Source organism: Bacillus cereus group sp. BfR-BA-01523, from assembly GCF_022662615.1.
Classification (GTDB): domain Bacteria; phylum Bacillota; class Bacilli; order Bacillales; family Bacillaceae_G; genus Bacillus_A; species Bacillus_A mycoides.
The window spans coordinates 576,717-692,059 of record NZ_JAKUDX010000001.1 but is presented as its reverse complement, the minus strand read 5'-3'; the positions used below and the strand labels follow the sequence as shown (position 1 = coordinate 692,059).

Below are 115,343 nucleotides of genomic sequence, written 5' to 3'. Positions count from 1 at the left end.
TCATCAAATATTCTTATGGAATATATGTGAAAAATTGTATAGAATAAGCAAGAATGCCAAAAATTATAGGGGGAAACTTGTGAAGAAAAATAAGAGTTTAATAAGTATTTTAGGAGTGTGTATCATGTTGTTTTCTTTTTGTTTCCAGGGAAATATACAGGCGGATGTAAATACTGTTCAATCTGGAAAAATAAAATCAGGAAACGTAACGGTATGGGAAGTAGGCAATGTAGCGAAAGTGTTAGCAGATGTAGAGCGCTTGAATTTAAATACGGTGAATGTACCTATTCAAGTAGATATTTCGGATGTGAATTCGGCTAATATGGTAATTAATCAGGCGCAAAAGAAACAAGCTATTATTTTAATTCAAGAATTATTAAAGCGTAATATACAAGTTATATTGGAGCCGTTTCCGTTTATTCAGCAAGGGAATATTGGAGAAACAGAGTGGAACCCTAGTAATATTAACGATTTCTTCTGGAATTGGAAAACGGTTGTTTTACAAGATATTTTTAATTCCATTACAAGTAAGTACAATATTTATGGGCTGAAAATCGCTTCTAATTTCGTGAATATGGAATATGCAGAAGGGTATTGGAATGATACGATTAATTTTGTTCGCCAGCAGTATAAAGGAAATGTTTTGTATCAAATGAATTGGTGGTTAACTGCAAGCTTTGATCCTTCTTATGAGGCGAAATTTAAAGAGAAAATAAATCGCCCGTATTTAAAAAAGGTGGACATTGTAAGTATTGATAGTTGGTTTGAAGTTTCAGGAAAAAGAAATCCATCATACGAAGAAGTAAAACAAAGCTTATTTGCGACGACAGTATACAATCGTGGCCAAAATGTCGTTCAGCAACTTGAGACATTACATAAAACAACTGGAAAGCCAGTTTATTTTGGTGGATTTAATGTGCCAGCACGTGAACTTGGACTACAAAGCCCGTGGAACCCAGATGTTACGAATGTGTTTTCGAAAGATGTACAACTTAACGGGTGGCGTGCTTACCGAGATGTATTAGAAGCGAAGCCATATTTTAAAGGTTTTTCAATTTGGTTTATCGGATCTAATGATAGTAATCATTCATATCAAATACATAGTAAAGAAGCAGAGACAGTTATTAATGGCTGGTATCGAAAATAAATTTTATAAAATAGGTAAGTTTTAGAATCCATTACATATATTTTAGTGAAAGGCCTTTCACCATCTTATCACCTAGGGGGCAATCATAATGAAATTTTTGTCATACCTTACAGTAATACTGGTGATTCTTGGCGGTTTGAATTGGTTGTTTGTAGCGTTAGATTATAATGTAGTTGAGAAATGGTTTGGTTCTATGCCGGCGCTTGTGGATACTATTTATTGGCTCTTTGGTCTTTCAGCTATTTATCAAATTTTCGATCGGTTCTTTACGAGTAAGTAGCTATTATACTTAATTACTAGAGTGTTAAGTACGATTATGTACTTAACGCTTTTTTGTATGTTTATAAAAAGTAGGGTGCACATGCAAGCGATTCCATTGCGTCTTGCACCGTAATAACGGAAAACAAATTGACCGTGTATTGTATATAGGTTATAATTCAGAAAGTTTAGAAAAAATAAAAATGAGAAATAGGGAGGTTATCTGGGTGATGGAGAGAGTGTATAATTTTTCAGCAGGACCATCTATACTCCCTTTGCCAGTTTTAGAGAAAGTGCAAAAGGAGCTTGTAAATTATAACGGGACAGGCATGTCTGTTATGGAAATGAGCCATAGATCTTCTTATTTCCAAAGTATTATTGATGAAGCAAGTAGCTTACTTCGTGAATTAATGAACATTCCTGATGAGTATGAAGCTTTATTTTTACAGGGCGGTGCGTCATTACAATTTTCTATGATACCGTTAAATTTAATGAGTACGTATAAAAAAGCTGGGTACGTACTGACAGGTTCATGGTCTAAAAAGGCGCTGCAAGAAGCCGGAAAAGTAGGAGAAGTACAAGTGATTGCTTCTTCTGAAAAAGAGAAGTTTACTACGATTCCTAAAATGGATGATTTACCAAATGATGAAGAACTAGATTATGTACATATTACAACGAACAATACAATTGAGGGGACAAAATATGTGGATATTCCACATTTAGAAAGAGTGCCGCTCGTTGCGGATATGTCCTCAAATATTTTATCAGAACAATATGATGTTACGAAGTTTGGTCTCATATATGCGGGTGCGCAAAAGAATTTAGGGCCAGCGGGTTTAACGATTGTAATTATAAAAAGAGATTTAATTGGCAGTGCAAATAGTGCTTGTCCTACGATGTTAAACTATGAAACTTACAGTAAAAATAACTCCCTATATAATACACCGCCAACCTTTAGTATTTATGTAGCAAAACTTGTACTAGAGTGGTTGAAAGAACAAGGCGGGGTATCTGCGATTGAAGAACAAAATAGAATGAAATCTTCACTTCTTTACAATTTTTTAGATGAATCTAAATTGTTTACTTCACCAGTTGATCCCACGTATCGGTCACTTATGAATATTCCGTTTACAACACCGTCAGAGGAGCTTAACAATCAGTTTTTACAAAAATCGAAAGAGCGCGGTTTCGTTACGCTAAAGGGACATCGTTCAGTCGGTGGTATGCGCGCTAGTGTTTACAATGCGATGCCAACCCAAGGTGTACAAGAATTAGTAGACTATATGAAGGAATTTGAGCTTGAAAATAGATAGGGAGATGGGGATATGTTTCGTGTTCAGACGTTAAATCAAATTGCCGAAAAGGGTTTGCAAATTTTTGATGGGAATCGCTATGAAATTGGAGACAAAGTAGGTCATCCAGATGGTATTTTACTTCGCAGCTATTCTTTACATGAAGAAGAGTTTTCAGAAGATTTAAAGGCGATTGCAAGAGCTGGTGCCGGTGTAAATAATATTCCTGTTGAGCGTTGTACGGAAAAAGGGATTGTAGTATTTAATACGCCAGGGGCTAATGCGAATGCAGTGAAGGAGCTTATTATCGCAAGCCTTATTATGTCTTCCCGTAATATTATAAACGGAGTGAGCTGGACGAAAGAGTTGGATGGAGAAGAAGTACCACAGCTTGTTGAAGCAGGGAAGAAGCAATTCGTTGGATCAGAAATTGCGGGGAAACGTTTAGGTGTTATCGGTCTTGGCGCAATTGGTGCTTTAGTTGCGAACGATGCGTTATCTTTAGGGATGGACGTTGTTGGCTACGACCCGTATATATCAGTTGAAACAGCATGGCGTCTTTCTACGCAAGTACAAAGAGCGTTTAGCCTAGATGAAATCTTTGCAACGTGTGATTATATTACACTTCATATTCCTCTTACGAACCAAACGAAGGGGATTATTGGTGAACACGCTATAGAGACGATGAAAAAAGGAATGCGTCTATTCAATTTCTCTAGGGGAGAACTTGTAGATGAAACAGCTCTTCAAAAAGCGTTAGAAGAAGATATTATTACACATTACGTAACAGATTTCCCAAATGAAAATGTGATAAAGATGAAAAATGTAACAGCAACGCCTCATCTTGGTGCATCTACGTCTGAATCTGAAGAAAATTGTGCAGTAATGGCTGCACGTCAATTACGTGAATATTTAGAGACAGGTAATATTCGTAATTCAGTAAATTATCCAAACGTAGAGCTTCCGTACATTGGAAAAAAACGAATTACAATTATGCATCAAAACGTTCCGAACATGGTAGGACAAATTACAGGATGCTTAGCAGAACATCATATTAATATTGCGGATATGATTAATCGTAGTAAACATTCTTGGGCGTACACAATGATTGATATTGATAACGGAATTGATGATATAATGAAAGAGAATATTGTGGAAAATATAAGTAAAATCACAGGTGTTGTAGCCGTTCGAATGATTGTGTAAAGGAGAGAGAAACTTGGCAAAAATCCGACCGTTTCGTGCTATTCGTCCAGTAGAAGGTAAAGCAGCACAAGTAGCAGCTTTACCGTATGACGTATTAAATAGTGAAGAGGCAAGAGAAGTTGTAAAAGGGAATCCATATTCTTTCTTACACGTTGATAAAGCAGAAATTGATTTAGACCCGGCACTTTCACCGTACGATGATCGCGTATATGAAAAAGCGGGTGAAAATTTAAAGCAATTTATACAAGAAGAAGTGTTCGTTCAAGATGAGGAGCCAGCACTTTACATTTATGAACTGACGATGCAAGGAAGAACGCAGTCAGGCCTTGTCGTTTGTACATCGATTGATGAGTATGAAGATGATACAATTAAAAAACATGAAAGAACGCGTCATGAAAAAGAACTTGATCGTATTCGCCACGTAGATGTGTGTGACGCAAATACGGGGCCAATCTTTTTAACGTATCGTACAAAAGGAGAAGTGAAACGTTTCATTGCAAGCTGGAAAGAAGAACATGCGCCAATCTATAAATTTACAGCAGAAGATGGCGTTAGGCATGTTGCGTGGAAAATAGCTGATGAAGAAGTAATTGCAAATTTAGTAAACGCATTTGAAGATATTCCTAGTCTTTACATTGCAGATGGACATCACCGCTCTGCATCAGCTGCAAAAGTAGGGCTAATGCGAAGAGAACAATATCCGAATTACACAGGAGAAGAGGAATTTAATTTCTTCTTATCTGTCTTATTCCCTCATGATGAATTATCAATTTGGGACTATAACCGGGTTGTGAAAGATTTAAACGGCTTATCAGTAGAGCAATTTTTAAAGCAAGTTGCGCAATATTTTTATGTGGAAGAAGCAGGGGTTTCACCGTATAAACCAAATGAGCCAAAATCATTTGGAATGTATGTAAACGAGAAGTGGTATAAGCTCACTGTGAAAGAGGAAACGTTTGATGCGAACGATCTTGTCAGACGTTTAGATGTATCTATTTTACAAGATCATTTAGTAAGTCAGGTGCTTGAAATACATGATCCACGCTCAGATTCACGCATTGATTTCGTCGGCGGAATCCGCGGATTAGAAGAACTAGAACGTCTTGTGAATAGCGGTGAATACAAAGCAGCATTCGCGTTATATCCGACATCAATGGAAGCTTTATTATCAATCGCAGACGCAGGGGAAGTTATGCCGCCAAAATCAACGTGGTTTGAACCGAAACTGCGCAGCGGGTTGTTTGTACATTCTTTAAAGTAAATATAGACTTCTTTAGATTGAAAAACCGAAATGATTATAGTTTCGGTTTTTCTTATGTTAAAAGTGTTTTTGAGGAGGGGTATCGATGAAATTGCAAGTAGGCGAAAAAATCACCTTTGAGCGAACTTTTACAAAAGAAGATGTTGTTTTATTTACAGAAGTATCTAAAGATGAAGGTGTTCATCATGTTACACCAGATGAGCAGGGGAGATTTGTTGTACAAGGGCTGTTAACATCAACGCTGCCTACGAAAGTGGGCGGTGATTATAACGTATTAGCGCGCAAGATGGATTTTGAATTTTTACGCCCTGTTTATAGTGGTGATACGATTCGTTGTGACGTAACCATTGAACAATTTGAGCCCGATGAAAAAAATCGAACAAAGATTATTGCGATGTTTATATGTAGGAATCAACTGGAAAAGGAAGTGTTGAAGGGAAGTTTTTCGGGGATTATTCTTTAGTTAGTAGAAAAAGTAATGAATAGGTGGGGGGCCATGTCACTCGGGCTTAGATTTTTAATTCCCCCCATAACGAAAATTTTATGTATCATTGAATACTGATAATAAGACGTTATGTAATATACTCTGTTCTCTCTTAACTAATAGAAGAATAGTTGAATAGGCTCGTCAATAAAAAGGACATTCCCAGTATTACAAGAAATGTCCTTTCCACTAAATTATAAGGTATTTAGCTAAAATTCAAACTCTAAAATCAGTTTACTAGTTTGACCTGTAAACTGATAATTATAGGACCCTCTCAGATTTTCTAAGTTACCGGTAGCTTTAATAATTGTTCCTGGGGAATCTAGATTTCCTTTATCAAATATTCCTTGCTCTATAGCTGTAAATGTCCCTTGTTGCCCCTTATAAATTCCTTCAAAGTGTAAAAACCCAGAAATTTTAGCAGTAGCCAAGTGACCATCATTTATATTTGAGTCTAAATAATATAATAAGTATTCAACAAAAGCTTTTCCTTTTAATTCACCATCAATATCATATTCAACATGGGCAATATTAATAGGGAAATCTTTTCTAGTATCATCGATTAGTTTTTCATCCCATTTACTTACTGTAAATGTTACTTCCATACACGTAATCCCCCTTTATCATTAGATAAGTAATCTCCATATCATTTAAAAAGTATCAATTCACAGTCATATCTCATAGGAGTGATTTTATTTATTGGGGTCCTTTCATGTCGCTATCAAGCTAACCAAAATAAAATACTCTCTAAAATGAAAAAACACGCTATTTTTTCTGTAGGATCAGGAAAATGGCTATACTTATTTAAAGTTTTCCTTTATTCCACACCACTCTCTAAAATAGAGAAAGACCCATTTTCACAATCAATTTCTGCCATCGCACCGTAAGGTAAAATAAACTTCGGTTCGGTATGGCCAAAATTTAAATTATAAAGAATCGGCAAATCTTCTAAGTTATGTTCTTTCATAACTTTCAGTATTTCGTGTTTATATTCTTCATAATACTTTTCGTCTTTTGGTTTACCAAAAATGATGCCTTTTGCTTTTTGTAGAATGCCTTGCGCTGCATAATTTCGTAACCAATACTTTATATAACTTGGTTCTGGATGGTCTTCAGAAGTTTCAAAGAAAAGGATACGATTCTCCCAATGTTTTTTCTTAGGCCAAAGTTCCGTTCCTTTTGCAAATTCCAGTACTTCCATACAACCACCAATTAAACGCCCTTGTACAGTGATAGAGCCTTGAAGTAGCTCATATCCGTTGTTTTGTTGCATCGTACGCCTTTTATCTTTATTTATCTCTATCCATTCTAAACGCTCACTCGTCCATTCATGAGCTGGTTGAATCTCGCCAATTGTCTCATTTGAAAAGAGAGTCCGATTTACCATTTCAACTGTATATGGATCCATCTCTACATTTTCGGCAAAATCAGTTAAAATGGCTGGACCGTAAAAAGAGGAAACTCCTGCTTTATGACAAAACAAGTGTGAAACGGTATCGTCAGAGTAGCCCATAAAGATTTTCGGATTTTCGCGTATAACATTAAAATCTATATAAGGAAGTAAACGGATGCTATCTTCTCCACCGATATTCGTAATAATTCCTTTAATACGAGTATCTTTAAATGCTGTCATTAAATCTTCTGCACGAGCCTCAGGGTTGTTGTAAAGGTATTCGCTACCTTTTAAACTATTTGGCATCGGGACAACCTTAAGACCGAAGACGTCTTCTAATCTTTTTACTCCTTGCTCATATCGCCATCTTAGCTTAGAATCACCAGCACCTCCCCATGAAGAACTTACTGTCGCCACAATATCTCCTGGCTGTAATCTGTTTGGTTTTATTAACATTTTAACTCCGCTCCTACATAATGTAATGGACTACGATTATACAAACTGTAGTATTGAAAAATATGATGCATCACATTAGTTTCTTCATCATCAATCCGTTTACCTGCTGGTATTCAAGAATTCAGTCTTAGTGTTGAATTGCATTTGAGAATTAAAGTATGCAACATTGCATGAGAAAGAGGGTTGCTATTTTCTATAACCTGTAACTATAATAGTTACAGGTTGGTCGTATCCAATCAAAAAAATATAATCATCATGAATGGAGAGGTTACATATGGGTATGAAAAAAATAATTTTAGCAGGTGCTTTAGGGATCGCAGCATTATCAGGAACGAATTTACCAGGATTAGAAATATCAAAAGCGAGTGCCGCTTCTATTGAATCGAATTTCTCGACGTTAGAAGGGCGAGTAGTAGAAGTAGATAACGGTGTAATTGTCGTAAAATCTAAGCAATATGAGGAACCTGTTAGTGTGTATATAGATTCCCTTTCAAATGTGAAAGTAGGGGATGAGGTTAAAGCTACTGGATCTATGATGCGTAATTTTACTGAATATATGATTGCAAATACAGTTGAAAATACGTCAAATAAATTAGGTATGCACATGAAAGAAGATGGTTCTCCTGATTATGTAATTGGGGAAGTATCAAAAGTAGGAACGATGGAAGATGAAGGAGACGGTTCTACTAAATATGTCGTAGTTGAGTATCCATCGCTAAACGGGAAAAAAGATATTATTGATGTTTTCTTAACGAAGGGACAAGTATTTAATACAGGTGAGAAAGTAAAAATTGATATGAAGTATGTAGGCTGGGGCGGAATTTCTATTAACTACAACACAACGGATCATATCGAAAAAGTTCATGAAGTAAAGAGCAAAGTTGAAAATAATGAGGATGTATGGATCTGGTCTTAATAAGGCGAGTATAAGTCGTTATTTGCAATTTACTCCAAACAATAAATGTAAAAACTAAATGTATCATGCAGTACCCATCGAATCATCATATGTATGATAATTCGATGGGTACTTTTTTGTTTTATGTTTTTTTGAGAATAACGGATTTTTGATTAGAATATGATGTTAATACTGGAGCGAAGGTGAAAAAAACAATATGGAAAGAGGTGTTTAAGGGTGGAGCGAGATGAGGTTTATTTACGAGCTAAAAAAAGGGTAGAGAATTTACAAGCGTTTTATATTCATTTAACGGTCTATATACTAGTGAACTTAATGCTTTTTATTATAAATATAAGCTCTGATTCAAGTAAATTATGGTTTTTATATCCACTTGCAGGTTGGGGGATTGGTATCGTTATACACGGATTGACAACTTTTCCATTTGGGATATTCGGAAAAGAGTGGGAAGAACGAAAGATTAAAGAATATATGGAGAAAGATAAGTAAATTTATTTCCATGCATGAATATAAAATTTCATATAAATCTTTATGATCACACGCTTGAGGCGAAGCCTATTCTATAGCTTCGCCTATTTGTTTTGTATTCGAAGTTTGTGCGAGTGAGAGTGCTTATATACATTTTTAAGCGTGAATTGCATGTGAAATCAAAACTTTAATTGTAGTACATAATAAATACAGTTATTTTACTTTTTTAATTACATGTGGATATAGGATAAAGTTGTTTTATCATCCTATATTAAAATAAAAATAAACCACTGTTCGATTTGAATATTCCACGATATAATGGTGAGAGTTTATGGCAGATTAAATATTTACATAAGAAGTGAGGTACTGTATGAAAAAAAGAACGACAGACATTATTTTTATTATTATTGGTGCATTTCTTTTTGCGTTAGGTGTGAATTTGTTTGTTATCCCGAACGAGTTTGGTGAGGGCGGAGTAACAGGTATCACGATTATTACGTACTATTTATTTGAATGGTCACCAGGCTTAGTTAACTTAATTTTAAATGCGATTTTGTTAATAGCCGGTTATAAATTTTTAAATAAGATTACAACAATTTATACGATTATCGCTGTAGTTACGAACTCGCTGTTCCTTCATTTGACAGAAGGCTGGACGATTGCTTCGGATGAAATGCTTGTAAATGCAATTTTCGGAGGAATATTTATTGGGTGCGGGATTGGTCTTATTATTCGCGTTGGCGGAACAACAGCAGGTACTACCATCTTAGCAAGGATGACGCATAAATATTTAGGATGGAGCATTAGCTATGGTTTACTGTTCTTCGATTTAATTGTTGCGTTTTCATCTTATTTCATCATTGGTGCAGAAAAACTGATGATAACAATTATTATGCTATATGTAGCAACGAAAGTGATGGAGTTTGTAATTGAAGGTTTAAATCCGAAGAAAGCCATTACGATTATTTCTGATAACCCGAATGAAATTGCCGGGAAGGTAACTACCTTAATGGGCAGAGGGGTTACTGTGTACTCAGGTCATGGCTATTACACGAAAACTCCGAAGGAAATTCTTTATATTGTTATTAATAAGCAAGAAGTAGTGAAGCTAAAACGGATTGTTCAAACTACAGATCCGGCTGCGTTCATCGCTATACACGATGTTCGTGATGTGTTTGGAGAAGGATTTGTTGATATTTCTAAGGCTTAAAAACTGTTTTTGATTAAAATAATCTTAATACTAAAACGTGAGAATCTATTTTGAATAATCTTTTTTCAAAATAGATTCTTTTTCTTTTTCTTGCAAAAAATCCAATTGTTTCTTAATGTAAGGATGTAGAAGGATGAACAAGAGAGGGTTTAATGAAGATGATACATATTTTATTAGCTGATGATGATAAACATATTAGAGAGTTATTGCATTACCATTTACAAAAAGAGGGCTTTAAAGTTTTTGAAGCGGAAGATGGAAAGGTAGCGCAAGGCGTTTTAGAGAAAGAAAATATTCATCTTGCGATAGTAGACATTATGATGCCGTTTGTTGATGGCTATACGTTATGCGAAGAAATCCGGAAGTATCATGATATACCTGTTATTTTATTAACTGCAAAAGATCAGCTAGTCGATAAAGAAAAAGGATTCACTTCTGGTACGGACGATTATATTGTAAAACCATTTGAACCAGCTGAAGTAATTTTCCGTATGAAAGCTTTATTGCGCCGTTATCAAATGCTTAGTGCTGATATTATTACATTACATGGGACGATAATTGACCGAAAAGGGTTTGAAGTGAAGTGTAACGGTCAGACGATTTTGCTTCCATTAAAGGAATTTGAATTGTTATCACAACTTGCTAGTTATCCTGGAAGAACCTTTTCAAGAGAAGAATTAATTGAATTAGTATGGGGAATGGATTTTGAAGGAGATGAACGAACAGTTGACGTTCATGTGAAGCGACTGAGAGATCGTTTTTCAAAACGAACAGATGATTTTCAAATTACGACAGTACGCGGACTCGGTTATAAGTTGGAGTTGAAATAAAATGAAATCACTATATTCTAGATTTGTTTTTATGACAGTCGGTATTATGCTTCTTAGTAGTATTATCGGTTTTTTATTAACGAACGTATATTATCAAGTGAAGTTAAAACCGTACAATAGTGAAAAGATTTTAATGTATGCTAAAGAAGTAAAATCATTATACGAAAAGCAAAGTGAAGAAAATAAAGAGGCATACTTACAGTCTATTGCGAAGTTAGGGTATGAAATTTATATTGTAGATGACGAAAATCATGGAAAGCGTATTGGGAATGCGTTTCGTAAGATAACAATTAGTGATGATACCGTTCATAAAGTATTGCAAGGTGAAACGTTTAATGGCGTTTCCACATATCCAACGCGCCTCTTTATTACAGGATTTTTCGATAATGAATTAATTAATAGTGTCGGTGTACCGCTAAAACACGATGATAAACAGTACGCTTTATTCATTCGCCCTGATATTCAGCAACAATTCGGCGAGATGAGAATTTTTCTAGCGGTATTACTCGGTTTCATCGTTGTATTAAGTATCATTTTTATAGCGATTGCAGCAGGGTATATTGTTCGTCCTATTCGAACATTTACGAAAGCGACTCAAAAAATTGCAAGTGGCGAATATGATATTGAATTAGATGAAAGTCGAAAAGATGAGATTGGTACGCTAGCGACTAATTTTCAAAAGATGACGAAGAGTATTAAAGAATTAGATCAAATGAGACAAGAGTTCGTTTCTAACGTATCGCATGAATTTCAATCGCCGCTTTCTTCCATACAAGGTTTTTCGAAAACATTACAATCGGAGAATATGAGTGAAGAGGAAAGAAAACGTTACTTGAAAATTATTGAGGGTGAAAGTAAGCGGATGTCTAGTTTATGTAAACAGTTACTTACGCTCGCTTCATTAGATAAAGAAGAGAAAGTTCTACAAATGAAAGAGTTTCACTTACAAAAGCAAATTAAAGACGTCATTTTTATGCTCGAATGGAAATGGCGTGAAAAAGATATAGCCGTCGAATTTGATGTGCCGGACATCACTATACAAGGTGATGAAAACTTACTTCATCAAGTATGGAGTAATATTTTTACGAATAGCATTAAGTTTTCAAACGATGGCGGAACCGTTGAATTTGTTGTAGAAGAATTAGAATCCAGTATTGTTATTTCTATATCAGACAACGGAATTGGTATGGAAAAAGAAGAAATGGATCGTATATTTGATCGTTTTTACAAAGTAGATACAGCAAGGGCAAGAAACGTAGAAGGAAGCGGCTTAGGATTATCTATCGTGCAGAAAATTGTTGAACTGCATAACGGAAACGTTTCGGTATATAGCACGAAGGGAGAGGGGACGACTGTTCGGGTTGAGCTTCCGAAATAGATGGAAAGGAAGAGGCTGTTTTTAGAACAGCCTCTTCTTATTTTTGTCAATTGGTCAATATATTATCACTTACGTGTAAAGTGATAAAAAGTTGTTTGAAAAAATGCGAGTCATTCTATTTCACAATTGGGTCAGTTTGTGGAATAAGATTAGCAGGAAGTTTATTTAAAAATGTAGAATCTCTACAGAGTTATAAGGATTTTATTGAAACTTTAACTATTTAGGGAGGCGATTACTTTGAAACGAATTGACTTGTTTTTAAACGGACTAGATTCCACATTCGATAAAGAGAGTTGGTATGCACCGTTTAAACATGCTATAGAAGGACTTACAGCCGAACAGGCTATCTGGAAACCATATGGAGAGGCAACTAAAACCATTTGGGAGAACGTTAATCATCTCATTTATTACAAAGAGAGACTTGCTGCAAACTTGGAAGACCGTGAATGGATACATAATCTCGACGGTGATGAAACCTTTTATCTTACCAATCAATCTAATGATGATAAGGAATGGAAGAAAGTCGTTGAACGTTGTGAAAATGCCCAACGTAATTTAAGACAGGCATTGAGTGCAATTTCCGAAAAAGAACTTGAGCAAAATTCACTTGAGGGGAAATTACTGGACATTATGCTTCATGATGCTTATCATACAGGTCAAATTATTCAATTAAGGAAAATGCAGGGGTCTTGGCCATCAAATCGATAATTGAACGTTTTAGTTGGTGCTATTGTTATATTTTTAGTGAGGTATTTTACATTCAAAATTAAATAACTATAATTATAACCCCGTCTCAAATTTAGAACGGGGTTAAATTTGTTCCTGCTATAAAGCCGCACCTTTCCCGCGCTCTTGCTTAAACCGAAGCCCAAAAGTATCCGCTGTAATTTCATCAGCTTTCGGCAATGAACGTAATTTCGGATGAAGTAGCCATACGAGAGAAATGAATAAAATTCCGATGCTAGCGAGCGCGAAAATGAGTTGGCTACTAAATACATTTGCGGTGTATCCGCCAATTAAAGAGCCGAATGGCATAGCGATTGTACCCATGCTTCGTGTGACTGAATTGATGCGTCCAAGATATTGATTTGGAATTACAATTTGACTAATTGTCGCAAATAATATGTTGGTCGCACCAATTGGTATCCAAGCTAGGCCGAATAAAAAAATTGATAACCATTGAAACGGTACAAACGTAGAGAGAAACCAAAAGAAAGCGCTAGTCGCAAAGCTAATAATGGAGACATGGCTAATATTATGTTTACCAACCCATGAACTGAATAGTGCTCCAATTAAACTACCGGCTGATATAGCAGCTAAGAAGAAGCCGTATGATTTCACACCACCTAAAGAGTCAGCGAAAGAAGGGAGTATTGCCATCGTCATACCAATTGAAAAATTAGCGACAACTGAACCGATTAAGAAGACGCCCATTAAGGAACGAAAGACGATTGAAAAGCCTTCTTTTAATTCAGAGAAATATTGTTTGACCGAAAATGATGTATTGTCTTCAGAAGGGAGACCTGTATTGGTTTCTACTTGTCTTGGCATTTTCAATGAAATAAACAAAAGGGCGGTAATCGCAAATGTAAAAGAGTCGATTACATATAAAGTGATTGCGCCAAGTAGTGCTACTAATATGCCAGAAAGAGTCGTGCAAATTAAATCAATGCCTTGATATGCAAATGAAAAGAGTGAGTTTCCCCTTAATAATTGTGTTTTATTCAGTAGAAGTGGTAAAGCTTTTGATTGTGCGGGATAGGCAAATTGTTCGATAAAGGCTACGATTGGCATAATGATGAGTAGTAGTTGGACTGTTAGTAGATCGAAGTAGTGTGTAATAGGAATAATTAAAATAAGAATGCATTGCAAAACTTGTGTGATGACGAGGGTGTTTTTTATTGACCATCTATCAACGAATGGACCGGTAAGAAATTGAAGTGCAGAAGGTAATAACGTAAGAAAACCAGCCAATCCAGAATAAAAAGGATTACCACTAAGTTCATATACGAGCCACATCGCTGCTACATAATACAAACTATCTCCTATGTTTGTAAAAATTCTCCCTAAAAATAGTAAGAGGAAATTCCGGTTTTTTAATATGTCCACTTTATCTACTCCTTTATAAAAAAATTATTCGGTAAAATAAAATTGACCGTCTCGGTAAAAAAAATCGTATTACGATTTTTCTTCTTTTTTAACAAATTGCTGCATTGTTCTTTCAGCGATTTGAAGTGCAGTAGTAGAAATATAATAAGCTTTACTATTTGGATCTTTATCCGCACCTTTTGTGATTTCGTTTAATTCAGCCATTAATTCATGAAACTTTTTCACCCACACTTGAAATTGTTCTGGCGTAGCATCAAATTCCCAGCAGGATGAAACGTAATTCCACTCAGCTGGGTCTTCACTTGCATTTCGTAATGTAAAAGATTTTTCTGGTGCAGCGAGAATATGGCTTTTCGTTCTTTCCGTCATTTGTAAAAAGATTTGGCGACCTGATTCGCTTAATATTTCTAAATGAGGTAATAGGTCCGCGGCAGGGGTAAATCCTTTAGCGACAGATTGATAAAACTTTTGAACGATGCCATTCTTTTCTTCTGTATAAACGATTTCTATAAGACCATTCTTCTCTAATTCTTTTAAATGATAATGAATTTTCGCCCTTGAAATGCCGAATTTTTCAGATAGCAGTTGTCCTGTATAAGGACGTTCGCATAGACGCATCATCATTTCGGCACGTAGTGGATCGCTTATTGCTTTTAGTTGGCTATAAGTAGTTAGTGTTAACATGGGCTTCAAAATGATCAACTCCTCAAATTAAATTACTCGGTCAAGATTATTTGACTGAATTGTATCAAGGATTCTGATTATTTTCAATACTTTAGGAAAAATTTTGGTTGTAATCTTCTGTTCATATTCCGTTCATAATTCTTTTTTATGATAAGTGCATAGAAAGTAAGAGGAAGGAGCGAGCGAAATGTTTTTAGCTCTGCGTGAATTGAAACAATCAAAATTAAGATACGGATTAATCGGACTCATCATGGTTTTATTATCATTTTTAGTTCTTGTAATTTCAGGATTAGCAAATGGATTATCATATGATAATGCTTCATCGATTCAAAATATGGAGGCAAATAAGTTCGTTTTAGCGGATGATGCGGAAAATAAATTACTTCGTTCACAAATTAAGAAAGAAGATGTAGATAACGTAGTAAATCAAGTGGACGCGAAAGAGGCAGTTCCGTTTCGTGTGAAAGTTTCAACTTATGAAAAGAAAGATAGTTCGAAAAAAGTTGATGTTGCTATTTTCTCAAGTGAACGTGATTCATTTTTAGAACCGAACATTGTAAAAGGCGAGAAATTAGGTACAGCAAACAACGAAATGGTTGCTGATGAATCAATTAAAGAAAAAGGAATTGATATTGGGGATACAATTATTGATCCTGTTTCAAAGAAAGAATTTAAAATTGTTGGATTTACGAAAGATCAAATGTTTAGCCATACACCAGTCGTTTATGTAAATGAAGACGTATGGGGCGCTATCTCACAACCAAACCAAAAAGATTATAGTGCAATTGCGCTTAATACAGATAAAGAAATTAAAAATGCACATGTTATCGACAAAAAAGAAGTATTACAAAGTATTCCAGGATTTAAAGAAGAGCAAGGAACATTAACGATGATTATTGCATTCTTACTTGTTATCGCTGCGTTACTAATCGGTGTATTCTTCTACGTAATTACGTTGCAGAAAACACAGCAATTAGGTGTACTAAAAGCAATCGGTACGAAAAATTCTTATTTAGCAAATAGCTTAGTCGTGCAGGCGTTATTCTTATCAGTCGTTGCGATGATAATCAGCATTGTTCTTGTACAAGGATTAGAACAGATTTTACCAGCGGGTATGCCGTTCTTATTAACAACACCGATGATTGCACAATATGCAGCAATCTTTATCGTAATTAGTATTTTAGGAACACTTATTTCGTTATATCAAGTATTAAAAGTTGATGCGTTAGAAGCAATTGGAGGCGGGATGTAATGACTTCATTATTAAAATTAGACAAAGTAAGTAAAGTGTACGGAGCAGGGGATACTGAAGTAACAGCCCTTCATCCGATGTCGCTTGATGTGAAAGCTGGAGAGTTTATCGGAATCGTCGGTCCTTCTGGATCAGGGAAAAGTACGTTATTATCAATCGCGGGTGCTTTACTATCACCGTCAAAAGGGGATATTTACATTCGTGAGCAAAATATTACGAAGTTATCAGAAAAGGAAATGACAGACATTCGTTTGAAAAAGATCGGCTTCATTTTCCAATTCGCAAATCTTGTTCCATATTTAAATGTAAAAGAACAATTGCTTTACATTGCAAAACTAAAAAAAGACAACAAACAAGAATCTGAAAAGCGTGCGGATCACTTATTAGCGGCATTTGGATTAGGAGAAAGAAAAAATCACTATCCAAATCAACTATCTGGTGGGGAAAAACAAAGGGTAGCAATCACTCGTGCTTTCATGAACAACCCAGATTTAATATTAGCTGACGAACCAACTGCAAGCTTAGACTCAAAACGCGCACGTGAAGTTGTGGAAATGATGAAACGTGAAGTGAAAGAAAGTCAAAAAGCAGCAATTATGATTACACATGATGAAAGAATGCTTGATGTATGTGATCGTATATTGACGCTTAGAGATGGGAAGTTAATATAAAGAAAAAAGGACAACCGTACATATATGTGCGGTTGTCCTTTGTATGATTATTTTAAAATAGATATAATGGCTTTATTTTGAGAATAACGTTTTAATTTTATTTCGTGTTACTAATAAAACGCCGCCTAAGATAGATAACATTCCGAGTGGCACGTTACTTGATTGCTCACTACCAGCGTTAGGAAGTTCTTTAGCATTTTTTTTCGCTGGAACAGTAGTATTGTTATTATCCGTTGTCGTTTGTTTAGGTTGTGATACTTCATTAATCTTGTTATCTACATTTTGCTTCGTTGTATGTAACTCAGCTAATTTGTCATCAATTTTTTTCTCAGTATGTTTAAAATCGTTTATTTTAATATCTAAGTCTTGTTTTTTCTTTGTTAAATCGTCTGAAACAGTTTGTTTCGCTTGTTTCATTTCGTTTATTTTATTTAGTAAATCTTGTCTAGCTTCTTGTAATTCAGCTAGTTTGTTTTTTACATCTTGTTTAGCTAGTTCTAAGTTAGCGGAAAGACTATCTAAATTGCCTTTAATTTTCTTAAGTTCTTCTAATGTGTTACCTGTATTCGGCTTATTTTCTTTAATTTCAGCAAGTTTGTCCTCAGCAGTTTGTTTCGCTTTTTTTAACTCAGCTAATTTTTCATCTACCTGTTTTTTTACTTCCTTAAGTTCATTAACCTTCTGATCGATATTTTCTTTATGCTGCTTAATTTCATTCACTTTTTCATCAACAGTTTGTTTATGTTCTTTAATCTCATTAACCTTTTCATCAACAGTTTGCTTATGCTCTTTAATTTCAGCGATTTTATCTTCGGCGATTTGTTTGTCTTGCTGAAGTTTTGCATCTAACTCTTGTTTATGTTGTTTAATCTCGCCAATTTTTTCATCTGCAACTTGTTTACGTTCATGTAGTTCATTTACCTTTGTATCAACATTTTCCTTAACTTGGTTAAGTTCATTTAATGTTTGATCCACATTTTCTTTGTGCTGCTGCAATTTCGCATCTAACTCTTGTTTATGTTGCTTAATTTCAGCTAATCGATCTCCAGTACTTTGCTGGGGAGTAGCATCAGTTACTTCCGCATGAGTAGAGTTTGCGCCAGCAATCATCGCTAAAGCTAGTGTAGACGCAGCAATTGTTTGTTTTGTTTTCATATTTTTGTACCTCTTTTCTTTCATATACATGAGCTGTTTTGTGTAAAATTGAGCATATAGAAGTAGATTATTTTATTATTATATACCATGTTCGGCGCCTAGAGGAAGTATTTGCATAATAATCTATGATTATGTAATTTTTAAATTCGCTTATTTATTTCATAGAGTAGGGGAGTTGATTAGCTTTTGGGTGTTCCCTCAAGGTTGAAAGCTAGTCTTGCAAAAAATACGAAGGAGTGTGATGTTGTCCTAACTCAAATGAACTAAAAAATATTCTGTTTAGAAAGGGGGCGACAATGCTATCGTTATTGAAATATATTATGGAAATGTTCCTGGTGAAAAGGAGGTTTAGAACAAATATTAAAAATAGCTGTTAATAATAAAAAGGTAGGAAACATATACCCTTTATTGTTAAGTACAGCCTTTCATAATCTATGTTGAATCAATTGGAAAATTCATGAAAAAGTGTTATGGTTTATTTGGGAGCTGCACATTATTTATGTTCAGTAAAAAAGGGGGATTAAAGTGGGGGCTAAAATTTTTAACGGCAGGCATATAGCCAATAGCAAGGATCAAGAATTTGTTGTTTTTATTATTGGTATGCGTATTAATAACCTATTAAAATTTTGGAAGTGGATACCAGTTTTTAATGCTATGGGACCTATGATTAAAGAATTGTATCAAAATCCACAATGGGGTTTCTTACATACAGAATTCTTATTTAGTTGGAGAAAAGTAATCCTAATTCAATACTGGAAGGGATTCGACGAATTAGTAAACTATGCTCACGGAAAAAATCATTCATATGCTTGGAAATCCTACAATAATAAGATTAAAGATAATGCGAGTGTCGGTGTTTTTCACGAAACCTATCAAATAGAAAAAGGTGCTTCTGAAGCAATCTATGTTAATATGCCAAAAACAGGTTTATCTAGAGCTACCGAACACATACCGGTATCTCAAGATACTAATACTGCTCAAAAAAGAATGGATAAATAATTCGGAAAATTGTGTATGTAATTTCGATGTTCCTGCCGGAGAATATACAAAGTGTCGGAGTGTTAGTAGGTGAAAACTTGACAAAAAAACTTATTTATGCTATAATTTACCAATATAAAAATAAAGTGTATAATAGGGTTCTCCTGGCCAGGGGGACCCTATTTTTGTTGTGAAAATGAAGGAGTGTATGTGCGTGAAACAAGGTGAATCAAGTGTAACATCGTTAGTATCAGCTTTCGGAAGGGCGTATCATAGTGAATTTGATAGTTCTAAAATCTTTGATGATTATGTAGCTAAAGATCTTATTTCACAAAAAGAACGTAATGATATTGAAACGAACATGGTTCAAGGAATACATTTTTTCAATAAAGACATTGCACAGCAGTTTCAAGACAATCCGAAAGAAATTTTAAAATGGATTACACAAGTTCAGTTATCACCAACACCTTTGGCACGTGCAGCATATTGTGAAAGAGTGCTATTACATGAAATTACATTAGGCGCGAAGCAATACGTCATACTCGGTGCAGGCTTAGACACGTTTAGTTTTAGACACCGAGAATTAGAAAATAAAATAGAAATATTTGAAGTGGATCATCCTTCTACGCAAGCGTTTAAGAAGAAAAGAGTGAAGGAAGCAGAACTTGAAATGCCAAATAATCTTCATTTTGTTTCCATGGATTTCACGAAAGGTTTTTCCTATGAACAGTTATGTAATGAAGGATTTGAAAATAAAAAGACTTTCTTTAGCCTATTAGGTGTTACGTATTATTTAATGAAAGAGGAACTTTCCAGTTTAATAGAATATTTATTCGAGATAGTTCCAGCAGGAAGTTCTATCGTTTTCGATTATCCTGATGAAAATTTATTTACGGAAAAAGGATTATCCAATCGAGTTGAAAATATGATAAAGATGGCTGAGATAGGCGGAGAACCGATGAAATCATGTTTTTCTTATACCGAAATGGAAGCACTATTAGAGAAGGCGGGCTTACTCATTTATGAGCACTTAGCACCAAAGGATATTCATACATTATATTTTGAAGGACGAAACGATTATTTAGAAGCTTTTGAGACGGTGCATTATGTACATGCGGTGAAGAAGTAGAGAATTAGTAGGCATGGGGAGAAATCTCTGTGTCTTTTTTTGTGGAAAACAAGAGGATGGGATTTATTGAGAAAGATAATGATAGATATATTGTTACATGAGTTACTACATCTAGATGAACATAAGGAAGAATGTGGGGTGTATTTGTCAAAAAAACAGAATGTTCAACGAAAATTCGCGATTATGTTATATAATGATTTTAATAAACCATATTTTAGAAATTACCCCCGATTATGTAGAAAGTATATTTTGTTTTGATAAGCTAAAAGAACTTGTAGTGGGGCTTGTTACAAGTTCTTTTATTTGTAAAATTTCCATTGACTAAAATATGGAAAAAAGGAGGGTGCAAGTTTGATAAGAAATTTAAAGAAAGCAGCACTTAATTCGTTAGATGGGAAATGGGGAGTAAGTATAGGGGGATCGGCGTTATACTATTTTGTACCAACTTTAAGTGCATCAGCGATTGCTAGTTTTATATATTTAATATTGGGCCTGTTTATTGGGGTAATTGGTTTGGATGTTTTCTTTATTTATTCAATTGGTGGGCAACCACAAGTAGATCCAACAGCACTAGTTTTACTTATTCTAAGTTATTTTTTTATAGGAATGATTTGTTTCTTAATTTACAGTGTCATACAAGGTATCTTTAATTATGGGTATTCTGTTTTCACCTTACGCTTAGGTAAAAATGAAGATGCTAAGGTGGACGATGTATTTGTGGGGTTTAGGAAGAACAATTTGTTTAAATCAATGAAATTAGGAGTGTTGCAGGCTATTTTTCTATTTTTATGGAGCCTGTTATTAATTGTTCCAGGTATTATTAAATATTTTTCTTATTCAATGGCATATTATATTTTAATAGAGAATCCGGATTATACAGCAAGTGAAGCACTAAGGGAGAGTAAAAGAATAATGAAAGGGCATAAGTTCAAGTTATTTGTTCTTTGGTTATCTTTTATTGGTTGGTTTTTATTAACAGCATTTATAGGTATGTTTACATTTAATCTGTCATTCATATTCATTACCCCTTATTATAACACAACTGTCTCGCATTTTTACTTAGACTTAATTAAGAAACAGGATGCTAGAGAAGCGAAGGTAAGTATATAAAGAATATAATTAGTAAGAAAATATTTTTAATGTATATTTTCTCGATTGTGGTCATGCAATTAAGCATATCCCTTTTTAATATGATATTGAAAGAAATAAAGTAGCTGCAATTGGATATGTTTTACTTATAATAATTTGGGTAAGGATATTATAACATTGGAGGAATTTAAAATGGGGAAGAGTGAGATATTTCAGGATTTTAATTTTAAATTAGTAGTAATTGATGCTTTATTAGATAAAGAGCCATTATTTTTAAAAGAATTAAAAGACTTAATAGAAAAGTATACGAATAATTTCGAATGGTATTCAGGAGCTGGGCCAATTGTTGAAATTAGAGATTTTTTAGAAGAGTTAATTCTGGAAACAAGTGATTTGGAAAAGATTGAATCCCTTTGCTTTGATGGAGGAAATGAAATTTATCATATCTTAAAGCCAGATTGGGATGGTGAAGACAGTTTATTTGATGTAATATCTGTTGAAGGATTTCAAAATTTAAAAAATCTAAAAATAGTGGAATATATTTCAATGTGTTACCCAAAAGTATTAGAACCATTTAAACAAGCTGGAATTGAAATTGAGGATTAATGAGGGAAAAGTTATATAATAATGGAAGTGATTCTTATTAAGAAAGAGTCACTTTTTCTTATGCAACGAACAAAGCAGAATGGAGGATATTATGATAATAATCGATAAAGATGGTGAAGGCTACTGGAGTAAAACTGTTAATTTGGGCATTTTAGGTAAATTCAATAGCATTTTTATAGATTTAGATGGATGCGATATAACAGGGGCGACGGATAATATGACTCAAGAAGAAAAGGTAGAAAAAGCTAAAAAATATTATGGTAATAGATTCAAAGAGTTAGAAACCAATGTTGGATTTATAAATGAGCAATTTCTAATGTGGATTATAACGCATTTATGTGATAAAGAATATCCATTTTGGGAATTTGGTGATGAAGATGAAAGTAGTGAAGATTATCCAGATTATATAGTAAAAGAAGAAATAAAAAAATTCGAAGATGAAAATGGACAATTGCAATATGATCCGTATAGTCCAAGTCCGATTTATAGAGAAATTCAGAAATATAATGCATATAATAATGAAGATAATTTATTAAGCTATGAAATTATAACGAAATATTTACCGGTTCTTGATTTCAAAAAACTTGTAGATACAATTAGACCTAATAGTATAGATACATTTGAAGATAACATAAACTTTCAAGTGAGTAGTGAGGTTTGTGGTGGAATGTTGCTTTGTGCTACTTACGGAACAATTTATGCTAATAATGAGTTAGAAGTTACGCATAACTGTTAATATAAAGATTACTGATAGGGATATCGCTACACATCTATTAACTGAAAGATATTAATTGCAATCAAGCGTAAAAAAACGCGATTCTTATTAAAAAAATAGCGTTCTTTTACTATTCAAATATGATTACATCTGAATTTAATGAAGATTTCTTCTGCAAAAGTAGTAGATTTTTTATTTGAATTTACTACCTCAGTTTGATTTATCATATTTCAATCTCAATAGAATAGTAAATAGGTATAAAAGATATGGAGATACATACTTTAGGTTTTAAATTACAGTAACTTTTGTGAAAACAAAAGGGGAAATAGAAGATGTTAAAATTACATGTATGTTCGTTCCATATGTGTATATTTGCTGCTCAATAAACTATCCTCTCGCGTAAGTTTGTACCACATTTTCACTTTTATTTACAAAAAATACTATTAAATATTTTTGGATAATTGTTATAATATAATTAAATTGATATAAAAGTTTTTTTCTAGAGTATGTATTTGAAGAATTCTCATGCAAAAAGAGCAAGTTCTCAAGTAGAGAGCTTGCTCTTTTTTGAAGAGAAATATGATTAGAAGTACATAAGGGGATAGCAGAATTTTATAAAAAGACTTTCTGTATGTATCCACAACAATGTTTAGATGTAAAAGATTTTTAAATTTATAAAAAGATTAAGAGGCGATAGAGAATGAAAAGATATATTAGTATAAAAGGAATTGGCACATATCTTCCGAAAAGAAAGGTAGAATCTTTTGAAATAGATCGCATGCTACATGTGCCAGAAGGCTGGACATTAAAAAAAGCTGGGGTAAAAACAAGATATTTTGTTGATGGGGAAACGTCTTCTTATATGGGGGCGGAAGCTGCAAAAAAAGCTGTAGAAGATGCTAAGTTAACTTGGGATGATATCGATTGTATTATTTGCGGAAGCGGAACGATTCAACAGGCAATACCTTCTACAGCATCACTTATTCAAGAACAGCTCGGGCTACAGCATTCTGGTATTCCATGTTTTGATATCAATTCAACATGTCTCAGTTTCATAACAGCACTTGATACAATTTCTTACGCAATGGAATGCGGGAGATACAAAAATGTTGTTATTATTTCTTCTGAAATTTCTTCTGTTGGATTAAATTGGGGACAAAATGAAAGCAGTATTTTATTCGGTGACGGTGCGGCAGCTGTAGTAATAACAAAAGGTGATTATACATCTTCTATTATTGCTTCCCATATGGAAACATATAGCTCTGGTGCGCATTTATCAGAAATTCGTGGCGGTGGAACGATGATTCATCCTAGGGAGTATAGTGAGGAACGAAAAGAAGACTTCTTGTTCGATATGAATGGAAGAGCCATTTTTAAACTATCTTCTAAGTATTTGTTGAAGTTTATCGACAAGCTACTTATGGATACTGGTTATTCCCTGGCTGATATTGATTTAATTGTTCCTCACCAAGCAAGTGGACCAGCTATGAGACTCATTCGTAAAAAATTAGGGGTTGATGAAGAGCGCTTTATGACCATTTTTGAAGACTACGGTAATATGATTTCCGCATCTATTCCAGTCGCTCTTTTCGAAGCGATTAAGCAAAAGAAAGTGCAACGTGGAAATAAAATACTATTATTAGGTACTTCTGCAGGACTTTCAATCGGGGGCATCCTTATTGAATACTAAGAAAACAGTATTAATTACAGGGGCACGTGCACCAGCAACTCTGCATTTATGCAGACTGTTTCATAACGCTGGACATACCGTTATTATTGCAGATAGTATTCCTTATCCATTAAGTAAAGTTTCAAAGAGTACGGATTATTTTTATGAAATTCCTTCTCCAAAGTGGAAAACAAATGAAAGTATCCGTGCGCTACTATCCATTATTCAACGTCACAATGTGGATTTGCTTATTCCTACTTGTGAAGAAGTGTTTTATATATCTAAATATAGAGAAGAATTAAGCGCATTTTGCCATGTATTAGTAGATGATTTTCAAAAGCTATCATTACTCCATAATAAGTGGGAATTTATTCAGTTCGTAGCGAATTTAGGGTGGCAAGTACCTGCAACATATAGAATAGATGATGAAGAAGCGATAAGTTCAATGATGCATAAAACACCAGCACATACTCCTTTTGTACGAAAGCCGATTTTCTCCCGTTTTTCTGATAAAGTGGAATTTATTACAAAAGAGGATGCTCTAAAAGAAAGCATGATAGATAAGTCGAATTATATTATGCAAGAGTTTATACGAGGGACGCAGCATTGTTCCTACAGTATTGCACAATCTGGGGAAGTGTTAGCTCACTCTACGTATAAAACGGAATTCACGGCAGGCTTAGGTGCTACCATTGCGTTTCAGCATATGAATCATCCTAAAATTGATCAGTTTGTGAGACATATTGTAAAAGAGCTAAATTTCTCAGGACAAATTGCTTTTGATTTTATCGTTACAGAGGATAGAGATGCGATTCCGATTGAATGTAATCCACGTACTACAAGTGGATTACATTTATTCGATGAGGAAATATTGCCGGCTTTCTTTCATGAAAAGGTAAACAATACACTCATTCCGAGACCAAACTCTGAGTGTGCAATTCGGTTAGCGATGCTTCTATATGGATTTCCTTATTTAAAAAGTAAACAAAAACGTAAGCGATGGTTAAAAGTTCTATGCTCTTATCCAGATATCGTTTATCGTCACAATGATTGGAAACCATTTTTTTATCAGTTTTTTAGCATGTATAAATTGTGGCGTGAAAGTTATAAAAATGAACGGACTATTTTAGAGCAAACAACATATGACATATCGTGGGATGGTGAAGATTTATGAAAATGCTAGTAACTGGTGGAACGGGCTTTCTAGGACAAAAACTCGCCTTTCGACTGAAAAATATGGGCTATGAAGTAACGGCAACGGGAAGAAATAAAACAATCGGTAAGGTATTAGAACAAAATGGAATCGAGTTTGTTCATTGTCCTCTTGAAGACAGAGATCGTGTGCTACAAGTTTGTAAAGATAAAGATTATATCTTTCATAGCGGCGCACTTTCTTCCCCTTGGGGCAAATATGAAGATTTTTATAATGCGAATGTGTTAGGAACGAAACATATTATCGAGGGAAGTAAAAAGTACGGTATAAAACGCCTGATCCATGTATCAACACCAAGTATTTATTTCTATTATGATGAGCGACAAAATGTAGTAGAAAACGCGAAACTTCCTGATACATTTGTAAATCATTATGCAACAACGAAGCACATGGCTGAACAAGCTGTTGATCAAGCTTTCGTGCATGGTTTACCAGTTATCACAATACGCCCGCGCGCTTTATTCGGACCAGGAGATAATGCGATTCTTCCGCGTCTTATTAAAGTATGTGAAAAGGGTGCTTTACCGAGAATTGGTACTGAAAATGTTCTTGTTGATATTACGTATGTTGAGAATGTTGTAGATGCTTTACTTCTTTGTATGCATTCCCCAAAACATACATTAGGGCAAAAGTACAATATAACAAATGACGAACGTGTAAATTTATATGAGGTCATAGAAAATGTAATGAAGCGTCTTGATAAGGAAGTAAAATATAAAAAAATTTCCTACAAAACCGCTTTTTCACTAGCTGCCATACTAGAAGGAATTTCAAAAACTATTTTATTCGGAAAAGAACCTATTCTCACAAAATATACTGTTAGTGTCCTTTCAAAAAGCCAGACATTAAATATTGATAAAGCTAAAGAAGAACTAGGATATGCTCCAAAGATTAGTATAGAAGAAGGAATTACAAAATTTGTAGACTGGTGGAAAATACAATGAAAATCAAATCTTTAAAGCTATATGATACAGGATATTGCACACATCCAGAAAAAATTGCATACTCCAAGGGCAGTTGGAAACAAATATGCTTTCCTGCTACAGTAGGGTTACTCGAGCATCCAGTATTAGGATATATTTTATTTGATACTGGATATGCGGGACATTTTAAAGAGGCGACAAAAAAATTTCCTTACTCTGTATATGCAAAACTTACGCCTGTTCATTTCACGGAAGAGCAATCTATTAAACAGCAACTTCTTCTTGATGGTATTCAGCCAGAAGAAATTAAATATATTATTCTTTCTCATTTTCATGGCGATCATACTGCTGGTTTACCTGACTTTCCAAAAGCGAAAATACTAACCTTCGCAAAAGCTTATGAGGATATTAAAAAGAGAAGTAAATTTGGTGCTCTATTAAAAGGGTGTCTAAAAGATACACTGCCGATGGATTTAGAGAAAAGAATGTCATTCATTGATCAAACTCCATCCCTTAACTTACCTTCTACATATGGAAAGTTTGAAGAGGGGTATGATGTATTTGATGATGGCTCATTATTTGCTGTTGACTTAACAGGACATGCAACGGGACAATTCGGTTTATTCGTCCATTTACAGAGTGAAAAAATTGTCTTTCTTTGTGCAGACGCAGTGTGGCTAAGTAAAACTTATCAAAACCTTGTATTTCCTAGTAAGATTGCCAACCTTTTAACTAGCGATCCAAAGTCTTACCGAAAGAATATTGAGAAGTTACACCATTTATCACAAACATCACCTGAGATCGAAATTGTACCAACTCATTGTGAACATACATGGGATAAAATTAAAGCAGGGGTGTACTATGAATAAACTACGGATTCTCAAGCGATACTTGAAAATAAAATATGGCTTGAGATTTTCAAATCGCAAACAGTTGGAACAGTTTCATAAACAACAAATAGAAAAACAACTTTTGTTCACGATAGAGGCGTCTCCTTTTTATCGCCAGTTATATACGCCGTTTTTAAATGAAATTCAAAAGGGGGATTTGTCTGCACTCCCCATTATTGATAAAGAAGTAATGATGGAACATTTTGATACATTAAATACAGCCCATATTTCAAAGGAAGAAGCGTTTCATGTAGCATTTGAAGCAGAAAAGACCCGGAATTTCTCACCAACCATTCGTAATATAACTATCGGTTTATCCTCAGGAACTAGTGGGAATCGTGGAGTTTTTCTCGTTTCCGAGGAAGAACAAACGTTGTGGGCTGGCTCGATTATTGGAAAGGTGCTTCCTTCTAGCATTCTACATAAACACACGATTGCTTTTTTCTTACGTGCAAATAGCAATTTATACGAAGCGATAAAAAATAAGCGAATCTCATTTCATTTTTTTGATTTACTAGATTCGTTTCAGCAGCATATCACGCGATTAAATGAAATACAGCCATCTATTTTAATTGCACCTCCGTCTATGTTACGGAAAATCGCTTACTGGCAGCAAGAAGGACTGATTACGATTTGTCCCCAAAAAATTATCTCTGTAGCAGAAGTGCTTGAAGATATTGATAGAGACTTTATTCGTGCAACTTTTAAGCAAACAGTACACCAAGTTTACCAATGTACAGAAGGTTTTCTTGCTACCACTTGCAAGCAGGGGACATTACACATTAATGAAGATCTCGTTCATATTGAAAAAGAATACTTAGATAAAGAGAAAGGGATATTTGTTCCCATTATTACTGATTTCATGAGGAAAACACAGCCTATTATACGCTATCGTCTCAATGACATATTAATTGAGAAGAAAACGCCGTGCAGCTGTGGCTCACCTTTCTTAGCATTAGAACGAATTGACGGTCGATGTGACGATATATTTATTGGAATAAGTGAATTGGATAATAGCGAAATATTTATGTTTCCAGATTTCATTAGAAGAGCAATTTTGTTTGCATCTAGTGACATTCAAGAATTTAAAGTGATACAACACAGCGTAGAAAAAATTGAAATTAAACTTAAAGCACTACCTGAAGATCTCGAATTATGTCAATCAAAGGTAATGCAAGAATTACATACACTGTGGGCTACTAAAAAGTGTGCGATACCACATTTCTTCTTTTCGCATTACGATATTCAAGTATGTGATAAAAAATTAAAAAGAATAGAAAGTCTTGTAAGGCGTGGTGAACATAAATGATTCAGTTACATGATGTTCATTCCTTGCATAGTATTGATTGGGAATCAAAAAAAGATGGGGCATATGTGCGAGATAGTTTCCTGCCTCTTTTTCAAAAGGGCGTTACAGCGTTTATTGAAAATGTTAATACGCAGCTGTTTCTATTAGAAATTGATGATCTCATCTTGCCAGTTACTCTTAATAACGCAGAGTTCGAAAATTCATATGTATGTTCTCCGTATACACATTACATATCTTATGCATTAGAAGAGCTATGGGAGTTGAAAAAACCATGGCTAGAAAAGCTATTAACCTATCCGATTCATCTTATGGGAAGTTGGCTACGACGAACGAATATTAATAAAGTAATTGTCGTAAATAATTGGATGCTTTCAACAAATCTTTATCACTCTATCAACGAACAACAAATCGAACAAATTACGAATTTATTTGTTGAGAAATTTCCAGAGCATACAATTCTATTTCGCTCTTTAAATAACGAATTATATCCCGTAACGACAGAAGCACTATCTACGGTAGGTTACAAGAAAATTATGTCTCGTTCTATATACTTATTTGATCCGAAACAATATAAAAAAATGAATCGAAAAAAACGAAAAGACTTATTAAACGATAAAAGTTTATTAGAGAAAAGCAATTATGAAATCATTACGAATGAAGAATTAACAAAAGATGATATTTTACAAATTTCCCAGCTATACAACCAACTATATATCGAAAAATATTCCGCCCATAACCCGATGTTTACACCCGCTTATTTATGTAATGCTCTTCAGCATCGTTTATTTGAGATAAAGGCTATAAAAAAAGGAGAAACAATAGATGGTGTCATTGCTTATTTTATTAGGGATGGAGTTATGACGACTCCTATCCTTGGCTATATTACAAACTCTGATCAGCAACAAGGCTTATACCGGATTTTGTCGCTCCTTATTACAATGGATTCTATCGAAAAAGATTTAATTTGTCATTGTAGTGCTGGAGCTGGAGAGTTCAAACGAAATCGTGGTGCAAAACAGCAGATTGAATACAGTTATATGTATCACTCTCATTTGCCACCTAATCAACAAAAGGTATGGAAAGTATTAACTTGGATATTAAATGCATGTATAGAACCGATGGCAAAAAAACATCGCTTTTAAAAAAAGAGATAAGACTCGTAATGTGTAGGAGCTATAAGTAGTAAGTATATTATTAGATTTTACATATGAAAATAATTTTTCGGGTTACAGGATACACTTGATTCGCTTGGAAATGAATTAGTTAAAGGAATTCATTTCACAAAGAACAAAATTGATAGCGATGTGATGCTACCCCAAATATAAGTATTGAGTCAATGTATTCATCTCAAAGCGTAAAAAAAGACACAATGGAAAGTGTCTTTTTTACGTTGACATGCTATGAAAGAAGATGTAGTGATTAATCATAGTTTGTTGGATTCTTCTTGGTTGATATTAGTATAACATTATCATTAGTGATTTTAAATGCGATTATGCATATATATACGAATTTAGTTACATCGAGTTTGTAGCTATGTTTTTTCTTCTTATATATGGTGCATAACTTGAAATTGTATAATGTCCTTCCATAAATCCTCCCTCATTGAAGTAGAAGGAACATCTATACTAGGAAACAAAAAACAAAAAAGGAACATTTTAATAATAGAACTAGATTTTATAGTAAAATAGATACCATGGTATGAATGTACGTTTTAGATATGAGCCCAATGAACCATATGCTTATAGAATTGAGAAAGACCTTAAAACAAATAAGTTATATATGTTAAGACAGTAATACTTCAAGCAGTATAGTTGGAAACGTCAGGAACTTAAATGATTTAAGATTCAAACTATATAAAAGATAAAGTATACGACTAAGGAAAAGAAGGTTTTGTAGTGTGCTGCACATTCAAGAATTAATTCTTACGTAGGGAGTGCTTATATGCAAAGTTTGAAACATGTAATATTGCTAGTATTATGTTTCTTATGTCTAAGTGGTTGTAACCAAGAAAATGGAGCTGAGGTACAAGAATATATAAAAGAAAAACACGGTATTGATGTTGTTGTAACAGATTGGAGCTCTATAAATGAAAATAACGGCGGTAATACATACCATACTGTGCAAGAAAAAAATAACAAATATCTAAAATTCCGAGTAAAGGTACAAGGTCTCCTCTATTCAAATCCAGTAGGTGATGAATACCAATATGGAAAAAAAACATATGAGGAATATAAGAAATTCAAACCAACTCTAGAAGAAATGAAAAAATTAGGCTACGTGGAATCTGAAACGGAAAATGCTCTTCAATATATTTTAGATAATAAAGATCCAGATGAAGGAAAACCAACTAATGAATTATTATTAACTTTGCAAATGAGTAACGAGATTGACTTTAGCCAATTGGATTCAGTAGAATTAGATCGTTTATATGCTCTATTTCAACTCATTCAGGAGAATAATAAAAAGATAACAGAACTAGAGATTAAGGATCAAAATGGTGAATCTTTAGGCGGACCTTTTAAAAATGTACAAAAAATAATAACAAAAGAAGAACTGTTACAAACAATGAAATCTACGATGTCAGATGCCATAAACAAATATTGGGGAAATTGGATTAGAACGCACACCAAAGTAGAAGAAAGATTACATGAAATACAAAACGATCGATTTGCATTTAAAAGTATTACTTATTCAAGTTCAGATGATGAGGATAGTCGAAAATATTTAGTGACTTTAGTTATTAATACCACCAATAATATATTTGAAAACAATCCCCCTTTAATTGAGGATTTAATCAAAGTAACCACAATCCTTAAAGAAGAACTATATAATAATAACTTTAACATCTATTTAACCAATAAGACAGGGACAATAAATGAAAATTGGTTATCGTCAAAAGAAATCAAAGAAGCAAATAACATCGAAGATCTTGTAAAAGAAAGAGATCCTGCGAATTAAATTTAAAGTCCTTTTCATGTTTGTTATTTAATGTGAATGCACAATATTTCGAAGTCTCAACCCATGCCCAACTACTTAATAATTTTATAACAACCCAGGCTAAAATCCCATGTATTTTTGAAAGAAAACGGCTTATATTTTCATTTTGAAGTATTTACTTTTCATAGCTTGATGGTGATGGGATAGCACCACACATTCATCAACTTAAGAATTATATAACGCTCCCAAAACAAAAAAATGTACATTTTCAGCTGTAGATGTCAATTTTCTCGTTTGGGGGTATTTTCTTTTCTTAGCTTGATGGGTATGGGGTAGCAGCGGCTATAAGCATTTTTATCCTTTCTATAATTTTCCTTTATTTTAATCCTTACAGTAATCAAATCACTGTGAATTTTCTGCGTGAAGTATAAAAAACAGCCATTCCTTAGTGAAACGGCTGTTTTTGTAATTCAATAAAAGCTCCCAGATTGCGGTAGATATTTTTAAATATTATTTTGTTTTTTTTGACTTGATTATAATAAAAGATGGACTTCGCGATTCGTTTATTAAATCTGGCATTTTCTCTATCCCTGCCAAAGTTGATTGTGGTTCGATTATTTTATCCAGCGAAAGCCCGTGTTCAATCAAAGTATTTATTAATGTGGCAACAGTTCTATGATAAATAACCACACTATCGTCAACAAACCAGTTGTGTACTCTAATTCCTTCTTCTTGATAATTATCTAATGCCCAGTGTGATGTATTACCATCCTCAGTTTTTATCCAATGGTTGCTTCCTTTGCGAGCTGTTGCTATTGGATGTTCGGTTGAAAAGATAAATTCACCATTGCTTTTTAATAGTTCATTAATCTTTTGAATCATTGCCGAGTAATCTTCAATGTAATGTATAGAGAGGGAACTTATAATCAGGTCGAACTTTTGATTGGTTAGTCCCATATCCTCCATAGGAAGACACATAAATTCTATGTTATCATCCTGATTTAACTTTTTAGCACGTTCAATCATATTTTTGGATATGTCTACACCTATTACGTTTTTTGCACCATTTTCTATACAATACTTTGAAAAATGACCATCACCGCAACCCAAGTCTAATACCGATTTTCCTTTCAAACACAGAATTAATGATTTGATTGCTGGCTGTTCTATGAAGTCATTAGCGTTTATTCCACTTTCACGCAATGCTGTGTAGTTTTTGAAGAAATTCGGATTATCATAAATATTTTGTTTCACTTACATCACTCCCCAGATAAGGTTTTCATAGATTAAGCTGACTTCTGTTTCCAAATTATCATACTAACCATAAAAATTTTGTCATCCTTTTATTATAGTAATGGTTTTTAGGAAGATCTCTCGAACTCAATACTTTCACAATCCTGCCAGTTTGCTGAATAATCTGCTGTAAATACTATATCGTATTAAGAAAATTAACCTTTATTTTAATTATAAGCAACAATCTTTACGAAAAGAGCCTTTTATTTTTTATTAAGCTATTGAAACGATAGTGAAGGGACGAGAGCGTAATGAAGCGAGAACTATCGAAATTAGCGGATGTACTAGTCAATCATTCGACTAAAGTGCAGCCTGGTGATCATGTGTTAATTCAAAGTGTTACTGAAATAGATCCCGCAGTAGTTCGTGAAATTATTAAGTCTGTGGAAAAAGCAGGGGGATATGCGCATGTATCAATGCGCGATGTTTCTGTTACAAGGCAATTAATTCTATCAGGATCTGAAGAACAATTTAAGTTATTTGCAGATTGGGAGAGTTATCGATTAAGTAAAATGCAAGTTTATATTAATCTCCGTAGTCCTAGAAATGCATATGAATTAGCAGATGTACCGGCAGAAAAAATGAAGTTATATCAAAAGATATTTGGAAAAGCACATAGTGAAGCAGTGTATAAAACGAGATGGGTGACAACTCGCATTCCGAATGCGGCTTCTGCGCAAGAAGCAAATATGAGCACGGAGGCTTATGAAAAATTTTATTATGATGTATGTACGTTAGATTACAATAAAATGTCGAAAGCAATGGATCCGTTAAAAGAATTAATGGAAAAGACAAAGCGAGTTAGGATTATTGGAGAAGGTACGGATTTGAATTTTTCAATTGAAGGAATCGGTGTTTTAAAGGGAGATGGCACAGATAATATACCTGATGGTGAAATATATACAGCACCTGTTAAAAATTCAGTGAATGGGATAGTAGCATTCAATACAGTATCTGTTCAACAAGGTTATGCGTTTCAAAATATAAAGTTACATATTAAGCATGGAAAAATAATAGATGCATATGCAAATGATACAGAGCGAATAACTCGCATTCTTGATACGGATGAGGGAGCAAGATATATTGGAGAATTTGCGCTGGCTTTTAATCCCTATATATTAGATCCAATGAATAATACGTTATTTGATGAAAAAATAAATGGTAGTTTTCATCTAGCGATTGGAGATTCGTTACAAGGTGCAGATAATGGGAATGAATCAGCGATCCATTGGGATTTAGTAAACATTCAAAGACCGGAGTATGGCGGGGGTGAAGTTTGGTTCGATGATGTACTAATTAGAAAAGATGGGCGTTTTATTTTACCAGAGTTGTTCGAATTAAATGAAGAGAATTTGAAAAGGTAAAGTATTTTATTGAGTTTGTGTAAAGTAGATTAAAACACAACATATCAAACTAAGCGATTGATCGCATAATTTTACACTCATTTAATATTAATAGGTAAATAGAAAAATTGACGCCAATTGTTAAATGGATAGTGTAAAAAAGACAAAATCTCTTAAAAAACACTTAAATTTTCACTCCATCTATCTTTACAATCCCTCCTTATAATATGAATTGGACAAGCAACTAAGAGAACGCAGAACATGTTAGTTTATACATTTTATTATTAGGGGGAGAAATTGTATGAAAAAGGCAGTTGCTTCGTTAGCCGTTATGGCGGTATTATTACCGACATTTACAATGCACGCGGAAGAGAAAGAGCGAGTAAGAAAAACAGCTACGATGTTTAATGTAATTAGTGACATTCAAGGTGATTTAGGGGATTTTGATCACGTGTTAAAAGATATGAACAAAGTGACGCCACTTTCTAGGGCGCTTATTATGAATGGGGATATAACGCCAACTGGACAGCAGTCACAATATGATGATGTGAAGCGTGTGTTAAACAAGAATAAGCATCCAGAAAATGTATGGTCAACTGTTGGGAATCATGAGTTTTATGCTGGGAAATGGAAAGCTGATGGAACGTTAGCTCAAAATACATGGCCAAATGGTGTAACGGAAGAAACACTATTCAACCGCTATTTGCAGTTTAGCGGGCAAGAAAAGGTATATCATAAAAAAGAATTAGACGGTTATCCGCTTTTATTTTTAGGAACTGAAAAATATATGAAATACCACGATTCAAAAATGTGGGACGAAGTATATATGAGTGATGAGCAATTAGGCTGGTTAAAACAAAATTTAGAAGACTACAGTCAAAAAGATAAGAATAAGCCAATTTTCATTTTCTCTCATCACGTTTTACCGGATACGGTATCTGGATCAAAACAAAATCCGTATTTACAAGACTATTTAAATGTTGATAAATTGTACGATATATTAAAAGACTATCCGCAAGTTGTTTTCTTCACGAGTCATACGCATTGGGATTTAAATTTACCAGATTGGGCTGGTAAAAAGAAAATTGCAGGCGGAGATGAAAAAGGATTTACGGTTGTAAATACGGGAGGTATTGAAACAGGCTGGATGTCAGCTGGACCAAATGGCGGAGAGAAGACTGCTCCAGATGGCTATTCATTTAAACAAGGATTACAAATAAAAGCATACGGTAACGATGTAATCGTAACAGCTTACGATTATAAACGGGATAAGGGCATAAAGAAATTATCAATTAGTGATGCGAAAATCGCACAAATGGCACCAGATGTCACGGCTGATGATAATAAAAATGTAATTGTCGGCGCAACAGAATATATGGAGTACTCTATAGAAGGAACGAACGAGTGGAATACGTATAATCCATCAAAACCTCAAAAGTTTGATGGCGACAAAATCGTATACGTACGTCACAAAGGAGAAATGAATTTAGAGCCAGGATTAACACAGCTTCTTCGTTTTTCGGTAAATAAGTGATTGGAGAGGGCTCACGCATTTAAATGTGTGGGCTCTTTTTGTTTTATCGGTTTTGTCGGTAAGTCGATATATTTGAAAAATCGCCGATATAAATTGCATTTACCGAAAATCTAATACATTTTTAATTCAGAAAGGTGACTTCATCATTTTTACATGCAATAATAGTATCGTTACATACATTGTGAAAGAAGTACAAAAGGAGCGTTATTGATGAATTTAGCTAAATTCCCGAGAAAAAAATATACAGAATCATATACACCTATTGAGAAATTAAACAATTTTTCTGAAGCACTTGGTGGGCCGACTATTTATTTTAAACGAGATGATTTGCTTGGTTTAACAGCAGGCGGTAATAAGACGAGAAAGTTAGAGTTTCTAGTTGCGGATGCACAGGCAAAAGGTGCAGATACGTTAATTACAGCTGGTGGTATTCAGTCAAACCATTGTCGTCTAACACTTGCAGCTGCGGTAAAAGAAAAAATGAAATGTATTCTTGTGTTAGAAGAAGGGCTTGAGCCAGAAGAAAAGCCAGACTTTAATGGAAACTACTTCTTATATCATTTATTAGGCGCTGAAAACGTAATTGTTGTACCAAACGGAACAGACCTTATGGAAGAAATGCATAAAGTAGCGAAAGAAGTTAGTGAAAAAGGTAATACACCATATGTAATACCAGTTGGTGGATCGAACCCTACTGGTGCAATGGGGTATATTGCTTGTGCGCAAGAAATTATGGCTCAATCATTTGAGCAAGGAATTGATTTCAGTTCAGTTGTTTGTGTAAGTGGTAGCGCTGGTATGCATGCTGGTTTAATTACTGGTTTTTCCGGAACGCAAAGCAAAATTCCTGTAATCGGAATAAATGTAAGTAGAGGAAAAGCGGAGCAAGAAGAGAAAGTAGCAAAACTTGTAGATGAAACTTCAGCTCACGTTGGTATTCCAAACTCTATTTCACGCGAAGCAGTTACATGCTTTGATGAATATGTAGGACCAGGATACGCGTTACCGACGCCAGAAATGGTAGAAGCAGTTCAATTACTTGCGAAAACAGAAGGTATTTTACTTGATCCAGTTTATACAGGTAAAGCAGTAGCAGGATTAATTGATTTAATTAGAAAAGGCAAATTTAATAAAGAAGACAACATTTTATTCGTACATTCAGGTGGTTCACCAGCTTTATATGCGAATACGTCTCTATTTGCGTAAGTGTAAAAAGCATTGGGTATCCAATGCTTTTTGTTTTGAATTAATGTTGAAATTTGATACAATTTCGTGAATATGCGATGATTTTTCAACATTCAACGGTAAACAACGATATATAAAGGAGATTGATGTATGACAGAATTTTGGGAAGCAAGTTTTATAGAAAATCAAATGATGTGGGGATTTGAAGCTGCAGATTCCGCAATTTTGACGAAGGATTTTTTCCTTGAAAAGAAAGTGAAGGATATATTGATTCCTGGTATTGGATATGGAAGAAATGCAAAGGTTTTTATTGATAACGGAATACATGTAACAGGTATTGAAATTTCAAAAACGGCGATTGAATTGGCGAGGGAAAATGAAATTAATGCTAATTTATTCCATGGTTCAGTTACGGATATGCCTTTTGATAACAAACTGTATGATGGCATATTTTCTTATGCACTTATTCATTTGTTGAATAAGGATGAAAGAGAGAAGTTTATTAAAGATTGCTATAGTCAGCTAAAACCAAACGGATATATGATTTTTACTACTATTTCTAAAGATGCCCCAATGTTTGGGAAGGGGAAACAACTTGGTAAAGACTACTTCGAGATAATGGAAGGGGTAAAAATGTATTTTTATGATGTTGACTCGGTACAACAAGACTTTGGAAAATATGGACTGATAGAATCTACGGAAATTGTTGAGCCACATAAAAATATGGAGAGTAAACCTCCATTTAAATTTATAATGATCAAATGTCAAAAAACACTATAATTATAATTTTGTAAAAAATAGTGAAAGGTTACTTAATAAGCTGGATGAGTAAGCTATTCACGCTTACTCATTATTCTTTAAAGGCGAAGTAAGGGAAGTCAAATGCCTTCCCTTACTTCGCCTAATTTAGGTTTAAAACAGGTTCTAAACTTCCAATGAATCATTTGTTATATAATGGAATTATTGGAACGTGAGAGGGGTGATTATATGAGTACAACATTAAGATGGGTCATATACACGATACTTAGTATTTCAATAATATTAATACTCTTTGTAGGGTACGGAGTATATTCGTATTTTACATCGTAAAATTAAGTGAAATGGTAACCGAACCAAAGGAAAAATAAAATAATTGCTGTATTAAATAACGTAAAGGTTAAACCGATAATAGATAAAATTTTCTTTTCGGTACGACTACAAAAAGAGATAACTGCTAATATAATTGCTATAACAGCGGAAGCTAATATGAAGTACGCGAAAGGAACCACGTATTCTACTCCAACTCTGTCTAAAATAGGTGAGAAGAGAAAGAGATTAATAGTGACGAATATACTTACAATGAGAAACGTATAACTTTTCCAAGTGTATGTTTTCAGTTGCATGGAATGGCACTCCTTCTTTATTAGTTTTTATATGTCTAATCGTAAGGTATTTACCTTTATTTTACAATTGGAGATGCTTTTTATTAAAAAGAGGAGGACTAATATGCGAATTAGAAAATTGATTTTAGTTTTTGTTGCTATTTGTATATTCATAGTAACAGGCTGTTCAAATATACTAGGAAATGAAGATCAAAGAATCGAAGTGCAAAAACGTGTTGGTGATGATGAATATGAAGATCTTAAGATAGTGACAGACAATAATCAGGTGTTGCAAGTAAAGAAAATATTAAATGAAATTCATTTTGAAAATAAAAAAGCAGAAATGTCTCGTTCAGCTGATTATCACTTTGTTTTTCAATTTAAAAATCCGAAAATAGAGGCGAAAGCTGTGTTGTATCAAATTTGGATAAGTCCTAATAAAGATAAAGTAGAAGTAATGGCGGGAGATAATCGGTATGCTCAATTAGAAGGAAAAAATGCAGCCACGTTGTTTGAGATTATTACAGGTGAGACGTTATCTGAATAAAAGTATAGGGAGTTTTGCTCTCTCTATAGTTATTTATGTGAATTCAGCTCGTATTTTTCGTTTTGGGGGATAATTCGTTTTTTAACTTACTCCTATTAGCAAGGAATATCGAATGGAGAGTAATCGTGAAACAGTAACGAACATATTCGCGGCTAGAAAAGGAGTTGTCTGAAAAGATTCTTCGCATGGTTTGTTGCAAGTTCATTTTGTAATGTTAATAAAAAAATTAGAAGGTAGAAGTAAATATAAATAAAACAAAAAAGGGGTAAATAGGGAAATGTAGAATCATTATATATGACTTATTCTGAATTTTCGGATACAAAAATAGAATGGAGGAAGAAAGATGATTCAATTTCCTAGAGAAGATGCTGAACAATTTTTTAGATCGTATAGTATTGGTAAGTTTACAGTCAGTGAAGATGAAGGAAGATTAATTTTTAGTACAAACTTAAATGGTCATTCTAATTTATGGGCGATGGATTTACCAAATTTATCTCCTTATCCGTTAACGTATTGTAATCAGTCAAGCAATTTTATTAAAGTGGATTCATTAAATCGATTTATTTTAGCTGGATTTGATAAAGATGGCGATGAAAATTATCATATTTATGCATTAAAACCAGAGGGTGGAGGATTGCTTGAATTGATTCCAGCAGGAGAGACAGAAAAGGATTATTATGTGCATTTAACAGAGGATGGGGAACGATTATACTATGTCACAAGTAAAGATAACCCAAGGTTCTTAAACTCTCGTTGTTATAATATACGTACAAAAGAAGATACTCTTCTGTTAACCGGTGTGGAGACACCTACATATGTAGAGGCAGTAAGTCCGAATGAATCAAGTTATATTGTTTTAAAAACATATAGTAATACATATAATGTAGGATATGTGAAAAAGGGAAAAGAACTCATTTGTATGGTACCTTCTAGTGAGAAAGAACATACTGTAGGGTCCATTTGTTATATTGATGAAAATACAGTGATTTTTGTTACAAATTATGAAGAAGAGTTTTCTTATGTAGCTTCTTTTGATTTACATAAACAGGAATTCAAACCAATCTGTAAAATAGAGAAGGAAGATATATCCGATATAAAATGGCATGCTGAAACAAAAAATGGCTACATTATTTCGGCGAAAGGTGTTACCGATAGGTTATATAAATTTGTATGGGATAAAAAGGAGTTAATTTTATTGAATTCTCCGGTAGATACGATACGTCAAATAGAAATTACCAAATCTGAAAATTTATATTTATTAGGTGAAAGTGCGACGAAAACAGCAAACATCTATTACAAGAAAAATGGAGATACAGAATGGGCAGCATTAACAAAAAACTATGTTATTGGCCTATCTGAATCTTCTTTTGTTGGACCAGATGTTATAACATATGCCTCCTTTGATGGGTTAAACATAGAAGCATTATTATTCCGGGCGAAAGGAGAAGTGCAAAACGGATATACAATATTTTGGCCTCATGGTGGTCCACAAAGTGCTGAGACGAAAGATTTTAGGGCATTATTTCAATATTTATTAAGGCAGGGATATAATATTTTTGCACCAAACTTTAGAGGAAGTACAAGATATGGTTCAACATTTACAAAAATGATTGAAGGTGATTGGGGAGAAGCCCCACGTCTAGATTGTGTAGCAGGAATAGAATGGTTATTTGAACAGGGCATATCAAATCCTGATAAATTATTTGTTATGGGTGGTAGTTATGGAGGGTATATGACCTTGTTGCTCTATGGGCGTCATTCAGAGTATTTTCGTGCAGCCATTGACATTTTTGGGCCTAGCAATTTATTTAGTTTTATCGAATCTATGCCTGAAAATTGGAAACCGCTCGCAGTTAATTTAATAGGTGATATTAACAAGGATAAAGATAAGCTTATAAAAGATTCACCAATTACATACTTAAAGCAAATGAATAAACCAATCCTTATCATTCAGGGGACAAATGATCCACGAGTTGTAAAGGAAGAATCGGATCAAATTTTTCAAGCGCTGCAAGAAAAAGGAGTAGATGTAGAATACCTAGTATTAGACGATGAAGGACATGGATTTTCAAAAAAAGAAAATGAAATATATGTATATCGTCGCATAACAGAATTTTTAGTAAAGCATAAGTGAAATAAATGGCACCTTGGAGGGCATGGTCATCAATTTATGGTTACGAATGGATAATTTTCAACAAAATAGCTATCCTTTCATGTTGGAGTAAAACCTGAGAATGAGATGGTAAAAAACACCTTTCGAAATCGTAAGTAAGTTATGATTTTAATAGAGGTGTTTTTCGCATGGAGAAAAAGACGCATTACCCCGCCGAAATAAAGTGGGAAGTAGTTGAAATGAAACACCAAGGATTCAAAAATAAAGAAATAGAAAGTCTTTGATATTTTAGGTGTCGTATATCAGTTTACGGTATTCAATTGAAAATAGAAAACTGTATAATCTTTAAAAATACACCATATCAAGATTTATTTGGTTTTTCACTTTATCTACCATCTTTATGTGTCGTTCTATTAAAAAGTCTAAATTTGATCAATTAAATGCGATAAAATCTTTTTAAAAATAATGAAATTTTAGGAAAAATAAGGTACACTAGTCAATGGTTTTAGTTTAAAATCGATTGACGTTAATGTATACGGGGGAAAGATTGATGAACAATAATCCAATAAATGAATCAGTTGAAGAAGTTGAGAGAAAACGAGTAAGATCAAGCAAACGTTTTACAAATTGGAAGCTTATTGCAGCGGGTGTTGGTGTAATTGTACTTCTCATTGGAGGAATGAGTTATTATCAGGCAACTCACTTCAATTCAAATGTTACGATTAATGACACAAAAGTCGGTGGTCTGAACGCTGATCAGGCAATACAGAAATTAAAAACATCTGGACTAGAAAACAAAGTCTATGTTGATCAACAACAAATTTTAGATGAAAAAGATACAAAAACGGAACTTACGGAAAAAGATTTTCCTCAAGTTAAGAAACTATTAAAAAGCCAGTGGACATTTTTCCCTTCCTCAAAGGAAAAAAATTATTCAGTGCTACCGGAAAAGGCGGATCAGTATCGTAGTGAAACGATGAAAAAACTTGTAGAAGAAAAGCTCATCTCTATGAATGAAAAATTAAAAGCGCCTCAAGATGCTATGGCGAAGCTTGAACAAGGAAAAGTTGTTATTTCGAAGAGCGTTGATGGAAAACAGTATGACGTTACTAGTCTACTGAAAGATTACGACAAGCAGAAGTATAAAAGTGAAATTCATCTGAAGTCTACATACATAAAGCCTATTAAAGAAGACGATCCGATTGTCAAAAAAGAGGAGAAAGCACTACAGAATCTTCTTGGGCAGTCTGTTGAGTATAAAGTGCAGAATGAAGTGTATCCTTTAAAAGCGAAAGATTTAATTCAGAATGCCTCTATGTCAAAGGATATGAAAGTTACAATCGATGCGAGCGACATTAAGAATAAGATTGCTGAAATTAATAATGCTAAATCAACATTAAATAAAAATTTCAGCTTTAAAACCCATTCCGGTTCGGTCATATCAGTAAAAGGACAAGGCTACGGCTGGGCACTAGATGTTGAAAAAGAAACAAAACAAGTTCAACAAGCTTTTGAAAAGGGTGAAAAATCGCTATCTGCTTCTAATATCCATGGAAATGGTTGGGAGAAGGAAGGTATCGGTTATGAAACAACATCGAATAATGGCATCGGAGACACGTATGCGGAAGTATCAATTGCAGATCAACAAATTTGGATTTATAAAGATGGGAAATTAGTCGTCACAACAAATGTAGTAACTGGTAAACATAGCACGAGTGAAGATACATCACCAGGTGTGTGGTACGTTCTATATAAACGAACACCATACACGCTGAAAGGCAGCGCAGTAGGTAAAGCTGATTATGCAGTTAAGGTAGATTACTGGGTTCCATTCACAAATAGCGGCCAAGGATTCCATGATGCAGGCTGGCGAAAAGACTGGGCAAATAATGCTTATTTAACAGGGGGATCAGGCGGGTGTGTAAACCTTCTTCCTAATGTTGCAAAAACTGTATATGATAGTTTGAACACTAATGATCCAGTTATTGTGTACTAGAAAATAGCTACGTATCAAGAAATAAATAAAGCAGGAAATCTTATCTGATGGTACATGAAAAAACACCTCTTGAATTCGCATATTTAGTGTGCAAATTCAATGGAGGTGTTTTTTGTTTGAAAACAAGAGTTCATTGCCTATAAGAAACGAAGTAGAAAGAGATTGAGATGATAAATAGATATTCAAATAGTCAATAAAATTGACACTGAATATCATTTTCATTTATTATGAAATCGTCGCATGTAATTGGACATGATTTTTGTGAAAAAGTTTACTTTTTTATTAATATAATAGATTTCTATTAAGGTGTCCCATTTAAGAATTTAAGCGTAGGAAAGGGTAAAATAAAAATGAACTGGAAAAAAGGCGGATTATGGATTATTATTTTTTTCATTGTAAAAGGTACGATTTCTACACTTTTAATAGTTACAGGTGCTAAATATTTTGATTTATCATTTATGCAACTTTTCGTACTAATACTGATCTTATTACTGATTTCTCTCATAAGTCGAAAATTGCTGCATAGACATAAACAAAACAAAAAGCAAAAAGAGCTAAATATATAATGAAGCCCCAGAGACCTTTGGATTTCTGGGGTTTTACTATATATTTAGCTTCTTACTATTTGTGGAAAGTAAAACGCCCACCTAAAAATTTAGTTGGGATACAGAAGTTTGTTGGGAGCAGATTAAAGTTTCACTTTATTTCATAGTGCATGATCTATGTTGATTAAAGGAAGTCACTGAATTTGTTGCTACAATTATTAAACAAGGACTGAAGAGAGCTTTTTAATCAATCTGTATTCTAAAGCTAAAACCGAGCATACATTATGCTCGGTTTTCAATTGGTAGTTTAAATGTAAAAGTACTGCCTTCTCCTAATTCACTTTCAACGGTAATTTCTCCTCCGTGTAGTTCTATAATCCATTTTACCATCGACAATCCTAAACCTGTGTTTCCATTGTTTGAAGATGTTCGTGCTGTGTCAACTCGATAGAAGCGGTCCCATATTTTCGCAATATGTTGCTCGCTGATGCCTATGCCATTATCGGAGACTTTACCTATTATGTTGGTTTCATCCCGGAACAGTTGCATATTCACAGTGCCGTTCGCTTTGCTATAAGCAATCGCATTCGTTAGTAAATTCATTAATAAACGCATCATCAATGTTTGATCTGCTTTAATAAACAGGTCTTCCTCTATATGTGTTGTTATATTAATCGAAGCTTCTTGAACCATTAATGAAAGCTCTTCTACAACGATTTCCGTTAATTCACTCATATTGATACATTCAAATTGAAAAGTATTATGCTTTTCTTGGTCAACTCGTGCTAATAATAAGAGTTGCGAGATTAACGCGGACATTTTACGCGATTGCCTTAAAATTACTTCTAACGATTCTTCCATTTCTTTCGGATTATTCCTCTGCGATAAAGCGTATTCGCATTGCGAAATAATAACAGATGTTGGTGTTCTTAATTCATGAGATGCGTCAGATGTAAATTGTTTTTCACTTTCGAATGATGTCTCCAATCGCTCAAACATTTTGTCAAAGGTTTGTGCTAAATGATACATTTCGTCTTTCGATGAACCTTGTAAATTAATTCTCTTCGAAAGGTCTTTACCATCACCAATTTCACTGGCTGAATCACTCATTTGTTGCACAGGTCGAAACGCTCTTTGCGTAATAAAATATCCTCCCACTGCCGCAATGAGAATAAGTAATGGAAATGAGATGAGTGTTACCACAATAAGCGTATTCATGGTCGATGATAATTGATTCATGGTCATTATGCCACGAACCCAGACTTGCTCATCGCCGCCTACATTATGGAGAAAATCATATACTATCCATTCCTTATTACCGTCTTTAATGGTTTGTATTTCATCGAATTTAAGCGATACCTTTTTATTAAAGGTTGTTGGATTATGTCCTGCCAGCAGCTCACCTTGCTTACTATAAATGATGATATTTACTCCATCTTCTAACGCTTCAAATTCATCGTCAATCTTTAACTGTCCATGCTTATATTCGATATCTTCAATGCTTTCTTTTACTGTGCTCTTCAATTGATTTTTCATATTAAAAAGCAAAACTTTATCTGAAGAAGTTAAAATAAAAGCTAACACGAGTGCCATAATAATTACAACTAGCCCCGTATACCATAGGGTCACTCTCATTTTTATTGATAGTCTTTTCATGATTCTACTCGCAATACGTAACCAGTTCCTCGTACTGTATGAATTAACTTCGTCTCAAACTGGCTATCAATTTTTTTGCGAAGATAGCGGACGTAAACATCAATAATATTCGAGCCACCTTCATAGTCGTAATTCCACACATGTTGCTCAATTTTATCTCGTGTCAACACAACTTCTTTATTACGAATCATATATTCTAAAATAGCAAATTCTTTACTGGAAAGATTGATAACTTGATCTCCTCTTGTTACTTTATGCATATTGCAATCCACCACTAGGTCAGCGATTTCAAACACATTAGATGTATTTCCTGTTTTTCTTCGCATCAACACTCGAATTCTTGCTAACAGCTCATCAAAAGCAAAGGGCTTTACTAAATAATCGTCCGCACCTAAGTCGAGTCCTGTTACGCGATCATCAATTGTATCTTTAGCTGTAAGAAGCAAGACAGGAGTTGTATTATTGTCCGCACGTAATCTTTGTAATACTTGTAAACCATCTATTCCGGGAATCATAATGTCAAGCACAATCAAATCGTAGGTAGCCATGCTTATATAATCCAAAGCATCTTCTCCATTCCCACATCCATCGACACTATAATATTCTGCATTTAATCGTTTTACCAATATATTTTGTAAGTCTTTTTCATCTTCGACAATAAGAACTCGCATTAACATTCTCCTTTTCTTCTTATTTATATGTATCACTATAATTCCGAAACATTAAAGAAAGATTAGAAACTATTTAATTATATCATTTTATTTTTTTGCGCATTAATCTTCCTTTAATGTTTGTTCAGTAATATAAGGACATGGATAAGGTGCACATGTAAAGGGAGGAGAACATAATGGGAAAATGGATGATGATTGGAGCAATGTCTTGTTTATTCTTAACAGCTTGTTCTACTCAAGCTGATAACGATACAGAACTACAACAAGAACCACACAAAACAGGGCCTGCTATGAATGATACTAAGCAAACACAAGATTTCAAAAACGAAGTCACATCTATTGTAGAAAAGGCAAATAATACGAAACCAGTTGGAGCAAAAGAAGATAACTTAAATACGTACTTAGCAGCAAAAAAAGAAATTGACCAATTAGATGACAAGATAGATCTATCTGATGATCAGCTAGAAGCAGATTTTCACGCTGGAACGATAACTGTTGAACAATATCAAATACAAGAAAGAGAACAAGATATACTTGAAGATCAATTAGAGCAAGCAGAAAATGTACTTGAAGCAAGATTTGGAATAAATGATTAATTATTAAGGAGTGGATGGAAATGTTAAAACATAAAAAGAAAATAATTATAAGCGTAATTGCTATTTTAGTAAGTGGTATTGCTATTGTTGGTGGATATTATGGTATGGGCTACAATTATGCGAAAAAGAATGAAAACTATACAGAGAAACAAGTTCGTGAAATTTCTTTAGCTCATACAAATGGAGAAATTATTAATGTGAAAAAAGAATTCGAATTAGAAGATGACAACTTAGCACAATCTAAATTTGAATATGAAGTGGAAATCAAGACACCTGAGAATCTATTAAATATTTTAAAGGTCAGTGCTAGAACAGGTACAATAGAAATCAATAATGAAGATTAAAAAATTATCGACAAATAAAATATCGCGTATTTGAAAAAATCCAATAAGCTGCCCATATGGACAGCTTATTTACATAATTCTCGTTAACAGTAGTCAATGATGCATATAATTTTCGTTTTGGGGGTAATTGCTTTTCTTAGCTTGATAGCGGTGGGGTGAGTCATAAATTGTGGGAAATATCCATACTTCTATTAACTGGTTAATTAAAGAAGAATTTGTTTCACAACTCTTAAGTTATTATAATATGAAAAAATTAAATTTTCCTTCTGCAATTCATTCAAATGGCTCAATCCCCGCATCTTTTGAATGTCCTGAAAGTGCTAAACATAAGCAAAATAATTAACTATCCTATGCAAGAAAGTTGAGCTAGTTAATCGCATATGTTTTATTGAAAGGGTGTGATTGAATTATGGAACGGACGAATTGGGGAATTGGAGGATTAGTATTTGTTGGCTGCATGTTTCTTGGCGGAGGAGTGGGATCTATATTAGGCGATACTCATGCTGGATGGCTAATAGGAATGGGCGCTGGATTTATTGGGATGGCTTTAACGAGACTGATCAGAAAGTAATATAACGGGATTCTTCTTCGGGTAAATAAGGAAATATGTAAGTCATTCATGGCATAAGAGCCCTTTAAATTATAGTTAGAAGCTTCTCTTTTCTAAATTTCTCCATACATAGATATGATTCTCAAGTCGGAGGATGGCACCTTAGGGTGTTTTTTTTATGCTCTCTAAAAATGTTTTACCATATAATAGCCGAGTTAATTCAAATAATCAAGAATCATTGAGTTAATAGATTGCGATAATCTTTTTTATAAAATAGATTTATTACCGTTTCAGACCTATGTAGTCATTCATAACCTAACAGTAAAAGGGGGATGATTCAAGGTATGGCGTTTCATGATGAATTAATTTGTCAACAGTTTGCAAGAATTATCGGCGGCCAAGAAGGATTCGCCGGTGGAAAATGCGTGGCAACAATAAATCGGGATGAAATACAAGCAACAATCTTGGGGAAACGTTTTAGAGTAACAACTTCCTTCTCATTCGAATCAAGAGATAATAAAACTGGACAGGCATTATGTCTAGGGCGGGTAGCACTCTTACAAAAGGAAGTCACTGAATTTGTTGCTACAATTATTAAACAAGGAATAATCGTTTCGTCTATACACAATGAGTGGTTATGTGATGATCCAAATTTGATTTACGTTAATATTGAAGACGTTGATGATCCACTAAATTTCGCAAGAAAAGTTAGAAGAGCGTTATGCAATTAACTAATTTCTTTCGTTAAATGTGTGATTTTGTTAATTAGAATATTTTGGATTATTGAATGGTTTTATAAAGTGAAAGAAGACGTTCCATATTTGGAATGTCTTTTCTTGTTGTTTTTTCTAATGTGGGTTGTCTTTATGCTGCTTATCTTGCGACAACAAGAACTGGGTGAGGTATCCTTAGAGGTGTGTCCTTCTTCATTTATTTTAGCTGGTATTGTACTTTTTATTATGTTTTGCCCAGATCCATTAGATATTTCAAAAAAGATTTGACTACTTTTCAAATAAATAAACGCTACAAAAAACCGGTTCTTTCGTAAAGGAACCGGTTTTTTGTAGCGTTTTGCTTAGCGTACGAAATTTGCGTTTTGTTGATGTCACCACACCTCTATCAAGTTATCACATACAAGGTAATAGATGTTTTTATAATTTGAAAGGAGAGGAAATGAACTCGGAGGGAGTATGGGAAGCGTACAATAAATACATTGAGGGGGCATGTGTGAGCTATGGACCTATCCTCCCGTTCTAATTAACTAAAAGAAGAACTTCCCCATACCGATTAGACTACTAATCATTCCTATTCCATTCATGCTGCTTTTTCCTACTGCAAGTAAGTTTCCAAGCATTCCTGGCTGACCGATTCCTCCATTATTCCCCCATCCCATGGGATTTATCTGTCCTCCCCACCCTGGAGGGTTTCCGAAAGCACCCCAGTTATTGGCATTAAAATTAAAAGGCTTGACTGGCGGCGATAGTAAAGCGGCAATATGACCTTGTGCGAACATCCCTGTATGATTGAATGGTTGGGGCCAGGGGATGGGAGGTTTTTGAAAATTAAAACCTGCATGGCCTGGTAATGGAGCCCAATTAGCAGGATGTCCTTGGGGCATCATCCCTGCATAATGGATTGGCTGACCTAAAGGGAAGGGAGGGGGCTCGGGAGTGAAACCCGTATAATTGGCTGGTGAATCCCAACCAAATGGATAGACTCGACAACTCAAATTCTCAGGAACCTTCAGACCATCCATTCCCTGAGCTTTAGTTATTTGAGGTTGTGAATGTAATGATGACATTGAAATTTGGTTATTATATTGCTCCCCGTTTCCATTTGAATTCAAATACCAATATTGGTACATAAGCTTATTCCCCTCACTTTAAAAATGTAATGTTAGACTTAGCCTATGTAATATTCTTTTTTATGGATGGTTACATAACTAGATTTACAAGCCTGTATTTAAAGGAATGGGTGTGTGTTCTTGTTAATTAATCCCGCTATTTGTGGACAACAAAACACTTCTATCTCAAAATTCAGCGAAAGCAAAGAAGTTAGATGGGGGGCTGCTTGTAAAAATCCGACTGATTAAAGTGTCACTTTATTTTAGAAGGGGATTTTCAGTCGCTCCTTTTGTTTAATTCAGCCTAATTTAATAAACGTGTTTAAATAAACATTCAAAATCTTATTTAAATGTTTATAAAGGTTTAATCAACAAAAAAATTTTAAAATGTTATGTTGAGCAAGTAGAATTGCTAAAAAGAGAATATCCATTCGAAGAGTTTGGCAAAATACTGCAAGGACAATGTATTCTTGTGCAGATATGCAAAAGATTTAAACGAATCAATGGAATTTATAATGAAGGGGCAAATGAATATATGAGTGAAACATTACATAAAAGAAAACCACCATATTTAATGCTTGTAATCCTTTTTATTGGGGCATTTGTTTCATTTCTAAATAACTCGCTTTTAAATGTAGCTTTGCCATCAATAATGAAGGATTTAGATATTAAAGATTTTTCAACGATCCAGTGGCTTTCTACAGGGTATATGCTTGTAAGTGGTATATTAATTCCGGCATCAGCATTTTTAATAACCCGCTTCTCCAATAGGAGCTTATTTATTACATCTATGTTGATTTTTATTCTTGGTACGGCCTTAGCGGCTTTAGCACCGAACTTTAGTTTATTACTTACTGGCCGGATGGTTCAAGCAGCAGGTTCTTCAGTCATGGGGCCTTTGTTAATGAATATTATGCTAGTAAGCTTTCCAAGAGAAAAAAGGGGAACAGCGATGGGGATTTTTGGATTAGTTATGATTACAGCTCCAGCAATTGGACCGACACTATCGGGTTATATTGTAGAGTATTATGACTGGCGTTTGCTTTTTGAAATGATTTTACCGTTAGCAATCATTAGCTTACTGTTAGGGATTTGGAAATCGGAGAATGTCATGAGACAAAACAAAAATGCAAAACTTGATTATCTCTCATTATTATTATCTTCTGTCGGTTTTGGCGGTTTGTTATATGGATTCAGTTCTGCAAGCTCCGACGGTTGGACGAATAAAGTTGTTTTAACAACCTTAATCATAGGCGCTATTGCCCTAATTACTTTCATTGTCCGCCAATTAAAAATGAATGAACCGTTATTGGATTTACGTGTTTACAAGTACCCAATGTTTGCACTTGCGTCTGTAATTGCAATTGTCAACGCAGTGGCCATGTTTTCGGGTATGATTTTAACACCAGCTTATGTACAAAACGTCCGCGGTATTTCACCGCTGAGCTCTGGGCTGATGATGCTTCCAGGTGCGGTAATAATGGGGATTATGTCACCAATTACAGGTAAACTATTTGATAAATATGGCCCTCGTATTCTTGGTATAGTAGGACTTTCCATTACAGCCATTTCAACTTATATGCTAGCAAACCTGCAACTCGACTCTAGTCACACTCATATTATTCTTATTTACACACTGCGGATGTTTGGGATGGCTATGGTGATGATGCCACTTATGACAAACGGACTTAATCAATTACCAACTCGCTTAAATCCGCACGGTACAGCTGTTAATAATACAGCTCAACAAGTGTCCGGTTCGATTGGTACTGCTATTCTTGTTACGATTATGAATTCTGTAACAAAAACAAAAGCTGAAAGTCTAATGGCTGATGTAGATCCAACAACCTTCACAGAAACTACGAAGGCAATATTAACTCAGAAGGCTTTATTATCCGGAATTCAATATTCATTCTATGTAGCGCTTGGCATGAATGTTGTTGCACTACTATTAGTTTTTTTCGTTAAACGTGTAGATACAAGTGCGGAAGCTGTCGAGAGGTTAAATCGGTAGAGCAAAATAAAACTTAAGATCATGATTCCTATAAGTTTTTGCTGTTTAGTTAGACTATGAAGAAATGCAAATTTCTGCTGCTAAGGCGCTGGTATTTAAATTTGGAAAAGAACCAGTGAAATAATTATATATAGTAAAAAGGATCTGATATTCATATCAGATCCTTTTTCATTAGTCACACAGTATATTTGCTTATCGTATTTGTTTGAATTGACATTAGAAACTACGGGTTTTCCTAATACCACAATCTTTAGCTCTCAATTTCTGATAAACATTATAATAATACGCTTCATTTTAATTTAGTATTTTTTCTGCAAGTTATAAATCTAATATCAACAAACAACTTAGATTGCCAACCTTATAAGCAATATCATAATCATGAATAGTTAGGGAAAAGATAAAATAAGGTAATCAATTACATATCTTTATCCCAGGCGATTCATTGCTATCTTCTCTTTATTGAATGGGATATTTTATTTCATGCTTTTTTGAAAGGGTGTTTTTAATGGATAAAAAAGTATCTGCCATTCCTCAACCGAAAACATATGGACCGCTGGGGAATCTCCCATTAATCGATAAAGATAAACCGACCTTATCCTTTATCAAGCTAGCGGAAGAGTATGGCCCCATTTTTCGAATTCAAACTTTAAGTGATACCATCATTGTCGTTTCGGGACATGAACTGGTAGCAGAAGTCTGTGACGAAACACGTTTCGATAAAAGTATAGAGGGTGCTTTAGCAAAGGTTCGTGCCTTTGCTGGAGACGGATTATTTACAAGCGAGACTCACGAACCTAACTGGAAAAAAGCTCATAATATTTTGATGCCTACATTCAGCCAACGAGCAATGAAAGATTATCATGCTATGATGGTCGATATTGCTGTACAACTCGTTCAAAAATGGGCACGGCTTAATCCGAATGAAAACGTAGATGTTCCGGAGGATATGACTCGCCTTACATTGGATACAATTGGTCTATGTGGTTTTAATTATCGATTTAATAGCTATTATCGTGAGACCCCTCATCCTTTTATTACTAGCATGAGCCGTGCTCTAGATGAGGCGATGCACCAATTACAGCGGCTGGATATAGAAGATAAACTCATGTGGAGAACGAAACGTCAATTTCAGCATGATATTCAATCTATGTTTTCTTTAGTAGATAATATTATTGCTGAACGTAAAAGTAGTGGGAATCAGGAAGAAAATGATTTACTTTCCCGTATGTTAAATGTGCAGGATCCGGAAACTGGTGAAAAATTAGATGATGAAAATATTCGTTTCCAAATTATCACTTTTTTAATAGCTGGGCATGAAACAACAAGTGGATTATTATCTTTTGCAATCTATTTTTTATTAAAGAATCCAGATAAATTGAAAAAAGCCTATGAAGAAGTAGATCGGGTTTTAACAGATCCCACTCCAACATACCAACAAGTTATGAAATTAAAGTATATCCGGATGATTTTAAATGAATCGCTACGTCTATGGCCTACTGCTCCAGCATTCAGTCTCTATGCAAAAGAAGATACAGTGATTGGTGGGAAATATCCAATTAAGAAAGGAGAAAATCGTATTTCTGTTCTTATTCCACAGCTACATAGGGATAAAGACGCGTGGGGAGACAATGTGGAAGAATTCCAGCCTGAACGATTTGAAGAGCTGGATAAGATTCCCCATCATGCTTATAAGCCATTTGGAAATGGTCAACGAGCATGTATCGGTATGCAGTTTGCACTTCATGAAGCCACACTCGTAATGGGAATGCTTCTTCAACATTTTGAATTCATCGATTATCAAGACTATCAGCTGGACGTAAAACAAACATTAACGCTAAAGCCTGGTGATTTTAAAATTAGGATTCTACCCCGAAATCAAACTATTAGCCATACTACTGTTCTTGCGCCTATAGAGGAGAAACTGAAAGAACATGAAATCGAACAGCAAGTTCAGAAGACTCCTTCTATTATTGGAGCCGATAATCTTTCGCTTCTTGTTCTGTATGGATCGGATACAGGGGTAGCAGAAGGTATTGCAAGAGAACTAGCAGATACAGCTAGTTTAGAAGGTGTTCAAACGGAAGTGGTAGCACTTAACGATGGAATTGGAAGTCTGCCAAAAGAAGGGGCGGTTCTTATTGTAACTTCTTCTTATAATGGAAAACCACCAAGTAATGCAGGGCAGTTTGTGCAATGGTTGGAGGAATTAAAATCGGATGAGCTAAAAGGTGTTCAATACGCAGTTTTTGGTTGTGGAGATCATAATTGGGCTAGTACTTATCAGCGAATTCCAAGATACATTGATGAGCAAATGGCTCAAAAAGGAGCAACAAGATTTTCTACACGTGGAGAAGCGGATGCAAGTGGTGATTTCGAGGAACAGCTCGAGCAATGGAAACAAAGTATGTGGTCTGATGCGATGAAGGCATTTGGATTGGAACTTAACAAAAACATTGAGAAAGAACGTAGTACATTAAGTTTACAATTTGTTAGTCGTCTTGGAGGATCTCCTCTTGCGCGAACATATGAAGCAGTTTATGCATCTATACTAGAAAATCGTGAACTTCAATCATCTAGCAGTGAAAGAAGCACGCGACATATTGAGATATCCTTGCCAGAAGGCGCTACGTATCAAGAAGGAGACCACCTTGGGGTGCTGCCAATTAATAGTGAGAAAAATGTCAACCGAATTTTAAAACGTTTTGCATTAAATGGAAAAGACCAAGTCATACTGAGCGCAAGTGGACGAAGTATAAATCACATACCTTTAGACAGTCCTGTTAGTTTATTGGACCTTCTTAGTTATAGTGTCGAAGTTCAAGAAGCAGCCACTCGAGCACAAATACGAGAAATGGTGACATTTACAGCATGCCCTCCTCATAAAAAGGAACTGGAATCATTATTGGAAGAGGGAGTTTATCATGAACAAATATTAAAGAAACGTATGTCAATGTTGGATCTTCTTGAAAAGTATGAGGCTTGTGAAATCCGATTTGAACGCTTTTTAGAACTTCTTCCTGCGCTCAAACCGCGTTACTATTCTATTTCAAGCTCTCCACTCGTTGCACAGGATCGTCTGAGCATTACGGTTGGTGTTGTTAATGCGCCTGCCTGGAGTGGGGAAGGGACATATGAAGGAGTGGCTTCTAATTACTTAGCTCAGCGTCAAAATAAAGATGAGATTATTTGTTTCATTCGAACGCCACAATCAAACTTTCAATTACCTGAAAATCCAGAAACACCAATTATTATGGTTGGGCCAGGTACTGGAATTGCACCATTCCGTGGATTCTTACAAGCGCGTCGTGTTCAAAAGCAAAAAGGTATTAACTTAGGACAAGCACATCTATATTTTGGTTGTCGTCATCCTGAAAAGGATTATCTCTATCGTACAGAACTAGAAAATGATGAAAGAGATGGATTAATCTCTTTACACACAGCCTTTTCTCGCTTAGAAGGATATCCTAAAACATATGTACAGCATTTAATAAAACAAGATAGAATCAATTTAATTTCGTTATTAGATAATGGGGCTCATCTTTATATATGTGGTGATGGAAGTAAAATGGCTCCGGATGTAGAAGATACCCTTTGTCAAGCATATCAAGAAATTCATAAAGTCAGTGAACAAGAAGCAAGGGATTGGTTGGAACGTGTGCAAGATGAAGGGCGATATGGAAAAGATGTTTGGGCTGGTATATGAATTTTTCTTAATTAGATAAGTAATATGTAACGAATGAACTTCTTTCGAATAAGTGAATAAACTTATTTATAAAAATCCCGTATTTTTATTGAATACGGGATTTTCTCATTTTTAATAAGTTGGACTGATACTGTAGAAAAAGAAAAAATCTCATATGAAACCAAAGCTATATAATCTTAGCTTGATGGGCAAGGTGTTAACCAATTTCTTGACACGATTTAAAATTTATATTATAAAACTTTGCGCAATGGCTGAACAGTTTTTAGCACGGTGTCAAATCGCTGGGGGAATTTATCAAATTAGGTATACCTGCTATAGCCTATGGAATGAATTTTGCCGTCGAAAAATAATAGGTAATTCATTGGACAATTAAATGGAACAAACTTGTTACTTAAGTTGTCTATTAAGTATACGTATAAAACAGGTGTTCATGATAGTTTGCTCATTTTATGAAAAGTGAGATACAAGAAGAATGATATCTTATAAATTCTTTAATTGTATCGGTATGTATAACACCTAGAAAAACCATATATTCTTGAAAGAGGTTGAAAATGGATGATAGTCTTAAACAAGTTTTTTAACATTTTACATTACAAAAAGATGGTACCTGTAGTATTTCTTTCATGTGCAACGCTTATAGGTTGTTCCGATAGTAATACTCAACCTGAATCACCTAAACAAACGAAACAAACAAATCAAATCAAACAAGAAACTACTGGTAATGATTCTTTTGCTAAACTTGAAAAAGAATTTGATGCTAAACTCGGTATTTATGCATTGGACACTGGTACGAATCAAACCGTTACTTATCAATCAGATGAACGGTTTGCATACGCATCTACCCACAAAGCTTTAGCTGTGGGAGTACTTTTACAAAAGAAATCAATAGAAGATCTAAATCAAAGAGTTTTGTATAATCGTGAAGATTTTGTTAATTACAATCCAATTACAGAAAAGTATGTTGATACAGGTATGACTCTGAAAGAGCTTGCAGATGCTTCCCTTCGATATAGTGATAATACTGCACAAAATCTTATTCTTAAACAATTAGGTGGACCTAGTGAATTCAAAAAATCACTGAGAGAAATAGGAGATACCGTTACAAATCCTGAACGCTTTGAACCAGAATTAAACGAAGTGCATCCAGGAGACGTACATGATACTAGTACCCCAAAGGCATTAGCTACTAGTTTTCAGGCTTTTGCGCTAGGAGATGTACTTTCAACTGAGAAACGGGATTTATTAATAGATTGGATGAAAAGGAATACTACGGGAGATAACTTAATTCGTGCTGGAGTTCCAGGAGGATGGGAAGTAGCTGATAAGACGGGTTCGGGATCTTATGGAACCAGAAATGATATCGCAATTATTTGGCCACCAAATAAAAAGCCAATTGTTCTTGCGATACTTTCTAATCATGATAAAGAGGATGCTAAATACGATGATAAGCTTATTGCAGAAGCAACCAAAATAGCGTTAGATGCCTTGAAAGCTAAAAATAAATAATAATAGTAATTAGTTATTGAAATTTTCCTGCTTTTCCGTCACAATACTGTGACGGCCTTTTTGTGTACTTTACAAAGAATCGTCTGAAGTAAAGAAAAAAGATAGAAACCATCTCTATTAAGTTTATTAATTAAGTAACAACAAATATATGCTTTATTGGATACTTATTGCATTTAATGTGGAGGAATAAAATGGAGTCGAAAATTCTTATTGTTGATGATGATAAAGAGATTAGAAATCTTATCTCTGTATATCTGGAAAATGAAGGCCTAAAAACTCAAAAGGCAGAAGATGCTATACAAGCTTTACAACTGTTAGAAGAAAAGGAATTTGATTTGATTATTTTAGATATTATGATGCCGAATATGGACGGCATTGAAGCATGTATAAAAATTAGGGAAGATCGCAATATGCCTATTATTATGCTATCTGCAAAATCTGAGGATATAGACAAAATTCAGGGTCTAGCCTCTGGCGCAGACGATTATTTATCAAAGCCGTTTAACCCATTGGAATTAATCGCTAGGGTAAAATCTCAATTAAGAAGATTTAAAAAATACAATTCATCAATAGAACATAATAAAAGCATTCTAGAAATTGGTGACTTAACCGTGAATACAGATACACGTCAAGTATGGGTAAGAGGAAAAGAAACAAGGTTAACTCCAAAAGAGTTTGCTATTCTCGAACTACTTGCCCGCAACAAAGGGATTGTCCTGAGTATAGCAAAAATATATGAAGCAGTTTGGAAAGAGGTTTTTTATAAATCAGATAATACAGTTATGGTGCATATTACAAAAATAAGAGACAAAATTGAAGAGGATTCAAAACATCCCATTTATATTAAAACTGTTTGGGGAATTGGGTATAAAATATGAAGAAAGTTAGTTTCAGAAATAAGATTATTATAAAACTTCTTGCTGCTGTTGCAGTTAGTTTTTTTATTTCATTTGGCTTAACAATCCTCATTTTGTTATACGTCATAGATCCATTATTTATAAAACACGAAGATTTTGGCATATTTGAATTGAGAATTGTAATGTTGTTCTTATTCACGTTCGCAATCTTCAACTTTATAATAATTTTTTTGATATTGGTTCGAAAGAAACTAGTATATTTGAAGCTCATTTCTGATAATGTGAATGATATTGCCAATGGAAAACTAGGTTTGACTATTGGGATTAACGGGAAGGACGAATTGACCCAACTTGCTCAAAATATCAACTATATGTCCAAGGAATTGGAAAATACATTTGAACAAGAAAGACGATTAGAACGTACAAAAAATGAACTTATCACCAATGTATCTCATGACTTACGCACACCGTTAACATCTATTATTGGCTATATAGATTTATTAAAAAGAGGGCAATACAACAGTAAAACACAATTACAGGAATACCTTGAAACTACTTATTCAAAGTCACAGAGACTGAAATATTTAATTGATGAGCTGTTTGAATATACTCGTTTATCAGGCATAGATGCTAAGTTAAATCTTAATGAAGTTGATTTATCAGGTTTGTTGGAGCAAATAGTTGGAGAATACATTCCTATATTTGAAAAGGAAAGCTTAATCGTTCAAAAATCAATCACACAAGAAACAATACCTATCTTCATAGATGTAGAAAAAATGGTACGTGTATATGAAAATCTCTTTATGAATGCTATAAAGTACAGCATAAAACCATCCGAATTATCCGTATGTCTTGAATTAATGGATAACAAAGCAATTTTGAAAGTATCAAATAAAGTCGAGAAACCGCCTGTCAGCGATCCAAATAAATTGTTTGAAAGGTTTTTCAGGGGGGACAAGGCAAGACAAGATGACCAGGGAAATGGTCTGGGGCTTGCTATCTCAAAAAGAATTGTTGAACTTCATTATGGTAATATATATGCAGAATATAAAGACGGCTGGATGTCCTTTATTGTTGAACATCCAATTAAATAGAATGGCTTATGGAATTATAGTTTCCATAAGCTTTTTTTTTATAAAAAACTTAAGAAATCTTAAGGATTTTACGGGGTGTTTCCTAATTTTCATAGTTTATCATGGGTGTATTCAAAGTGATGAGGTGAGTGAAGAAGATAAAATGAAAGTTTTCATTGTAGCTTAAGGGTGGATGCAACATGACTATTTTGTTAGTAGTAAATAAAAATAGTAGCTTAGTGCAATGAAATAGAAAAAAACAAACGTAGGAGGATATATATGATAAAACCAGTTGTAGATGTAAAAAACATTCAAAAATTGTACGGTAAAAAAGGTGAGAATCAATCACACGCATTAAAAGGTGTATCATTCTCAATTCAAGAGGGGGAGTTTGTCGGTGTTATGGGGCCATCTGGTTCTGGTAAAACGACATTATTAAATGTAATTTCAACGTTAGATAAAGCGACAGGCGGCGTTGTTGAAATTGCAGGTACGGATATAACGAAAATGAAACAAGGTGAGCTTTCTGATTTCCGTTCGCAAAAATTAGGATTCATTTTCCAAGACTTTAACTTATTAGAGAATTTATCTATATATGAAAATATTGCACTCCCACTTTCACTTCAAGGTGTTTCATCTCGTAATATTGGAAAGAAAGTAGAAAAAGTAGCTGATATGTTAGGTATTACAGCAATACTTCAAAAGTATCCTTCTGAAGTATCTGGTGGACAAAAGCAACGTTCCGCAGCAGCACGTGCGTTAGTTCATGAACCTGCAATTATTTTAGGGGACGAGCCGACTGGAGCTCTAGATTCTAAAAATGCAACGAGTTTACTTAATGCCATGACAAGCTTAAATAAAGAGCAAGGTGTATCCATTATGATGGTTACACATGATCCTTACAGCGCAAGTTACTGTCAGCGTATTTTATTCATTCAAGATGGTGAGTTATATAAAGAAATTCATCGCGGTGGTACCCGTGAAGAATTCTATAAAGAAATTTTAGACGTGCTTGCAAACTTAGGCACACAAAAAGCGTAAGGAAGGAAGTTCAATCATGTTATTTAAGCTTTCTATGTCAGGCCTAAAAAGTAAGTTGCAAGATTACATTGTTTTACTTGTTGGTCTTATTGTCTCTATTTCAACTTTTTATATGTTTCAAACGCTAGCATCCAATAAAACATTCCTTGAATCTAACTCTTCTATTAGAGATATTGTGTCTGTATTTAAAATTGGTTCCTTTTTGTTAGCGGTTATCACATTTTTCTATATTTTATATGCAAACTCTTTCTTATCAGCTCTTCGTCAAAAAGAATTTGGTATGTATATGATGTTAGGAGCAAAAAAGCATAAAGTTACCTTACTTATGTTTATCGAAACAATCATATTAGGTGCCACATCTCTTTTGATTGGAATTACAATCGGTGTAGGACTTGCAGAAGGTATGGGTCAGCTATTAATGAAACAGCTCGAGTTTGCTGGCGAAGGGTATAAAGCATTTTATCTGCCATCTATAGCTATTACTTGCCTCTTCTTCTTTGCACTATTTGTTTTATCGGCAATTATGAATAGTATTAAATTATCTCGTATTTCTGTACTGCAACTTGTACATGCAGATGAACAAACAGAACGTGTTGCCATAAAAGGAAAAATGACAGTTGTAATTGCATTCCTTGGTATTCTTTTATTAGGTATTGGTTATGCATCATTGATCTATATGTCACATGCAAATCCGCTAATTGCTTTGGGATTAATGGCCGTTGGATTAATCACAGCAACCGTTGGTACTTACCTTATATTTGGATCACTTCTCCCAGTTATGATAAACAAGTTAAAGAGTAATAAAAAACGTAGTGAAAAAGGCCTCAATGCTTTTACTTTTGCACAATTAAATTTCCGCATTAATGGTCTAACAAATGTGCTTGCAACAGTAGCGATCTTAGTGGCTCTTGGTGCTGGCGGAATTGCTTGTGGTATGGCATTTAAAAATAACATCTTAAACATGACAGATCAAATGCGAATTTACGATTCAGTCATTCATAATCCAACAGCGGAAGAAAAGACAATTTTGGATGGTATCTTATTTCAAGAAAAACTTGAATATCATTACAAAGTTGATGATAGGTATGTTTATTATCTCAAAGAAGATGTAGAGAAAAATCGCCCTTTCATACAAGGTTTGAAGATAGAAAAAGTTTCAGAGGGATTACCAATTGGTGTATTTTCAATAAAACGGGTTAAAGGAGAGATCGACACAAAACAGTGGATTCAGGCTTTCAGAACGATCCAGCCAAATTATGTGTATCCTGATTATGAAATAGAAATTGTAAATCAAAACATATACGATGGGTTGAAGGGTAAAGAAAGTACTGTGTTTATGGGGAAAACAGATGATTTTGGATCATACATAAAAGAATGGAAAAAACTTGATGAATTACAGATAGCAAAATATAAAAATGTGAAAGCAGAAGAATTGGATAGTAAGTATCAAAAATATATTATGAGTCATGATTTTTCCAGCGGACTAATGTTTATGGGGTTTTTCGTTGGAGTTGCATTTTTAGCAATGATGGCAAGTTGCTTAATGTTTAAAGTTCTGTCGGGAGCATCAAAAGATGTAGCACGTTATCAAATGCTTCGTAAAATTGGTGTCCGCCGAGAATTATTAGCAAAATCAATCTATAAAGAGTTATTCTTCATATTTTTATTTCCAGCAATTGTCGGGATTACTCACATATTAGTTGGTATGAACATGTTTGGATCTCTTTTAATCGATCCGTACTTTCGTATCTGGTTACCACTTGTTATTTTTGTAGTAATTTACTCGATTTATTATTTGATTACAGTTCAATTATATAAAGGAATAGTACTCCCGAAAAAAGATTAATGTAATGATGTTATTTATAAGAAGTATCAACATAATCGGACCCCGTTTTATTAATTATCCTGAATGGGTACAAGAAATTTAGAAATAGTTTATGGACTAGCACTACGGTCCATAAACTATTTATTTTAGATTTTAAATTAAAAATTTATCTTTTGTCTAAGAAGGGGAACGATAACGATTACTACTTTTAGGGGCCATTGGCAAGTTTCAGTTAACGAAAATAGAATTTCTTTAACTTTTTATATTAATTTTGACAACAGTAGTTTACGGAATTAATTTGTATGAGTTTTCTTTAAAGCTTGTAACGCTATAATCTTATAAGTTAAAGTTTCACCCTGAAAATCTATTATTTATAATGAGTAGTCCGAAAGAGAAAGGATTGTTGCCGTGTCCCATCACCATCAAGCTAAGATTTCACACCATCTATAAAGCGAAAAATACGTTATTCTTTCCTATGATTTTCCAGAAAGAATAGCGTGTTTTTTCATTTTAGGAGGAATTTTGTGTAGTTAGTTTGATAGCGATAGGGTACCATCAAATACCCATCAAGTTAACAAATGTAAATACCCTCAGAACAAAAATCCAGTACATTTTGAAAGACACTTTCTTATTTTTCGCTCTAGAGAATATCCGTCTCTTAAGTTAATAGTTTTGAAGTCACCCTTAAATGAAAATTTTCTGTCTCTACATTTGAAACTAGTGATTTGAACAAAGTTAGGAGTGTTTCCTACAGCACAATGTAATTTGTGTTACATAGCAAGAAAAACAATCAAAATTTATAGTGTGAAAAAGGAGCATCAAAGCAAATAAAATTGGTGTTTCTTTTTTGCGCTTTCGGGCACAGAGGTTCCTACAGCACTATTATAAAAGCTATATCGAATGTAAGGAATAGGTAAGGAATAGGTAAGGAAAAAGAGATTTTCATTGTGTATGATACAAATATAAAGTGGCGCGAAGGGGGGAACAGATACGACTTATATATGAAAAACAAACCAGTAACAAGAGTGTTTTAAAGAAAAGAAGTAATTTCTATAGTTAACATACATGTGGAAAAAGAGAAAGAAGGCATTATATATTGAAGTTTGTTTATAATAGCTTTTTAACCTGCTAGAAGGGATTGTAGAGTAGAGTATTAATTGCCTTGAAAATTTCTATTTCCTTATAGTACTAGGCATGCTGTATTAAAAATTTAAATTGTGAAGGGAGAATTAATAAATATGAACACGAAAAAAAGGATAGGGAGTAAGTTATTACTTGTCAGTGCAATTTGTGCGATAATTATTCCTTCGGTTTCATATGCAGAGGAAGTAATTTCACCTGAAAATTTCAAGGATTATTCAAACTTGTTTGAGGGACGAAATAAGGATGTATTGAAAAGAAGTTTATATCCAAATACATATAATAATCCGTTTAGTCACCAAATTAAATCGAAATTAAAGGAAACAAACACAAATATAAAAAAAATAGACAATATTGATGATGAGAATCCTGCAATATCTACTACTCTTTCATTTATCCGTTCTATGCATGCTGAAGATTATAAGTCTGCATTTGATTTAACTTCTCGATCATTACAGAAAATAATATCCGAAAAATGGCTGAAGAACTATTGGGAGGAACTTCCTAAGAAATTACAAACAGGTTCTTTTATAGAAATTGGAGAGGTTACAAAAAAAGAGACAAATTCTGTTCATACAAATGTAGAGATTAAATTAGTTTTTGAAAAAATTACTGTACCTTTACTAATAAAATTAGATCCATCTGGAAAAATAGATGATTTTCAATTCAGTATGCAGTTTAGTCCTGTTGCAGATCGTCCATCATATAGTAAGCCTGAATCATTTGTTGATAAAGAAGTAGTAGTTGGGAGTGGTGCATTTCCATTACCAGGAACATTATCTGTTCCAAAGGGAAAGGGTCCTTTTCCAGCGGTTATTCTTGTTCATGGAGCTGGAGCAGTCGATCAGGATTCAGCAACGTATGCTTTAAAACCATTTCGCGATTTAGCTGAAGGTCTTGCTTCGAAAGGAATTGCTGTCCTTCGCTATAATAAACGAACCTATGAACATGGATTGAAAACAGAACTTAGTCCATTTTATACAGTTGATAAAGAGACAACAGATGATGCCCTTCTCGTGACTCATTTTCTTCAAAATGAACCTATGATAGATAAGAATCAAATTTATATTCTTGGTCATAGTCAAGGTGGAATGATGATTCCGAGGATAATTGAAAAAGATCAAAAGCAAAATATTGCTGGGGCAATTGTGATGGGAGGAGCGGCTCAGGCATTCGCAGACAATGTTTTAGATCAACTGGAGTATCGTCTTTCTATTGGAGAAATGAAACCAGAAGAATATAAATTTTATAAATCGCAATTTGAATTATTAAAGGATTCTAATTTTTCTAGTCAAAATCCTCCAAAGGATTTTTCTTTAGGACCAGCAGTATATTGGGATTCTATCCGTAAAATTAAAGCAGCAGAAATGTCAAAAGAACAAAAAACACCGCTTCTTATTCTTCAAGGAGAAAGAGATTATCATGTTCCATCAAAAATTGAAATTCCTTTTTGGAAAGAACAATTAAAGGAGAGAGATAACATTAATTATCGACTATATCCAAAGTTAAATCACTTCTTTACAGAAGGGGATGGAGAATTAAGTAAACCGGATGAATATTATAATCCTGCTAATATCCCTGAGTATGTTATAAATGATATTGCTACTTGGGTGCAAGGAAGATCGAAATGAAATTAGCAATCATATTTTTAAATAGCTATTTTCAGAGACAACTAGTGAATTAGGGGGCATTTGGCTTAGCGGAATCCTCACATGAAAATAGTTCTGTAGGTGGAGAAATTACGAGAGAATTAGAAAGAAATAATTATCAGATGAAAAGACCTGAAACTGTCTTCCGTATAGCAATAATAAAGACTGTATTCATCAGTTTCTACTCCTCATGCTGATAATAAAGTTATTTATCCTGCTATTTGTAGGCTGATTAAAGTTTCATTTTACCCCGCATTAACGGACAGTAAGACCCCCACTTCAAAATTCAGCGAAAGAAAAGAAGTTAGGTGGGGGATCAACTGCCCGTAAAAGCCCGATTGGTTCAACTAATAATCAGAGGGGATGGACAAAACCCCTCTGATTAAAGTTTCACTTTATCTCTCCGTCTCAAAAAACTCAATCCATTCCCCATCAGGACCAGAGAAAAATATGTAACGTGTTCCATCTGGTAATGTTTCAATTTCTTCTCCTAGTAAAAAGGTTACTTTGTGTTTCTGTATTCTTTCAATTTCATCCTCTAATGAATCCACTTTAAAGCAAATGTGATGTACTTTTCCTTCTGCCGGAAGAGAAGAGTTATAACCTTCAATGAGTTCGAGTATCGTTTCCTTCGATTCTTCCACACCTAAAAAAGCGAGTTTTAAGTCTGGATTCGGGTGCCCCATACGTTTAATGAGCTGTAAGCCAACTACTTCTTCATAAAATGAAATAGATGTTTCTAAGTTTGCGACCATAAGACCGACGTGTTCAATTCTTCTAACTGGCATGTAAATCCCTTCTTTCTGAAAATTATATACAATATGTTATTGAAAATTAAGAAAATAAGCAAGATAAAAACCTTACAAATTTTAGCTTGTTATATGGTATAGTGAGAAAGTATGTTTGGGGAGAAGGAAGGAGATTATACGATGAATACACCTACTCAAACTCCTTCATTATCGGCAACGATGAAAGAGTGGCATTATGCATTAGCGTATGAAATTAAACATTGGAAAACGATAGGTGGTAGTAAAATTTCTATCATGAACGGTCGTTTTTTATATACAGATTATGAAAGTACAGTATACGTATTTCAGCTTATTTCGGAAGTAAGCTTACCGGAAGGTTCACCAATTCGAATTGAGTTTGATGGTGAGGAAGCGACAGGGGAAGTATTATCTGTACATGGATTAGAAATAGAACTGAAATTAAATGATTATATACAAGGTGAAATACGAGAAGCTGTTTTATACAGTGAACCGTGGCAATTGTTAGAACAACTACAAGAGCGATTGAAAGAGGCACATAAAGATAAGCTAAAACGTAATCGTATAAAGCGTCTTGTTGATGGGACGAGCAGTCCGAAACATATTGAAAAGATGAAAAATACGAAAAATGAATTGGCGTATCGTTCATTTTACAATCCGACAACGTATGTGTGGGGACCGCCTGGAACAGGGAAGTCGTACAATTTATCACGTATTATTTCTGCTCATTATCAAAAAGGAAAATCGGTACTTGTGTTAGCTCATAGTAATGCGGCAGTTGACGTATTAATGAGTGAAGTAACGAAGCAAATTGAGAAGAAGAAGAAATGGACGCCTGGAGAAATTGTTCGTTACGGTTATAGTCAACATGAACATATACGAAATCATGAAACGTTACTTGCATCGAAGTTAGTTGAAACGACGAATGGATCTTGGGGAGAAGAAAGACTCTATTTAGAAGAGACACGACAAGATCTTCGTGAAAAGATTTTATCATATAAAGCGACTTCTGCTGATAAGAAGCGTATACAAGAGATTGAAAGTGATCTTCGAAAGCAAAAAGCGAAAATTAAAGAAGTAGAAAAAGAATACATTGAAAATGCGAAAGTAATCGGTGCGACTTTATCGAAATGTGCAATTGATTCACTTATTTATGAGCGTACATTTGATTTAGTTGTCGTAGATGAAGTAAGTATGGCTTATGTGCCGCAAATCGCATTAGCTGCTTCACTTGGGAAACGTATTGTCGTTTGTGGTGACTTTTTACAGTTACCTCCGATTGCGATGGCAAACCATGAACTCGTTCGAAAATGGCTCGGTGAAGATATGTTTTATCATGCAGGGATTGTTGATTCTGTAAATAAATCAGAAGCACATCCGAACCTTTTTATGCTGCAGGAGCAAAGACGTATGCATACGGATATATCGAAGTTTACGAATTCATTTATTTATAAAAACAGAGTATACGATCATCCATCTGTTTCAGAGCGTAAAGAACTTGCGAAACTGCAACCGTTCGCAAATGAGGCGAGTGTTTTATTTGATACGAGCTTAATGGGAGCCTTTTCTTTAAAAGACGCTGCTTCCGGTTCTCGTTTTAATATTATGTCTGGTTTAGTAGCGATGCAAATGATGTTAATTGGATTGTTAGACGGTGTTCAATCTATCGGTGTAGTTACGCCTTACAGGGCACAGTCCCGCTTTTTATCAACGTGCATTAGAGAAATGTTGCAGAAAACGAAATATCAAAACATACCAGTTTTAGCGGCGACAGTTCATAAGTTTCAAGGGTCTGAAAGAGATATGATGATCTTTGATACGGTAGATAGTTATCCGCAAGAACGCCCTGGCGTGTTATTCTTTGATCATAAAAACCATCGCCTCGTCAATGTAGCAGTAACGAGAGCGAGAGGGAAGTTCATTCAATTATCAGATTGCCACTACATGCGTAAAAATCTTTCGAGAAAACAAGCGTTATCGCAATTAACAGCTCATATAGAACGTCACGGAGATGTGTATGATCGCACGACATCAAGACAATTGTGGGAGCGAAAAATCTCGAAACGTTTACGCTGGTTTATGGAAATGAATCTTGAAGAACCGAAAGGGTTATTGAAAGATATTTTAGCTGCAAAACGAAAAATTATCATTTCCCTTCCAAGTACAAGGCAAGTAGATAAACGAGTATGGCAAGCGTTAATGCGTACAAATGCGCAAATAACGGTGTATAGTGATGGACCAGTTCCATTAAAAAATGTAAAATTACAAAGGCAAAACAAAGCGTTCCCGTTTATCGTAATCGATGATGAAATCTTTTGGGCAGGAGCACCTCTTACATCTCAAATGATGTTTGAAGGTAGTATGGAATTTCCGTACGTATGTGCAAGATTACAAGCACCTGAAACAATTGGCGTATTAAAAGGGTTTTTAGATATTCGGTAAATTCAGATAGGAATTCCTTGACTTTTGCCTGGAATGAACTTAGAATGAAAATAATTTAATATAATTTTATGAAAATTCTTATCACGAGAGGTTGAGGGACTGGCCCTATGACACCTCGGCAGCGGATTCTTTATGAATACTGTGCCAATTCCAGCAAGGTAACTTGAAAGATAAGAAAGAAGCTCATTTTGACTGTATATACAGAAGCCTCTTTCTATCTTTTAGAAAGAGGCTTTTTTACGTGAAAATAAAAGGAGGAAGAAAAATGGGAGCGACAGGAGTAACGTCACAAAGAAAAACAATTGAAGAGAGTATAGAAAGAAATAAGGAAAAGTACATAGAAACAAGTCATAATATTCATGCGAATCCGGAGATTGGTAACCAAGAATTTTACGCATCAAGAACGTTAAGTTTATTGCTAGGTAGTGCTGGTTTTCAATTGCAACATAATATAGCTGGGCATGAAACAGGCTTTATCGCAAGAAAAAGTTCCGGAAAACAAGGACCAGTTATCGCATTTTTAGCTGAGTATGACGCTTTACCGGGACTTGGTCATGCGTGTGGTCACAATTTAATTGGCACAATTAGCGTTGCGGCAGCAATCGCATTATCAGAAACGCTAGAAGAAATTGGGGGAGAAGTTGTCGTGTTCGGAACACCAGCAGAAGAAGGCGGGCCAAATGGTAGCGCAAAATCGAGTTATGTAAAAGCTGGCCTATTTAAAAATATTGATGCGGCGCTTATGATTCATCCGAGCGGAAAAACAGCAACGACAAGTCCTTCACTAGCAGTAGATCCACTTGATTTTCATTTCTACGGCAAAACAGCTCACGCCGCAGCTTCACCTGAAGAAGGGATTAACGCATTAGATGCGGTAATTCAACTTTATAACGGTATTAACGCACTTCGCCAACAACTTCCGTCAGATGTGAGAATTCATGGCGTTATTACTGAGGGCGGAAAAGCACCTAATATTATTCCGGACTACGCCGCAGCAAGGTTCTTCATCCGCGCAGCAACGAGAAAAAGATGTGCGGAAGTAACGGAGAAAGTAAGAAACATCGCACAAGGGGCAGCGTTAGCAACAGGCACAAAAGTGAAAATTCATCAATTCCAAAATGAAATCGATGAACTACTCGTAACAAAAACATTTAATGACGTCGTAGCGGAAGAGTTAGAACTACTAGGTGAAGATGTAAACCGTAAAGAAAGAGTAGGAATTGGCTCAACAGATGCAGGAAACGTAAGCCAAGTCGTACCGACAATTCATCCGTACATTAAAATCGGTCCAGACGATTTAATTGCGCATACGAATGAATTTAGAGAAGCAGCACGTTCAGAACTTGGAGATAAAGCGTTAATTACATCGGCAAAAGCACTAGCAAATACAGCGTCTCGATTAATTACAGAAGAAGGGCTGTTAGAGAAGGTGAAGGAGGAGTTTAGAGAGGCGCAGAGGAATCAGGGGTAAGGGAATTAAGGTGCATTGTTCGCAGAGCAATCTAATTAATAAGTAGAGATATAAAAAAGAACATTGAAAAATCAATGTTCTTTTTTGTTTACTATTCATTAATTTTGTTGGTTTTTCTCATAACGGAAAAACTTTTACTGTTAGCGGGGGATAATACGTACCCCTTTATTAAAACGACAATTTCTCCTCAAACTCACTCTTTAATACAATTAAAGGAGACGATAATCCAAATTGCATTAAAGAGTCTAAAAATGCAGCGAGAGAATCCATCGAATCGCTCATGACCTTCATCATATAATTAAACTCCCCACTAATTCGATATAAATCTGTTACTTCAGGAGCGGCATTACAATATTGGATAAAATCAGAGCATTGGCTCGTTTTAAACATGATGAATGCTCGAATATTTTTATTAATTTTAGAAGGCTCAAATTTCGTTCGATAAGCCGCTATAACTCCTTGATCTTCAAGCTTGTTAATTCGTTCTTTTACTGCAGGCTGCGTCATGGATATAATACGTCCGATTTCTGAAACGGAAATTCTCGCATTTTTATATAACAAGTTCATAATTTTATGATCGATTTCATCCAGTTTTACTGCGTTTTGCATTGTGTAGCCTCCTTGTTGTATTTTTTAAAGTAAATTGCAAATTATAACTATAATATCATAAGTGAACAAACTAAATTACCTATAGATCTATATTTAAAATGATTGGTTTTTGTATGAAAATATAAGTATAGAATTCATCTCACATTAACTGCCCGTAAACGCCCAATTGGTGAGGGCTGATTAAAGTTTCACTTTATTAAACGGAAATTTAGGAAGGATGGAAAAAATGAAAAATCTTGATGGGAAAGTAGCGTTAGTAACAGGGGCGAGTCGGGGTATTGGCCGTGCGATTGCGATGAGATTGGCAAACGACGGTGCATTAGTTGCAATTCACTACGGCCGAAATAAAGCAGCTGCAGTTGAAACGATTAGTGAGATTGAATCTAATGGAGGAAAGGCGTTTTTAATTGAAGCTGATCTCAATTCAATTGATGGTGTCAAAAAGTTAGTAGAACAATTGAAGAATGAATTACAAACAAGAGTTGGTAAATCAGAGATTGATATTTTAGTAAATAATGCAGGCATAGGTATACAAGGAACGATTGAAAATACGACAGAAGAAATTTTTGATGAAATTATGGCCGTAAATATTAAGGCGCCGTTCTTCTTAATTCAGGAAACATTGCCATTACTACGAGCAGAAGGACGTATTATTAATATTTCATCAGCCGAAGTACGACTTGGTTTTACAGGATCGATTGCATACGGTTTAAGTAAAGGGGCATTAAATACGATGACACTTCCTCTAGCTAAACAGCTTGGAGAAAGAGGTATAACAGTGAACACAATTATGCCTGGGTATACGAAGACAGATATGAATGCGAAATTGCTAGATAATCCGGAAATACGAAATTTTGCTACGAATTCATCTGTGTTCGGACGAATAGGGCAAGTTGAAGATATTGCAGATGCAGTCGCATTCCTTGCTTCTTCTGATAGTCGCTGGGTAACAGGGCAAATTTTAGATGTTTCTGGAGGATTTTGTTTATAGGGGCACTACTTCATACACATCAAGCTAATATTTTCATATCCCCCTAAATTAAAATTTTCTTTCTCTACAGATAGCTATTTTGAGAAGCCGCTCATTTTTTCGTCTTGGGGGCATTTCTTTTTCTTAAGTTGATGGGTATGTATGGTGACCCCTATTAGACGATAGTGAATTAACAATTTCGGGGTTCAGTTCCACTTTATTCAAAATAAGATTTTTTTGCAGTAAAATCAATGTTAGTGGAACTTTTTTAATCAAACTTTTTTCTAAATTAAAATAAATCCTTGCAACATTTAAATTAGTACTATATAGTTCTAATTATGAAAAAGGTAAAATTAATGAATCAAAAACGTGTGATTGAAGTAGCTGCAACATTATTTTTAGAAAAAGGGTTTGCTTATACAAGTATGGATGAATTAGTACGTGTAAGCAAAGTTTCAAAGTCTAATGTGTATTATCACTTTTCTAATAAGGAAGTATTATTAGAAGGGGTCGTTGATTATTGGATTGAAATGTATCAATCTGCAATTGATGACGTACTTTCTCAGAACCAATTTTTAGTTGAAGATCGTATCCAACTGTTTTTAAAGCAATTATCACAAGGAGTTCAGTCGAGAGAGTATAAGGGGAGCTGTCCATTTATTACTCTTTATATTCAAAGTCCTAAACAGGCCACGCAAATAAAAGAAAAAATAGGTCTTTTTTTTACAGGATTACAAAAGAAAGTTTCTCTATTACTTAAACAAGGGGTAGAGAATGGAGAATTCAGAAACACGATTAATATTGATGAGGTTGCATCACTTTTTATTACAAATCTTGAAGGAGCGTTATTTATTTCAGAAACATTGAAGGATGCAACTGTAATTACGAAAACAGCAGATCATTTTTTAAAATTGCTTCGATAAAAGAAGCATTTTTTTTACATCAAATTAGTACTGATTAGTACTAAAAAGGAGATTTTATATGAGAACAGTATTTTTAACTGGTGGAACAGGCTTTATTGGAAAGCAATTAGTAAAAGAATTAGCCAAAGAGGATGTTAAAATTCTTCTTTTAGTAAGGTCGAAAAGTAAAGCAATACGCATTTTTCAAGAAAGAGGCATCTTAAAAAAGGCAGTTATGCACTTTATTGAAGGTGATTTGACGAAAATAGATTTAGGTCTAAGTGCTGAAGATAAGGAGAGGGTATTGAAAACGGATGTGATTATTCACGCAGGAGGCCCCATGGATATTCAAGCGACAAGTAAAGAGGCAGCTTCCGTATTTTTAAATGGCGCCAAACACATTAGTGAATTAGCTAAAAGCATTCATCAATTGAAGGGCTTGCAACAATTTATTCATGTTGTAGGTTATATGAGCCCCTTTGATGATAAAAATAGCAAGATTGCAATTAATGTGTTTAAAGAAGGAAACAATTATTTGAAAATAAAAAATCCATATGAGAGAACAAAATTTTTAGCAGATCTTTATATCCGTCACCAGGCATCAGCAGTAGGTTATCCGCTTTCTGTAATTAATCCGCCAACTGTAGTCGGTAGTAGTAAAACAGGGAGTACAGAGCAGATAGCAGGATTAGGTTTGCTTGTGATGAGTATGCGAAGAGGGCTCATGCCAGTGATTCCTGGAGGTAAGGGATATAGGTTACCACTTATTTCAAACGATGAGCTTGCGAAGTTTATTGTGCAGGTTTTCAGATTGGAGCAACCGACTATTCAAACATATACACTTGTTGAAGACAAACAGCACGATCAGAACATTGCTGAATTATTAAGTATTATGTCGGAAAGTATGAATATGAGGGCACCAAAAATCTCTGTCCCAATGCCACTTATGAAAGCAATTATGAATAGTGGAGTAAGTAAAATAACAAAAATTCCTTCGGATGGACTGAATTTTATTACAAAACGAAAATTTTCAAATATTTCAGCGAAAAAAATTATGGGAGGAGATTGGTTTAAGAAGACGAGTGTAATGAAATTTTTTCCTGCCGTAGTAGCTGATCTGGATTATCGAATGATGTATCAAAATGGCCAGCATAATCATTTATTTAAACGAACATTATGCGATAACACTACCCTTTACCAATTACAAGGAGAGGGTAAACCGTTTATTTTATTACATGGTTTATTGAGTGATGGAGAGGATTTATTTCCTTTAGCACAAGAGCTTCATGAAAAAACTGGTCAACCTGTATGGATCTTGGATCTTCCAGGTTTGGGACGTTCTCCTTTTAAACGAGAGAAAAATCTTCTAGATATCTATTTGAATGTAGTGAAAAAGTTATTGGAGAAAGCTACTAATGGTGCACATCTAATTGGCCATTCATTCGGTGCGTTTATTCTTCTGGAAGCATTGGTACAAGAGTACATAGATAAGAAGTATTCAATCACTTTACTTCAGCCACCTGTTGCTAAAAAAAATGCTAAATCGCTAAATGTTCCCCAATTTATGAACAAATGGACATTAAAATTGGCAACTACTAATTTGATAGGGCGTTATTTATTAAGTAATGGTTTGTTTGAAAGTATGGAGAGCATCCCTGAACATTATATCGAAAAAATAAGTAACAGTTTTACTTCTCCTAGAATTTTAAATACTACGGTTCAGCTTAACAGTTTACTACTGAAAAACGATCAAGGTGATTTCAATGAAGTAACAAAGTATAATCTTCACATTATTTGGGGGGATTATGACAGAGGCTATTCTGTTCCATCGCATCTTGGTAAGGTTGATTTTGTTCCGTATGGCCATCATTTTCCTCTTAGCCATCCGAGTGAAACGGCAACATTAGTAGTAAAAAATAGTAATACTAGCAGATGAGAGTGTGTGATAAATAAAAAGTGTGTAGTAAGATCGTTGTGTCTTTGAAATAAAATCGTACTGCATTGCCATCAAGCTAAGAAAAGAGATTAACCCAAAACAAAAAAACTTCGCATAATATGTGAGAAAAAAGGAGAGATAAAGGCATTTTAACCTTATCTCTCTTTTTCTATATTAAGGTATTTCTGGTAAGGAGTTAATTAGTTATTGCTATTTATAAGAACGTGAAGAAGTGTTGATATCGGTTGGAACTGTGGTAAAGGTTGAAGTGGGAATCCAAGGATATATCAGAGATGTGCATGATGATTTGGCGCAGGGTTATTAATCCATCTTCTATGAAATCGTGGGATTATATAAGAATTTATTATCCTGGAGATTTTAAAATAAAACCTACCTAATTATAGAAGTGATTTGAACGTAAGGAAATTGTAAGAAATGCATAAGAAAAAAGAAATTTTTATTATGTAGGATACAAATATAGAGAAGCACAAAAGAGGGAGGATAAATAGGATTTATTTATACGAAAACCAAACTAGTAATAAGCGCATTCTAAATAAAAAAATCATTTATGGTACTAACATACATGTGAAAAAGAGAGATTTTACCGTTTGTTACGACAGAATGGTGCTTGTAAAAATAATCAATATGAAGATGATTTCTGTGTAATTAGTAAGAAATAATATACAACCGCCGATACTATATGAATAGAGGGGAAGAGTGTCTTATCAAAATATATAATTAACTCCCATTTGCAGATTTAGCACTTTTCATTGCTGGAACTCTTTATCATACCTAACACCAACCGCAATGATAAAAACAGGTTCCACTCAAAATATACTTAGTTCATTACAAATAAGTACTCAACGAGATCGTACTTCTGTCGAACAAGCAATGAGAGATACATTGCAACTTGGATACCCAGGGATACTCGCTAAAACTTCCGAGGGTAGAAAAATGTGGGGTATGCAGCTGGTGTAGCGGATATAAGAACTAAGAAACCCATGAAAACAGATTTTTGCTTTCGTATTGGAAGTGTAACGACTTAAACAAATTATTTTCTTATTTGCTTAGTGGCAAATTACAGAAAGAACAGCAACTAAAAAATACTCACTACAGTTCCTATAGGAAAGGGAGGAATCAATGGATATGGTCTAGGAATCTATGAAATTATACTTCCTAACAGTGTCCCGATATGGGGACATACAGGTGGTATCCCAGGATTTGATACTTTTGCTGGAGGGACACATGGAGGTAGGCATATGTTGACCGTCAATTTGAACAGTATGGGTAGAGCCGAGAATCCTGGTCTTTTTAAAAACATTCTACTTGTTGAATTTAGACAATAGGGATAAAGACGGAATAGTAGTTTATGTGATGTTTGTAATTGAACAAATAAAAGATGAAATTGATCATTTATCTAAGGAGGCATTTTTCTTATGGAAAATAAATTATCTGGGGTGTTAGCAGCTACCTTGGCTCTAACGATGAGCCTACCAACAGGAGCGATAGCGTCTTCTAGCAGTAAGACTCCGGTTGTAGCTAGCCAAGAAGTTGCTAGCAAAGCATTGGAGAAGATTGCTGCAGAGGACGCCGCACTGCTCACGAAGTCCTATGAGACGACTAGCGTACAGTATGCGCTGATTGATAATGGTAAACTTATTTTGTCGGGGCAGACAGGTAAGAACGACACAGAAGGGAAAGAACCACTAACCAAAGATACTCTATACGGAATTGGTTCAACCAGTAAAGTATATACGGCTGCGGCTGTTATGAAACTAGTAGACGAAGGAAAAGTTGATTTGGATGCTCCTGTTGCCCGCTATATTCCTGATTTCAAAATGAAAGATAAACGATATAAGCGTATTACACCGCGTATGCTGTTGAATCACTCCTCGGGTTTGCAAGGTTCCACGTTCAATAATGCATTTTTATTTAAAGATAATGATGCTTATGCCCATGATATCTTGTTGCAACAATTGTCCAACCAAAACTTGAAGGCAGACCCTGGCGCGTTCTCAGTATACTGTAATGACGGTTTTACACTGGCTGAGATCTTGGTAGAAAGAGTCAGTGGTATGAGTTTTTCTGAATTTCTACATCAAAAGTTTACAGAGCCATTAGAACTGAATCATACGATAACATCGCAAGACAAATGGGAAGACGAAAAGCGGGCTGGACTGTATTCTCCGACATACCAGGGACAGCTTCCAAGTGAAATGGTGAATGTGATTGGTACGGGAGGAATCTCTGCTACTGCAGAAGATGTGGTGCGATTCTCACAAATATTTATGGGACAGGGAAAAGAAATTCTCTCTAATAAAGCAGTCAAGGCGATGGAACAAGAAGAATATAAAAAAGGAATGTGGCCGGGAGATAGCGGAAATGTGTTCAACTATGGTCTTGGCTGGGATAGTGTGAAACTATACCCATTCAGTGAATATGGGATAAAAGCGTTGACTAAGGGGGGGGATACGATACTGCAACATACTACATTGGTCGTGCTTCCAGAACAGAAGATGGCAGCAGCTGTATTGTCCTCCGGCGGCTCCAGCATGACAAATCAACTGTTGGCAAACAAATTACTGCTAGCTAGGCTTAAAGAGAAAGGGACAATTAAGGATATAAAACCAGATAAATCCTTCGGCAAACCAGTCAAGGCTAAAGTACCTCAAGACGTGGTAAAAAAAGCGGGTTTTTATGGAAATAGCCGGAGCCATTTCAAAATAGAAATTACGAAGAAGGGAGAACTGTTTTTACCAACTAAACCGGAAGAAAAATATGTATATACGGCGGATGGAAGCTTTATAAATGAGAAGGGTACCTCCAAGCTTAACTTCGTTACTGAGAAGAATGGAAAAGTTTATTTGAGAGAGAGCACATATGAATTATCGCCGGGATTGGGGCAAAATGTGCTGACTCAATATTTAGCCCAGAAATTAGAAAACAATGTGTTACCGAAGAAAACAGCTGCTGCATGGGCGAAGCGCGAGGGTGGCAAGTTCTACCTTGTTAACGAAAAATTTAATTCTATGAACTATCTAGGACAACTAATGCCTCTTTACACACAAATTACGATCAAGGATGGGTATTGGGACGGCAAAAAAATTACAGGTCCGAATACGGCGACGCATCAAATTCAGATTCCTGTGATGAATGGGCGGGATACAAAGGAAGCCCATTTCTATACAGAGGATGGTACTGAATATATGGAGATGTCCAGCTTTTTATACGTCAGTGAATCTAACATAAAACCCCTTGATACAGGTCAATTATCGAAAGTTACATTGCAAAAAAATGGGCATGCCAAATGGTTTACGATTCCGCAAACTGCAGCAGGGAAAACGATGACTGTGGAGTTGCCATCAGGAAGTTCATTCGCGGTGTATGATGAGAATGGAGTATGCGTCAATTTTAGCGTTGTTAGTGACAATAACAAAGTGAAACTACCAAAGAACGGAACGGTTGTATTTGCTGGCGCACCGAACTCAGAATTTACAGTCGCATTGAACTAGCTACAACTCGGGGTAGACTTTAATAAAACAGTACCACTTGGAAAAGATATTTTATTTGTATCTTAAGTATTCCTTTAAATGATATTACACTTAAATTCTTAACTTAATAGCAACGGAATAGCACCACATGCCCATCAAGCTAGTAAAAATAAATACCCCCAAAATAGTAAAATTGACATCCCTAGAGTAAAAATGTGAAAAATTATTGTTTAGGGGGCAGGATAAAACCTTAGCTTGATAGTGATGGGGTCCCGCCAACAAGACGCGAATTTTGCACACTAAGCAAAAAAACAATAAGCTGTCCACATGGACAGCTTATTTACATTATTCTCGTTATCGGTAGCAAGTTTTTCATAAAATTCTTGTTTTTACTAAATTTTTTGTCTCTATGTCTATCTATCTCTTATACAAGATTTTATACATCATTGATATAGCGGGGATTCTAGGGATCTTTGCTATTCTTTTTTGCATAAAATCTTGTATAAAAAAGTAGTTAGACTAGTGTGTTTTACTCCGATTCATTTCAAAATATAATTGAAAATCCATCTTTAAATTAAAAAAGAAGGTGTTACCTTTATATATTAATAACTTCGAAATATTGTATAACAGATAATTTTTATGCATTATTGATTAACATTGCTTATTGTGCTAACGAATCAGGATAGTGTGGCGACCGACAAACTAAATAGTTGCTTATCCTCAATTATTAGAAGGAAAGTTCTGTCATTTCGTGAATTTATTAGACATAGACGAGTGCTATAATTTTCTATATCTACATATAAGAGGTGACTACGCATGAATCAAAGACCGTCAGAAGAAGAATACGCCGGGAACTCCGGCGAATATATCCGTTTGGTACCGGACGGTAACATCATCGATATTCTGCTCGCCCAGGAAAAGCAAATGACCGAGCTCCTGGCAACGTTGACCGAAAGCCAGTACGCGTATCGATATGCGGAAGGAAAATGGACGCTGAAAGAAGTCGTGGGCCACATTGCAGACTCGGAACGCGTCATGACCTACCGCCTGCTCCGATTCGCAAGAGGGGACCAGACGCCTCTGACCGGTTTCGATCAGGAATTGTTCATGCCTCCTTTCGGAAGCTGGACAACCGCGCAATTGACCGAAGACTACCGGGCTGTACGGCAATCAACGATCACATTGCTGCGCGGGCTACCGGCGGAGGCGTGGACCCGCAAGGGCACAGCCAACAACCTAATCATTACGGCGCGCGCCCTCGCGTACGGCATCGCGGGACACGAACTTCATCATATGGGGGTCATCCGAAATCGGTACTTGAGTTAATCATCGGCTGAGGCCTTTGGAATTGAACTAAAGGGTAACTTTAACAAAATAAGGAATACAATTAAATAGTCTGAAATATGCAAGTTTTTATGCATAACTGCTTGCGTATTATGGAGTGAATCCAAATGCTATTAAAGCAATGAACGAAGTAAATATAGACATAACAAATCAAACATCAGATATAATTGATGCAAACATTTTAAATAGTGCTGATTTAGTCGTTATGCTTTGTAGTCATGCGGATTCTGTTTGTCCATCTACTCCGCCGCATGTAAATCGTGTTCACTGGGGATTTGATGATCCAGTAGGAAAAAGAGTAGTCTGAGTTTCAATGTATGAAACAATTTTTATAAATAAAGGAAAGAGTCAATCTTCTATTGCATAGGAGATTGGCTTTTTTCTACATATAACCTTGCCTACATTGGTTTATACAAACTACTGAAATAAATAGAGAATATTCTGATGAAGTGATAAAGTTAGAATAGATTGGTTTCAGAAAGGTGGTTTAACTTATGATTTCTGAATTAAGCAAGAATGATTTTTATAAATGTAGCGGTTTAATAAATGAACAAGGTCAATTAGAAGTCAAAGCTGTAATTGCAGGAGTGAATCCTGGCCGTATATTTGTAGATAACATATCTTCCCCTAATTCGGGGCTTATTTGGTTAGGCAATAATGATGGCTTCTTTTTTATTGGAGATGCTGAAAGTGAAGAGTTTAATAAAGAAATAAATCATATTATTAATATTGTAATAGAACCTGAGGCGAAAAAGGTTGGACTAAATTGCTTTGAAGGAATCGGTAATCATTCAAAGTGGAACAAAACAATTGAAAGAATATTTCAGCACCGTAAATTAAAGAGTTGGGATCAAAGAGTGTATACGCTAAGAAAAGAGAACTACGAAACTCATCATGAACCTAAAATTGAACCGGGATATACTGTGCTGAAAATGAGTAAAGCTCTCTATGAAAACAATAATAATACATTTAAGAACATTGATTTTTTACAATCAAAAATTTTAGAGTTTTGGTCTTCACCGGATTGTTTTTTCAATGAGGGGATCGGTTATTGCATTGTTTATGATGATCTAATTGTGAGTGTTTGTTTTTCAGGGTTTGTATTTGAAAATATACACTGCATAGATATTGAAACAATAGAGGGGCACCAGGGGAGAAAATTAGCTCAAAAGATAGCTCATAGTTTTGTGAAAGATTGTTTAGAGAATGACATTACTCCATATTGGGACTGTATGGAATTAAACAAGCCTTCGGTTACTGTTGTGGAAAATGTAGGATTTACAAATGTTTTTAATTATGTAGGGTATTATTTTTTATTTGAGTAAATGAGGTGTATCTAAAAATTTATCACTTTAATAAATTTTTATTCTGAAGTACAAAAACGAATTTTTTACATAAAGGGAGAATCGGATGAAACACATCATAAGAAATGTATTAATGAATTACTTTGAAGAAATTCATTCACTAGCAGTGGAAGAAGAATTACATAATAATAGTTGGAATACAGATTTACACTATAAAATCATGGTGAATGGAAAACGATATTCCGCACGGTTTATAAATAGCGCTCGAACAATCAATCCTGCCTTTGGGGCGTTATCGAATGAGCAATTGATAGAGCAAACACGGTTTACGTATTATTTACGCAAGCATGCGGTTCCATTTATGCAGGTGAACAAGAATAAAGCGGGAGAGTCATTTACATTTGTCATTTGGAATGATGAACACTACCGATTTGTATTGTCTAATTGGATTGAAGGAGAACATATTACACATTGTACAGAAGTTATCGCAAAAGCCTTCGGAAAGGAAGCAAGAAAGATTCATGATATTTCTAGTACATTTTCAAGCTTGATTTTTCAAAAGAAATCTCACTTGGATGGTTATACTGAATTTATTAAGATGTTGGAAAATAAGGGGAACGCATGTAAGGAATTACGTGCGTATATAGATCTTGCTAAATATCATATAGAGTGCGCATATACGAGTGAATTAGAGTTTATCGTACAAACAGACTTAAATCCTTTGAATATTTTATGGGACTCAAGTCAACAGGTAAAAGGAATTGTAGATTTTGAATCTATTAGTTATGTAGACCGCATTGAAGGATTGTCCTTTTTAATAAAGTGGTATTCTCGAACAGAAGGAATACATTCACATGAAGTTAGTCCAAGTATCGCTAGTGCATTTTTAGAAGGGTATAAGGCTCATAATATTTTAACTATAAATGATTATAAAAGACTGTCTTCATTACTATGGCTATCCGGTAGTTTGAATTGGAATTTTGTGAAGAAAACGCTAAGTGTAATAAGTGATGAGAGGGAATTAGAAAAACATTTGGAAGTTTATAGAACGAGGGGAGAAAGACTATCTTCATTATTAATTTGTACATAACATGTATTCTCCTAATTTGGGATTCAAATAAGAAACCATATGAGGTGTTCTAAAAATGAAAATACAAATTGTATTGTTTGACGGATTCGGAGAGCTTGTCTCCTTTGCACCTTTTGAGGTATTGAAAAGAGCGATAGAAGAAGGGGCTCCGTTTACGGTTGAGTTAGTTTCTAGTGAACAAAAACAAGAAGTTACTACCTCGTTTGGAGTTACGGTGAAACTACATGATTTTTTACGAATGGATAATCGCCCAGATTTGTTAATTGTACCTGGTGGTGGTTGGAATCATAAAGCTGAACATGGGGCACGAAAGCAAGCAGAGCTTGGTACTTTGACCGAAATGATTAGAGAGATGCACAATGAAGGAACAATTGTTGCTGGAGTTTGTACTGGAGGTATGTTACTAGCTGCATCCGGTATATTGAATGATAAAAAGGCAACAATGCATCGTTTGGCGCAGAATGAAATTCGTACATATGGGGCCGAAATTCTTCCTTACAGAATTGTGGATCAAGGCGATATTATTACTGCAAGAGGGGTTACTTCAGGACTTGATTTAGGACTTTGGATCACAGAAAGGTTCGCAAGTCCCAAAATTGCAGCTGCTGTTGAATATAGAATGGAATACGAGAGGCGAGGTGTTGTTTGGAAGTAATTTGACCGTAATCATAGTCTTTTGCTGTAGAGCGTATTACATATTCTTAAAGAAAAAGAGCCTACTCGTATGAGTTGGTTCTTTCTTTTATACACTACTATTTTTTACAGTAATATCCTTTCCAAAAGAGCATAGAATGGATCATGTATTTTGTTTCATAGTGATAATGATTTTTATCCCGCATTAACGGGCAGTAAGACTCCCACCTCAAAATTCAGCTGGAGCAAAGAAGTTAGGTGGGAGATCCACTGCCCGTAAAAGCCCGATTGGTTCAACTAATAATCAGTGGGGGATGGACAAAACCCCCACTGATTAAAGTTTCACTTTATTATATATTCATAAATTAGTAAAAAGTAGTTTACAAATTTGCATATGGCTTATATAATTTGACTCATATAAAAAAGTTTCCTTAGGGAAACTTAGGTATGAATTTACATTCATATTATATTTTTTGTCCGAAAGTTGCCTTTGGGCAAAAAAGTTATATTAACGAAAAAAAGAAGGGGGAATACACAAAAAATGATTGAGGCTATAATCGTCAAAGATTTGTTTGTATCCTATCAAGGGAATCAAGTAGTTCAAAACGTTTCTTTTGAAATTGAAAAAGGAAAACTCGTTGGAATTATCGGTCCAAACGGTGCGGGGAAATCTACTTTAATGAAAGCTGTTTTAGATTTAATCCCAAGTGATAAGGGATATGTTCGGATTCTTGGAGAGGATATTCGAAGCGCTAGAAAACATGTTGCATATGTATCGCAAAGAAGTGATATAGATTGGGATTTCCCGATCACAGTAATAGATGTCGTACTAATTGGAACGTATCCATCTTTAGGGATGATGAAAAGGCCGAAGAAAGAGCATCGGGATTGGGCGTTTGAATGTTTAAAAAAGGTCGGAATGGAAGAGTTTAAAAATCGTCAAATTGGTGAGCTTTCAGGTGGACAACAACAACGTGTCTTTTTGGCGAGAGCGTTAGCACAAAAGGCAGAGATATTTTTCTTAGATGAACCATTTGTTGGAATTGATGTAACAAGTGAAGAGACAATTATTAAAATTCTTAGAGAGCTACGTATAGAAGGGAAAACGATTGTTGTTGTACATCACGATTTAAGTAAAGCAGAGTCCTATTTTGATAAATTACTATTACTGAATAAAAGCTTAATTCATTACGGGGAAGTACGACAAGTATTAGAACCAACTGTTATGTCAAAAGCATATGTGAATCAAGGAATATTGTTTAATAATGCAGCGGAGGTACATTCATCATGAAGATTGTAGAATTTATAGATGCATTAACGCAGTACAGTTTTCTGCAGAAGGCGCTTTTAACTTCCGTTATGGTAGGAGTGATTTGTGGGGTAATAGGATGTTTTATTATTTTACGGGGTATGGCATTAATGGGTGATGCGATCTCACATGCCGTTCTTCCTGGAGTAGCACTTTCTTATATGATCGGTATGAACTATTTCATAGGGGCGGTTTTAACAGGTGTTATTACTGCAGTTGGAATTGGATTTGTAAGTCAAAATAGTCGTATTAAACATGATATGGCGATAGGAATTATGTTTACATCTGTATTCGCTATAGGGATTATTTTAATTACCTTTATGAAGAGTAGTTCTGATTTGTATCATATTTTATTTGGGAATGTCCTATCAGTTCGTTCTTCCGATATGTGGATGACACTTATCATTGGAGTGGTCATTATTAGTCTTGTGGTTCTATTTTACAAAGAACTATTGGTGTCTACTTTTGATCCAACGATGGCGCAAAGTTACGGATTACCGAACAAATGGATTCATTATGGCTTAATGATTCTACTTACAATGGTTACAGTAGCATCACTTCAAACTGTAGGAATTATTCTAGTTGTCGCTATGCTTATTACACCAGCTGCTACAGCGTATTTATTAACAAATCGTTTATGGGTCATGATTTATTTAGCCGCAGGTATTGGTGCACTTTCATCTGTAGTAGGGCTATATTTTAGTTTCTCTTATAATCTTGCTTCAGGTGCAACAATTGTTCTTGTCGCAACATTCTTGTTCGCATTGGCATTCTTTTTTTCACCGTCGCAAGGTTTGTTTTGGAGAGCTATCAAAATTAGAAAAAATAGAGCAGAGTTGTCATAATTGATTGGAGGATAAAGATGAAATTTAAAAATGTTTTATTATCGATACTTTGTATTTTCGTATTTGCATTAACAGCGTGTTCGAGTAACACCAATGGAAAAGAAGAGGGCAATGGAAAATTAAAAGTTGTAACTACATACTCCATTATATATGATATGGTGAAGCAAATTGGTGGAGATAAAGTTGAGATTCATAGTCTTGTTCCGATTGGAGCTAACCCGCATGAATATGATCCATTACCAAAAGATGTTATGAAAATGACAGATGCAGATATGGTGTTTTACAATGGATTAAACCTAGAAGAGGGCGGAGCATGGTTTAAAAAACTATTGAAAACTGCAAACAAATCAGAAAAAGATGCACCGGTTTATAAAGTAAGTGAAGGTGTAGAGGCTATTTATTTAGAAACTAAGGGATTAGAAAAAGAACCAGATCCACATGCATGGATGAATATTAAAAATGGTATTTTATATGCTGAAAATGTGAAAAAGGCATTAATTAAAGAAGACCCTAAAAATAAAGAGTTCTATACTAAAAATGCCGACAAGTATGTAGCAGAACTTCAAAAGTTACACGATGAGACAGTGAATAGAATTCATCAAATTCCTGAGGAAAAACGTTTCTTAATCTCTAGTGAAGGTGCTTTTAAATACTTTGGAAAAGCGTATGACATTAAGACGGGATACATTTGGGAAATTAACTCAGAAAACCAAGGTACGCCAGATCAAATTAGAGATGTTGTAAGTGTAATTCAAACAAACAAAGTTCCAGCTTTATTTGTAGAAACAAGTGTAGATCGACGTAGCATGGAAACTGTTTCAAAAGAAACAAACGTGCCGATTGCAGGGACAATTTTTACAGACTCACTAGGTAAAACAGGTGAGGATGGAGATACGTATTTGAAAATGATGAAATGGAATATAGATACAATTATTAATGGGTTACAAAAGTAAAACCTATCTGTTTATCAAGGTAGCGTAACTATTGAAGATTTTTAAAATAAGAGAAAAAAGGCCAACTCCTAGGAGTTGGCCCTTTCGTTTATGTATTATGTTTTAATTTTCTATGTTTAATAATTAGGATATATCAAATGTAAATCGGATGTAATTGTACAAAATTATTTAGTTTAAGTCGCGATATATAATACACGCCTCGTTGGTCCATTTGATCTAAATCGTCCAGTGAATAATAGCCTAAATCCCGAATACATAAATCGCCAGGTCGTAATGTTGCTAAACATTCTGTTCTAAAGGTCTTATCAGTGTTCTTACCCGGTTCAACTTGAAAATTTAAAACCTGTCCACTATGTAAATCATATTCTAATTGAATCTTTATACCTGCTGTTTGTGCACAACCACCCGATCCAGGATACACACTAGCTAAATGTTTTGGCACTTGAAAAATCGTCGCATCTAAAATACGAATCTGTTGAAAATAGGTAATTGAAGAGCTTGGAATCACTGATGTTTCACAAATTTTATTTTTTAATAATATAGAGAAGATATGTTTTAAAAAGCAAACAGCCTTCTTATTGAAGCGTTTATTTAGTCCTTCTGGACTCATAAGAGTTCCTGTAACAGCATGAAGTTGACTACACAGTCGAACTAAGGAATCACTCGCTACACGTTGACTAATCCATACACAAATAATAGCTAAATCACGTCCTGAAAATTTACGCTTTCGTTGTACAAAAGCTAGTTCTCTAGCGAGTTTTTCTAAAAATGATGGGGTAAGATGTTGATGTAATTCTTCAGCAAATAATTGTAGCTCGCTTCGAATCAAAAGATTCATAAAAATCTCATCCTTTCTAATAATCAAGCTAGTTTAGAAAGAATAACGTTTTTTTATACCTGAGGATAGTGAAAACTTCGCGTCTTTCTTACAAATATCGTGAATTCATTTCAAATTCGCACAGTTTTCTGTTAATTAAAGGAGACAAACTTGGATATATATGCTAACATCAGGGAGGAATTGTAAAGGGAACTGGAAAAATGGAGGTAATTATGAAAACTTTCATATATATGGTGAGACACGGGGATTCACCGAAATTTGGAAAAGAAGAGACAAGAGGATTAACTGAAAAAGGAAAATTAGATGTTCAACGAATAACAGATGCATTACAAGGTGAGGGAATCGACGTTGTTATCTCAAGTCCATACAATCGCTCAATTCTAACTGTTCAGCAGTTAGCGAAGCAAATAGGACAAGAAGTTATAGTATTTGAGGACTTAAAAGAGAGAATTTTTATTGCTGAAGAGGAACGAATGTCGGATAAAGAATTATTCCCTTTGATAGAAAAGTCATTCTTAGACCCCGACTTTGCTTTAATGGGAGGAGAGTCGAATGTCGACTGTCAGAAACGTGCTATAAAAGTTTTAAAAGAATTATTAAACACCTATCGAGGACAGAAAGTAGTATTAGGCACTCATGGAGCTGTAATGACTTTGATGATGGGATATTATGACAGTAAGTATGATTTGAGTTTTTTACTACAGACATCAAAACCAGATATATATAGAATGGAATTCAATGGGCAGGAATTGGTGGAAGTTAAAAGATTGTGGGAAATTTCATAGATTGACTTTATTCATCCATAGCTTACCTAAATGACGTGTATTATAAGAAAAAGGGTTACTGCGGTAACCCTTTTTCTTATGGTACTGACGGGGATTGAGTTCAACAATATAAAAATTCGGTTTCTTAGCGTACAAAATTCACGTTTTGTTCTTGCTATCCCGAGGTGAAATGGGAGGGAATGTTTTTGGGCAGGATATTTTTAAAGTTATTTTTTAAATCAATCCTATTTGTTTTCTTATGCGGTATTGTTGTTTTTTCTATATTTCAGATTATTTTTGTCTGGAGTGTTTCGACAGGATTAGGGAGAGATGATATAGTCGGATTTTCTGATAATAAGTATGTAATTGGTCGTCCACCTGTTAGCTATAATTTATATAAAAAAGATAGTGGAGAAACTATATTAGATAATGTTACTGGTTATAAAAAGGGGAAAACTAAAAGCTATGTTGGAAATGAAGTTGAATTTGTAGTGATAGATGAGATAAAGGGTAGCTATGAACTGTATAAAATAGAAAATGCTTCAGAAAAGGATATAGAATGGCTGAAAGAAATGAAGAAATTAGAATAAAAGAGACCATCTGAAAGGTAAAAATGTACACTTGTTATTGTTAAATCTAAAAAATGGTTTAGACTGATAACTGGGTTTTATTTTATGAAAAGAATTATTATTAAAATAAAGCATTAGGGGTTCAGTCCCATGCCCTCAAGCTAATATTTTGAAGTGTCCTCAAAACGAAAATTTTCTTCGTTTTGGGGAACTATCAATTTCTTAAGTTGACGGACATGCGGCTGTACCCCATATTAGAAAAAAAGATATTTTGATGCAAAGTTATGGTGCAAGCAAGAGCATTAAAGTTCTATCGCCAATTCTTTTTTTGATATAATAGATGCGAAGCAGGAAATAGATAGAAAGATACTGCTAGTAATTTATACTTAAATGTAGGGAGCTTGAACAGAGTTATGGGGAATGAAAAAGAAATTAGTTCCGCTAAATTAATATGGAAGATGACGCGCCCGCACACATTAACGGCGACGTTTTCTCCTGTGATTTTAGGGACAGTGGCATCACTTTATGTTGCCGAAATTGATTGGCTTTTATTTATTGCGATGATGATTGCATGTTTAGCATTGCAAATAGCAACGAATTTATTTAATGAGTACTATGATTTCAAACGCGGATTAGATACAGCTGATTCGGTTGGAATTGGTGGCGGAATTGTCCGTCATGGATTGAAACCAAAAAATGTTTTAACAGTTGCGCTTTTATTGTATGTAGTAGCAGCACTTATTGGCATTTATATTTGTATGAATAGTAGCTGGTGGTTAGTTGTTATTGGTTTAATTGGGATGGCAGTTGGCTATTTATATACAGGTGGTCCATTACCAATTGCGTACACTCCGTTTGGAGAATTAGTTTCTGGTTTGTTAATGGGGACATGTTTTGTACTCATTGCTTTCTTTATTCAAACGAATACGATAACGATTGAAAGTGTATTGATTTCCATTCCAATTGGAATTTTAGTCGGTGCAATTAACATGTCGAATAACATCCGAGATATCGAAGAAGATATTAAAGGTGGAAGAAAGACATTAGTAATCCTCCTTGGGAGAGAAAAAGCAATAGTAACACTAGCTGTAGCCTTTTTCATTGCTTATTTATGGATCGCGGTGATTGTATTGATGGGTTATATAAGTCCTTGGGCATTAGTTATGTTCCTAGGTTTGAGAAAGCCAATCTCTGCAATTCAAAGTTTCCAAAAAGGGGCAAAAGATCCCGGGTACATGCGCATCGCAATGAAATCAACAGCGATGACAAATACGATTTTTGGCTTCTTATTATCAGCAGGATTATTAATTAGTTACTGGTTGTGAACTACTCGCCACTTAGCAAAGCTTGAAGTGGGAGCTTCTCAGTTCCACGACGAAAGTAACCTTTCGTCTCCCTGAGCGTTACTTCGGAGCGTTCCACCCCTAGATGTCCAATGATTGGATGCTCTCTTTATACGGTTGATATTTTACGCAGGAACCGAATAGCTTGGTTTTCGCACGCTAGTTTCTTCCTGCAACCTTCTATATCAAGTTATCAAGGAACTTCATATAGCTAGTTTATCAAAAGTTTTTGGCTATGCCAAACCGAAATTCATCTCCTACCTACCGCTGGGCTATCGCCCTTCACGCGCCTCTGGAAGGAGAATTCTTTCGTTAAATAAAAAATATTGTTAAGTAAATTAACCCCACTTTTTCAATTTTAGTATAGAGAGAGTGGGGTTTTTATTTTGATTTTGTTTAACGTTAAGAACATTCTCATTTGAAATGCAAATACCAATAAATTGCAACTTCATCACTTGTCATATCCAAACCTTTATAAACAAGAAAATCAAATCCACCAATTACAAATCCGCATTTTTCATAAAATTTACATGCTGCGACATTATTATTTTGCGTTTCAAGCATGATACCGGGCATGTTGCCTTCTTTTGTCCATTGCTTTGCTTGATCAATTAATCTTTTACCAACCCCGAGTGTACGATATTTTTTATCCACCGTTATATCTTCTATGTAAGCATAGTGATTCCAATTCTTTTTCAATACTATGAATCCGATGATTTGGTTATGTAACAGTGCTATGTAAATTACTTGATTGGGCTTATTTATATATTCATTGTACGTCAGTTCTTCATTATCATTTTGATTTTGTAAATAACTTTTTTCATAACTCGGAACGTCTTCTACTGTATATTGTATGCGTCTATTTACTTTTGAAAGAGAAAGAATTAACCGAGCATTCACTATAAAACTGTCATCAATATCCGGGAGATTGTCTAAATCATTTGTTTCTAACGCTCTAATTAAAAGGTTCATCGTGATACCTCCAAATAATAGTATTTCTTCTGGTTCTTTATGTGATTCAAATCCATTCCAATTACAAAATTATAATAGCATTTCAATAGTAAGGCTATCTCTGCATTTTATCTTTATATCAGTATGCTATTATCTTGATATAACTATGTTGCATTTAGTAGTGACAGAAATAGTGAAAGATTTCTAATTGGTTAACATATAAAATGAACTATTTCTTCATAAAAATAAAATTAATCGTGGGGAAGATGAAATATGCAAAGAACAATTTTAATTGTAGAAGATGAAGATATTTTACGTGAAATAATGAAGGATTACCTACTAAACGAAGGGTATAACGTCTTAGAGGCGATTGATGGGAAAGAAGCATTATCTATATTTGAAGAACATGAGGTGCATTTAATAATTTTAGACATTATGTTACCGGAATTAGATGGTTGGGCGGTCTGCCGGCGAATTCGTAAGAAATCTAATGTACCTATTATTATGCTAACGGCTCGGGTGGATGAAGATGATACCTTACTCGGATTTGAACTGGGAGCAGATGATTATGTTACAAAACCATATAGTCCTCCTATTTTATTGGCAAGGGCAAAACGATTAATTGAAAGCCGATATTCTTCCACTATTAATGTATCTACTGCAGACACATTAACTAGTAGTGGTATCCATGTACATTTCCCTTCTCGTACAGTAACTGTAGATGGGGAAGACATAAGTATGACACATACAGAATTTGAAATATTAACGTATTTCATGCAAAATCAAGGGATTGTAATTTCGAGAGAACAACTAATCACTAAAATTTGGGGTTATGAATTCGCTGGGGATGATCGTACTGTTAATAGTCATATCCGTAATTTGCGTCATAAATTAGGGGGAAAAGCGACTTGTATTGTAACCGTTGTTAGAACTGGTTATAAATTTGAGGGACAGGTATGAAAAAAGGAATTGTATTAAAGTTATTTATATTAACTACGGCATTATGCACACTTATTTTAGTGACTATTTTTATTGGACAAACCATATTTTTTAAGCAATATTATTCGAATCGAAAAGTTAATGATATTAAAACGAATATTCAATCCTTTGAAAAGGCATATATAAAAGCTGGAGATGACGCGAAAAGGATTCAAGAGTTGGAACAAAATTTCTACCAAGATAATGCGACATGGATTACAACGCTAGATAGGGTAGGGAATATAAAATATGCAAGTGATTTTTCTTTAGAAATTCAGTTAGATCCTAACGGAAATAACACCTTTTCTGAACGTTTAATTCAGATACCGTTGTATAGTTTTGTTAATTTAGAAGATATACAAAGGATAAAAGATAGTTTAGAACAGGGGAGTCATATTATTATCGATGGAGTGCAGGAAGGTGATGCAGTAGTCCCTGCGATGTTAACAATAAAAGAGAAGAATATTGGTTTGGAGAACAAGCAGTTGTCAGAGAAGTTATATGGCCCAAAAGTCGCATCTTCAAAAGGAAATTCACAGTTATATTTAGCAGGAAGTATTAAGAACGTGCAGTTACCGGAGGGTACTGTAGGAACTAACTCTATTTATGGAAATCGTGTGTTAATAGATAGAATAAAACAATTTCAGGTTGATTTAATATTAAATCAAAAACAAAATAATATTACTTCTACAGAAATAGTGGATTATGAAGAAAATGATATTAAATATAAACTATTAATCAAACCAACAATAGATGCAGATGGTAAGGTGAATTATATATTTGCTATGACATCATTACAGCCAGTTGATGAAGCTGTGCAAATGATAAAGGATTATTATGTATATTTAATTATCTTTGTTTTGATTTTAATCGTTTTGATATCGTTCTATTATTCAAATAAAATCGCCAAACCACTATTACAAATAAATGATACTACAAAAAAAATCGCTGGTTTAGATTTCTCAGAGACGATACCTATTACTACAAAGGATGAAATAGGTGCTTTATCACAAAATATTAATACACTTTCTAAAGCTTTGCATTCGTATATTAATCAATTGCAGCAAGATATAGAAAAAGAAAAGCAATTAGAGAATACACGTAAAGAATTTATCGCTGGCGTTTCACATGAGTTAAAAACACCTTTAAGTATTATGAAGAGCTGTATTTCAATTTTGGAGGATGGTGTTGCTAGTAATAAAAAGGAGTATTACTTTAAAGCAATGTCAAAAGAAGTAGATAAAATGGATATGCTCATTATTGATATGCTGGAGTTAGCAAAATTCGAATCTGGTACGTATAAAATGGAAATGGATGTTTTTCATATTGACGAGATGATTGATTATATATGTGAGCAATTAACCTCAGATATAACAGCTAAGCAATTACATGTCCATAAACAACTTTCTAAAATTGAGGTAGTTGCAAATCCACATCGAATCGAACAGGTGGTTACTAACTTTATTACGAATGCGATTCGTTACACACCGGAACAGGAGAATATTATTATTTCTACAATAGAAGAGAATGAACGTGTAAAAGTATGTGTAGAAAATAAAGGGGCTCATATCGCGCCAGAACATTTAGAGAAAATATGGGATCGTTTTTATCGAGGAGATACGTCTCGTCAACGCTCCAAAGGTGGAACAGGATTGGGCCTTGCTATTTCAAAAAATATATTAGAGCTGCATGGCGCAGAATATGGTGTTTCGAATACAGAAGATGGAGTGTTATTTTTCTTCTATTTAAATAAAAACGTGTAGAATTGTCGTTCTACACGTTTTTATCATTTTTAAACAAAATCGACATTATCTGCATTTTATCTTTATCAGCATTCATTAATATCTTCATTAGAAACGGAATGAAAAGCTGATAAGGAGATTGTTAAAATGAAAAAAAGAGTGACATTGCTTTTATTTATAATATTAATAATGGGCACTGGCGTTAGTTTCATACATGCTAAGGGTCATAAAAATATATCACAAGAGGATTTACGATTAAGAGGAAAAACAATTGTAATTGATCCAGGGCATGGTGGAGGAGATAGAGGGACGAAAGGAAAGAAATTTGGAACGATTGAAAAAGAGCTTAATTTAAAAGTAGCACAAAATATAAAGAAAGAATTAGAAGAAAGAACGGATGCAAAAGTTATATTGACGCGTGAAAAAGATGCGAGTTTACTTTCAGAAACAAAACAAAAGGAAGAATTGCAAGCGCGTGTCAAAGTAGTGAAAGAACATGCGGCGGATCTTTATATTAGCATTCATCATGATGCTTTTGAGGATACAAATGTAAAAGGAATAACAACTCATTATGGATCTAATAAAAGGAAAGATAAAAAATTAGCTAAGATCGTACAAGAAGCTATTTTTGATCAAAATATAGACAGCCGAGATAGAGGCGTTCATGGCAGTGATTTTCTTGTCTTACGAGAAAATCCTTCTCCGGCTATCCTAATAGAATTAGGGTTTACATCTAATGCGAGTGATGAAAAAAGAATGAATTCAGAAGAATTCCAAGCAAAATCGCAAAAAGGAATTGTGGATGGCATTATTAATTATTTTACGATGTAATAAAATAGGCAAATAGAAAAATACTATTCTTTCTAAATCTTAATTAGGAAGAATAGTATTTTTTATTTTTGGTGTATATCCAGTTTTCAAATTTAAGAATTAACTTAACTTTATTCTTTAACTGATTTCGACATTATCTGCATTTTATCTTTATCCATCTCTATTAATCTATTTATTGTAAACACCGGTTGAAACGAATGATTCAGTCGAGTAAAGGCTCAGCCTTATAAATAATGAATATGAAAATTAATAGGGAAAGGATCGAAAAATAATGAAAGAATCACAAAGTAAGAAAAAAACAAGTCGATTAACTAAGGTAATAATATCTCTAGGAGTTGTTTTAGCAACGACCTTTTTCACTTTCTTTTTAATTGGAAAATGGCACTCTATCCCAGCGAAGGGAGTAGCTAATGAAAGTATGAAACAAGTTAATACGCAACAACAAGAAAAGAAAAAGGAAACATCACCAGCAAAACAAAAAAGACCTGATGGAAAACCGGTAGGAAAAGTTGTCTATTTAACATTTGATGATGGTCCTAGCGAATTGACTGGGAAATTTTTAGATGTACTAAAAGAGCAAAATGTTGCTTCGACATTTTTTATGCAAGGTAGTAATTTACAAAATACAGGTTTTCAGGAAAATGTAAAACGAGCAGTAAAAGAAGGACATTATATTGGTGCACATAGTATGACACATAATAGTGATAAGCTATACAAAAAGGGACAATTTGTACCAGAGATGAAAGAAACGTTAGATCTTATCCATAATATTACGGGTACAACTCCTAAACTGGTCCGTCCGCCATATGGATCTGCACCAGGATTAAAGGGCGAGGAAATTCGTAATCAAATTGTAGAAGCAGCAATAAAAGTTTGGGATTGGACAGTAGACTCAAATGATTGGAAATTAAAAGATAATCCAACTCAGATTATCGAAAATGTAAAGAAACAGACAACAGAAGAAGTAGAAGTTGTTTTAATGCATGAAAAGGCGCAAACATTACAAGCACTTCCTGAAATTATTAAATTTTATAAAGAGCAAGGGTATGAATTTGGGGTATATAATGATGAGGATCATTTTCGTCTAAATTTCCAGAAAGATCAACGTTTATAGTATATACATGGTTGTCTTTAAAAATTGGTTTTTATCAGTAAAAATGTTATCTAATTTTACTAATAAAAGCACTGTAAGGAAGGAAATTGTATATGATTAAAAAAATAATTACAATCCCATTGATAGGTATCATCGCTTTATCAGCTTGCGGAAATCCAGATAGTCAGAGAGATATTACTAGTCCAGTCTCTAAAATAGACTCTTCTTCTACCACTTTTGAAAAAGAACACATCTCTTCGTCTAATATAGATACTTCGACATTTAAATCTATTTTTAAATCAAGTGTATTTTTAGGGGATTCCATTACAGATGGACTTCATGATATTGATATATTAGACGAAGAAAACATTGTAAGTGGTATAGGGAAATCAATTGGAGATGCTCAAAAAAATATAGAGCAAGTAGTTAATCAAAAACCGAAAAATATATTTATTTTACTTGGGTTATGTAATCTTAGTGAAACAAAAGAATCTACAATAACCCAATATTCTCAACTGATTCAAAAAATAAAAGAAAAATTACCTGATACAAAAATAAATATCCTATCAATTACACCAGTTACACCAGAACGTACACAAAAAGAAGAGCGTTATAAAAACATTAATGATTTTAACGAAGGATTTAAAGTGTTAGCAAAGAAAGAACAAGTGAATTTTATCGACTTGTCTCCGATATTTAAAGATAATCCAGATCTCTATGTTAAGGATGGCATCCATTTTAAATCTGAATTTTACCCGATTTGGTTAGAATATTTAAAAAATCAATTAAAATAAACAAAAACGTTTTTATTATTAAGTTATTACTGTTAATGTGTTTAATGTTTATAGCTAATACAAAAAGGAAGTGAACTATTGCTAGCTACAATAATTCGCTTCCTTTTTTGTTTAAACCAACACATATTCCCTATCTTGAAATCGACCGTTAACAAACCATTTCAGGGGTTATTAAACACATTTTCTTCAATCAAATTTCATATTCAATCTCAGAAATATAAGCATCAAATTATTCTTCTGTTAAGTTATTTAATAACTAATTTTCAAACTGTTGATTCTTTAAATTATATCTATATAATCTGCATCTCATCTTTACCTATAACGCTTAATCTATATTTTGTAAACGAAAGGTTCGCATTGAAAACAAAAATAACATTGCTATATACACCATCGCTTACGAAATAATGACTTGAGAGGAAGATAGAAATGTTAAAGAAAGTATGTGTTTGTCTACTTACGGGGGCCGTTGCATTGACCTCCGCAGCCTGTGTAAATAACGAGACTGAAAAACCATCAAATAAGGTTACTCAAAATGCTACGCATGAAAAAGTACCGAAAGATAGTGCGTATAAACCTATTTTTAAAAACAGTTTATTCTTTGGAGATTCTATTACTGAAGGAATGATTGATCAAGAATTAATCGAAGATAAAAATATTATTGCTGACAAGGGGAAAGTTACAGCAATGGCTATAGAGGAAGATGTTAACAAAGTAGTAGAAAAAAAACCTGAACATATTTTTATGAGCTTTGGAACGAATGATTTACTGATGCCTATGGACCTCGAAGGAAAACCTATCGAAAATCCAGTTAAGTTTTCAATAGATAACTATTCCAAATTAATACAAAAAATAAAAGAGAAACTTCCAAATGTAAGCATACACCTTTTATCTGTTACACCAGTTACAGATAGCGTATTACAGGAATATCCGCAATATAAACATATTGATGAATATAACGTGAAACTTAAAGAATTAGCAAAAGCTGAAAAAGTAGATTACATTGATTTATCTCCAATCTTTGAAAAAAACAAAGATTTACATGATCAAGATGGTGTACATTTTAAAGCTAATTATTACAAACTATTACTTGAACAATTAAAAGGTTCTGTTAAGTAGTATCTATACTTAAAATTTACAGTTCTAATGTAAGGACTGTAAATTTTTAAGAAAAAACAATTGTAGGAGGTGAAAGAACAATGGTGTTCAGTAGTTTGATTTTTCTTTTCATGTTCTTACCATTAGCTCTTATTATTTATTACGTATCACCTAAAGTTCTTCGAAATTGTATATTATTTATCGTCAGTCTCATTTTTTATGCATGGGGTGAGCCAGTGTATATAGTCATTATGATATTCTCCACTATATTTGACTATATTAATGGCATACTTATCGATAAGTATAGAAATCGTAAAGGTATCAAAAAGGCAATATTTATTAATTCTATTGTAATAAATTTAGGAATACTGGGATTCTTCAAATATTATGGTTTCGTAATAGAGAATATCAATACCCTTTTCAATTTAAATATGCAGGTCGAAACGCTTCCTCTTCCAGTAGGGATCTCTTTTTATACTTTTCAAACTATGTCTTATGTAATTGATGTTTATTTAGGAAAAGTACAAGCACAAAAAAACATTATTTCTTTTGGTACTTATGTTACGATGTTTCCTCAACTTGTTGCAGGACCTATTGTAAAATACAGTGATATCGATAAACAATTACAAGAAAGAAAAGTAACATTTGATCGTTTTGGTGAAGGAATGGAATTGTTTATTAGAGGCCTTGCGTTAAAAGTACTTTTAGCTAATAATATAGGACTTCTTTGGACAAGTGTAAAAACAACTTCTATATCAGAACTTACGATCCTTACCGCATGGATTGGGATTATTGCTTTTGCTTTCCAAATATATTTTGACTTTAGAGGATATTCAGCTATGGCTCAAGGGTTAGGTAAAATGTTTGGGTTTGATTTTCCAGAAAACTTTAATTATCCCTATATATCAAAAAGTGTAACTGAGTTTTGGCGTAGATGGCACATATCGTTAGGCTCATGGTTTAGAGAGTATGTATATATTCCTCTCGGCGGAAATCGGACTGGATTAATCAAGCAACTTAGAAATTTATTTATAGTTTGGTTCTTAACAGGATTGTGGCATGGAGCGAACTGGAATTTTATTGTTTGGGGATTGTATTTTGGATTATTTGTAACACTAGAAAAGCTATTTCTTTTAAAATGGCTTAAAAATAGAATGAGCTTTATCGGACATGTGTATACACTTATCATTGTTTTAATTGGATGGGTATTTTTTGAATTTGAAAACTTATCAGTAGCAATGAATTTCATAGGAACAATGTTTGGCTTTAATCAATCCGTTTTCTTGGATAATAAAACTCTATATTATTTAACAACTAATTTTATACTATTTATTGTCCTTGCATGTTGTTCAACACCATTCCCAAAAAGGGCAATTGTATATGTTAGAGAAAAGCTGAAGTTACTAGGTGCTATTGGCATTCCAGTTTTGTATGTCATACTAGGAGTTCTTTCAACGGCGTATTTAGTGAATGACACATATAATCCATTCTTATACTTTAGGTTTTAATGATATCGTATTTGTTTGAAAGGGGTGAGTTACTTGAATCAGTATGAAAAAATATACAAACACACAATGGCAGGGTTATTGACACTCTTTATAGGGGGAATGTTCAGTGTAAATTTACTAACTCCCAATAAAACATTTTCAGATGAAGAGAATAGAAAGCTAGAACAGTTTCCGGCGTTCTCTTTCCAAAATCTTATAGAGAAAAAGTTCACTTCTAGCTACGAAAAATATATTTCTGATCAGTTTGCATTCAGGGACTTTTGGATAAACGTGAAATCTGATATGGACTACACACTAGGAAAGAAAGAGAATAATGGTGTGTATATCGGTAAAGATGGCTTTTTACTTCAAAAGTTTAGTAAGCCTGAAGAACAAGATGTAAATAGCAAAATAGAAGCAATAAATGATTTTCATCTTGCAAATCCTAATGTGAAAATGCAAGTCATGTTAGTACCTACAGCAACTAGTATTTTAGAAAATAAACTCCCAAACTATGTTTCTCATAGTGATGAGCTTACGTATATTAATAAAGTAAAAAAATCTTTAGATAAGGATATAAACTTTATTGATGTATATCCTGTATTGAGTTCTAAAAAGGATGAATATATATATTATAAAACTGATCATCATTGGACTACTAAAGGCGCATATTATGCTTATCAAGAGCTAGGTAAAAACATGAAATTTACTCCTAATAAAAGTGATTCATTCAACATTAAAGAGATTACAAATAGCTTTTATGGATCCCTATATTCAAAAGCGGGCTTTAGAAATATAGACCCTGATAGTATTGAATTATATGAACAAAAGAAAGCTACCAAATATAAAGTAGAGTATATAGATGAAAGCAAAACGTCAACATCTCTTTATGAAATGGAAAACATTAAGAAAAAAGATAAATATACTGTATTTTTCAATGGGAATCATCCATTAATAAAAATAAAAACTGATAATAAGAATGGGAAAAAATTATTAGTTGTCAAAGATTCTTATGCAAATTCTTTATTGCCTTTTTTACTACCGCATTTTAGTGAAATTCATATAGTCGACCTTAGGTACTATACAGATAGTCTAAACATGTTGGTACAGAAAAATAAAATCAATGATATGTTAGTGCTTTATAATGGAAATACTTTCTTTGAAGATGCATCCGTAAATGGTTTATCTGAATAAATGAATTGATTATATTTAATGTATATCCTATCTATAACGAGCAGTATCCTCGTCTTTAATTTATTTATGTTAATGGCCGTATGCATTAAATATAAATCGTTACAATCCTGGCTCAAATTAAATATTTGAAGCAACTAAATGAAAAGGAGATAAATTTGTTGAAACCTTTTAATATAAAATTCATTATTACTATTATTGTTTGTACGATTACCTTAGGAGCTTTAAGTGGTTGTTTTGGAAAAAAAGAAAATGCCAATAGCCTTTCAGCTACAGAAATAGGGGAGAAAATTAAACATGTTACTAACTTAGAAGAAATGAAAGAAGGAGATAGTAAAAAACTTCAAAAGCTATATAACATAAATGCTGATGAAGTCGAAAGTTTTGTGCTATATACCGCTCCTACAAATATTAAAGCTGATGAAATTGCTGTAATGAAAGTAAAAGATATGAAAAATGTAGAAAGTATTAAAGAGAAAATTTCAAATAGGATTGAAAAAAAATCAAAAAGTTTTAAAGACTATCTTCCAGAAGAATATTTCTTAATAGAAAAACGTGTCTTAAAAACAAAAGATAATTATATCCTTTTAGCAATATCAAAGGATGCTGATAAAATTGAAAAAACGTTCAATGAAATTTTTAAGTAATATGGATTTGAAAAACAAGGGATTAAATAAAAAGCTTTTCATATCGTGATTTTTGATTACTAAATCAATAACTAAGCCAAAAGTCGATTTCCTATACGATAGAGAAATCGGCTTTTTCTTTCGCTACTGATATCTACTTTGAGAATCTCGCTTATTTTTTCGATAGCTTTCATTCACCATTACAGTATCTATGTCCGTTATGATAATGACTCATTTGAAAATTTACAATGGGATATTAAGAAAAACTTAAGTTGTTTATTCACTTTTTATTAAGATATACCCATTATATTTAGAAATGTCTTATACAACATATTTATCCTTTCAGAATTCAAAGATATAAATGTTGTCATAAATATATTAATTAACGAAAGGTGAAATTTACACATGAAAGAATTATTATTTAAAATTGCTGGAGTAATTGTAGTGCTAATCATAGCGTTTTGGGGATTAACTTTTACAGAAAACGAGATTATAGATAGATATAATCCACTTGTGAAAGAAAAAGATGTCTATGCTCTTACTAAGGGCCCAGCTGAACCTGACCCTGATTACCCTAGGAGATTTATGTACATGTTAAATGGAGTGGATGAATCAGGAAATGAATCGGAAATTAAAGTAGGGATTGCTGGCCAAACTGAATATCAAGACACTTATATAAAAGTTCGGGTAAAAGGAAGTCATGTTTTTTCATTAGAGGAAGTAAAAGAAAGTGATATTCCAGAAAAAGCAAAAGAAAAAATTAAAAAATAATCAAGAAATAGTTACCTCGAGACCAGATATATATAATAAAAAGGGTTCTCCATTTGTGGAGGAATCCTTTTTCATTTAAAGTATAGAATATACACATCTTAGGGAGGGCATATATGTGAAGAAGTGGATGAAAATTGTTCTGTACTCTTTACTAGGTATTTTACTTATGGGAAGTATTACGTTTTTTGTTTGGTCTCAGTTTACTTATAAACCAACGAAAGAGGCTTTGTCGTTAGTAGATGATAAAAAAGATGAAGATAATATAGTTTTTGGACAGAAAGATGCTAAAATAGGGATTATTTTTTATCAAGGAGCTAAAGTAGAAGCTGAGGCTTATAGTTACTTAGGGGAAGCTCTTGCAAAAGATGGGCATTTTGTAGTGATGCCTAAGTTACCATTAAACTTAGCGATACTTGGAATCAATGCGGTAGACAGTGTAATGGAAAAGTATCCTGAAGTTCAGAAATGGTATGTTGCGGGGCATTCAATGGGGGGAGCTATGATTTCTAAGTATGCTTTTCAACATGAAGACAAGGTAGACGGGATCATTTTCTTAGGTTCGTATCCTGCAGATGATTTCTCTACTAAATCGATTCCAATGTTATCAATTTATGGGGAAGTAGATGCTTTAGCAACTGTAGAAAAAATAGAGAACAATAAAAAGTTAATGTCAAAGAATACAACTATGCACATGATAAAAGGCGGAAACCATGCTCATTTTGGCATGTATGGTGAGCAAAAAGGTGATAATTCCAGCTTAATTACGTCAAAAGCACAACGAGATGAAACAGTGAAAGTAATTGAAGAATGGTTATTAAAACAACGATAGCGAATGTAATAAATTTACTGAAAGGATTCTCCCATCTCAAGCATGTGTAGGAAGATAGCCTAACGGTAGGTGGGAGAGATAATAAAGAGCCAATTCGTACGAGTTGGCTCTTTTATTTATTTGCTATCTCCAATTGTCCCCTTATTTTCTCCGGAATGTCCTTTTCAGAAATAATGTCGTAGGAATAGACATACTTACCTTTCACATGAATTTTTAAGTAAGTTTTTCTTATAAAATCATTAGGAGTGTTCGTTCCTACTTTATATTCCTTCTCATTCCTTAATTCATCAACACCTTTTAGCGAGTACATAGCTCTTCCTTTATGATGGTAATCTGGAACGCCATATTCCTCCGCAATAGCGTATACATTTTTTTCTTCAGCAATTGGATTAAATCTGTCTAAATCCCCACGTAATATGAAAGGTAGTAAGTATATAGGGAGGCTTATTCCTATTATGCAAAGTACAAATTTCTTCATAATTGTTTCTCCTTTTATGTATTTACATTTTCAGTATAGAAAAAACTTCTTATGAATATAGAGGGGAATTCCTTAAGTTTTTCTTAATAAAGTTTAACCGTGTGAAAAAAGATTACCTTGAGCATTAAGCTTACGGAATGAATAGCTAAATAACCTGTTTTCTTTATTTTTTGATGGTAGGTTATTTGGTTTTATATTGGTATGAGTGAATTAAGAAATAAGTGGGATTTAGGAACTAGAATAAATTTATCTTACAGTAATAAGAGAATTATCTAAATAAATTATAGTGAGAACAATTAAAGAAAGCATCTAGTGGGGTGCTTTTTTCTTTTGGAATAGAGAATCCCATGGGTCAGTTACATGTAATTCAGCGCTGTGCTTCTATGTCATTGGGAAATCCAATGATAAAAAAAGAGGGGGAAGGCGTTTTTTATTGAAGTTTGTTAATGATAGCTTTTTAACTTGTTAGGGGGGATCGTAAAATAGATTATTAATCTCTTTGATAATTTTTATTTTCCTTATAGTATTTGGCATACTGTATTAGAAATTTTTAATTTTGAAAGGAGAATCAATAATTATGGGTAAGAAAAGAAGAATAAGTAATAAGTTATTACTTGTCAGTGCAATTTGTACAATAACAATTCCCTCAGTCTCATATGCGGAGGAAGTAATTTTACCTGAAAATTTTACGAGTTCTTCAAGTTTGTATGAGGGACGGAATACGGAAGTATTGAAAACAAGCTTATATCCTGATACATATAATTATCTGTTTAACCACCAATTTATTTCGAAATTAAAGGAAGCAAGCACAACTATAAAAAAAGTAGACAATAGTGATGATGAAAATCCTATTATATCTACTACTCTTTCATTTATTCGCCATATGAATAGTGAAGAATATAAATCTGCATTTGATTTAACCTCAAGGTCATTACAGAAAATAATATCCAAAGAATGGTTGAAGAGCTATTGGGAGGGACTGCCAGTTCAATTACAAGCAGGTTCTTTTATAGAAATTGGAGAGGTTACACAAAAAGAGACAAATCCTGTTCATACAAATGTGGAGATTCAATTAGTTTTTGAACAAATGACTGTACCTTTACTAATAAAACTAGATCCATCTGGAAAAATAGACGATTTTCAACTCAGCATGTCGTTTAGTCCTGTTGCAGAGCGTCCATCATATAGTAAGCCTGAATCATTTGTTGATAAAGAAGTAGTAGTTGGAAGTGGTGCATTTCCATTACCAGGAACATTGTCTGTTCCAAAAGGAAAGGGTCCTTTCCCAGCGGTTATTCTTGTTCAAGGATCTGGAGCAACTGATCAGGATGAAACAGCGTTTGCTTTAAAACCATTTCGCGATTTAGCTGAAGGTCTTGCATCGAAGGGAATTGCTGTCCTTCGCTATAATAAACGAACATATGAACATGGGTTGAAAACACAATTCAGTCCCTTTTATACAGTTGATAAAGAGACAACAGATGATGCTCTTCTTGTAACTCAATTTCTTAAAAATGAGCCTCTAATAGATAAGAATCAAATTTATATTCTGGGTCATAGTCAAGGTGGAATGATGCTTCCGAAAATGATTGAAAAAGACCAAAATCAAAATATTGCTGGGGCAATTGTAATGGGAGGGCCAGCTCGTACGATCCAAGACGTTGTTTTAGATCAATTTGAGTACCTTTTTTCTATTGGAGCAATGAACCTAGAGGAATATAAATTCTACAAATCGCAATTTGAATTATTAAATGATCCCAATTTCTCTAGTCAGAATCCCCCAAAAGATTTTTACTTAGGATCAGCAGTATTTTGGGATTCTATCCGGAAAATTAAAGCAGCAGAAATGTCAAAAGAACAAAAGACACCGCTTCTTATTATTCAAGGAGAAAGAGACTATCAAGTTCAATCAAAAATCGAAATTCCTCTTTGGAAAGAACAATTAAAAGAACGAGATAACGTTGATTATCGACTATATCCAAAGTTAAATCATTTCTTTACAGAGGGTGATGGGGAAATAAGTAAGCCGGGTGAATATTATAGTCCTGCTAATATACCTGAGTATGTTATAAATGATATTGCTGCTTGGGTGCAAGGAAGATCGCAATTAAATTAGCAACCATATGTTTTAATAAAGACTTTCTTTCTGTAATCAAAATAGAAACCAGCATCCAGTAGATTTCTTCTTAAAAGAAGTAGAAAAACTTGAAGATGGTGGGCTATGGTTGAAATATGTAACAAAACTTGTTTAACCTTCATTTAACAATGAAGATCCATTATGGAATGTATATCTATATAATGAAAAAAGCGCTATTCTTTTTGTAGAAATATACAGAAAGGATGGCTTTTTTTTCGCTTTATAGATAGTACAAAACCTTAGTTTGATAGTGATGTGGTGATACCCCATGTTAAATAACAGAACGGAATTTTGATTAATATAAATATTAGGTTGTAGTTTTTCATTCTTTAAATCAATGTCAATTTTTATAGGTATATTTAAGTTTCGTTTCATATTTAAAAAGTTGTAGCCATCATATAGCTATAACGTTTCAAGTTTTAAATAATAAGTACCGTTGCTGGAGAATCGACTTTTTTAATGAAATGGGAATGAGTAAGGTAAGAGAGTTTAAAAACATAAAATAATAGGAATTGTCTTTGTTATTTTATATTTAATGGATTGGCTTTGGCTTTATTTACTATGGGACATGCGAGTTTTCCTTAAAGTTCAAGCAAGAAATATATGAACGTACGCGAATTGAAAGCACGATTGGTATCGGTCCAAACTTATTATTGAGTAAAGTAGCACTGAGACTACTAAAATTTAATCTGTACATAATTAAAAAGCCCATATTAGCAACATTTAGCGATTAATCATAGAATGTACATTATTTATGTACATTAATCTGTAAAGGAATGAGAGGGATTTTTGTATATTTAATTATATTTTTTAGGTCTCTAAAATTTTATCTAATATATTACAAAAACCATTAAATCAGTTAGCAAAACGAATAGGAAAAGTAATTCGAGCAGTTGAAAATAGAGTTAAAATTGAACGGGATGGTTTAGAAATTGTAGGAGTCGAAAAAGTAAAATGAAAAATACCTCATAGGATAGACAATGGAAAAGTCTATCCTATGAGGTATTTTTTGAGGAACATATAAAGGAATGAGAAACCGATAAATATTTATGAGGACAGCTCATGTAGTAACTATATGTTTTTGCATAAACAAAGGAAACAGGAGGGAGATATATACGGGATACGAGGTATTCCTATTATTTTCGGTATTGAGGCATCCCGTTGTACTTCATTACCCACCCTTTGGAGTATTCAAATTCTTTTCGCGGAATAGTCAGAATCTTACTTGTCTAGCGCGCCCATTTTGCTACTCGCTCTTAGATATTTTAATAAGTCTGATTTTTAGTTCTTACTATAACCTTATTTTCTATTTTACTCTTAGAACAAGAGGGGAAATTAAGTTTGGATGATTCAATTATAAAGTTTGTTCCTTCTATAGGTGCATATGCTGAACCTGTGATATTGAGACATTTAATTCATCATACTGGTGGACTAGTTGATTTTATGGAAATAGCTGAAGAAATGAATATTAAATTTACTGATAAATTAACCCCTGAAGAATCGCTAGAACACCTTAATAAGCATCAAATGGAAAGGTTCCCAGTAGGAACTAAATTTGAGTATAGCAATACAGGATATTTTCTATTATCGCAAGTAATAGAGAAGGTGAGTGGCAAGTGCCTGCGTGAATTTATGAAGGAGCGTATTTTTAACCCCTTAAATATGAAAGATACAACAATAGTGGACAGATTTCCAACTTCTATATCAATCGCTAGGGGGTACTTGAAGAATAAACAAGGCACATATGAAATCTATGAAAGCCCTTGGGAACATACAGGAGATGGCGGTGCTCATATAACTGTTGAAGATTTAGTAATATGGGGAGAGAATTTAACTGCAGGTACCGTTGGTGGAAAAGATTTAACGAAAAGGATGAGTGAAATTGGTCCGAAAATTTCTCCAACTGGGGAGACGATCATTGATGATGAAGAGTATGCTTTTGGATTGGAAATTGCAGATGGTTATAATTGCCGATATGTGGAACATTCAGGGAGATGGGTTGGTTATAGTTCACACTTCATACGGTTCCCAGAAGATGGATTATCTATTGCGGTATTAAGTAACTATGACGAATTTGACCCTCATAATTATGCTATATGAAATAGCGGAAATTGTTTTAGAAAGAGAAAAAAACAATAAGAAGTAGATTTTCTATAAAAGATGTGGGTAATCCTCATATATTGGTTGGAAGAGGTGTTTGAAAAGGTATTTATTGGGAGAAGGATTGATTTCTTAATTTAAAAAAGCATGACGATTCAATGTCCTGCTTTTTTATTTATTGCCATTTAGCTGTTCTATATTTACAAGAACAACATGGATTTGGAAGTATAGGACAGAACTCTGGTTTTGCAAATGGAATCATATTCATGGGATTTTTCCAGTGAATTTCTTTTCTAATAATGATGGCAAGTTGTTTAATATAGAAGCAAGTAATGGGGCTGAGGCACCTAAAGTTTTACTCAACTCAAAGATGAAACTTGACAAGTTAATTGGCATACTGTAAGTTTGGTTAATGACTTAAATCATTAACCATATAACGGTAGTGGTGTGATTCATGAAAATTAAAAAATATTTTTGTACACAAAGGTTACGGCGATGATTGAGAATGACGTTATATCTGGAGGATACAGTCTGAATGATTGGAGTATTACAACCACTTGGAATGTTAAAGTATTTGAAGAGCAATCATCTATAATTTGGTACTTGACAAGTAAATGGGTATATTGTAAGTTTGGTTAGTGATTTGAATCATTAACCATATAACGTTAAGAGAAGGAGGTCCCATGAGAACTCAGAATTCTCTACTTGTATAAGTTGCAGGGATGACTAGAATTACTAGTTTATTTGGAATATAGATTCCGAATGATTTAAACAAAAAAAGCATTCTCAGAACTATAAATCACTCTTAGAGCGCCTACCTAAAATATGGAGCTTGACAAGTAAATGGGTATATTGTAAGTTTGGTTAATGACTTAAGTCATTAACCATATAACGATAAAAGATCAAGTTCCATGAGAATTCAGAGTTTCGTACTTGCACAGGTTGCAGATATGGTTGGAAATAATATTTCATCTGATACATATAACCCGGATGATTTGATTATTTCAACTACTCAGATTTCTAAGTTTCTCTCAGTAAATCCAACTACATCGTTACAGGTTGTTAGGATTCTTACGGATTAAGGCTTGCTCTATAAAAAGCGTGGAATCGAAATGACAGTAACTGGTGAAGCCCAACAGATCATATTGGGCGAGCGAAGAAAGCACTGCTAGATACAATTAGAAAATTGATATATCACGAGAGTAAATAATTAAATTAATAATGGAGGAAAATGATGATTAAGTTATCCAATGTAACCAAAGATTATGGGAAAAATGAAGGGTTACGGAATTTTTCCGTAACTTTAGATTCACCCGGTATTTACTGCTTGCTAGGTAAAAATGGGGCAGGTAAAACTACCTTTCTTAAATTAATTGCGGGTCATCATAATGCTAGTGCGGGTCAAGTCACAGTTAAGGGAAACCTTGTGAATATGATGCGAATGCCGGAGCAAGTATACTTCGTTCCTAGTGATGCAGAACATTTTAACATGCGTATAAAGGATCTATTTAAGACTGCAAATGAACTGCACAATCAGTTTGATCTTAATTTTGCGATTGGAATTGCGCAAAAATTCAAACTGGACTTAAATAAAAAATATGAACAGGCATCTTTTGGTATGAAGGTTATGGTCAATACAATTCTTGGAATGGCCAGTAACAAAGATGTGATTATTTTAGATGAACCGGTTTTAGGCTTTGATGCCATTACACGCAAAAAATTTTACGACTTATTACAAGAATGCAACGAAGAGAAACCAAAAATTATTATTGTTTCCACGCACTTGATAGATGAAATCTCTAGTGTTGCAGAAAAACTTCTTATCATTGATAAAGGGGAACTCAAATTATATGCCGATACAAATGATATTGATGAAATGGCTTATTCTGTAACAGGTCCGGTTGATGTCGTCGAACAGGTAACAAAAGGTCTAAATATTATTGGTAAAAAGAACGTGGGTGGATTTGTATCACAATACATTTTTGATAAGCCAATTGAGGATACAGACACAGTAATTATTTCACCATTGGGTCTACAAGATTTCTTCATTAGTCTTGTTGGAGAAGAATAAAGAGACCTTGTTTGTGAAAATATAAAACTAGGAGGAATCAAGATGAATGCACTTGCTGTAGCAAAGCTGAATTTTAAGAAAGTAAAATTATCGTACGTTATTTTTTTCGTAGCGATCGTCTTACAAATAATTAGTTACGTGATCAATGATTTAGTAGGAACATCTAATAAAGGGGGTTTTTCCTTAAGTTTTGGATTTTATTCTTATATCATAATTTTAATGAGCGCGATGCTCATTCCCGCTAAGAATTTCCGGAAGATTATGAATCTTAATGTAAAAAAGCTGGATTATATGAGAGGGATTCTTATAAATTATATTGGCTTTGCCCTCATTATTTCAATATTTACAGTGCTTTGCTATCTTTATTTAGATAAATTAATACCTGTAGGTGATAACGGATTTGTAGCCAACCCAATTGGTGTTTTTGGTTGGGATAATAATGGTGTTAGTATTGCCTTCATTCGTCAATTTGTATTTATGCTGATGGTAGGTTTAATTGTTCATACATTAACTACAATCCAGGGATCTTGGTACGGTTGGCTTACGGATATTATCATTGTAGCTGTTATTTGTATATTTACACCTATTGCTTCTCTTCGAAAAGTATTAGGTTTGATATTTGACACCCTAATTTTTACTCCAAACGCAGTTATTCAAATTATAAGTTCTCTTGGGGTATCTGCTATTGTCTATGTTTTATGTGCTTTGGTCGTAAGTCGTAAGAAGATTTAAATCACAATTAATACGTTATCAGTTACTAAAAGATTGGGATCATAAAGGTGAAATGAGTATTCATTGTTATGCTGAGTGTAAGTAGGGCAGGATTGCATACTGAGACTCGTATAGAATATAAAAATGCCTATCTTCACCATTATAGACCACTTCATACACGTTGAAATTATTAACTAAAGATTAGTGGAGGGATTATTATGTTTAAGTTTACTAAGCCTATTATAGCAAGTGCGATAGTGATTTCACTTGCAGCTTGTGGTACAACGCCTGAAAAGCCAGATGAGAGTTCACAAAAGCAAAATGTTACGCAAGGTACAAAAAGTTTTGATGAGAAAGATTTAAAAATGAAAAGTGCAGCCTACTTGGAGCAATTTCAGAAAAATGATTTCGATCAACTTTATAAAAATGTAACTCAGGAAATGACAAGTAAATTACCTAAGGAAGAGTTTGCTTCTAAATGGAAAGCTTTAATATCTCAATTAGGGCCTGCTCTAGATACAGAATCGGAAGTATTTAATTCGAAAGATAAAAATGGAAAAGTGTCTATTACCACAGTACATCGTAAAAATAATTTGCAAACCACTTTTGTTTATACAAAGGATGGCAAGGTAGCAGACGTTCAAACTGAAATGCAGCCACTTATAGTGAAACCAGAGAAAGGTGAAAAATGGGAAGAATCTTCGATTAAAGTTGGGTACAATGAAAAAAAATTGAATGGGTTGTTAACTCTCCCGAAAGGAATAGAAAAACCACCGGTTGCAATTTTGCTTCAGGGGTCTGGTCCCAATAATATGGACTCTATCATTGGTACGGGTCTTAATCGTCCTTTTGCAGATATTGCACACGGTCTTGCAGAAAAGGGAATTGCTTCTATCCGTTATGACAAACGTTCTTATGCCTATCCGAATGATGTTTTCGATGTGGAAACAGAATATTTGAAAGATGCTAAAGAGGCAGTACGACTTGTTAAAGAAGATAAAAGAGTAGATAGTAATAAGATCTATCTAATTGGGCATAGCCAGGGTGGTTTACTGGGACCAAAGATTGCACAAGATAATCCAGAAATAAAAGGTTTTGTCTCAATGGCAGGTACCCTACGTCGTTTAGAGGATGTAGTGTTGACACAGACTACATTGCGAGTGGAACAAGATACAAAACTATCGGACGAGCGTAAAAAAGAGGAAATGGAAAATACGAAAGAGTCAGTACAAAAAATAAAAAAACTCAACACCTCTGACAAAAAAGAAGTTTTACTTGGTTATCCAGCTAGTTACTGGAGTAGTTTGAATAAAATTAATGGAGCGAGCATTGCTAAAAATCTTGATATCCCGATGTTTATCATTCAAGGTACAACTGATTTTCATGTTTTAGAAAAAGTGGATTATAAACTGTGGCAGGAAACACTTGCGGGTAAAGACGATGTTAGTTTCAAGCTCTATCCAGGGCTGAGTCATTTGTTTATGCCAGGCGGTTCCGCAGATAAATTTGACGGAAGTATTTACAATAAACCAGCTCATGTAGATTCTCAAGTGATAGAGGATGTCTCAGGATGGGTTAACGCTCAACATTAATTCACTTAAAATGAGAGCAAAATATTATCCTTTTGTAAAGAAAAGTATAGATTCGGCCACAATACAAACATTTTGGCTGAATTCCAAAAATGAAAATTAAATTATGTATTTATTTAGAAAGTGGTGTTTTAAATTATGAAAAAAGTTTTTAAAAAGGTCTTACCTGTCACTGTTGTTGTTGGTTCAGTACTAGTTTTTACTTCTGCATGTACAAATGATACTAGTTCTGATAAGCAAAATCACCCAATAAAATATGAGGAAAAGAGCTATTCAATAGAAGCAGATAAGATTTCCCAAATATCTCTGTCTGATATGGATCGTAGTGTTGATGTGGTAAAATCAAACGATAATGAGATTCATATTACGTATTTTGAAAATGATAAAGAATCATATGCAATAGATGTCTCAGGTGAAAAGAATTTAATAATGAAAGCCAATACTAATAAAGAATTGAAAGACTATGTTGGCCTTAATTCTGATAAAACACATAGAAATGTAAAGATATCGATTCCGCGCGGTATGGAAAGCGGTATTGAAATAAAAACATCTAAAGGAGATATTAATCTATCAGAAGTAAATATATCCGGTTCCGTTGAGGCAACAACTTCAAATGGGAAAATAAAAGCTTCAAATGTAAAAAGTGAAAAAAGCTTCAAAGTGGAAACCAAAAATGACGATATAAATCTATCAAATGTTGATGTAAAAGGTTCCATTGATGCATCGGTTTCAAATGGTAACCTAGATATAGAAAAAGTTGCGGTTGACGATGCATTAAAATTAAAATCAAAAAATGGCAGCATAAATGGAACTATTGTAGGATCGTATGATGTATTTAGTATCTCGAGTCATGTTTCTAAAGGTAAAAACAATCTGCCAGAAAATAAAAGCGGTGGTGATAAAAAATTAGATGTCAGCGCTAATAATGGGGACATAAACCTGGAATTTGTTCGTTAATCTTAATATTATAAAACTTGGATTTTTAAAATTTCAAAGAAACCGACCTATTTTGATCAATTTTTTTCAAAATGGGTCGGTTTCTTTGATTATCACCTTTTCTTTGGTTTCTAAACCGCCGAGTGAAGCACATTACGGTCCTACATTGATGAGCGCCCACCTATTACAATATACCTACCAACTTGACAAGTTGATAGGTATATTGTAATATCGGTTAGTGACTCAAATCATTAACCGTACAACGGTGGGGGAAGGAAGTGCTCATGAGAACTGAGAAACCCGTATTTGCACAGGTTGCAGAGATGATTGAAAATGACATTTTATCTGGTACATATAACCCGAATGACTTAATTATTTCAACCACTCAGATTTCAAAACTTCTCTCAGTAAACCCAACTACATCGGTGAAGGCCGTGAAGATTCTCGCAGATAAAGGTGTGCTTTATAAAAAGCGAGGGATTGGAATGGCAGTAACCAATGAGGCAAAGAAAATCATATTGGACGAGCGAAAAAAAGAGCTGTTAGATACGATTCGACAATCGATGAAAATTGGTATATCACGAGAGGAAATCATTAAATTAGTAATGGAGGAAAACGATGATTAAGTTATCCAATGTAACCAAATATTATGGAAAAAATGAAGGGTTACGGAATTTTTCCGTAACCTTAGATTCACCCGGTATTTACTGTTTGTTAGGTAAAAATGGGGCAGGAAAAACTACCTTTCTCAAATTAATTGCGGGTCATCATAATGCTAGTACTGGCAACGTCACAGTGAACGGAAATCCCGTTGATATGCTGCATATGCCGGAGCAAGTTCATTTTGTTGCAAGTGATGCAGAACATTTTAACATGCGTATAAAGGATTTATTCAAGACGGCAAACGAATTAAATAGTCAGTTTGACATTGAGTTTGCAATGGAAATTGCGCGAAAATTCAAACTCGACTTAAGCAAAAAGTATGAACAGGCATCTTTTGGGATGAAGGTTATGGTCAATACAATCCTTGGAATGGCTAGTAATAAAGATGTGATTATTTTAGATGAACCCGTTTTAGGCTTTGATGCTATTACACGCAAAAATTTTTACGACTTATTACAGGAATGCAATGAACAGAAACCCAAAATCATTATTGTTTCCACACACCTGATAGATGAAATCTCCAGAGTTGCAGGAAAACTACTTATCATTGATAAAGGGGAACTCAAATTATATGCCGATACAAATGATATTGATGAAATGGCCTATTCCGTAACAGGTCCGGTTGATGTCGTCGAGCAGGTGACAAAAGGTCTAAATATTATCGGTGTGAAAAACGTGGGTGGATTTGTATCGCAATACGTTTTTGACAAGCCAATTGAGGATACGGACACAGTAATTATTTCACCGTTGGGTTTACAAGATTTCTTCATTAGTCTTGTTGGAGATGAATAAAGAGGCCTTTTTTGTGAAAATGTAAAACTAGGAGGAATCAAGATGAATACACTTGCTGTATGTATTTTTGTACCATCCTTACTTATAGTGTATATCCATTGAATAAAAATTTTTAGAGTCTTTTTTATGCAAAGGAGTTAACAATGAACGTAGAGTGGTACAAACTAGATAATGCCGGAAAGCTATATGCTTCAACTGTTACATCGAGAGTTTCTACGGTTTTTAGACTCTCAGTAAACCTTAACAGCATGGTTAGTCCTGATGTTTTACAATGGGCTATTGAACAAACATTAGAACAACTCCCTCTATTTAAAGTAATCGTAAAGAAGGGGATTTTCTGGAATTATTTTAAAAAAACGAATGAAATTCCTATTGCTTCAATAGAGCATTACTATCCTTGTTCTAATCTGTTTTTTACCAGTCATAACACATTCCCTTATCGTATTCTGTATTATAATAGAAGAATTTCTTTTGAAGTTTCACATATGCTGACAGACGGTACGGGAGCTTTAGAGTTTTTAAAACTTTTGGTGACTTATTATGTAATAAGGAAAGAATCTCTTGATTTGCAAATGGAAACGAAAAATAGAATTAACTTAGAATTTGAAGATTCTTTTGCTACATATTACGAAGAAAATGTACCAAGCTGGCAAGAAAGTCTTGATTATGCATACAAACTTCCATTTAAGTTTGATAAAAAGGGAATATATCATATTACTACAGGAGAGATCGATATAAGGGAAATTAAACAGTTAGCTAAATCTCAAGGTATAAGCATTACTACTTATTTAATATCTAAATACATAGAGGTATTAATCGAAATTCAAGATGAGCTAGCAGCGACCCCTAAACCTATCACCATAAATGTACCTGTTAACTTGAGAAACTTTTTTGAAAGTCAAACGCTTCGCAATTTCTTTGTTAGTATACCCATAACAATTGATCCTCGTCTAGGAGAATATACATTTCATGAGATTGTACAAAAGGTTCAAATAGAATTTAAACGATATTTAAACAGCAAACAATTGAAACCACTTATTGCTCGAAATGTTCGTGGAGAAAGAAATGTTTTACTACGACTTTTGCCACTTACTATTAAGGACCAATTGGCACCTATTATACATTCAAAATTTGGAGAAAGCTTGTATACAAGCTCTATTTCTAATTTAGGAGTAGTATCTCTGAACAAGGACATAGAACCTTTTATTGAACGATTTGAATTCTATCCACCCCCCAGTGTAGGTAATAAAATAAAAGCCGGAGTTATTAGTTATGGTTCTTACATGTATATTACTTTCGGAAATATATCTGATATTCAAATTGTAGAACGGGAGTTCTTTAGAAAACTAAAAAAAGATGGTATTAATGTGAAAATAGAATCTAATAGGAGAGGATATTAGTGGCATATTGTCCGAAGTGTGGCATTCAGGTAGAGAGGGACCAAATACCTTGCCCATTATGCTTTACCGATATTCCTAAGGTCTCAAGCGATAAACAGCTTCTTAAAGAAAATGGTTTTCCACACTACTACAGTATGTATGAAAATGTAAGAGATAACGTACTAAAACTAATTTTTCGTATTATTAGCGTAGGGGCTCTTTTAGCTCTTTTCATTCCTACATTAATTAATTTTATATTAGCTAAATCTTTAACATGGTCTCTATATAGTAGCAGTGCAGTCATTTCTTTTTGGATTTTAATTTATGTTTTTTCTAAGAAAATTAAAAGGAAAGCTCTTATATTAAGTATTACAACTATATGTTTATTACTTGCCTTAGATATGGCAGATAATCAAATAAATTGGTCTGTTACTATAGCAATTCCTATTTTTTTAATGTGCGTTACTTTAATTTGGCTGAACAGAATGTTTTATAAAAAGAACAAAAAAAGATGGCTTGCTTTTGTTGGGATAATTACAATATCTGTATTTATTTTAACAGCGTGGATTAGTTTTATATTAGGACAATATAGTAAACGTCCCTATACTTTTTCAAGGTCTCTCGAGGATATGAAAATCTTTTTATCTATTGGTACCATATGTCTAATTCTTTCCTATGGTTTTCCGAACAAATGGAAAGAAATATTGAAAAGAAAATTTCATTTTTAACTTTTAAAACAGTTGTCAATTTTTTATTCTGTGAGTCAATGACATCTCTAATAACAAGTAAAGACAGTAGTCATAGGTATTTTACAAGTGCTCATTTAATAATGTAGCGCTTGTTTTTTCTTCTTTAATAATAAATAATCCACCAGTTTATAATTTTTGAAACTTAAGGAATTTGTAAGGATTTAAGTAAGATAGAAGAGGGTTGTGCTCTGTATAATCCTAACATTCGGTTAATATAGGGGTTGAAATGTCATATATATTAAAAATATATCAACTTACAAAATCGTTTCAAGAAAGTAAGGTTGTTTCTAGGGTTAATATACATGTGAAAAAGAAAAATCTACCGATTATTAGGGCCGAACGGTGCTGGTAAAACAACGATTATCAAAATGATTATAAATTTAATTAAACTGACAAGTGGTGAGATTGAAATTTGCGGTGAGAGATTGACGAATATATCATTTGGATTGCTAAAGCGTATGAGGATAATTAATGAATTATAGGCTTCAAATGAAAAGAATGATACTGATAAATAGGCTGGGTATTAATATAAAGTTTTCTATTTAATTATCGTTAAACTTTTTTGATAGGGCTATGTTTTTTGAATGATGCAGTCTTAGTGTTGTTTTTTAAGATTCAATAGACTTTTTGTACAACTAATTACTTGGCACCACAATGTAATTAAAAGAATGGTGAATTGTCATGAAATGTTTTAGCTGACATAACGGAATGAAAAACATGACATACAGCTCTAAACTGCTTAATAAGTAATGATGAAATATTTTGAAATTAAACTTTGAACAAAAGATAAGTATATAGGATTAGCTGATTCAAGTAAAGTAAGTCAGGTCGTATTAAGACATTAGAAAGTGTAAGCAGTGCTATCGAATTCATATTTTACATAGACCAAATCTCATTGCAACTATGGAAGCGGTCTCTTCGGATAGGGAAAATCATTATTTTGTTAATTTTGATGAAAGTGTATATTTAGATTCATAATGAGGTGATTCAATTTATATTGAATTAACGTATTCATTGATGCGAGTATATTCATTTATAACTATTGTTTTTCATTTGAAATTCAAATAGTGTATTAAGATAAAAAAGAATATTGACAACTGAATCGACGAATTTTTCATGGATATGACTGCAAGTATTCATTTGTTTGCAAATAATCCGCGCGAGTTCGCAGTAAAGTTCAAGCGAGAAATATATGAACGTACACGAATTGAAAGTACGATTGGTATCGGTCCAAATTTATTATTGAGTAAAGTAGCGATGGATATTGAAGCGAAAAAGAATAAAGATGGAATAGCGCACTGGACATATGACGATATACCCGAGAAGTTATGGAGAATTAGACCGCTCAGTAAATTTTGGGGTATATCGTATAAAACTGAAATGAAATTGAATCGAAAAGGTATACATACAATAGGGGAGTTAGCGCAGTACCCTTTGAAATATTTAAAGCAATCGTTCGGTGTAATAGGAGAAGAATTACATTTACACAGTAACGGGATTGATTTTAGCAGAATAGCAGAGAAGTATGTTCCAGCAACAACATCTATAGCGAAAAGCCAAATATTATTACGTGATTATTCGGTAGAAGAGTTCATCGTTATTTTATTAGAGCATATAGAAGAAGTTTGTTATAGGTTGAGAAGAGAAAAGAAATACGCTCAAACAATCCATTTTTTAGTTGGATATAGCAAGGAATACGGCGGGGGAATAAGAAAGGCACATACGTTAAATAGAGCAACAAATTTAACAACGGATATTTA

General features: G+C 34.1%; 96 protein-coding genes, 7 pseudogenes and 1 riboswitch (1 of these 104 only partly in view). Of the genes and pseudogenes, 88 read left to right on the top strand and 15 right to left on the bottom strand.

Annotation, left to right across the window (positions count from 1 at the left end):
• The first annotated feature begins 79 nt into the window (after nt 1-79).
• The 6 genes from MR066_RS03510 to MR066_RS03485 all read left to right on the top strand — a co-directional run bounded on the left by MR066_RS03510 (nt 80) and on the right by MR066_RS03485 (nt 5,627).
• Nucleotides 80-1,147, top strand: coding sequence for a glycoside hydrolase family 113 (locus MR066_RS03510; RefSeq protein ID WP_016120498.1), 1,068 nt, complete (start codon nt 80-82; stop codon nt 1,145-1,147).
• A gap of 88 nt (nt 1,148-1,235) precedes the next feature.
• Complete coding sequence (locus tag MR066_RS03505; protein WP_002084566.1) at nt 1,236-1,427, top strand: DUF378 domain-containing protein; 192 nt, start codon at nt 1,236-1,238, stop codon at nt 1,425-1,427.
• A 208-nt stretch (nt 1,428-1,635) separates the two neighbouring features.
• Nucleotides 1,636-2,718 (top strand): 3-phosphoserine/phosphohydroxythreonine transaminase, encoded by a 1,083-nt coding sequence (serC, locus tag MR066_RS03500; protein WP_242246013.1) that lies wholly within the window; start codon nt 1,636-1,638, stop codon nt 2,716-2,718.
• A gap of 12 nt (nt 2,719-2,730) precedes the next feature.
• Nucleotides 2,731-3,903 carry a 3-phosphoglycerate dehydrogenase family protein gene (locus MR066_RS03495; protein ID WP_149190685.1) on the top strand — a complete coding sequence of 391 codons (1,173 nt, stop codon included), beginning with the start codon at nt 2,731-2,733 and terminating at the stop codon, nt 3,901-3,903.
• A 13-nt stretch (nt 3,904-3,916) separates the two neighbouring features.
• The gene (locus tag MR066_RS03490) at nt 3,917-5,164 is read left to right on the top strand and encodes a DUF1015 domain-containing protein (RefSeq protein ID WP_242246012.1); all 1,248 of its coding nucleotides are present in this window, start codon (nt 3,917-3,919) and stop codon (nt 5,162-5,164) included.
• An 85-nt stretch (nt 5,165-5,249) separates the two neighbouring features.
• Nucleotides 5,250-5,627, top strand: a complete 378-nt coding sequence (locus MR066_RS03485; protein WP_242246011.1) for a hotdog family protein — start codon at nt 5,250-5,252, stop codon at nt 5,625-5,627.
• Nucleotides 5,628-5,857: 230 nt separating this feature from the next.
• On the opposite strand, the gene MR066_RS03480 is transcribed toward MR066_RS03485, so the two are convergent.
• Both MR066_RS03480 and MR066_RS03475 read right to left on the bottom strand, forming a co-directional pair.
• Nucleotides 5,858-6,253: a DUF3224 domain-containing protein gene (locus MR066_RS03480; RefSeq protein WP_000454079.1), complete on the bottom strand. Its 396-nt coding sequence runs from the start codon at nt 6,251-6,253 to the stop codon at nt 5,858-5,860.
• A gap of 212 nt (nt 6,254-6,465) precedes the next feature.
• Complete coding sequence (locus MR066_RS03475; RefSeq protein ID WP_242246010.1) at nt 6,466-7,497, bottom strand: S66 family peptidase; 1,032 nt, start codon at nt 7,495-7,497, stop codon at nt 6,466-6,468.
• A 274-nt stretch (nt 7,498-7,771) separates the two neighbouring features.
• On the opposite strand from MR066_RS03475, the gene MR066_RS03470 reads away from it, so the two are divergent.
• The 6 genes from MR066_RS03470 (at nt 7,772) to MR066_RS03445 (ending at nt 13,004) form a co-directional block, all read left to right on the top strand.
• Complete coding sequence (locus tag MR066_RS03470; RefSeq protein WP_088039754.1) at nt 7,772-8,413, top strand: ATP F0F1 synthase subunit alpha; 642 nt, start codon at nt 7,772-7,774, stop codon at nt 8,411-8,413.
• A 216-nt stretch (nt 8,414-8,629) separates the two neighbouring features.
• Entirely contained in the window at nt 8,630-8,899 is a 270-nt protein-coding gene (locus tag MR066_RS03465) for a 2TM domain-containing protein (RefSeq protein ID WP_000438998.1), read from the top strand.
• 349 nt (nt 8,900-9,248) lie between these two features.
• Nucleotides 9,249-10,088, top strand: a complete 840-nt coding sequence (locus MR066_RS03460; RefSeq protein WP_000747487.1) for a YitT family protein — start codon at nt 9,249-9,251, stop codon at nt 10,086-10,088.
• A 152-nt stretch (nt 10,089-10,240) separates the two neighbouring features.
• Nucleotides 10,241-10,918: a response regulator transcription factor gene (locus MR066_RS03455; protein ID WP_242246009.1), complete on the top strand. Its 678-nt coding sequence runs from the start codon at nt 10,241-10,243 to the stop codon at nt 10,916-10,918.
• 1 nt (nt 10,919) lies between these two features.
• Nucleotides 10,920-12,296: a sensor histidine kinase gene (locus MR066_RS03450; RefSeq protein WP_242246008.1), complete on the top strand. Its 1,377-nt coding sequence runs from the start codon at nt 10,920-10,922 to the stop codon at nt 12,294-12,296.
• Nucleotides 12,297-12,533: 237 nt separating this feature from the next.
• Nucleotides 12,534-13,004: a DinB family protein gene (locus MR066_RS03445; RefSeq protein ID WP_002128104.1), complete on the top strand. Its 471-nt coding sequence runs from the start codon at nt 12,534-12,536 to the stop codon at nt 13,002-13,004.
• Nucleotides 13,005-13,121: 117 nt separating this feature from the next.
• Here the strand turns inward: MR066_RS03445 and MR066_RS03440 are convergent, their stop codons facing one another.
• Both MR066_RS03440 and MR066_RS03435 read right to left on the bottom strand, forming a co-directional pair.
• Nucleotides 13,122-14,405 carry an MFS transporter gene (locus tag MR066_RS03440; protein WP_242246007.1) on the bottom strand — a complete coding sequence of 428 codons (1,284 nt, stop codon included), beginning with the start codon at nt 14,403-14,405 and terminating at the stop codon, nt 13,122-13,124.
• A gap of 69 nt (nt 14,406-14,474) precedes the next feature.
• Nucleotides 14,475-15,098 carry an ArsR/SmtB family transcription factor gene (locus MR066_RS03435; protein ID WP_016127263.1) on the bottom strand — a complete coding sequence of 208 codons (624 nt, stop codon included), beginning with the start codon at nt 15,096-15,098 and terminating at the stop codon, nt 14,475-14,477.
• A 178-nt stretch (nt 15,099-15,276) separates the two neighbouring features.
• Here MR066_RS03435 and MR066_RS03430 point away from each other — a divergent pair, with 178 nt between their 5' ends.
• On the top strand, nt 15,277-16,341 hold the full coding sequence (locus tag MR066_RS03430) for an ABC transporter permease (RefSeq protein WP_242246006.1): 1,065 nt from the start codon (nt 15,277-15,279) through the stop codon (nt 16,339-16,341).
• Entirely contained in the window at nt 16,341-17,012 is a 672-nt protein-coding gene (locus MR066_RS03425; protein ID WP_242246005.1) for an ABC transporter ATP-binding protein, read from the top strand. The genes MR066_RS03430 and MR066_RS03425 overlap by 1 nt, the downstream gene beginning before the upstream one ends.
• A 72-nt stretch (nt 17,013-17,084) precedes the next feature.
• Here MR066_RS03425 and MR066_RS03420 read toward each other — a convergent pair whose 3' ends face one another.
• The gene (locus MR066_RS03420; RefSeq protein WP_242246004.1) at nt 17,085-18,167 is read right to left on the bottom strand and encodes an LPXTG cell wall anchor domain-containing protein; all 1,083 of its coding nucleotides are present in this window, start codon (nt 18,165-18,167) and stop codon (nt 17,085-17,087) included.
• 525 nt (nt 18,168-18,692) lie between these two features.
• Between MR066_RS03420 and MR066_RS03415 the strand changes: the two genes are divergently transcribed.
• The 12 genes from MR066_RS03415 (at nt 18,693) to MR066_RS03360 (ending at nt 31,646) form a co-directional block, all read left to right on the top strand.
• The gene (locus tag MR066_RS03415) at nt 18,693-19,166 is read left to right on the top strand and encodes a DUF4188 domain-containing protein (protein ID WP_242246003.1); all 474 of its coding nucleotides are present in this window, start codon (nt 18,693-18,695) and stop codon (nt 19,164-19,166) included.
• Nucleotides 19,167-19,353: 187 nt separating this feature from the next.
• On the top strand, nt 19,354-20,274 hold the full coding sequence (locus tag MR066_RS03410) for a class I SAM-dependent methyltransferase (RefSeq protein WP_242246098.1): 921 nt from the start codon (nt 19,354-19,356) through the stop codon (nt 20,272-20,274).
• A gap of 351 nt (nt 20,275-20,625) precedes the next feature.
• Nucleotides 20,626-21,384, top strand: a complete 759-nt coding sequence (locus MR066_RS03405; RefSeq protein ID WP_242246002.1) for a DUF975 family protein — start codon at nt 20,626-20,628, stop codon at nt 21,382-21,384.
• A gap of 171 nt (nt 21,385-21,555) precedes the next feature.
• Nucleotides 21,556-21,969 carry a DUF6892 domain-containing protein gene (locus MR066_RS03400; RefSeq protein ID WP_002165425.1) on the top strand — a complete coding sequence of 138 codons (414 nt, stop codon included), beginning with the start codon at nt 21,556-21,558 and terminating at the stop codon, nt 21,967-21,969.
• Nucleotides 21,970-22,060: 91 nt separating this feature from the next.
• Complete coding sequence (locus MR066_RS03395) at nt 22,061-22,705, top strand: hypothetical protein (protein ID WP_242246001.1); 645 nt, start codon at nt 22,061-22,063, stop codon at nt 22,703-22,705.
• A gap of 679 nt (nt 22,706-23,384) precedes the next feature.
• Complete coding sequence (locus tag MR066_RS03390; protein WP_242246000.1) at nt 23,385-24,374, top strand: beta-ketoacyl-ACP synthase III; 990 nt, start codon at nt 23,385-23,387, stop codon at nt 24,372-24,374.
• Complete coding sequence (locus MR066_RS03385) at nt 24,364-25,527, top strand: ATP-grasp domain-containing protein (RefSeq protein ID WP_242245999.1); 1,164 nt, start codon at nt 24,364-24,366, stop codon at nt 25,525-25,527. The genes MR066_RS03390 and MR066_RS03385 overlap by 11 nt, the downstream gene beginning before the upstream one ends.
• Nucleotides 25,524-26,510, top strand: a complete 987-nt coding sequence (locus MR066_RS03380; RefSeq protein WP_242245998.1) for an NAD-dependent epimerase/dehydratase family protein — start codon at nt 25,524-25,526, stop codon at nt 26,508-26,510. The genes MR066_RS03385 and MR066_RS03380 overlap by 4 nt, the downstream gene beginning before the upstream one ends.
• Nucleotides 26,507-27,358: an MBL fold metallo-hydrolase gene (locus MR066_RS03375; RefSeq protein WP_242245997.1), complete on the top strand. Its 852-nt coding sequence runs from the start codon at nt 26,507-26,509 to the stop codon at nt 27,356-27,358. Before MR066_RS03380 ends, MR066_RS03375 begins: the two co-directional genes overlap by 4 nt.
• The gene (locus tag MR066_RS03370; protein ID WP_242245996.1) at nt 27,351-28,688 is read left to right on the top strand and encodes a F390 synthetase-related protein; all 1,338 of its coding nucleotides are present in this window, start codon (nt 27,351-27,353) and stop codon (nt 28,686-28,688) included. The genes MR066_RS03375 and MR066_RS03370 overlap by 8 nt, the downstream gene beginning before the upstream one ends.
• Nucleotides 28,685-29,830: a hypothetical protein gene (locus MR066_RS03365; RefSeq protein WP_242245995.1), complete on the top strand. Its 1,146-nt coding sequence runs from the start codon at nt 28,685-28,687 to the stop codon at nt 29,828-29,830. Before MR066_RS03370 ends, MR066_RS03365 begins: the two co-directional genes overlap by 4 nt.
• 799 nt (nt 29,831-30,629) lie before the next feature.
• Complete coding sequence (locus tag MR066_RS03360; protein ID WP_242245994.1) at nt 30,630-31,646, top strand: hypothetical protein; 1,017 nt, start codon at nt 30,630-30,632, stop codon at nt 31,644-31,646.
• A 489-nt stretch (nt 31,647-32,135) separates the two neighbouring features.
• On the opposite strand, the gene MR066_RS03355 is transcribed toward MR066_RS03360, so the two are convergent.
• Complete coding sequence (locus MR066_RS03355; protein ID WP_242245993.1) at nt 32,136-32,879, bottom strand: class I SAM-dependent methyltransferase; 744 nt, start codon at nt 32,877-32,879, stop codon at nt 32,136-32,138.
• Between the two features lie 290 nt (nt 32,880-33,169).
• Between MR066_RS03355 and MR066_RS03350 the strand changes: the two genes are divergently transcribed.
• From MR066_RS03350 to MR066_RS03335, 4 genes are all read left to right on the top strand, one after another.
• Nucleotides 33,170-34,282, top strand: a complete 1,113-nt coding sequence (locus MR066_RS03350; RefSeq protein WP_242245992.1) for an aminopeptidase — start codon at nt 33,170-33,172, stop codon at nt 34,280-34,282.
• A 280-nt stretch (nt 34,283-34,562) separates the two neighbouring features.
• Entirely contained in the window at nt 34,563-35,795 is a 1,233-nt protein-coding gene (locus tag MR066_RS03345) for a DUF4073 domain-containing protein (RefSeq protein ID WP_242245991.1), read from the top strand.
• Between the two features lie 210 nt (nt 35,796-36,005).
• Nucleotides 36,006-37,001 (top strand): D-cysteate sulfo-lyase, encoded by a 996-nt coding sequence (gene cuyA, locus MR066_RS03340; RefSeq protein ID WP_002013704.1) that lies wholly within the window; start codon nt 36,006-36,008, stop codon nt 36,999-37,001.
• Nucleotides 37,002-37,130: 129 nt separating this feature from the next.
• Nucleotides 37,131-37,760, top strand: a complete 630-nt coding sequence (locus tag MR066_RS03335; protein ID WP_242245990.1) for a class I SAM-dependent methyltransferase — start codon at nt 37,131-37,133, stop codon at nt 37,758-37,760.
• Between the two features lie 311 nt (nt 37,761-38,071).
• Here MR066_RS03335 and MR066_RS03330 read toward each other — a convergent pair whose 3' ends face one another.
• The gene (locus MR066_RS03330) at nt 38,072-38,362 is read right to left on the bottom strand and encodes a hypothetical protein (protein ID WP_242245989.1); all 291 of its coding nucleotides are present in this window, start codon (nt 38,360-38,362) and stop codon (nt 38,072-38,074) included.
• 103 nt (nt 38,363-38,465) lie between these two features.
• On the opposite strand from MR066_RS03330, the gene MR066_RS03325 reads away from it, so the two are divergent.
• The 4 genes from MR066_RS03325 (at nt 38,466) to MR066_RS03310 (ending at nt 43,563) form a co-directional block, all read left to right on the top strand.
• Nucleotides 38,466-38,888 carry a YhfM domain-containing protein gene (locus tag MR066_RS03325; protein ID WP_242245988.1) on the top strand — a complete coding sequence of 141 codons (423 nt, stop codon included), beginning with the start codon at nt 38,466-38,468 and terminating at the stop codon, nt 38,886-38,888.
• A 343-nt stretch (nt 38,889-39,231) separates the two neighbouring features.
• On the top strand, nt 39,232-41,022 hold the full coding sequence (locus tag MR066_RS03320) for a S9 family peptidase (RefSeq protein ID WP_242245987.1): 1,791 nt from the start codon (nt 39,232-39,234) through the stop codon (nt 41,020-41,022).
• Between the two features lie 529 nt (nt 41,023-41,551).
• Nucleotides 41,552-42,997 carry a L,D-transpeptidase family protein gene (locus tag MR066_RS03315; RefSeq protein WP_002192790.1) on the top strand — a complete coding sequence of 482 codons (1,446 nt, stop codon included), beginning with the start codon at nt 41,552-41,554 and terminating at the stop codon, nt 42,995-42,997.
• Between the two features lie 350 nt (nt 42,998-43,347).
• Complete coding sequence (locus tag MR066_RS03310; protein WP_002017170.1) at nt 43,348-43,563, top strand: hypothetical protein; 216 nt, start codon at nt 43,348-43,350, stop codon at nt 43,561-43,563.
• A 261-nt stretch (nt 43,564-43,824) separates the two neighbouring features.
• Here the strand turns inward: MR066_RS03310 and MR066_RS03305 are convergent, their stop codons facing one another.
• A complete protein-coding gene (locus tag MR066_RS03305) occupies nt 43,825-45,198 on the bottom strand; it encodes a sensor histidine kinase (RefSeq protein ID WP_242245986.1) in 1,374 nt (457 codons plus the stop codon).
• Nucleotides 45,195-45,869 carry a response regulator transcription factor gene (locus tag MR066_RS03300; RefSeq protein WP_002128055.1) on the bottom strand — a complete coding sequence of 225 codons (675 nt, stop codon included), beginning with the start codon at nt 45,867-45,869 and terminating at the stop codon, nt 45,195-45,197. Before MR066_RS03300 ends, MR066_RS03305 begins: the two co-directional genes overlap by 4 nt.
• Nucleotides 45,870-46,045: 176 nt before the next feature.
• Between MR066_RS03300 and MR066_RS03295 the strand changes: the two genes are divergently transcribed.
• From MR066_RS03295 to MR066_RS03280, 4 genes are all read left to right on the top strand, one after another.
• Entirely contained in the window at nt 46,046-46,465 is a 420-nt protein-coding gene (locus MR066_RS03295; RefSeq protein WP_242245985.1) for a hypothetical protein, read from the top strand.
• 20 nt (nt 46,466-46,485) lie between these two features.
• Nucleotides 46,486-46,809: a PepSY domain-containing protein gene (locus tag MR066_RS03290; RefSeq protein ID WP_002161193.1), complete on the top strand. Its 324-nt coding sequence runs from the start codon at nt 46,486-46,488 to the stop codon at nt 46,807-46,809.
• Nucleotides 46,810-47,218: 409 nt separating this feature from the next.
• Nucleotides 47,219-47,380, top strand: coding sequence for a hypothetical protein (locus MR066_RS03285; protein ID WP_201034054.1), 162 nt, complete (start codon nt 47,219-47,221; stop codon nt 47,378-47,380).
• 323 nt (nt 47,381-47,703) lie between these two features.
• Nucleotides 47,704-48,090, top strand: coding sequence for a DUF1259 domain-containing protein (locus MR066_RS03280; RefSeq protein ID WP_242246097.1), 387 nt, complete (start codon nt 47,704-47,706; stop codon nt 48,088-48,090).
• Between the two features lie 530 nt (nt 48,091-48,620).
• Here MR066_RS03280 and MR066_RS03275 read toward each other — a convergent pair.
• Nucleotides 48,621-49,223: a hypothetical protein gene (locus MR066_RS03275; protein WP_242245984.1), complete on the bottom strand. Its 603-nt coding sequence runs from the start codon at nt 49,221-49,223 to the stop codon at nt 48,621-48,623.
• 514 nt (nt 49,224-49,737) lie between these two features.
• Between MR066_RS03275 and MR066_RS03270 the strand changes: the two genes are divergently transcribed.
• The 8 genes from MR066_RS03270 (at nt 49,738) to MR066_RS03235 (ending at nt 63,992) form a co-directional block, all read left to right on the top strand.
• Entirely contained in the window at nt 49,738-51,216 is a 1,479-nt protein-coding gene (locus MR066_RS03270) for a DHA2 family efflux MFS transporter permease subunit (RefSeq protein WP_242245983.1), read from the top strand.
• Nucleotides 51,217-51,721: 505 nt separating this feature from the next.
• The gene (gene cypD, locus MR066_RS03265; protein WP_242245982.1) at nt 51,722-54,919 is read left to right on the top strand and encodes a bifunctional P-450/NADPH--P450 reductase; all 3,198 of its coding nucleotides are present in this window, start codon (nt 51,722-51,724) and stop codon (nt 54,917-54,919) included.
• 555 nt (nt 54,920-55,474) lie between these two features.
• Nucleotides 55,475-56,425 carry a class A beta-lactamase gene (gene bla, locus MR066_RS03260; protein WP_242245981.1) on the top strand — a complete coding sequence of 317 codons (951 nt, stop codon included), beginning with the start codon at nt 55,475-55,477 and terminating at the stop codon, nt 56,423-56,425.
• 191 nt (nt 56,426-56,616) lie between these two features.
• Nucleotides 56,617-57,303: a response regulator transcription factor gene (locus MR066_RS03255; protein ID WP_242245980.1), complete on the top strand. Its 687-nt coding sequence runs from the start codon at nt 56,617-56,619 to the stop codon at nt 57,301-57,303.
• Nucleotides 57,300-58,376 (top strand): HAMP domain-containing sensor histidine kinase, encoded by a 1,077-nt coding sequence (locus MR066_RS03250; protein WP_242245979.1) that lies wholly within the window; start codon nt 57,300-57,302, stop codon nt 58,374-58,376. Before MR066_RS03255 ends, MR066_RS03250 begins: the two co-directional genes overlap by 4 nt.
• A 258-nt stretch (nt 58,377-58,634) precedes the next feature.
• Nucleotides 58,635-59,396: an ABC transporter ATP-binding protein gene (locus MR066_RS03245; RefSeq protein ID WP_242245978.1), complete on the top strand. Its 762-nt coding sequence runs from the start codon at nt 58,635-58,637 to the stop codon at nt 59,394-59,396.
• Between the two features lie 16 nt (nt 59,397-59,412).
• Nucleotides 59,413-61,242: an FtsX-like permease family protein gene (locus MR066_RS03240; protein WP_242245977.1), complete on the top strand. Its 1,830-nt coding sequence runs from the start codon at nt 59,413-59,415 to the stop codon at nt 61,240-61,242.
• Nucleotides 61,243-62,459: 1,217 nt separating this feature from the next.
• Nucleotides 62,460-63,992 carry an alpha/beta hydrolase gene (locus MR066_RS03235; RefSeq protein ID WP_242245976.1) on the top strand — a complete coding sequence of 511 codons (1,533 nt, stop codon included), beginning with the start codon at nt 62,460-62,462 and terminating at the stop codon, nt 63,990-63,992.
• A gap of 413 nt (nt 63,993-64,405) precedes the next feature.
• Here the strand turns inward: MR066_RS03235 and MR066_RS03230 are convergent, their stop codons facing one another.
• Nucleotides 64,406-64,798 (bottom strand): VOC family protein, encoded by a 393-nt coding sequence (locus MR066_RS03230; protein WP_242245975.1) that lies wholly within the window; start codon nt 64,796-64,798, stop codon nt 64,406-64,408.
• A gap of 111 nt (nt 64,799-64,909) precedes the next feature.
• Between MR066_RS03230 and MR066_RS03225 the strand changes: the two genes are divergently transcribed.
• Both MR066_RS03225 and MR066_RS03220 read left to right on the top strand, forming a co-directional pair.
• Nucleotides 64,910-67,219 carry an AAA domain-containing protein gene (locus MR066_RS03225; RefSeq protein WP_242245974.1) on the top strand — a complete coding sequence of 770 codons (2,310 nt, stop codon included), beginning with the start codon at nt 64,910-64,912 and terminating at the stop codon, nt 67,217-67,219.
• A 75-nt stretch (nt 67,220-67,294) separates the two neighbouring features.
• Nucleotides 67,295-67,396: riboswitch (SAM riboswitch) on the top strand.
• Between the two features lie 88 nt (nt 67,397-67,484).
• Entirely contained in the window at nt 67,485-68,690 is a 1,206-nt protein-coding gene (locus MR066_RS03220; RefSeq protein ID WP_242245973.1) for a M20 family metallopeptidase, read from the top strand.
• A gap of 168 nt (nt 68,691-68,858) precedes the next feature.
• Here MR066_RS03220 and MR066_RS03215 read toward each other — a convergent pair whose 3' ends face one another.
• On the bottom strand, nt 68,859-69,299 hold the full coding sequence (locus MR066_RS03215) for an Lrp/AsnC family transcriptional regulator (protein WP_242245972.1): 441 nt from the start codon (nt 69,297-69,299) through the stop codon (nt 68,859-68,861).
• Between the two features lie 226 nt (nt 69,300-69,525).
• Here MR066_RS03215 and MR066_RS03210 point away from each other — a divergent pair, with 226 nt between their 5' ends.
• The 13 genes and pseudogenes from MR066_RS03210 to mntA all read left to right on the top strand — a co-directional run bounded on the left by MR066_RS03210 (nt 69,526) and on the right by mntA (nt 84,076).
• Nucleotides 69,526-70,290 carry an SDR family oxidoreductase gene (locus MR066_RS03210; RefSeq protein WP_242245971.1) on the top strand — a complete coding sequence of 255 codons (765 nt, stop codon included), beginning with the start codon at nt 69,526-69,528 and terminating at the stop codon, nt 70,288-70,290.
• Nucleotides 70,291-70,625: 335 nt separating this feature from the next.
• Nucleotides 70,626-71,192: a TetR/AcrR family transcriptional regulator gene (locus tag MR066_RS03205; protein ID WP_001072320.1), complete on the top strand. Its 567-nt coding sequence runs from the start codon at nt 70,626-70,628 to the stop codon at nt 71,190-71,192.
• A 58-nt stretch (nt 71,193-71,250) separates the two neighbouring features.
• The gene (locus tag MR066_RS03200; RefSeq protein WP_242245970.1) at nt 71,251-73,107 is read left to right on the top strand and encodes an alpha/beta fold hydrolase; all 1,857 of its coding nucleotides are present in this window, start codon (nt 71,251-71,253) and stop codon (nt 73,105-73,107) included.
• A gap of 807 nt (nt 73,108-73,914) precedes the next feature.
• Nucleotides 73,915-74,453 (top strand): annotated as a pseudogene (locus tag MR066_RS03195) (serine hydrolase).
• 90 nt (nt 74,454-74,543) lie between these two features.
• Nucleotides 74,544-76,619 carry a serine hydrolase domain-containing protein gene (locus MR066_RS03190; RefSeq protein ID WP_242245969.1) on the top strand — a complete coding sequence of 692 codons (2,076 nt, stop codon included), beginning with the start codon at nt 74,544-74,546 and terminating at the stop codon, nt 76,617-76,619.
• Between the two features lie 795 nt (nt 76,620-77,414).
• A complete protein-coding gene (locus MR066_RS03185; RefSeq protein ID WP_242245968.1) occupies nt 77,415-77,924 on the top strand; it encodes a DinB family protein in 510 nt (169 codons plus the stop codon).
• A 109-nt stretch (nt 77,925-78,033) separates the two neighbouring features.
• Nucleotides 78,034-78,237: pseudogene (locus tag MR066_RS03180) on the top strand (low molecular weight phosphatase family protein); the annotation flags it as partial.
• A gap of 199 nt (nt 78,238-78,436) precedes the next feature.
• Complete coding sequence (locus MR066_RS03175; protein ID WP_242245967.1) at nt 78,437-79,267, top strand: GNAT family N-acetyltransferase; 831 nt, start codon at nt 78,437-78,439, stop codon at nt 79,265-79,267.
• Between the two features lie 85 nt (nt 79,268-79,352).
• Nucleotides 79,353-80,336 carry a phosphotransferase gene (locus MR066_RS03170; protein WP_242245966.1) on the top strand — a complete coding sequence of 328 codons (984 nt, stop codon included), beginning with the start codon at nt 79,353-79,355 and terminating at the stop codon, nt 80,334-80,336.
• Nucleotides 80,337-80,391: 55 nt separating this feature from the next.
• On the top strand, nt 80,392-80,991 hold the full coding sequence (locus MR066_RS03165; RefSeq protein WP_242245965.1) for a DJ-1/PfpI family protein: 600 nt from the start codon (nt 80,392-80,394) through the stop codon (nt 80,989-80,991).
• A gap of 519 nt (nt 80,992-81,510) precedes the next feature.
• A complete protein-coding gene (locus tag MR066_RS03160; protein ID WP_242245964.1) occupies nt 81,511-82,260 on the top strand; it encodes a metal ABC transporter ATP-binding protein in 750 nt (249 codons plus the stop codon).
• Entirely contained in the window at nt 82,257-83,123 is an 867-nt protein-coding gene (locus MR066_RS03155) for a metal ABC transporter permease (protein WP_242245963.1), read from the top strand. Before MR066_RS03160 ends, MR066_RS03155 begins: the two co-directional genes overlap by 4 nt.
• Nucleotides 83,124-83,140: 17 nt before the next feature.
• Nucleotides 83,141-84,076: a manganese ABC transporter substrate-binding protein/adhesin MntA gene (gene mntA, locus MR066_RS03150; protein ID WP_201034035.1), complete on the top strand. Its 936-nt coding sequence runs from the start codon at nt 83,141-83,143 to the stop codon at nt 84,074-84,076.
• Nucleotides 84,077-84,227: 151 nt separating this feature from the next.
• Here mntA and MR066_RS03145 read toward each other — a convergent pair.
• Nucleotides 84,228-84,914 (bottom strand): annotated as a pseudogene (locus MR066_RS03145) (IS4 family transposase); the annotation flags it as partial.
• 212 nt (nt 84,915-85,126) lie between these two features.
• Between MR066_RS03145 and MR066_RS03140 the strand changes: the two are divergent.
• The 3 genes from MR066_RS03140 to menA all read left to right on the top strand — a co-directional run bounded on the left by MR066_RS03140 (nt 85,127) and on the right by menA (nt 87,572).
• Nucleotides 85,127-85,699 (top strand): histidine phosphatase family protein, encoded by a 573-nt coding sequence (locus MR066_RS03140; RefSeq protein ID WP_242245962.1) that lies wholly within the window; start codon nt 85,127-85,129, stop codon nt 85,697-85,699.
• A 185-nt stretch (nt 85,700-85,884) separates the two neighbouring features.
• Nucleotides 85,885-86,268 carry a hypothetical protein gene (locus MR066_RS03135; protein ID WP_242245961.1) on the top strand — a complete coding sequence of 128 codons (384 nt, stop codon included), beginning with the start codon at nt 85,885-85,887 and terminating at the stop codon, nt 86,266-86,268.
• A 392-nt stretch (nt 86,269-86,660) separates the two neighbouring features.
• Nucleotides 86,661-87,572: a 1,4-dihydroxy-2-naphthoate polyprenyltransferase gene (gene menA / locus MR066_RS03130; RefSeq protein WP_242245960.1), complete on the top strand. Its 912-nt coding sequence runs from the start codon at nt 86,661-86,663 to the stop codon at nt 87,570-87,572.
• A gap of 432 nt (nt 87,573-88,004) precedes the next feature.
• Here menA and satA read toward each other — a convergent pair whose 3' ends face one another.
• Nucleotides 88,005-88,562 (bottom strand): streptothricin N-acetyltransferase SatA, encoded by a 558-nt coding sequence (gene satA, locus MR066_RS03125; RefSeq protein ID WP_242245959.1) that lies wholly within the window; start codon nt 88,560-88,562, stop codon nt 88,005-88,007.
• A gap of 252 nt (nt 88,563-88,814) precedes the next feature.
• Here satA and MR066_RS03120 point away from each other — a divergent pair, with 252 nt between their 5' ends.
• The 11 genes from MR066_RS03120 (at nt 88,815) to MR066_RS03070 (ending at nt 99,978) form a co-directional block, all read left to right on the top strand.
• The gene (locus MR066_RS03120; RefSeq protein ID WP_242245958.1) at nt 88,815-89,501 is read left to right on the top strand and encodes a response regulator transcription factor; all 687 of its coding nucleotides are present in this window, start codon (nt 88,815-88,817) and stop codon (nt 89,499-89,501) included.
• The gene (locus tag MR066_RS03115; RefSeq protein ID WP_242245957.1) at nt 89,498-91,282 is read left to right on the top strand and encodes a sensor histidine kinase; all 1,785 of its coding nucleotides are present in this window, start codon (nt 89,498-89,500) and stop codon (nt 91,280-91,282) included. The genes MR066_RS03120 and MR066_RS03115 overlap by 4 nt, the downstream gene beginning before the upstream one ends.
• 126 nt (nt 91,283-91,408) lie before the next feature.
• Nucleotides 91,409-92,092, top strand: a complete 684-nt coding sequence (locus MR066_RS03110) for an N-acetylmuramoyl-L-alanine amidase family protein (protein WP_088039718.1) — start codon at nt 91,409-91,411, stop codon at nt 92,090-92,092.
• A gap of 271 nt (nt 92,093-92,363) precedes the next feature.
• Nucleotides 92,364-93,206, top strand: coding sequence for a polysaccharide deacetylase family protein (locus tag MR066_RS03105; protein WP_002033202.1), 843 nt, complete (start codon nt 92,364-92,366; stop codon nt 93,204-93,206).
• Nucleotides 93,207-93,298: 92 nt separating this feature from the next.
• Nucleotides 93,299-93,979: a GDSL-type esterase/lipase family protein gene (locus tag MR066_RS03100; RefSeq protein WP_242245956.1), complete on the top strand. Its 681-nt coding sequence runs from the start codon at nt 93,299-93,301 to the stop codon at nt 93,977-93,979.
• 426 nt (nt 93,980-94,405) lie between these two features.
• Entirely contained in the window at nt 94,406-95,095 is a 690-nt protein-coding gene (locus tag MR066_RS03095) for a GDSL-type esterase/lipase family protein (protein WP_242245955.1), read from the top strand.
• Nucleotides 95,096-95,175: 80 nt separating this feature from the next.
• Nucleotides 95,176-96,582 carry an MBOAT family O-acyltransferase gene (locus MR066_RS03090; protein WP_242245954.1) on the top strand — a complete coding sequence of 469 codons (1,407 nt, stop codon included), beginning with the start codon at nt 95,176-95,178 and terminating at the stop codon, nt 96,580-96,582.
• Between the two features lie 33 nt (nt 96,583-96,615).
• Nucleotides 96,616-97,755 carry a DHHW family protein gene (locus tag MR066_RS03085; protein WP_242245953.1) on the top strand — a complete coding sequence of 380 codons (1,140 nt, stop codon included), beginning with the start codon at nt 96,616-96,618 and terminating at the stop codon, nt 97,753-97,755.
• A gap of 149 nt (nt 97,756-97,904) precedes the next feature.
• Complete coding sequence (locus MR066_RS03080; protein WP_242246096.1) at nt 97,905-98,399, top strand: DUF4358 domain-containing protein; 495 nt, start codon at nt 97,905-97,907, stop codon at nt 98,397-98,399.
• Between the two features lie 384 nt (nt 98,400-98,783).
• Nucleotides 98,784-99,149, top strand: coding sequence for a YxeA family protein (locus MR066_RS03075; protein WP_002137124.1), 366 nt, complete (start codon nt 98,784-98,786; stop codon nt 99,147-99,149).
• A 115-nt stretch (nt 99,150-99,264) separates the two neighbouring features.
• Entirely contained in the window at nt 99,265-99,978 is a 714-nt protein-coding gene (locus MR066_RS03070) for an alpha/beta hydrolase (protein WP_242245952.1), read from the top strand.
• A gap of 112 nt (nt 99,979-100,090) precedes the next feature.
• Here MR066_RS03070 and MR066_RS03065 read toward each other — a convergent pair whose 3' ends face one another.
• The gene (locus MR066_RS03065) at nt 100,091-100,456 is read right to left on the bottom strand and encodes a YxeA family protein (protein WP_242245951.1); all 366 of its coding nucleotides are present in this window, start codon (nt 100,454-100,456) and stop codon (nt 100,091-100,093) included.
• Between the two features lie 577 nt (nt 100,457-101,033).
• Between MR066_RS03065 and MR066_RS03060 the strand changes: the two genes are divergently transcribed.
• The 13 genes and pseudogenes from MR066_RS03060 to MR066_RS03000 form a co-directional block, all read left to right on the top strand.
• Entirely contained in the window at nt 101,034-102,572 is a 1,539-nt protein-coding gene (locus tag MR066_RS03060; protein WP_242245950.1) for an alpha/beta hydrolase, read from the top strand.
• Between the two features lie 590 nt (nt 102,573-103,162).
• Nucleotides 103,163-103,264: pseudogene (locus MR066_RS03055) on the top strand (Y-family DNA polymerase); the annotation flags it as partial.
• Nucleotides 103,265-103,889: 625 nt separating this feature from the next.
• Nucleotides 103,890-104,739, top strand: a pseudogene (locus MR066_RS03050) (serine hydrolase domain-containing protein); the annotation flags it as partial.
• A 1,188-nt stretch (nt 104,740-105,927) separates the two neighbouring features.
• Nucleotides 105,928-106,764, top strand: a complete 837-nt coding sequence (locus MR066_RS03045; protein WP_242245949.1) for an ATP-binding cassette domain-containing protein — start codon at nt 105,928-105,930, stop codon at nt 106,762-106,764.
• Nucleotides 106,765-106,806: 42 nt separating this feature from the next.
• Nucleotides 106,807-107,496 (top strand): permease, encoded by a 690-nt coding sequence (locus tag MR066_RS03040; RefSeq protein ID WP_242245948.1) that lies wholly within the window; start codon nt 106,807-106,809, stop codon nt 107,494-107,496.
• 197 nt (nt 107,497-107,693) lie between these two features.
• Nucleotides 107,694-109,067, top strand: a complete 1,374-nt coding sequence (locus MR066_RS03035; RefSeq protein ID WP_242245947.1) for a serine aminopeptidase domain-containing protein — start codon at nt 107,694-107,696, stop codon at nt 109,065-109,067.
• 135 nt (nt 109,068-109,202) lie between these two features.
• A complete protein-coding gene (locus MR066_RS03030; RefSeq protein WP_242245946.1) occupies nt 109,203-110,021 on the top strand; it encodes a DUF4097 family beta strand repeat-containing protein in 819 nt (272 codons plus the stop codon).
• 263 nt (nt 110,022-110,284) lie between these two features.
• Entirely contained in the window at nt 110,285-110,626 is a 342-nt protein-coding gene (locus MR066_RS03025; protein WP_002035164.1) for a GntR family transcriptional regulator, read from the top strand.
• Nucleotides 110,619-111,455 (top strand): ATP-binding cassette domain-containing protein, encoded by an 837-nt coding sequence (locus MR066_RS03020; RefSeq protein ID WP_242245945.1) that lies wholly within the window; start codon nt 110,619-110,621, stop codon nt 111,453-111,455. Before MR066_RS03025 ends, MR066_RS03020 begins: the two co-directional genes overlap by 8 nt.
• A 143-nt stretch (nt 111,456-111,598) precedes the next feature.
• On the top strand, nt 111,599-112,855 hold the full coding sequence (locus MR066_RS03015; protein WP_215589861.1) for an alcohol acetyltransferase: 1,257 nt from the start codon (nt 111,599-111,601) through the stop codon (nt 112,853-112,855).
• Nucleotides 112,855-113,562: a DUF6320 domain-containing protein gene (locus MR066_RS03010; RefSeq protein WP_242245944.1), complete on the top strand. Its 708-nt coding sequence runs from the start codon at nt 112,855-112,857 to the stop codon at nt 113,560-113,562. The genes MR066_RS03015 and MR066_RS03010 overlap by 1 nt, the downstream gene beginning before the upstream one ends.
• 247 nt (nt 113,563-113,809) lie before the next feature.
• A pseudogene (locus MR066_RS03005) lies at nt 113,810-114,059 on the top strand (ATP-binding cassette domain-containing protein); the annotation flags it as partial.
• Between the two features lie 625 nt (nt 114,060-114,684).
• Nucleotides 114,685-115,343, top strand: a pseudogene (locus MR066_RS03000) (DinB/UmuC family translesion DNA polymerase) (its annotated part continues 271 nt past the right edge of the window); the annotation flags it as partial.

Coding starts and splice junctions, on each gene's coding strand:
- serC (WP_242246013.1), top strand. CDS start 1,636: ATGGAGAGAGTGTATAATTTTTCAGCAGGACCATCTATACTCCCTTTG.
- MR066_RS03040 (WP_242245948.1), top strand. CDS start 106,807: ATGAATGCACTTGCTGTAGCAAAGCTGAATTTTAAGAAAGTAAAATTA.
- MR066_RS03155 (WP_242245963.1), top strand. CDS start 82,257: ATGAAGATTGTAGAATTTATAGATGCATTAACGCAGTACAGTTTTCTG.
- MR066_RS03100 (WP_242245956.1), top strand. CDS start 93,299: ATGATTAAAAAAATAATTACAATCCCATTGATAGGTATCATCGCTTTA.
- satA (WP_242245959.1), bottom strand. CDS start 88,562: ATGAACCTTTTAATTAGAGCGTTAGAAACAAATGATTTAGACAATCTC.
- MR066_RS03120 (WP_242245958.1), top strand. CDS start 88,815: ATGCAAAGAACAATTTTAATTGTAGAAGATGAAGATATTTTACGTGAA.
- MR066_RS03220 (WP_242245973.1), top strand. CDS start 67,485: ATGGGAGCGACAGGAGTAACGTCACAAAGAAAAACAATTGAAGAGAGT.
- MR066_RS03045 (WP_242245949.1), top strand. CDS start 105,928: ATGATTAAGTTATCCAATGTAACCAAAGATTATGGGAAAAATGAAGGG.
- MR066_RS03390 (WP_242246000.1), top strand. CDS start 23,385: ATGAAAAGATATATTAGTATAAAAGGAATTGGCACATATCTTCCGAAA.
- MR066_RS03455 (WP_242246009.1), top strand. CDS start 10,241: ATGAAGATGATACATATTTTATTAGCTGATGATGATAAACATATTAGA.
- MR066_RS03245 (WP_242245978.1), top strand. CDS start 58,635: ATGATAAAACCAGTTGTAGATGTAAAAAACATTCAAAAATTGTACGGT.
- MR066_RS03330 (WP_242245989.1), bottom strand. CDS start 38,362: ATGCAACTGAAAACATACACTTGGAAAAGTTATACGTTTCTCATTGTA.
- MR066_RS03250 (WP_242245979.1), top strand. CDS start 57,300: ATGAAGAAAGTTAGTTTCAGAAATAAGATTATTATAAAACTTCTTGCT.
- MR066_RS03505 (WP_002084566.1), top strand. CDS start 1,236: ATGAAATTTTTGTCATACCTTACAGTAATACTGGTGATTCTTGGCGGT.
- MR066_RS03310 (WP_002017170.1), top strand. CDS start 43,348: ATGAACTGGAAAAAAGGCGGATTATGGATTATTATTTTTTTCATTGTA.
- MR066_RS03225 (WP_242245974.1), top strand. CDS start 64,910: ATGTTTGGGGAGAAGGAAGGAGATTATACGATGAATACACCTACTCAA.
- MR066_RS03185 (WP_242245968.1), top strand. CDS start 77,415: ATGAATCAAAGACCGTCAGAAGAAGAATACGCCGGGAACTCCGGCGAA.
- MR066_RS03305 (WP_242245986.1), bottom strand. CDS start 45,198: ATGAAAAGACTATCAATAAAAATGAGAGTGACCCTATGGTATACGGGG.
- MR066_RS03325 (WP_242245988.1), top strand. CDS start 38,466: ATGCGAATTAGAAAATTGATTTTAGTTTTTGTTGCTATTTGTATATTC.
- MR066_RS03370 (WP_242245996.1), top strand. CDS start 27,351: ATGAATAAACTACGGATTCTCAAGCGATACTTGAAAATAAAATATGGC.
- MR066_RS03470 (WP_088039754.1), top strand. CDS start 7,772: ATGGGTATGAAAAAAATAATTTTAGCAGGTGCTTTAGGGATCGCAGCA.
- MR066_RS03300 (WP_002128055.1), bottom strand. CDS start 45,869: ATGCGAGTTCTTATTGTCGAAGATGAAAAAGACTTACAAAATATATTG.
- MR066_RS03290 (WP_002161193.1), top strand. CDS start 46,486: ATGTTAAAACATAAAAAGAAAATAATTATAAGCGTAATTGCTATTTTA.
- MR066_RS03345 (WP_242245991.1), top strand. CDS start 34,563: ATGAAAAAGGCAGTTGCTTCGTTAGCCGTTATGGCGGTATTATTACCG.
- MR066_RS03170 (WP_242245966.1), top strand. CDS start 79,353: ATGAAACACATCATAAGAAATGTATTAATGAATTACTTTGAAGAAATT.
- MR066_RS03140 (WP_242245962.1), top strand. CDS start 85,127: ATGAAAACTTTCATATATATGGTGAGACACGGGGATTCACCGAAATTT.
- MR066_RS03400 (WP_002165425.1), top strand. CDS start 21,556: ATGGGGAAGAGTGAGATATTTCAGGATTTTAATTTTAAATTAGTAGTA.
- MR066_RS03360 (WP_242245994.1), top strand. CDS start 30,630: ATGCAAAGTTTGAAACATGTAATATTGCTAGTATTATGTTTCTTATGT.
- MR066_RS03335 (WP_242245990.1), top strand. CDS start 37,131: ATGACAGAATTTTGGGAAGCAAGTTTTATAGAAAATCAAATGATGTGG.
- MR066_RS03210 (WP_242245971.1), top strand. CDS start 69,526: ATGAAAAATCTTGATGGGAAAGTAGCGTTAGTAACAGGGGCGAGTCGG.
- MR066_RS03480 (WP_000454079.1), bottom strand. CDS start 6,253: ATGGAAGTAACATTTACAGTAAGTAAATGGGATGAAAAACTAATCGAT.
- MR066_RS03410 (WP_242246098.1), top strand. CDS start 19,354: ATGTGCGTGAAACAAGGTGAATCAAGTGTAACATCGTTAGTATCAGCT.
- MR066_RS03460 (WP_000747487.1), top strand. CDS start 9,249: ATGAAAAAAAGAACGACAGACATTATTTTTATTATTATTGGTGCATTT.
- MR066_RS03450 (WP_242246008.1), top strand. CDS start 10,920: ATGAAATCACTATATTCTAGATTTGTTTTTATGACAGTCGGTATTATG.
- MR066_RS03200 (WP_242245970.1), top strand. CDS start 71,251: ATGAGAACAGTATTTTTAACTGGTGGAACAGGCTTTATTGGAAAGCAA.
- MR066_RS03105 (WP_002033202.1), top strand. CDS start 92,364: ATGAAAGAATCACAAAGTAAGAAAAAAACAAGTCGATTAACTAAGGTA.
- MR066_RS03395 (WP_242246001.1), top strand. CDS start 22,061: ATGATAATAATCGATAAAGATGGTGAAGGCTACTGGAGTAAAACTGTT.
- MR066_RS03365 (WP_242245995.1), top strand. CDS start 28,685: ATGATTCAGTTACATGATGTTCATTCCTTGCATAGTATTGATTGGGAA.
- MR066_RS03205 (WP_001072320.1), top strand. CDS start 70,626: ATGAATCAAAAACGTGTGATTGAAGTAGCTGCAACATTATTTTTAGAA.
- MR066_RS03240 (WP_242245977.1), top strand. CDS start 59,413: ATGTTATTTAAGCTTTCTATGTCAGGCCTAAAAAGTAAGTTGCAAGAT.
- MR066_RS03235 (WP_242245976.1), top strand. CDS start 62,460: ATGAACACGAAAAAAAGGATAGGGAGTAAGTTATTACTTGTCAGTGCA.
- MR066_RS03110 (WP_088039718.1), top strand. CDS start 91,409: ATGAAAAAAAGAGTGACATTGCTTTTATTTATAATATTAATAATGGGC.
- MR066_RS03030 (WP_242245946.1), top strand. CDS start 109,203: ATGAAAAAAGTTTTTAAAAAGGTCTTACCTGTCACTGTTGTTGTTGGT.
- cuyA (WP_002013704.1), top strand. CDS start 36,006: ATGAATTTAGCTAAATTCCCGAGAAAAAAATATACAGAATCATATACA.
- MR066_RS03215 (WP_242245972.1), bottom strand. CDS start 69,299: ATGCAAAACGCAGTAAAACTGGATGAAATCGATCATAAAATTATGAAC.
- MR066_RS03420 (WP_242246004.1), bottom strand. CDS start 18,167: ATGAAAACAAAACAAACAATTGCTGCGTCTACACTAGCTTTAGCGATG.
- bla (WP_242245981.1), top strand. CDS start 55,475: ATGATAGTCTTAAACAAGTTTTTTAACATTTTACATTACAAAAAGATG.
- MR066_RS03175 (WP_242245967.1), top strand. CDS start 78,437: ATGATTTCTGAATTAAGCAAGAATGATTTTTATAAATGTAGCGGTTTA.
- MR066_RS03095 (WP_242245955.1), top strand. CDS start 94,406: ATGTTAAAGAAAGTATGTGTTTGTCTACTTACGGGGGCCGTTGCATTG.
- MR066_RS03315 (WP_002192790.1), top strand. CDS start 41,552: ATGAACAATAATCCAATAAATGAATCAGTTGAAGAAGTTGAGAGAAAA.
- MR066_RS03255 (WP_242245980.1), top strand. CDS start 56,617: ATGGAGTCGAAAATTCTTATTGTTGATGATGATAAAGAGATTAGAAAT.
- MR066_RS03090 (WP_242245954.1), top strand. CDS start 95,176: ATGGTGTTCAGTAGTTTGATTTTTCTTTTCATGTTCTTACCATTAGCT.
- MR066_RS03475 (WP_242246010.1), bottom strand. CDS start 7,497: ATGTTAATAAAACCAAACAGATTACAGCCAGGAGATATTGTGGCGACA.
- MR066_RS03065 (WP_242245951.1), bottom strand. CDS start 100,456: ATGAAGAAATTTGTACTTTGCATAATAGGAATAAGCCTCCCTATATAC.
- menA (WP_242245960.1), top strand. CDS start 86,661: ATGGGGAATGAAAAAGAAATTAGTTCCGCTAAATTAATATGGAAGATG.
- MR066_RS03230 (WP_242245975.1), bottom strand. CDS start 64,798: ATGCCAGTTAGAAGAATTGAACACGTCGGTCTTATGGTCGCAAACTTA.
- MR066_RS03075 (WP_002137124.1), top strand. CDS start 98,784: ATGAAAGAATTATTATTTAAAATTGCTGGAGTAATTGTAGTGCTAATC.
- MR066_RS03270 (WP_242245983.1), top strand. CDS start 49,738: ATGAGTGAAACATTACATAAAAGAAAACCACCATATTTAATGCTTGTA.
- mntA (WP_201034035.1), top strand. CDS start 83,141: ATGAAATTTAAAAATGTTTTATTATCGATACTTTGTATTTTCGTATTT.
- MR066_RS03495 (WP_149190685.1), top strand. CDS start 2,731: ATGTTTCGTGTTCAGACGTTAAATCAAATTGCCGAAAAGGGTTTGCAA.
- MR066_RS03375 (WP_242245997.1), top strand. CDS start 26,507: ATGAAAATCAAATCTTTAAAGCTATATGATACAGGATATTGCACACAT.
- MR066_RS03015 (WP_215589861.1), top strand. CDS start 111,599: ATGAACGTAGAGTGGTACAAACTAGATAATGCCGGAAAGCTATATGCT.
- MR066_RS03320 (WP_242245987.1), top strand. CDS start 39,232: ATGATTCAATTTCCTAGAGAAGATGCTGAACAATTTTTTAGATCGTAT.
- MR066_RS03020 (WP_242245945.1), top strand. CDS start 110,619: ATGATTAAGTTATCCAATGTAACCAAATATTATGGAAAAAATGAAGGG.
- MR066_RS03295 (WP_242245985.1), top strand. CDS start 46,046: ATGGGAAAATGGATGATGATTGGAGCAATGTCTTGTTTATTCTTAACA.
- MR066_RS03165 (WP_242245965.1), top strand. CDS start 80,392: ATGAAAATACAAATTGTATTGTTTGACGGATTCGGAGAGCTTGTCTCC.
- MR066_RS03190 (WP_242245969.1), top strand. CDS start 74,544: ATGGAAAATAAATTATCTGGGGTGTTAGCAGCTACCTTGGCTCTAACG.
- MR066_RS03160 (WP_242245964.1), top strand. CDS start 81,511: ATGATTGAGGCTATAATCGTCAAAGATTTGTTTGTATCCTATCAAGGG.
- cypD (WP_242245982.1), top strand. CDS start 51,722: ATGGATAAAAAAGTATCTGCCATTCCTCAACCGAAAACATATGGACCG.
- MR066_RS03380 (WP_242245998.1), top strand. CDS start 25,524: ATGAAAATGCTAGTAACTGGTGGAACGGGCTTTCTAGGACAAAAACTC.
- MR066_RS03425 (WP_242246005.1), top strand. CDS start 16,341: ATGACTTCATTATTAAAATTAGACAAAGTAAGTAAAGTGTACGGAGCA.
- MR066_RS03275 (WP_242245984.1), bottom strand. CDS start 49,223: ATGTACCAATATTGGTATTTGAATTCAAATGGAAACGGGGAGCAATAT.
- MR066_RS03115 (WP_242245957.1), top strand. CDS start 89,498: ATGAAAAAAGGAATTGTATTAAAGTTATTTATATTAACTACGGCATTA.
- MR066_RS03350 (WP_242245992.1), top strand. CDS start 33,170: ATGAAGCGAGAACTATCGAAATTAGCGGATGTACTAGTCAATCATTCG.
- MR066_RS03025 (WP_002035164.1), top strand. CDS start 110,285: ATGAGAACTGAGAAACCCGTATTTGCACAGGTTGCAGAGATGATTGAA.
- MR066_RS03430 (WP_242246006.1), top strand. CDS start 15,277: ATGTTTTTAGCTCTGCGTGAATTGAAACAATCAAAATTAAGATACGGA.
- MR066_RS03485 (WP_242246011.1), top strand. CDS start 5,250: ATGAAATTGCAAGTAGGCGAAAAAATCACCTTTGAGCGAACTTTTACA.
- MR066_RS03285 (WP_201034054.1), top strand. CDS start 47,219: ATGGAACGGACGAATTGGGGAATTGGAGGATTAGTATTTGTTGGCTGC.
- MR066_RS03060 (WP_242245950.1), top strand. CDS start 101,034: ATGGGTAAGAAAAGAAGAATAAGTAATAAGTTATTACTTGTCAGTGCA.
- MR066_RS03035 (WP_242245947.1), top strand. CDS start 107,694: ATGTTTAAGTTTACTAAGCCTATTATAGCAAGTGCGATAGTGATTTCA.
- MR066_RS03280 (WP_242246097.1), top strand. CDS start 47,704: ATGGCGTTTCATGATGAATTAATTTGTCAACAGTTTGCAAGAATTATC.